Below are 111,352 nucleotides of genomic sequence, written 5' to 3'. Positions count from 1 at the left end.
GCGTCGGTCGGGTCCACGTGGGCCGCCACGAGCTGGTCGGCGTACGCGGCGAGCTGGAGCAGCGCCGTCACCTTGGCCCGGCGCGCGAGCTTCGTGTCGAGGACGGCGTAGCGCGGCATCGCCGCCGCGGCGTGCCCGCCCGGGCGTCCCGGCCCGACCTCGGGGTCGCCCAGCGGGTCGCGCAGCAGGAAGTCGGCGCGACCGTGGAAGTCGCCGTCGAAGAACGTCGCCTGCGAGACGACGTCGGCCCCCGCCGCGATCGCCGCGAGCGTGGCGCCGTGCGCGGCCTCGAGCTGGTCGCGCGTCGGGCGCCCGACCGGCGGCACCTCGACGACTCCCCCGCCACCGCCCGGAGCGGCACGCCCGTACCGGGCCACGTAGTCGTCGAGCACCCGGCGCTCGTGCGCGGCGCCGAGCGCCGCCGTCCGGGCGAGCATCGCGTCGTCCTCGTGCTCGCTCCGCGGGACGCGTCCGAGCAGCTCGTCGAGGCGGTGCAGCAGCCGGAACTCGCACTCGGCGGCCACGACGAGGTCGCTCGCGGAGTGCACCACGGTGGGCTCGGCCGTGAGCGTGGAGGTGGGCAGAGCCGCGTCCAGGAGGAACATGCCCCCGGTCTACCAGCGGCGACCGACACCGCCGCGCCACCCGCCTTCCAGCACGCGATCCCTCGCGGCATCGGGATCGGCCTCTCGTCTGCCCGGCTCGAGGTGCAGCGCATCGCTGGGGCGCGCGCGACCTGGCCGGGCCGACGGGCGTACCCCGTCGCGTACGCCGGGTTCCGGGCGCCCCCGGTGGTGGCGGCGGTCACACCGCCGTTCACGACGGCGAAGCTCTTCAGCGTCCCCGTGGTGCTCGGCGTCGTCGCGACCGGCGTCGTCGTGGCGCACTACCGCAGCACCTCCCGGGGGGCCGACACCGGTGTGCAGCCCCCGGCCTGACGAGCCGGCGGGGACCTCTCTCCATCGTAGGGCGGTGGTCGCGCGACGGCCGACATGGACCGGAGCGCCCGGTTTCCGCCATAGTAGGGGCCGCTCGACGACGGAGGAGTGTCATGGCAGTGCGTTTCAACCCGCCCCCGGGGTGGCCGGTGCCCCCGGGGTTCCGGCCCGACGCCGGGTGGGGCCCCGACCCTGCGTGGCCGCCCGCGCCCCCCGGGTGGGACTACTGGGTCGACGACCAGGCGGCCGCACGCCCGGCCCGCCCCGAGTCGCCGGCCGAGGCGACCACGATCATGGCGCCCATCCGCGCCGCGGCCTCCGCCCCGTCCGCGACGCCGCCGCCCGCCGCGACCGTGACGTACGGCGAGCCGGTCGCGACGCTCGCGCCGCCGCCTCCCCCGCCGCCGCCGGCGGTGCCTTCCGTCGGCCCGCTCGGCGGCTCGCTGGAGGGCGGTCGCGAGTCGGCCTCGCCGGTCTCGGCGGCGCTGCGCACCGTGGGCGACAAGCTCCGCGACGCCGGCGACCGCCGCAGCGCGCAGCGCGCGCAGCGCGCGCAGGAGGCCGCCGCGGCCGCCGCGGCCGCTGGCGCGCCACCCCGCGCCGGGGCGACGCGCACCGCCAGGCCCGCGCGCCCGTCGAGCATGCTCATCACCGGCGTGGCCGTGGCCTGCCTCGCCTTCGGCTGCATCCTCGGGGTCACGGTCTCGATGATGCGGAGCTCCGACGCCGCGCAGGCGCTCGTCGACGCCGACCGCAAGGTCGCCGCGGCCGAGGCGAAGGAGGCCGAGGCCACCGAGGCGAACGAGAAGCTGGTCGCCCAGCGGGCCGACGTCGAGAAGCGTGAGCAGGAGCTGAAGGAGCGGGAGAAGGCGGCCGAGGCCCAGGAGACCGAGCTCGCCTCCAAGCAGCAGCAGCTCGCCGACCAGCAGTCGCAGGCCGACCAGCAGCAACAGGAACAACAGCAGCAGGAGGAGCCTCAGGAGGGCGCCGCGTGGTTCTACTGGGACTGCAACGCCGCGCGCGAGGCCGGCGCCGCCCCCATCCAGAACGGCCAGCCCGCCTACCGCGGCGCGCTCGACGCCAACGGCAACGGCATCGCCTGCGAGGAAGGGGAATAGGCCCTCAGCGCGTCCAGGGCAGGCGCAGCTGCCCGGCGACCAGCTCCACCAGGCGCACCGAGTCCGCGTCGGCGGGTTCGAGCCCGATGACGTCGCGCTCGGCGGCCGAGAGGTCGCCCGGGCAGTAGGCGCGTTTGACGTGCACCGCGACGTCGTCCTTCGCCGGGTCCGCGCACGCGAGCTCGATGGGCTCCCCCGCCGGTTCCCAGTAGCTCAGTGCGACGTCGGCCTTCTCGCCCTCGCAGGTCGCGGTAGCGGCGCGGCACGAGGGTCGAAGGCGATCGTGCGTTCCGCCGCGAAGGAGACGTCGGGCTCCTCCGGCACGACCACCCGGTCGGCCCACATCACGATCGGCGTGACGGTCTCCCTGCGCCAGGTCACGTCGACGAGCCGCGGGACGCACGCGCTCACGGGCTCGGGCTCGGGCGCGGCCGACGTGATCGCCGTCGCGGGCCCGACGCGGTAGGTACGTTCGAACGTCTGCTGCACCAGCTCCTCGGCACGGTGCCGGTCGCCGCACAGCAGGTAGGCGGTGCGGTGCAGCGGGTCTGCCGCCGCGGCCATGAACGCCGTGAACTCGGCGTTGCGGTTCGCGTGCGTCACGCGCACGTCGACGAACGGCACGTCGTGCCGCCGGTCGGGCAGGGCACCGGCGGCAGCGGCGGCGTCGCTCGTGGTGGTCACGACCGGTACACGCAGCAACCGCCGCGAAGGTTCCACCGGGTTGCGACGACGTCGGGCAGGGTCGCGGCCGACCTCAGCCGATCGTGACCCTCGCCGTCGCGCCGTCGGTGAACGTCACCTCGGCGGTGTCGCCGAGCGACGCCTCGCCCGGCGCCCAGGCCGCCCACCAGCCGTCCTGCACGGTCGCACGGACCCGTTCGCCGGACTCGTCCACGAGCTCGACGCCGACGACGTCGGCGCCGGCCTGTCCGTACGCCGAGCTGAGCGCGCCGTCGCCCGTGTCGCCCTCGGACCACGAGGCCGTGCCGGACTGCAGGGAGGTCACCTCGCGCGCGCCGGGCTCCGCCGGCGCGGACTCCAGCACCGCGTCGCCCGTCACGACATCGCTCGCGCCCGACGCCTGGGTCGTGACCAGGCACTCCCCGACCGCCGTGTCGCCGGTGAGCAGCACGTAGGTGTAGTCGCCACGCTCCTCGGCGAGCACCGGGCTGATCGGTACGTCCGCGACCTGCGGCCCGTCCGCGCCCTCGGAGATCTGGTGCGCACTCGTGTCGCACGCGGAGGCCCGCTCGGTGGCGTCGGCGGCGGACAGCACGGTGGGGGTCGCCGTCCAGCTCGCGTACGCGGCGGGCGCGCCCAGGTCGGTCACGGTCGCCACGACCGCGACCACCACGACGGCCGCCGCAGCGGCCCCCGCGAGGACGGCCGGGCGCGGGGTGCGCCGGATCGGCGTCGCCGACCGCGGCGAGCCGAGGATGGCCAGCAGGGCCTCGTCGTCGGCCCGGCCGGGGGCCTCGATGTCGTGTGCGGGGTCGAGGCCGGCGAGCTCGACCATCATCGGGGACTTCATCGCGCCTCCTGGAGCTTCTGCAGCACGCTGGCCGTGTCGGCCGGCAGGCCGGAGAAGGCCAGCAGCCGCTTGCGGGCCCTGGTCAGACGGACGGAGAAGGTGGAAGGCCGGCACCCGAGGACGCGCGCGCCCTCCACGGTGGTGAGCCCGTCCCACGCGACCAGCGCGATGACCTCTCGGTCGGCGTCGGAGAGCATCCCCCACGCGCGCCGCAGGTCGGCCCGGTCGGCCGCGAGATCGGCGGTGCCTTGCTTGGCCGGCTCGGGCTCGCGCTCGAGCCGGACGCCGAGCGCCCGCCAGCGCCCGTGGGTGCGCAGGTGGGTGGCCAGCACGTTCCGGGCGACGCCGAACAACCACGGCTTCGGGTCGTCGGGAACGTCGGCGAGCCGGCGCCACGCGACCAGGAAAGTCTCGGAGACGACGTCGTCCACGAGGGCGGGATCCACCCGGCGCGCCACGAATCTCGTGACCGCCTCGTGCTGATCCACCCACATCTGCGTCAGCAGCTCGCGGGCACGTGCGTCGTCCACCTCAGACCCTTCCGTCCTACCACTGGAGTTGCCGGCAACCCCCCGAGTGCTACACGGTAGTCATCGCGAGGGGTCGACGACGGTGCCGCCACAGCGCGCCGGAGCCCAACCAAGGAGTGACATGAGCCGAGGCAGAACCGTCCACAGAAACATCGCCGCAGGTCTGGGCGTCACCGTGCTGGCGTTGGGGCTGTCGCTCGGCGCCGCGACAACGTCACAGGCCACAACCGGTGCGTCCGAGCAGGTGGAGAACCTCCCCGGGGTGCCCGCGCCCGGCAGCGCCGCGAGCGACTGGGAGGCCTGGGCCGCGCAGGAGCGGGCCGACGCCGAGGCCACCGACTGGGAGGCCGACGCTGCCGCCCGCGGGTGCACGCTGAAGGACGTCACGATCTCCGACGAGGTCGACGCCGACTACAACGCCGCGATGGGCGCCCCCGCCGACCTGGCCACGCACCGCGTGGACCTCCTGGAGAGCTGCGACGACACGGCGACGAAGGCCGCCGGGGCAGCCGGCGCCTCGCCCCTCAGCCTCCCCGCGGGCGACCAGTGCGAGACGACGTCGGGCCCCGGCACCATGTGCCTCACCAAGAGCAGCGGGCGCATCTACGCGTCGTGGAAGTACCGCGGGTCCGGCTCGGTGCGCGGCTTCGTGCGCATCTACCGCGTCTCCTCGAGCGCGAACGGCTGCCCCACCGGCACCACCTGGCTCACGGGCGGCAGCGCCACCTGGGACAGCGGCGACACCCGCACCATCTCCAAGACCCGCACGTCGGCCGGCGGCTACTCCGCGCACATCTGGAAGAAGGTCACCATCGGCCACAAGGACTGGGGTGGCGCCTGCGCCACGCTCTGAGGCTGATCGGTGACCAGCGACCAGCTCGGGGTGGCGATCTTCTGCCTGTGGACGGCGGTACTCCTCGCCGTCCCTGCGGCCACGGTCGTCCTCGCCCTGCGTCGGTACGGGCGCCTGACCCCCACTCAGCTGGCCGTGACCGGGGCGGCCACCGCCGTGCTGGCGGTCGGGTGGTGGCTCAGCCTGTCGCCCGTCGTCGTGGACGGGACCACGTGCATGTCGGGGTCGGCCGCTGCCGGGCTCCTGGACGACAGCCTCGACATGACCGACCAGGCGATCCCCGAGGCCGCGCGGCTCGCGTGCCGTGGCCTGGCGCGACAGATCGTCGGCGGGTGGGCCGCCGCCGGGGCAGCCGCCTTCGCCCTGTGGTTCGTCACCCTGGTCCGCAAGCCGCGGCGGACACCCGCGTCCCCGGCCGTGGGGGCCGCCTCCTGACGACGGCCTCAGAGCACGTGTGCGAGGAAGTCCTGCAGCCGCGGCTCGTTGGGGTTGTCCAGCACGTCGGCGGGTGAGCCCTCCTCGACGATCGCGCCGTCGTCCATGAAGACGACGTGGTCGGCGACCTCGCGGGCGAAGCCGATCTCGTGCGTCACGACGATCATCGTCATGCCGGACCGCGCCAGGTCCTGCATGACCGCGAGCACCTCGCCCACCAGCTCCGGGTCGAGCGCGGAGGTGGGCTCGTCGAAGAGCATGAGCTCCGGGTCCATCGCGAGCGCCCGCGCGATGGCGACGCGCTGCTGCTGGCCGCCGGACAGCTGCGCCGGGTAGAACTGCGCCCGGTCGCCGAGGCCCACCCGGTCCAGCAGCTCGAGGGCTCTGCGCCGGGCCTCCGCCCGGGACAGCCCGCGCACCTGCACGGGCGCCTCCATGACGTTCTCCAGCGCCGTCTTGTGCGGGAACAGATGGAAGCGCTGGAAGACCATCCCGATCCGGGAGCGCTGCTTGGCGATCACCTTGGGGTGCAGGCGGTGCAGCACGCCCTTGGCGTCGCGGCGGTAGCCCATGAGATCGCCGTCCACCTGGACGGAGCCGGCGGTGATCTCCTCGAGCTCGTTGACGCAGCGCAGCAGCGTGGACTTGCCGGAGCCGGACGGCCCGAGGACGACGGTGACGGAGCCGCGCGCGACGTCGAGGTCGATGCCCTTGAGCACGTGGACGGCGTCGTGGCCGCGGCCGAACACCTTGTGCACGTCGCGCACCTCGACCATCGGTTCCTGAGCCTGTCGAAGGGCGACAGGCTCGACCGGCGAAGATCCGGTCACGGGGTCACCTCCAGGAAGGGGTCGTCCTTGGTGGTGCCGGACGCGCCGATGAGAGCCTGCTTGCTGGGCCTGCCCCCGCCGCGCGGGCCGCGACCGCCGCGGCGACGGGTCGCGCCGCCGTCGAACCCGCGGCCGTAGTACCGCTCCAGGTAGTGCTGGCCGATCATGAGGACCGACGTGATGAGCAGGTACCAGAGCGCGGCGACGATGAGCAGCGGGATGGGCTGGAAGATGCGGTTGCCGATCGCGTTGGTGGCGTAGGTGAGCTCCAGCGTGAACGGCACGGCCAGCACCAGCGACGTCGTCTTGAGCATGGAGATCGTCTCGTTGCCGGTGGGCGGCACGATGACGCGCATCGCCTGCGGCAGCACGATACGGCGCAGGATCTTGCCGTCCTTCATGCCCAGCGCCTTGGCGGCCTCCGTCTGGCCCGGGTCCACCGACGAGAGGCCGGCGCGCACGATCTCCGCGAGGTAGGCCGACTCGTTGAGCGCGAGGCCGAGCAGCGCCGCCCAGAACGCCGTGATGACGTCCTGCGTGGTGAACGTGAGGAACTCCGGGCCGAACGGCACGCCCAGGCTCAGGCGCGGGTACAGCACCGACAGCAGGCCCCAGAACACCAGCTGGGTGTAGATCGGGGTGCCGCGGAAGAACCAGATCCAGAACCAGGACACCCCGCGCATCACGGGGTTGTCGCTGCGCCGCATCACGGCGAGCATCACCGCCAGCACGATGGCGAGCACCATCGAGCCGAACGTCAGGACGAGCGTCCAGCCCACGCCGCGCACGACGACGACGTCGCGCAGGTAGAGCCAGACGGTGTCCCAGCGGAATTTTGGGTTGGTGACGAGCGCGTTGACCGCCATCGCCACGAGGACGAGGACGATCGCGGCCGACACCCACCGGCCCGGCCGGGGGACCGGCCGGGCGTGGAGGGGTTCGGGCATCTGGTCGGGCACAGACTCAGCCTGCCGGGTTCAGCTCGGCCGTGTCGAGCACGGCCGCGCCGGAGCCCCAGGTGTCGGCCACCTGGGCGAGCACGCCGTCATCCATGAGCTTCTGCAGCCCGGCCTGCACGGCCCGGGCGAGCTCGGTGTCGCCCTTCGCGACGACGGCGCCGTACGGGGCGGCGTCCGTGACCTCGCCGAGCTCCTCGACGGTGCCGCCCGTCTGCTCGACGGCGTAGGCGATGATCGGCGAGTCGGCGTACATCGCCTGCAGCTTGCCGCCCGTGAGGTTGGTGGTGACATCGGCCTGCGAGTCGTAGGGCAGCACGTCCACGGCGTCCTCGCCCTTGTCGGTGCACTCCTGGCTGATGGCCGCGAGCTCGTCCTGCTGGATGGTGCCGGTCTGCACGCCCACGGTGACGCCGCAGAGCTCGTCGGGCGATACGCCCTCGGGGTTCCCCTTCGCCACTGCGAACTGCGAGCCGGCGGTGAAGTAGCTGACCATGTCGACCGTCTTCAGCCGCTCGGGGGTGACGGTGAAGGCGGAGAAGCCGACCTCGTACTTGGAGCCGATCGCCGGGATGATCGAGTCGAAGCCGGCGTTCTGCACCTCGAGCTCCAGCCCCATCGTCTTCGCGAGCGCCGTCGCGATGTCGATGTCGAGGCCGACCGGCGTCGTGCCGTCGGCGTCGACGAACTCCACCGGCGCGTACTCGAGGTTGGAGCCGACGCTGAGCTTGCCGTCCTCGGCCACGGCCTCGGGGACCAGCGCGGCGATCCCGTCGTCCTTCTCGATGGCGTCGAGGTCGACCGCGGCGGCCGACGCGCTGTCGGAGGCGGCCGGGTCAGATCCGAGGTCCTGCGAGGCCGTGGTGCAGCCGGTGAGGGCGAGGGCGGCGACGGCCGAGGTGACGACGGTCGCCACGAGGGCGGGGCGGGTGCGCATGATGGGCTCCGGGGGTGGTGCGACTGGTCAATGCATGATTATTCCGCCGATTGCATGATTCTCCAAACCGGCTGGTGACGGGTGCGGGTACCGTCGGCGCGATGTCCACCACCTCGCTCGCCCTCGTCCTGGCCGCCGCGGTCCTCCACGCGGTGTGGAACGTGGCCGCCAAGCGCGTGGTCGGGGACTCGCGCGTCTTCGTGTGGCTGTACGGCACTGCGTCGGCGGTGCTGTGGCTGCCCGTCGGGCTGGTCATCCTCGCGCGCGAGGGCTGGCCGGACATGGGGGCACTGGTCGGCGCCGCCGCGGTCTCGGGCGTGCTGCACAACCTCTACGGCGTCGTGCTGAACACCGGCTACAGCCGTGCCGACCTCGGGATCGTCTACCCGACGGCGCGCGGGACGGGGCCCTTGCTCACGATGGCGGTCGCGCTCGTCTTCCTCGGCGAGCACGTCGACACGATCCACGTGGTCGGCGGCCTGGTCGTCATCGCCGGCGTGGCGGTGGTCGCGAGCTCCGGCGCCTCCGGGGTGGACGCGGCCCGCGGCCTCGTCGGCGTGCGCTGGGGGCTCGCCACCGGCACCGCCATCGCCGCCTACACGCTGTGGGACGGCCACGCCGTCACCTCCCTGGGCCTTGATCCCGTGGCCTACTTCGCGTTCAACGCGGTCTGGCAGTCGCTCACGCTCGCCCCGATCCTGCGGGACCGGGGACGGCGGGCCGAGGTGGTCCGCATGAGCCGGCGGCACGTCAAGGAGATCGTCCTCGTCGCCGTCCTGTCGCCACTGGCCTACATCCTGGTGCTCGTCGCGATGCAGACGACCCCCGTCGCCCTCGTCGCCCCGGCCCGCGAGTCGAGCATCGTCATCGGCACGCTGCTGGCGTGGTGGCTCTTCCGCGAGCAGCGCCCGGCGGTCAAGATCGTGGGGTCGCTCGTCGTGCTGGGCGGGATCGTGCTCCTGTCGCTCCCGGCGTGACATCTCACCCTCCGTCCGACATGCCGGGCACCGAGGGCGTCCCTATGCTCCGAGCATGATCAGATTCCTCGCCCGGATGGCGGCCTTCCTGCTCGCGGCCGCGGTGGGCATCCTGCTGACCGCGTGGATCTTCGTGTCGTTCGACCTGGAGACCTTCTCCATCAACTGGTCCGAGCCCCTGGGCTTCGTCCTCGCGGTCGTCATCTTCGCGCTGGCGCAGGCGATCATCGCGCCGTTCCTCGCGAGCGTCGCACGCAACAGCGCGCCCGCGTTCCTCGGCGGCGTCGGCCTGGTCTCGACGTTCGTCGCGCTGATCGTCGCCGTCCTCATCACCGACGGCCTCGAGATCTCCGGCGTCGCCGGCTGGATCATCGGCCCGGTCATCGTGTGGGTGTTGGGCATGATCGCGGCGTTCCTGCTGCCGTTCGTGCTGCTCAAGAAGGGCACGGAGAAGGTCCGCGAGAACCGCGCGGACTGACCGCCTTCGGTGGCCTGCGGCATCTGTCAGGTGTCGCGCTCGGGGATGGCCTCGTCCTCGCGGTGGTCGTCGTCGCCGCCGGGCGGGAAGTCCCCCCGCTCCGGACGTGCGCGCAGGGCGACGATGCTGACGACCAGCCCGCCCCAGATGATCACGAGGGACAGGACCATGAGAGCGATCGCGGGGCCGGTCATCGCGAGGCCTCCTTCGTCGCGGCGGCCACCGGCGGGTACGGCGGCCACGGGGTGAACACGTCCGGGCTGCGCTTCCACCGCGTCGCGGTCAGGACGACGGCGCCGGCCACGATCACCACGATCGTGCCCCACCCCGCATACAGCAGGTAGCCCTCGTCGTAGTCCTCGTAGGGGTTCTGGACGAGGTCCACGATGCGCGAGACCAGCATGTACGCCAGCACGGCGGGTACGACCGCCCCCACGCACACGTACCACCAGCGGCCCACCTGGAACGTCGAGATCGCGTTCATGTGGTACCTCAGCTCGGGGCCGGTACGCAGCACCCAGACGAGGAAGATGCACATGAGCACGGCGGACGCGACGATGCCGACGTTGTTGGACCAGTTGTCGATAGTGTCCAGCGCGATGAGGCCGGTCGTCGTGGAGAACCCGACGATCGACAGCACGGCCGCCACGATCCCGATGCCGACGACGGCGCCGCGGCGGGTCAGGCCGAACTTCTCCTGGAACGACGCGGAGACCACCTGCAGGATCGAGATCAGCGACGTGAACCCGGCCATCGTCAGCGACCCGAAGAACAGGGCGCCGAACAGGGCGCCGGCCGGCATCTGGGAGACCACGGCGGGGAAGGTGATGAAGGACAGCGTGGGCCCCGAGATGCCCTCGATATCGGCCACGGCCACGCCCTGCTCGTGCGCCAGGAAGCCGAGGGCGGCGAACACGCCGATGCCGGCGAGCATCTCGAACCCGGAGTTGGAGAACGCCACCACGAGCCCCGGGGACGTCAGGTTGGCCCGGCGCTTCCGGTAGGAGGCGTAGGTGATCATGATGCCGAAGGCGACGGAGAGGGAGAAGAAGATCTGCCCGTAGGCGGCGATCCACACGTTCGGGTCGCTCAGCGCGCCCCAGTCCGGCGTGAACAGCGCGTTCAGCCCGTCGGTCGCGCCGTCGAGGAAGACGGCCCGTACGACCAGCACCGCGAATGCGATCACCAGCAGCGGCAGGAACACCACGTTCGCCTTCTCGATGCCCTTGGCCACACCGCCCGCGAGGACGGCGATCGTGGCGACCCAGACCAGCACCAGCGGGATCAGCACGGCCGGGACGAAGTCGAGGGAGAACCAGGCCCCGCCGTTCGCGGTGTCCGACAGCTGGAGGTACTCGCCGGTGAAGAAGCCCGCCGTGTCGTCGCCCCACCGCAGGTCGAACGAGTAGACGAAGAAGCTGAGCGCCCACGCGATGATCGCCGCGTAGTAGATGGAGATGACGAAGCAGATCATCACCTGGAACCAGCCGAGGCCCTCCAGCCACCGCCGCACCCGGCGCAGCGCCGTCGGGGGGCCGCCGCGGAAGCGGTGGCCCAGCGCGTAGTCGAGGAAGAGGATCGGGATGCCCGCGGTCAGCAGCGCGATCACGTAGGGCACCAGGAAGGCGCCACCGCCGTTCTCGTACGCGACGCCGGGGAACCGCCAGATGTTGCCCAGGCCCACGGCGGAGCCGATCGCGGACAGGATGAACCCCAGCTGCCCGCTGAACTGCTCACGGGGGGGCTGGGTATCTGTGGATGTTGCGCTCACGGGTGACGAACCTCCATGGTGCTCACCGTCGCGTCAGACGTGTCTCACCGCCGATGGTCCCTCAGAATCGTCGATCGAGCCTGTCGAGACCAGGGTTTCGACAGGCTCAACCAGCGGGGAGTGGTCGACAGGCTCAGGAGGGCGCAGGCTCAGCCGGCGAGCAGCCGCCCCACGAGCCCGCCGCGCAGCCGGCCCTCGGGGTCGAATCGCCCCGCGAGCTCGCGGAAGTCGTCGAACCGCGGGTACAGCGCCGCCATCTCCTGCGGGGCGAGCACGCTGACCTTGCCCCAGTGCGGACGCGCCCCGAGCGGGAGCAGCGCCGCCTCGACGGCGGGCAGCACGGCCCGCACCGCGTCCTCCTGCGGCAGCCAGGTGAAGTGAAAGCCGACGGAGGGTTCGTCGAACGGGCTGAGCCATAGGTCGTCCGCGGCGATCGTGCGGATCTCGCTCGTCTGGAGCAGCGGGGCCACCTGCGATCCGAGCCGGCGCATCGCCTCGATGGCCACGACGGCGTTGCGGCGCGGCAGCAGGTACTCGGACTGCACCTCGTCGCCCGCGGACGGCGTGAACTCCAGACGGAAGTGGCTGAGCCGCTCGTTCCACGAGCCCGGGACGCCGAGCTGCTCCGTGCACGCCGACGGGTCCACGCCCGGCAGCGGGTGCACCGCGACGTCCGACCAGCGCAGGAACTGCGGCGCCAGGCCGCGCACCTCGGGGCGCCGGCCGCCGTCGGCCCCTGCCACGGACTTGAACCACACGTGCCGCACCGCCGGCTCGTCCCAGCTGGTGAACGCGCTCACCGAGTACGCGGCGGAGGCGATGGCGTCGAAGTTCGCGAGGTAGGTGTCCCACGGCACGTCGGCCGCCACGTCCTGCCGCACGGTGAACGCCGGGACGGTGCGCAGCTCCACGCGCGTCACGATCCCCAGCGCGCCCAGCGAGACCACCGTGCCGGCGAAGACGTCCGGGTCGCTCGCGCGCGTGATGCGGCGCAGCTCGCCGCCGGGCGTCATGATCTCGAGGCCCTCGACGGCGCCCGCAAGGCTCGGATTGGCGTCGCCCGAGCCGTGCGTCGCCGTGGCGACGGCGCCGGCCACCGAGATGTGCGGCAGGGAGGCCAGGTTGCCCAGCGCCCGCCCCGTCGCGTGCAGCGCGCGGGACACCTCGCCGTAGCGCAGGCCCGCGTTCACCGACACGACCTCGTTCTCCGGCCCGCCGTCCACCGGCACCGGGTCCACCGCCGGGCGGCCGTCGTCGAGCGCGTCCACCTGCACGTGGACGCCGTCGGTGTCCGCCACGTCGTTGAACGAGTGGCGCGACCCGAGGGCGCGCACCTGCCCGGCGCCCTCGAGGACGTCGGCCAGCTCCTCGAGCGACGTCGGTCGGACGACGGAGGATGCGGCGTACATGAAGTTCCCGGCCCAGTTGCGATGCACGGCCCTACCCTGCCATCCCCCCGACCGCGCCGAGGTACGCCTCGAGGTCGGCGACGGCGGCGTCCAGCGCGGCCCGCTCGGCCACAGTCGGGTCGCGCAGCCACTGCACGTCGACGGCGGCACCGCGGCCAGAGGGCGCCGGCCAGCGCCAGCGCCCGGCGACGACGCCGTCCACCGCCACGCAGTGCACGTACGCGCCGGCGCGGTCCTGGGGCGGCAGGGCCGGGTCGAACACCACGTGCCGGGTCTCGCGGTACGACATGAGCAGCTCGTCATAGGCCTGCAGCAGGTCGACGACGGGCTCGTCGTCGCCGGCGTCCTCGTCCCCCTCGCCGAAGCCAGGGTCGGGCCGCTCCGCGGCGGTGCCGGCCGTGCCGACGAGCGTCAGCCCTTCGAGGTCCCCGGCGCCCGGCACCTGCAACACCTCCCCCGCGTCGACCAGGGCGGCGAGGGCGGGCGTGAGGTCACGGACGGTCACGTCGCTCCACAGCCGCAGGTCGTTCACCGTGGCGAAGGCGCGGCCGGGCAGGTAGCGGCGCCACAGCTCGACGGTGGCGGCCTCCGCGTCGAAGCGCTCGCCCAGCGGCCCGTACCCGGCGGGCACCCGGTCGTCGAACGTCGCGTACGACTGGTGCTGATACGGCTTCCCGGCCGGCGGCGGGCCGCTGATCACGAGCTGTTGCAGCTCGGCGTGCATGAGCATCTGGGTGAACGCCAGGCCGGGAGCGTCTGGCGCAAGGACGCCGCGCGCGAGCAGCTCGTCCTTGATCTCCGCGCGGGTCCGCGGGCCGTCCGACACCGAGGCGGCGACAGCGTCGGTGCCCGGACCGAGGTCGCCCAGGTCCCACGACCGCTCCGTGGACGCCATCAGACGCGCGATGCGCGGCGCGGTCAGCTCGAGCAGCCAGCGCGCGTCGGCGGGCCGCACCAGGTGCCAGGTGGGGCGCAGCGCGTGCGTACGCAGCACCAGCCCGTCGGTGAGGGCCGCGTTGGCGGCAGCACGGTCGGGGCGCGACGACGGCGCCACCCGACGCGACAGCCCCCACAGGGCCGGCTGGAGCTCCTGGCCCTGCACGGCCAGCTGGGCGCCGACCACGGCGGGAAGGTCGGGCAGGTGCCCGCCCCGCAGCCCCGTCGCACGGAGGCGCGCCGCACGGACGGCCTCCGGGTGGAGCTCCACCCGGGTCAGCCGAGCCGGCCGGCGGACTCGGACTCGGTCAGGGGAATGCGGCCGCCCATGCCCACCATCTCCAGCACCTCGGCCACCGCGTCCGAAGGCTGGAACAGGCTCACGGGTGTCCCCGACTCCTGGCCGAGCATGTACACCTGCAGGATGAACGCGACTCCGGAGGAGTCGATGAACGAGACGTCCCGGGTGTCCAGGACGATGGGGTGGGTCGTACCCCGGGCGGCGAGCGCCGCCATCGCGTCGCTCGCGGCCTCCCGCAGCGCGGCGTCGACCTCGCCCCACAGGGTGAGGACGGTGGCCTCGTCGGTGGTGCGCGACGCGATGCCGGAGTTCGGCCCGGGGTCGTTGCTGGTGTCGATGTCCATGTGCTTGTGCTGCTCCCCGTGGCGTGGTGCCGGTCGGCGCGCGGACGCCGTCTGTGTCCTCTCGGTACAGCGGGCGGCCCGCGTCGAGTGTTCCCCCGTCAGGCGGATTCGTCCAGCATCCGGTCACTCTGACGGGTCGATGTGCTCGTCGGTCCAGGGTCGTCCAGGTCGGTGACGTCCGCGACCCGGGCGTCGAGCACGCGCACCAGCTCGGCGCCGTCGACCGTCGCAGACACCCCGTGCCCGCCGGCCCCGATCGACACCTGGCCGGCCTCCGGGATCCGCGAGTCGGCGACCACCGGCCAGGCGGTGAGCGAGCCGAACGGCGTGATCGTGCCCCGCTCGTAGCCCGTGACGTCGCGCGCCACGTTCCGGTCCGGCATCGACAGCCGGGACACGCCGAGCAGAGCGCGCAGCCGCGGCCACGAGATCGTGCGGTCACCGGGCACGAGGACGAACAGGTAGTCGCCCTCGCCGCGGCGCACCACCAGCGTCTTGATCACCTGGGACGGCGAGATGCCGCGAGCGCTCGCCGCCTCCTGCAGCGAACCCACCGGGCCGTGCCGTGCGATCTCGAACGCGATCCCCGACTGCTCCAACGCCTCGCGCGTGCGCCGCTCGCCCGGCGTCTCCGCCGCGGAAGAGGTGGTCGTCACTCGTCGCCCGGGCCGGTCGACACGACGAGGGTCACGGTGGAACCCGCGTCCACGCTCTCCTCGGTGCCGGGCTCGATCCGCACGACGACGCCCTTCGGCTCCTCGTCGCTGGTCGCCTTGACCACGTTCCATGTGAGCCCGGCGTCCTCCAGGATCTGCTGCGCGGTCTCCAGGTCCTCGCCTACGAGGCTATCCGGCACCTCAACCTGCTCCGGCGGCGGCGGCCCGGTCGAGACGGCGACGGTCACGGTAGAACCGACGTCCACGCTCGTCCCGGCGGCGGGATCCGTCGAGACGACGTCGCCTGCCTCCTGCTCGCTGCTGGCGTCCTCGACCACCGTCACCTCGAGGCCGGCGTCCTTCAGCGCCTGCGTCGCGGACGCCTTCTCCTTGCCGACGACGTCCGGCACGGTGACCTGCTCCGGCTGCGGCGGGCCGGTCGAGACGGTGACCGTCACGGTGGAACCCTGCTTCACCCTCGTCCCGGCGGCGGGATCCGTCGAGACGACGTCGCCTGCTTCCTGCTTGGTGCTGGGCTCCTCGACCACCGTGACATCGAGCCCGGCGTTCTTCAGGTCCTGCGTCGCGGACGTCTCGCCCTTGCCGACGACATTCGGCACCGCGACCTTCTCCGGCACCTGCTCCGGGCCGCTCGAGACGACGAGGGTGACGGTCGTCCCCTTCAACACCTTCGTACCGGCGCCCTGGGTCGTCAGGACCTGGCCCTTGCGCTCGTCACTGGCCACCGTCCTCGTCGTCACCTTGAGCCCAAGCTTCCCGAGCTGCTGCTTCGCCGTGGCAAGGCTCTTGCCGGCGACGTCCGGCACGGTGACCTTCTGCTTCCCGGTCTCCCCCGGCTTGGTGTCGCCGCCCTTGTCCGGCGTCGTGCCGCCCTTGCTCGGATTCGACCCCTTGTCCTTGCCCGAGCCCTTCTGGACCGACGTCGAGTTCCCGACGGCCTTACTCGGCGCCTTGCTGTCCCTGGCCCGGTCCTTCTCCTTGGTGCGCTCGGCGACCGTGTCCGGCGTGTCCCCGCTGCCGCCACCGGCGCCCCAGGAGTCGACGTCGTCCGCGTTCCAGGCACGGTCGGGGATCGGCCCGGCGGCGAAGAACTCGAAGTGCCACGGCTCGGGCTTCGAGCCGGTGAACCGTGCCCAGGACGGGTTGTCCCACCCGTAGTCCGGCGCGTGCACGCGCATCCACGTGTACTCGGCCGACGTGCCGGTCGAGATCGGGGTCGAGAGGTCGACGGCGAGACCCCAGCCGTGGTTCGAGGTACCGGGCGTCGCCGCGAGGTAGCCCTTCGTGGCCTTGAGGCGAACCTGCGAGTCGTAGGTGCGGTACGAGTCCGTCATCGGGATCGGGACGCCGAACTCCTTCTCGTACTCGGCGCTGAGGGCCGTGAGCTGCTCGGCCGCGTCACAGCGCAGCATGTGGCCCGGGGCGAAGTCGAGGGGGCACAGCGCCGACGTGGGGATCTGCCCGTTGGCGTAGCCCGCCGTGCTGTTCCCGTACTTGTCGACCACCTGGAGCAGGCCCGCCGTCAGCGTCGCCCGAGCCGCGGTCGTCCCGTCCGCGCCGGCCGGCAGGATGCCGGCCTCGAGGGTCGTCATCGCCGGGTCGAGCAGCGTGGCCAGCCGGGTCGCGGCGACCAGGACGTCGTCGAACGTCACGGCCTCCCCGTCGTGCGTCACGAGGTCCCCGGCGTCGACGGCGGCCTCGGCGTCCACCGCGCCCGGCCCCGTGGGGACGTCGCGCGCGACGCTCGTGACCTCGACGTCCTCGACGTCCTCGGCGACCGACGACGGCTCGGCCGGCTCGGGAACCGTCTTCAGGGCGACGGGCGACGGCACCGTGTGGTCCGCCGCGGCGAAGGGCTGCTCGGCGGTCTTCTCGGCCTCCTGCGCCAGGTAGGTGCTCAGGAGCATGCCGAGCTCGGCGGCCGCCTGCTCCACCTGCGGGGTCACCTTGCGGCCCGCGTCCTTCGCGGCGATCTCCGCCCGCTCGAGGACGCCCAGCACCTCCGCGATCGTCGTCGGGCCGCCCGAGGTGGAGGTGCCGACGACCCCGACCGAGACGCCCTCGCCCACCTGGCTGCCCGCGCCGAACTCCGGCGAGCCCTGGTCCGCGGAGATCGCGTCGTCGCCGATCTCGCTCCCCGGCAGGCCCGCGACCGGGGCGGCGAGGAAGCCGGCGGCGAGCACGCACGAGGCGGTCACCGTGGCGAGCTGCCTCCCGAACCGGCGGCGCCGGGCTCCCGTTTCCGCTGTGTCGGCGCGCGCGCCCAGGCCGGTGCCCATCGAAGACCTCACGACGACGAACCTCCCCCATCGGCACTGCTCAGGCGCTCGGATCTTGTCACACCCTGGTGCCGTCGTGTGACACAGGCGACAGGATCGTCCCTCCACTGTGCGCCGAGCGCCGAGGACATGCCACCCCTGGCGGCAAGAGTTCACATGGCGCTCGTCCACGCATCATCGAGGGAGCCCGCGGCAACCGCCCTGATACCCGGGCACCGCGCCGCCGTACGCGAGGGCAGACTGGCGGACATGACCACCGTCGACCTCAACAGCGACCTCGGCGAGAGCTTCGGCCGGTGGACCCTCGGCGACGACGAGGCGATGCTCGGCATCGTGTCGTCGGCCAACGTGGCCTGCGGCTTCCACGCCGGCGACCCGGCGTCGATCCGCCGCACCGTGCGCCTGGCCGCCGCGCGCGGCGTCGCGGTCGGGGCCCACGTCGGCTACCGCGACCTGGCGGGCTTCGGCCGCCGCGCCATCGACGTCCCGTCCGAGGAGCTGCGCGCGGACGTGATCTACCAGATCGGCGCACTACAGGCCCTCGCCGTCACCGAGGGCACGCGCGTCACGTACGTCAAGCCGCACGGCGCCCTCTACACCGCGTCCGCGGTGGACGCGCGGGTGGCGGCCGACGTCGCCGCGGCGGCCGCGGCCGTCGACCCGTCGCTGGTGCTGCTCGGGCTGCCCGGCACCCGCTCGCTCGAGGCGGCCGAGGCCGCCGGGCTGCGCGTCGCCGCCGAGGCGTTCGCCGACCGCGCGTACACGCCGTCCGGCACGCTCCTCCCCCGGGGCGAGCCGGGCGCAGTCCTGCACGACCCCGACGTCGTGGCCCGCCGCATGCTGCGGCTCGTCGCCGAGGGTGTGGTCGAGGCGGCCGACGGGACGACGGTCACCGTGCGCGCCGAGTCCGTGTGCGTGCACGGCGACTCCCCCGGCGCCGTCGCGATGGCGCGGCGCATCCGCGAGGTCTTCGACGCCGAGGGCGTGCGGCTCGCCCCGTTCGCGCCCGCCGCGCCGCTCGCGGAGGCCTGACGGTGCGCGTGCTGCCCGCGCGCGACGACGCCGTGCTCGTCGAGCTGGACGACCTCGCCCAGGCGCTCGCGCTGCACGCTTCGCTCGCCGCACGGCCGGTGCCCGGCGTCGGGCAGACCGTGCCGGGCGCGCGCACCCTGCTCGTGCCGTTCGACCCGTGGCACCTCCCGGGGCGCGAGCTCGCCGCCGTCCTCCGCGACCGGATCCTGGTCGAGCCCGGCGAGACCCCGCGGCACGGTCCCGACCCGTCGACAGGCTCAGGACGGCGCACGCTCGACCGGCGCGGAACCACCCTCGTCGAGATCCCCACCGTGTACGACGGCGAGGACCTCGCCGACGTCGCCGACCTGCTCGGCTGGGGCACGGAGGAGGTGGTGCGCCGCCACGCCGCCGCGTCGTGGGTGGTGGGGTTCGTCGGCTTCGCGCCGGGGTTCGCCTACCTCACGGGGGACGACGAGGGGCTGGTCGTGGCCCGGCGGGACAGCCCGCGCACCCGGGTGCCCGCCGGCTCCGTGGCGCTCGCCGGGCCCTACTCCGGCGTCTACCCGCGCGCGAGCCCCGGCGGCTGGCAGCTCGTGGGGCGCACGGACGTCGTGACCTGGGACCCCGACCGCGACCCGCCCACGCCCTGGGCGCCCGGCGACCGCGTCCGCTTCACCGCCGTGCGGGAGTCTGTCCGCGCGGCCGCCCGCACGGCGGCCGAGCCTGTCGGAACCACCCGACGGGCCGGTGCCGCCCCTTCGACCGACTCAGGCCGGCGCGGGCTCGATCACCGAGGCGGCGAGCTCGAGGTCCTGGCGCCGGGCCTCCAGGCGCTGGTGCAGGACCTCGGCCGCCCGGGCCTCGCCCACCTCGGCGTGTCCGCGTCCGGGGCAGCGGACCCGCGCAGCCTGCGCGCGGCGAACCGCGCCGTGGGGAACCCGGCGGGCGCGGCGGCGATCGAGGCGGCCGGCGGAGGGCTGCGGCTGCGCGCCCGTGGTTCGGTGGTGGTGGCGCTCGCCGGCGCGGACGCGGGCGCGGTCGTGCGCCCCGCCGGCGACGACGCCCGGCCGACGCCCGTCGCGCGGCCGTTCCGCCTGGACGACGGCGCCGAGCTCGAGCTCGGCGCGCCCGCCCGCGGCTGGCGGACCTACGTCGCGGTGCGCGGCGAGATCGACGTCCCGCCCCTGCTCGGGTCCCGCGCCACGGACGTCCTCGCCCACCTCGGCCCGGACCCCCTCTCCCCGGGCACCCTCCTCCGCTGTGGGCCCGGAGATGGCCCACCCTGTGCGGGAGGAAGGGGCCATCTCGATGCTCACAGCGGACCGGTGGGTGCCGTCGCGGTGGGCGACGTCGGTGCCCCCGACGCCGCCGCGCTCCCCGCGCCCGGCGAGGTCACGACGCTCCCGCTCGTGCTCGGCCCGCACGACGACTGGTTCGACGCCGCCGCCGTGGAGCTGCTGCGCCGCCAGGAGTGGGAGGTCACCGCGCGCTCCGACCGGGTGGGGCTGAGGCTTGGTCCGTCGGCAGGATCGGCGGGCGCCCGCCCGCTCGAGCGCGCGGCCTCGGCCCGGGAACGCGAGCTGCCCAGCGAGGGCTGCGTGACCGGCGCGCTGCAGGTGCCGCCCGACGGGTGGCCCGTGCTGTTCGGCGCCGACCACCCGCTCACCGGCGGCTACCCCGTGGTCGGGGCCGTGCCGTCCACGCACCTGTGGCTGCTCGGCCAGCTCCCCGGCGGGGCGCTGGTGCGCTTCGCCTAGGCCCGCTCGTCCGCGAGCGCCCCGACGCCGGCGAGCACGCGCCCGATGCCGAACTGCAGGGCGTCGTCTCGGGTGGTCGCGGACGTCTCCGCGAACGCGGCCACCGTCAGCGGGTAGGTGTCGGCGCGTTCGGCCAGGATCGGCGCGAGCCGCGCGGCCAGGTCCGCCTCCGGCGCCGGCCCGCTCACCTGCTGCCGCACAGTCGACATGACGTGCCCGACGAGCAGGGCGAGCGTGTCGAGCTTCTCCGCTCCGGTGAGCGGCAGGCCGGCGATCGCGGCCAGCCCGGCCTCGTACCAGGAGAGCTCCGCCGGGCCGGGGGCGTGCGGCCGCTGCGCGAGCTCCACGCACCAGGGGTGGGCGAGGGCGCGCGCGTGCACGCTGTCGGCCCAGTCCGTCAGAGCGGCACGCCAGTCCGTGCCGCCGACCTCGGGCGCCTCACCGAGCGCCAGGTCGAGCATCAGCGAGTCCAGCTCAACCCGCCCGGGCACGTAGCGGTAGAGCGCCATCTTGGTGGTGCCGAGGCGCTCGGCGACGCTCTGCATCGTGACGGCGTCGAGGCCGCGGGCGTCGGCGATCTCCACCCCGGCCGCGGCGACGCCCTCCACGGTGAAGCGAGGCTTCGGCCCCCGCCGCACGGGCGCTGAGCGTCGCCACAGGAGCGCGACGACGTCGTCCTCTGTGGTCGTCGGGGAGTTCGGTGCGCTCATCGGTTCCCTCCAAAAAGATTATTGCGTCCATCGTACGCGGTGCCCTACTGTGTCCACAGGACGCGATTAATGGAGGGGCATCATGGCCACCACGAAGATCCTCATCTCGGGCGCGAGCATCGCCGGCCCGGCGCTCGCGCGCTGGCTGGGCCGCAACGGCTTCGACGTCACGGTCGTCGAGAAGGCGCCCGCACCCCGGCCCGGCGGGCAGGCCGTCGACTTCAAGGGCCGCACGCACCACGACGTGCTGACCCGCATGGGGATCCTCGACGACGTCCGTGCGCGCCAGACCGCCAAGACGGACTGGCGCATGGTCGACGCGCACGACCGGGTCCGCGCAGTGATCCCCGGCGAGTTCATCGGCGGCGACGTCGAGATCCTGCGCGGCGACCTCGCCGGCATCCTGCTGGAGCACAGCGCCGCCGACGCGGAGTACGTGTACGGCGACGAGATCGTCGCGATGGGCGAGGCGACGGCCGGGGTGCAGGTCTCCTTCGCGCACCGGCAGAGCGAGCGCTTCGACCTCGTGATCGGGGCGGACGGCATGCACTCCGCCGTGCGGCGGCTCGCGTTCGGCCCCGAGGAGGAGTTCATGCAGAACCTCGGGTACTACTACGCGGTCGCGGGGGCGAACGCGCCGCTCGACGACCTTGAGACCCGGCTGCCGGACGGCCGCGGCGTCGCCTACGGGTACAACACACCCGGGCGGCTGGCGCTGCTGGGCGGCCAGAAGGCGCCGAGCCTGTTCGTCTTCAGCGCGCCGGGTGCCCGAGGTCCGGGCCCGGCCTATGACCGCCACGACGTCGCCTCCCAGCGCGCGTTCCTCGAGGCTGCCTTCGACGGCGTCGGGTGGCGCGTCCCCGCCGCGCTCGCCGCCGCCCGCGAGGCGCCCGATTTCTACCTCGACGCGCTGGCCCGCACCCGCATGACGTCGTCGACGCGCGGACGGGTGGCCCTCGTCGGCGACGCCGGGCACGCGAACACGCTCGGCGGCTTCGGCACCGGGCTCTCCCTCGTCGGCGCCTACGTGCTCGCGGGCGAGCTGGTCGCCGCGCATGGCGACCACGCGGCGGCGTTCGCGGCCTACGACCGCCGCATGCGGAAGCCGACCAAGGTCGCGCGGTCGGGAAACGCCGGCCCGTTCCTGGCGCCGCAGTCGCCCGCGCGCCTCCGGATGCGGGACTGGAGCTTCACCACCCGGTGGGCGTACCGCTCGATGCTGTGGATGACCGACACCTTCGCCACCGACGACACGATCCCGGCGTACGGCCTGCGCTGACGCCGCCGTCCCACCTGCGAGGAGGGTCACGGCGCACCACACTCATGGGGTGGCGCAGCGCATCGAGGACTACGGGATCATCGGGGACCTACACACCACAGCCCTCGTCGGCAGGGACGGCTCGATCGGCTGGCTGTGCCTACCCCGCCTGGACTCGCCCGCCTGCTTCGCGGCGCTGCTCGGCGGGCCGGAGCACGGGTTCTGGCGGTTGTCACCGGCGAGCGGCGGGCCGTGCACCACCCGGCGCTACCGCGGGGACACCCTCGTCCTGGAGAGCGAGTGGACCACGCCTGACGGGACGGTCCGCGTCATCGACCTCATGCCGCCCCGCGACGGCGTGCCCGACGTCGTGCGCATCGTCGAGGGCGTGAGCGGGCGCGTGGGCATGACGACCGAGCTACGGCCGCGGTTCGACTACGGGTCGGTCGCGCCGTGGACCACGATCGACGGCACCGACATCTCGACGGTCGCCGGCCCCGACGCCCTGCAGCTCGACACCCCGGTCGAGGTCGTGCACGAGGAGCGCTCCGTCCGGGCCCGGTTCGAGGTGTCCGCGGGCCAGCGGGTCCCGTTCGTCCTCACGTACCACCCGTCGTACCGGCCCCGTCCGCGCACCGAGAACGCCGACCGTGCCCAGCGCGAGACCGAAGGCTTCTGGACCGAGTGGGTGTCCCGGGCCCGCTACCGCGGACGCTGGGAGGACGCGGTACGGCGCTCGCTCGTGACGCTCAAGGCCCTGACGTACGCACCCAGCGGAGGTATCTTCGCCGCGGCGACGACGTCGCTGCCCGAGCAGCTCGGCGGCACCCGCAACTGGGACTACCGCTTCTGCTGGCTGCGCGACGCCACGTTCACGCTGCAGGCGCTGCTCGGCACCGGCTACGTGGCCGAGGCGCGCGCGTGGCGCGAGTGGCTGCTGCGGGCGATCGCCGGCGACCCGGCCGACCTGCAGATCATGTACGGCATCGACGGCCGGCGTCGTATCCCCGAGCTCACCATCGACTGGCTGCCGGGCTACGAGGGCTCGGCGCCCGTGCGCGTCGGCAACGCGGCGGCCGAGCAGTTCCAGCTCGACGTGTGGGGCGAGGTGCTCGACAGCCTGCACGTCGGCCGCGAGGCGGGGCTCGCGCCCACCGACGACGCGTGGGCGCTGCAGCGCACGCTGCTCGACTTCCTCGAGGGGCACTGGGACGACCTCGACAACGGCCTGTGGGAGGTGCGGGGCCCGCGGCGCGCCTTCGTGCACTCGAGGGTCATGGCCTGGGCCGGCGTCGACCGGGCCGCCCGAGCCGTGGAGGCGTACGGGCTCGACGGGCCGGCGCCCCGCTGGCGCGGCCTCGCCGAGACCATCCACGCCGACGTGTGCCGTCGCGGTTACGACCGGGACCGCAACACCTTCACCCAGTTCTACGGCTCCGACGGGCTCGACGCCGCACTCCTGCTGATCCCGAAGGTCGGGTTCCTGCCGTGGGACGACCCGCGTGTCCTCGGTACGGTCGACGCCGTGCAGCGCGAGCTGACCGAGGACGGGCTGCTCCTGCGCTACCAGACCCACCTCGACGACCGCGTCGACGGCCTCCCGGGGCGCGAGGGCACGTTCGTGGCCTGCAGCTTCTGGCTGGTCGACGCGCTGCACGGCATCGGCCGGGAGGACGAGGCGGTCGCGCTCTTCGAGCGCCTGCTGACGCTGCGCAACGACCTGGGCCTGCTCAGCGAGGAGTACGACCCGCGCACCTCGCGCCAGCTGGGCAACGTGCCGCAGGCGTTCAGCCACGTGGGGCTCGTCAACGCCGCGCGCACGCTGCGCGGCTCCGGAGGGGACTCCACCACACAGGAGGACGACCGATGAGAGCACTGACCGTCGTGCCGGAGCAGGCCGGCTCGCTCGCCGTGACGGACGTACCGGACCCCCGGCCGGAGGCCGGGGAGCTCCTCGTCGACGGGATCGCCGTCGGCGTGTGCGCCACCGACCGCGAGATCGCCGCCGGGGAGTACGGGACGCCACCGCCGGGGCGCGACCGGCTGGTCCTCGGGCACGAGTCCCTCGGCCGAGTGCGCGACGCGCCGGCGGGCAGCGGCTTCTCGCCGGGCGACCTCGTGGTCGGCGTCGTGCGACGCCCCGACCCGGAACCGTGCGGCGCGTGCGCGAGGGGCCAGTTCGACATGTGCCGCAACGGTCGGTACACCGAACGGGGCATCAAGGGCCTCGACGGGTACGCGAGCCAGACCTGGACGGTCGAGGCCGACTACGCCGTCCGCCTCGACCCCGCGCTCGAGGAGGTCGGCATGCTGCTGGAACCCACGACCGTCGTGGTCAAGGCATGGGAACAGGTGTGGGCCGTGGGCGAACGCGCGTGGTTCGAGCCACGGACCGCCCTGGTGACCGGGGCCGGGCCGATCGGCTTGCTGGCCGCGCTGATCGGCGTCCAGCAGGGCCTCGAGGTGCACGTGCTGGACCGCGTCACCACCGGCCCCAAGCCGGACCTGGTGCGCGACCTCGGCGCCGTCTACCACAGCGCGTCCGTCGACGAGATCGCGGACGACGTGCAGCCCGACGTCGTGATCGAGGCGACCGGCGCGAGCTCCGTCGTGCTCGAGGCCCTGTCCGCGACCGGGACCTACGGGGTCACGTGCCTGACGAGCGTCACGCCCACCGGACGTCACCTGCGGTTCGACGCGGGGGCGGCCAACCGGGAGATCGTGCTCGAGAACGACGCCGTCGTCGGGTCGGTCAACGCCAACCTCGGGCACTACCGCGAGGGGGCGGAGGTGCTCGCCCGCACCGACCCGGACTGGCTGCGGCGCCTCGTCACCCGCCGGCTGCCCCTCGAGCGGGCCGCGGAGGCGTTCACCCCGAGCGACGACGTGAAGGTCGTCGTCGACCTCGGGTGAGGGCGGGTGAGGGCGGGTGAGGGGCGGGTGAGAGCCCGGCGGGTTCGACCGCCGGGCCCTCACCGGCGGCGTCAGGCGCGCGTCCCGGCCTCCGCCAGCTCGCGTCCGTCCTGCCCACCGGACTCCCCTGGGCCGGTCGAAGGGTCGTCCTGCGCGGCGTCGGTCGCCTCGGCGCCCTCGGCGTCGTCGTCCTCGAAGAGGTTCTCCGCCGACGCGGCGCGGAACTGCTCGAGGTCGAGGATGCCCTCACGCTTGGCGACGATGGCCGGCACCAGCGTCTGGCCCGCGACGTTCACCGCGGTGCGGCCCATGTCGAGGATCGGGTCGACGGCGAGCAGCAGGCCCACGCCCGCGAGCGGCAGCCCGAGGGTGGACAGCGTCAGGGTCAGCATGACCATGGCGCCGGTGAGGCCCGCCGTCGCGGCGGAGCCCACGACCGACACGAACGCGATGAGCAGGTAGTCGCCGACCGACAGGTCGACGCCGAAGATCTGCGCGACGAAGATCGCGGAGATCGCCGGGTAGATCGAGGCGCAGCCGTCCATCTTGGTGGTGGCGCCCAGCGGCACCGCGAACGACGCGTATTCGCTCGGCACGCCGAGGTTGCGCTCCGTGACGCGCTGCGTCACCGGCATCGTGCCCACCGAGGATCGGGAGACGAACCCGAGCTGGATCGCGGGCCACGCGCCCTTGAACCAGGCGATGACGCCGAGGCCGTTGACCTTGAGCAGCACCGGGTAGACGACGAACAGCACGAGCGCGAGGCCCACGTAGATCGCCACCGCGAACGACCCGAGCGAACGCAGCGACTCCCAGCCGTACGCGGCGACCGCGTTGCCGATGAGGCCCATCGTGCCCAGCGGGGCGAGGCGGATGATCCACCACAGCACCTTCTGCACGATGGAGAGCGCCGAGCGGTTGAACGCGAGGAACGGGTCGGCCTTGGCGCCGGACTTCAGCGCGGCGATGCCGATGACGAGCGCGACCACGAGGATCTGCAGCACGTTGAAGCTGATGCCGGTCTCGGCGCTCAGCGCGCCGTCCGCGCCGGCCTCGACCGAGGTCGAGGCGCCCAGGCCCAGCACGTTGGTCGGGATGAGGCCGTTGAGGAAGTCCAGCCAGGTGCCGGTGCTGGACGGCGCGGCGCCGTCAGCGGTGGACAGGGACGTGTTGTGGCCGGGCTGGAAGATCAGGCCCAGGCCGATGCCGATCGCCACGGAGATCGCGGCGGTGATCGCGAACCAGAGCAGCGTCTGGCCGGCCAGGCGGGCGGCGTTGGTGACGGTGCGCAGGTTGGCGATCGACGCGACGATCGCGGTGAAGATCAGCGGCGGCACCACGGCCTTGAGCAGCGTGACGAACGACGAGCCGATGGTGTCGAGCGTCGTGGTGAGCCCGTTCGGCGTCTCACCATCCGCCTGCGGGCCCATGGACAGCGCGAGCCAGCCGAGCAGCACGCCCAGGCCGAGGCCCAGCAGGATCTGGACCGAGAACGACGGGAAGCGCAGACCCTTGCGGGCGCGGGGTTCCGCGCCGGGGATCTTGGCGGTTGCGGAGGACACGAGGAAACCTTTCGCCTGGGCGCCGCCGTACGGCGCCAGTGGGTGGGCGGACGTCGCCCACGAGGGGTGTGGATCGGGGGGCAGGAGGTGCCCGGCGCAGCGGTGCCCGACGGGCCAGCGCAGGCGCGACCGCCGACGACGGCGTCGGCGGGTCAGCGAAGGGTCAGCGACACAGCGCGCTGGCGACGCGACCGAAGTCGACGTCGAGGCGCGCGATGAGGAGGTGCCTCACGGGGACGCTGCAGGCCACGGGTGCTCCCAGAACGATCGAGAATCGGGGTGATCAGGCGACCGGATTGATCGACATGATCGAAGGGACGTATCGAATCCACGAATTCCGCACCCTAGCAGGGACACGACGCGCCGCCCAGAGGGTGTGAGCCGCCTCATGTCCGCCGTACGGTCGCCACGTGACCGACGCCTCCCTGCCCCACGACCCCCTCTGGCCTCGAGCGGGCGGGTGGCCTGCGACGACGCCTGACAAGTCGCCCGCCGACCTCGCCCTGCTCGGCGTCCCCACCTGGCGCACGTCGTTGTCGCCGACGGGCGCGCACGCCACGCCCGCCGCCGTGCGCGACGCCCTGCGCCGCTACAGCCCCGCGCTGATGTCTCGTCGGTCGAGCCTGTCGAGACCACACCCGCCGGTCGAGCAGGAGCACGTCGACCCGGACGAGCTCGCCGTCGTCGACCACGGCGACGTCAGCGAGCCCGACGGCCCGGACGGCGAGGCCCGCGCCCGGGCCGCCGTCGCCGACGCGCTGGCGGGTGCGCGCGCCGTCGTCGCGCTCGGCGGCGACAACGCCCTGACCGTCCCGGTCGCACTCGGTGCGTGGGGCGAGGACCTCTCGACCGCCGGGCTGATCACCCTCGACGCACACTTCGACCTGCGCGACGGCGTGTCCAACGGCTCCCCCGTGCGGCGGCTGATCGAGGCGGGCCTGGACCCGGCGCGGATCGTCCAGATCGGCATCGCAGACTTCGCGAACTCGGCGGCCTACGCGCGCCGGGCGCGGGACCTCGGCATCACCGTCGTGACGCTCGACGACCTGCGACGGCTGCTCCACCGCAACGGCCCGGGCCGGCTCGACGCCGTCGTCCGCAAGGCCCTCACCGTCGCCGGGGCCGCGGGCGGGCCGATCCACCTGGACGTCGACGTCGACGTCTGCGACCGCTCCGTCGCCCCCGGCTGCCCCGCGAGCGTGCCCGGCGGCCTCGCGGCCTGGGAGCTGCGCGCACTCGTCCGCGAGATCGTCAGCGACCCGCGCGTCCGGTCCGTCGACATCGCCGAGGTGGACGCCACCGCCGACGCCCCCGACGGCCGCACCGTCCGCCTCGCCGCCCTCTGCGTCCTGGAGGTCCTCGCCGGCCTCGCCCACCGCCGAGGTAGTCCAGAACTCGGCGAGGTAGTCCAAGACCCGGCGAGGTAGTTCCGTTCTCCGCGAGGTAGTCCGAAAATCGGCGAGGTAGTTCCGCGGCGGCGAGACGACGACGGTGGGGGCCAAGCTGAACTACCTCGCGGAGAACGGAACTACCTCGACGGGTGCCCGTCCTTCCAGACGGCGTGCACCAGCGGGACGCCGGGGCGGTAGGCGAGGTGCGCGCGGCTGGGGGCGTCGAGGACGACGACGTCGGCGCGGGCGCCGGGCGCGAGGTGCCCGATGTCGGGCCGGCGCAGCGCGAGCGCCCCGCCCGCGGTCGCGGCCCAGACGGCCTCGGCGACAGTCATGCCCATCTCGCGAACCGCGAGCGCCACCATGAGCGGCATCGAGCTCGTGTACGACGAACCGGGGTTGCAGTCGCTGGCCAGCGCGACGACGGCGCCCGCGTCGAGCAGCCGCCGGGCGTCGGGGTACGGCTGCCGGGTGGAGAACTCGACTCCGGGCAGCAGGGTCGCGACGGTCCCTTGGGCCCCCGACGACCCGTCCCACGACCCCGCGAGCGCGGCGACGTCGTCGTCGGACAGGTACGTGCAGTGGTCGACGGCGGCCGCGCCGAGGTCGACGGCGAGCCGCACGCCCTCGCCCGGGCCGAGCTGGTTGGCGTGCACCCGCACGCCGAGCCCGGCGGCCGCGCCGGCCTCCAGCACGCGGCGGGCCTGCTCGGGGGTGAAGGCGCCCTTCTCGCAGAAGACGTCGACCCACCGAGCGTGCGGGGCGCACGCGGCGAGCATGTCGCCGCAGACCAGGTCGACGTACGCGTCGGCGCGCCCGTCGAACTCGGCGGGCACCACGTGCGCGCCGAGGAACGTCACCTCCTCGGTGACCTCCCCCGCGATGCGTACCGCGCGCTCCTCGTCGGCCACGGTGAGGCCGTAGCCGCTCTTCACCTCGAGCGTGGTCGTGCCCTGGGCCAGCGCCTCCGCGACGTGCCGCGCCAGGCCGGCCCGCAGCTCGTCGTCGGACGCCGCCCGCGTGGCGGCGACGGTGGTGCGGATGCCACCCGCCGCGTACGGGCGGCCGGCCATGCGGGCCTCGAACTCGGCCGACCGGTCGCCCGCGAAGACGAGGTGGGTGTGGCTGTCCACGAACCCGGGCACGACGGCGCGCCCCTCCACCCCGACGACGCGGTCGGGTGCGCGGCCGAGCGCCTCCTCGACGCCCTCCGCGCACGAGCGCTCCGGGCCGGCCCACGCGACGCGGCCGCCGTCGAGCAGGAGTGCGGCGTCGCGCACGACGCCTGCCGGTTCGCCGTCGACCCCGAGCGACGGGGAGTTGGCGGTCAGCTCGCCGATCCCGAGGATCAGGGTCGCCGGGTGCGATCCTCCCGGGTGCTCCACCTCGCGCACGGTCACGCCTCCCGCTCGGGGTCCACGCCCTCCAGCATGGGCACGCGCAACCCGCCACGCTCGGCGGCGCGGGCGGCGTCGTCGTACCCGGCGTCGACGTGCCGCAGGACGCCGAGACCCGGGTCGTTGGACAGCACCCGCGCGAGCTTCCGCGCCGCGAGCGGCGTGCCGTCCGCGACGGACACCTGGCCGGCGTGGATCGACCGCCCCATCCCGACGCCGCCGCCCTGGTGCAGCGACACCCACGTGGCGCCCGACGACGCGGCGGTGAGCGCGTTGAGCAGCGGCCAGTCGGCGATGGCGTCGGAGCCGTCGGCCATGCCCTCCGTCTCCCGGTACGGCGACGCGACGGAGCCGGCGTCGAGGTGGTCACGACCGATGACGAGCGGCGCGCGCACCTCCCCCGAGGCCACGAGGTCGTTGAACGCCAGGCCGGCGCGGTCGCGCTCGCCGTGCCCGAGCCAGCAGATCCGCGCCGGCAGCCCCTGGAACGCGACGCGCTCCTGGGCGGCGCGGATCCAGCGGTGCAGGTGGTCGTCGTCGAACAGGTCCAGCACCGCGCGGTCCGTGGCGGCGATGTCGCGCGGGTCGCCGGAGAGCGCGGCCCACCGGAACGGCCCCTTGCCCTCCGCGAACAGGGGCCGGATGTACGCGGGGACGAAGCCGGGGAAGTCGAAGGCTCGGTCGAAGCCTCCGCGGCGCGCCTCGTCGCGGATCGAGTTGCCGTAGTCGAACACCTCCGCGCCCGCGTCGAGGAAGCCGACCATGCCCTCCACGTGCCGCGCCATCGACTCGCGCGCCCGGTCGGTGAACTCCTCGGGCTTGGCGGCGGCGTAGTCGGCCCACTCCTCGAGGGAGACGCCGAGCGGCAGGTACGAGAGCGGGTCGTGCGCCGACGTCTGGTCGGTGACGACGTCGACCTCGACGCCGCGCTTGAGCAGCTCCGGCACCACGTGCGCGCTGTTGCCGACCACGCCGACGGACAACGCGCGCCGCTGCGTGCGCGCCGCCTCGACCCGGCGGACGGCGTCGTCCAGGTCGTCGGCCACCTCGTCGAGGTAGCGCTCGCGCACGCGGCGCTCCAGGCGCGAGCGGTCGACGTCGACCACCAGGCACACGCCACCGTTGAGCGTGACGGCGAGCGGTTGGGCGCCGCCCATGCCTCCGCAGCCGCCGGTGAGGGTGAGCGTGCCGGCGAGCGTCCCGCCGAACTTCTTCACCGCCACCGCGGCGAGGGTCTCGTACGTGCCCTGGAGGATGCCCTGCGCACCGATGTAGATCCACGAGCCGGCCGTCATCTGCCCGTACATCGTCAGGCCCTGCGCCTCGAGCCGACGGAACTCGGGCCACGTCGCCCAGTCCCCCACGAGGTTGCTGTTGGCGATCAGCACCCGCGGCGCCCACTCGTGGGTGCGCAGCACGCCGACGGGCTTGCCGGACTGGACGAGCAGCGTCTCGTCGTCGGCGAGCGTCGTGAGGGTGCGGACGATGGCGTGGTAGCTCGGCCAGTCGCGCGCGGCGCGGCCGGTGCCGCCGTAGACGACGAGGTCGTCGGGGCGCTCCGCCACCTCCGGGTCCAGGTTGTTCATGAGCATCCGCAGCGGGGCCTCCGTCTGCCAGCTGCGGGCGGTGAGCGTCGTGCCGCGCGGCGCGCGCACGGGGACGGGGGTCCCCCGGTCGTAGGACATGGCGTGGGACATCGTCGTCTCCTTCAGCGAGGGGTCAGTGGAGCGGGCCGACGGCGGCGCTCGCGGCCCCGACGACCTCGCCGTCGGCGACGAGCCGCGTCACCGCGTCGATCTCGGGGGCGAGGAACCGGTCCGGGCCCGGCCCGGGGACGGCGCTGCGCAGCAGGTCGTGGACGGCCCTCGTTCCTCGCAGCGACCTGTCAGGACCAGGCCCAGGAATACCTACGCGTGGCCCTGACAACTCTGAGGCCTGAGAGTTGTCAGGATCACGCGCGGAAATACCCTCACGTGGCCCTGACAACTGGGCGAGGCGGAGGTCGAGGGCGCGCGCGGCGGTCATGAGCTCGATGGCGAGCACGCGGCCGAGCCCGTCGACCGACCGGCGCAGCTTGCGCGCCGCGGCCCAGCCCATGGAGACGTGGTCCTCCTGCATCGCCGACGACGGGATGGAGTCGACGCTCGCCGGCGCGGCGAGGCGTTTGAGCTCCGAGACGATCCCGGCCGCCGTGTACTGGGCGATCATCAGCCCGGAGTCGACGCCCGGGTCGTCGGCGAGGAAGGCGGGCAGCCCCTCGTTGCGCGCGACGTCGAGGAACCGGTCGGTGCGCCGCTCGCTCATGGACGCGACGTCGGCCGCCGCGATGGCGAGGAAGTCCAGCACGTACGCGACGGGCGCCCCGTGGAAGTTGCCGTTGGACTCGACCCGCCCGTCCACCGTGACGACGGGGTTGTCGATGGCCGATGCCAGCTCGCGGCCGGCGACGGTCGATGCGTGGTCGACGGTGTCCCGCGCCGCGCCGTGCACCTGCGGGGCGCAGCGCAGCGAGTACGCGTCCTGCACCCGCGTGCACTCGGGCCGCCCGTCGGCGTCGAGGGTGCGATGGCTCGCCACGACCGGCGAGCCCGCGAGCAGCGCGCGCAGGTTCGCGGCCGACGCCGCCTGGCCGGGGTGCGGGCGCATGCCGACCAGGTCCGCGGCGAACGGCGCGTCAGAGCCGAGCAGCGCCTCCACGCTGGACGCGGCCGCGACGTCCGCCGTCGCGAGCAGGCGCCGTAGGTCGTCGAGGGCGAGGCACAGCATCCCGAGCATGCCGTCGGTGCCGTTGATGAGGGCGAGGCCTTCCTTCTCGCGCAGCTCCAGCGGCGCGATGCCCGCGGCCGCGAGCGCCTCCCCGCCGTCCCGCAGCTCCCCGTCGGCGTCGCGCGCCCGACCCTCGCCGAGCGCGGCGAGCGCGACGTGCGCCAGCGGCGCCAGGTCTCCCGAGCATCCGAGCGAACCGTACTCGTGCACGACGGGCGTGACCTGCGCGTTCAGCATCGCCGCGTACGTCTCCGCCACGACGGGCCGCGCGCCCGTGCGACCGGTGGCGAGGGTGGCGAGCCGCAGCAGCTGCAGGGCCCGCACCACCTCGCGCTCCACCTCGGGGCCGGCGCCGGCGGCGTGCGAGCGCACCAGGCTCAGCTGTAGCTGAGCCCGCTTCTCGGTGGGGATGTGCCGGCGGGCGAGCGCGCCGAACCCGGTGGACACGCCGTAGTGCGGGCGGTCGTCGTCGGCCAGGGACTCGACGACGGCGCGGCTTGCAGCCATCGCGGCCAGCGCTCGGTCGGTGAGGCGCACGGGCGCGCCGCGGCGAGCGACGTCGACCACGTCCTCGATCGTCAGCGGCCCTTCGCCCACCTCGACCACCCGGAGCGCGCGGTCGGGCGTGGGGGCGGGACCCGCCGTCGGGCCCGGAGCAGGGCGGCCGGGGACGGCCGCGGGGTGTGTCGACGCTGTCATCTCGCCAGCACACACCGCGGCACGGCGCCCCCGACAGGGCGGCGACGGAGGTTCCGTCTGGGATCCCAGACGGGGCCCCCGACGTCACCGGCGCGAACCCACCTCGCTGACGTTCCCTGCCCTGTCGATCGCCCGGTACTGGAGGGTGATGCTGCGACCCGGCAGGTCGAAGACGGGCCGACCGCGCGTGTCGGACCACGGGGTCGTGATGTCCCGCCGACCCGCCTCGATCCGGTAGCGGAACTGGACCCTCGCGACTCCGGAGACCTCGTCGGTCGCCTCGATCCGGACGAGGAACCGCGAGCGCGTGCGCTCGGCGGTGACCTCCGGCGGGGTTTGATCGATCTTGATCCTGATCCTCGTCCGTTCCGAGACGTTGCCGGCCGCGTCGGTCGCGCGCGCGACGACCCGGTAGACCCCGTCGTCCTCGAGCACCAGCGGGCCGTCCTGCTCGGCGAAGTCCCCGCCGTTGACCCTGACCTCCACCACGGGGTCCGGGTCCTGGTCGTCGGTCGCCGAGAACTCCAGGCTCACCGGCGTCGTGTACCAGCCCCGCCTGCCGTCCGGGTCCTCCGGGTCGGCCGTGATCTCGACGCTCGGTGCCGTCGTGTCCGCGGGCACGACCAGCTCGCCGGTCGCCCGGATGTCGGCGGACGAGCTACCGACGAGCAGGGGCACCGTCCCGGTGGGCGTCACCCACTCACCGGCGTCGACGTCCCAATACTGCAGGGACCGGCGGTCGATCGGGACCTCCACCTCGGCGCTCTCGCCGGGCTCGAGGCTGACGCGCTCGAAGCCCGCCAGCGCGAGGTCGGGTGTCTCCACGGCGTCGGTGGGCAGGTTCCCCACGTAGGCCTGGACGACCTCGGTGGCGGCGGCGTCACCCGTGTTGGTCACGGTCGCCGTCGCGGTGGTCGCGACGGCATCCGTGCCCTGCGGATCCACGGGCGGCGCGGACACGGCATCCTCGTACCCGAACGAGGTGTACGACAGCCCGTGGCCGAACGGGAACAGGGGCGTGGCCCCGTGCTCGATGTAGGCCTTGTACCCCACGTAGATGCCGTCGGTGTACTCGGTGGTCGGATCCACCTCGTCGATCTGCAGGAACGGATCCTTGATGCCGACCTCCTCGAGCTGGTCCTGGTCGACCGGGAACGTGACGGGCAGCTTCCCGGAGGGTGCGACGTCGCCGAACAGCACGCCGGCGACGGACTCGCCCTGCGTCTGGCCGGGGTACCAGACCTCGAGCACGGCCTCGACGTCGTCGAGCCATGGCATCGTGACCGGGCCGCTGGTGGCCAGCACGACGATCGTGTTGTCGTTGACCTCGGAGACCGCCTCGATCAGCGCGTCCTGGTCCTCCGGCAGGGCCAGCGTGCCGCGATCGGCGGCCTCGCCGGTGTAGTCGCGAGCGACGACGACCGCCGTGTCGGCCTCCGCCGCGGCCTCGACCGCCTCGTCGATCGTGGGGTTCGCGATCTCACCTTCCGGCGGGGTCCAGCCGAACCGGATCATCGCTCCGGGCTGGTCGTTCAGGCCGCCGTTGAACTGGTTGGGAGCGTTCGTCTCGTAGCTCACCTCGACGAAGTACTCCTCGCCCTCCTCGAGGTCGACGGACACCGACTGGGTGCCGTAGGTCGTGCCCGGGTCGTCGAGGAGCTGCTCCCGGTCCACCAGCAGCTTCGCCCTGCCGAGGTGGCTGAGCGACAGCTCGTAGGTGCCCGTCGCCGGGGCGGTCAGGGTGCCGCTCCAGACCACCGAGATCGGCTGCACGGCGAACTGCGTGCCGGGGCTGGGCACCTGGGAGGTGTTGATCGTGTCCTGGGAGATGCCGCTCCGCCAGTCCACCTGCTCGTCGGTGCGGATGAGCTCCGGCTGCCCGGGGAACCCGGTGCCCAGGAAGTAGAAGCCGCTCAGGCCCTGCTCGTCCGCGCCGCTCGAGGGAGAGAGGACCGACGACGGCACCGGCACAGGTCCGGGCAGCGTGCCGGACAACGACACGGGGTCGGTGCCCTGCGCATAGGTGACGTCGGTCTCGGCCCGCTCGGTGATCCCGTCGAGGATCGTGGTCAGCTGCGCGGGGTACTGGATCGCGCCGCTGCCACCGCCGTCGATGTAGTGGTCCGCGTCGGCGCCGATCACGGCGATCGACCCGTCGCTCTCGTCCAGCGGGAGGGCGTCGTCGTTCGCCAGCAGCACCGCCGACTCGTCGCCGACGCTACGAGCGACCGCGGAGTGCTCGTCGATCGCCTCCTGGTCCAGCGGTGTGGACTCCGGCTGGGGGTACTCGAAGGAACCCGGGGGCGGGTTGTCGATGATGCCGAACGCGAAGAACGTGCGCAGCACGCGCCGCGCGGCGTCGGTCACCCGTTCCTCGGAGACGAGGCCGTCCTGCACCGCCTGCACGAGGTTCTCACCGGAGTACTGCACGTCCGGCCCCGCCACGTCCAGGCCCGCCTCGTAGTCCTCGAACGAGTGCACGGCGTTGAAGTCCGACGACACGTAGCCCTTGAACCCGAGCTGGTCCTTGAGGATCCCGTTGAGCAGCTCATCGTTGCCGCACGAGTACTCCCCGTTGACCTTGTTGAAGGCGCACATCACGGACCCGGCATCGGCATCCTGCACCACCTTCTCCCAGGGCCTGGTGTACACCTCCTGCAGGGGTCTCTCGTCGATGACCGCGTCGACGTGGCCGCGTCGGGTCTCCTGGTTGTTCAGGTTGTAGTGCTTGACGATGGTGTAGACCTCCTCGCTCTGCGTGCCGCTGGTCTGGGCTGCGGCGATGGACCCACTGACCAGCGGGTCCTCACCGAAGGCCTCCCACATGCGGCCGTTGAGCGGGGTCGTGAGCAGGTCCATCGTCGGCCCTGCCAGCCCGTTGAAGCCGAAGTACCGGGTCTCGTTGCCCGCGACTGCCCCGTAGGCGTCCGCCGCGTCGGTGTTGAACGTGGAGGCGAGCGCGATGCCGACGGGCAGCGCCGTCGACTCCGTGTCGGTCGTCGCGACGCCGCAGCAGCCGTCCTTGCCCCGGATGCCGGGGACTCCGTACTCCGGCAGCCCCGGCCCTCCGGACTGGATGAGGACCGTCGCCTTCTCCTCCAGGGTCAGCTCGGCCACCAGGAGGTCGGCGCGTTCGTCCGGCGACAGGGAGGTGTCCATCCAGGGTTCGTCATCGACGGCGGCGATCGCTGGTGCTGTCAGCCCGAAGCTCATCACCCCCGCCACCGTCAGTGCGGCCATCGTCTTTGAGGTCAGGCTTCGTGTCTTCATGTCCGTCCAGATCGTCTGGAGGCGGCGGCATCGTTGTCGGTGTCGTCAACCCGAGGCGGTGCCCGGCCCGCTCGTTCAGCGGCGTGCCGCGCGTGGGGAGACTTCACCTCGACGATACAAAGGGGGTGCTGGCCTCACAAGCCAACTGAGGGAAGCTCTTGATATCCTCAGGACACCGTTCTCTGCTCGAACCGCACGAGGTCCACGGCGGCGTAGGAGTCGGTCGGTTCGCCGGTGCCGTCGCGGGGCCAGGTCTCGAGATCGACCGGCCCGGACAGGTCGGAGCCCACCGTCATGACGAGGGTGACGAAGAACGGCTGGTCGAAGGGCCAACCGCCCGCCGCCCGTGGGTCGGAGGCCTCGGCCACCTGGTACTCCTGCCCGTCGATCGCCCACGCGATACGCGACGGCTCCCAGTCCAGCGTGTGCTCCGCCCACCGGTCCACGAGCGACGGGACGTTCCCGGTGGCGGAGATGGGGGAGCCGCCCGAGTAGCCGGGGCCGTGGATCGAGGCGAAGGGCGAGTCCGGTCGGGCCAGCGCGACCTCGGTGGCGTCGATCTCGCCGCACGCCGGCCAGCCGACCTCGTCGATGTCCTCGCCGTACAGGGCGACGGCGAACCCGATCCCGGTGCCGGGCCCCAGCAGCTGGCGCGTGGTGAGGCGCCCGTAGGGGCCGACGGTCAGCTTGCCCTTCGACGAGACGCTCCCTGCGACGAAGCCGTAGCCGTCGCGGCCCGACGCCCGAGCGCGCAGGACGAGGTTCCCGTCCTCGACCGACACCAGCGCGGGGTCGTTGTACTGCAGCTCGCCGAGGTCGCGGTTGCCGCCGTAGTCCGCGGGGGTCCACACCGCCGTGTCCAGGCCCTCGGTGAAGTCGTCCTGCCACACGACCGTCCACTCGCCCGCGGAGGCCTCCGCCTGCGACGACGCCGATGCGGAGGGCGACTCGCGCCCGCCGCCCGGTGAGCAGCCCGCAGCGCCGGCCACGAGGCCGAGTGCGCCGAACCTGAGAAAGGCCCGGCGGGACGGCGCGGCGTGCGGTGACGACTCCACGAGCACCCCCAGGGCTGCACGGCCATCAGAGCTGCAAGCACTGTAGCTCCGGCATCGGCGGCCCACCCGAGCGGCTGCGCCGATCTCGCCCCGAGCCCTACCGTGACGTCCATGGCAGAGCCGCTCCGACCCGCCGCTCGACCGCACCCGGCGTGCCCCTCGCGCTCCGACGTGCCGCGATGAGCGACGTGCCCGCCGCGCGCCAGGCCGTGCGCGTGCTCGCCTACCTCGCCGCGCAGGCCGGGCCGTCTCCCGCGGCGGCGGTCGCACAGCACCTGGGCCTGCCGCGCTCCACCGTCTACCACCTGCTGTCGGTGCTGGTCGACGAGGGGTTCGTGACGCACCTGCCGGAGGAGCACCGGTACGGCCTCGGCACGGCGTCGCTGTCCCTCGGCTCGGCGTACGCGCGGCAGGCTCCGCTCGCCCGGCTGGCGCGGCCGGTGGTCGCACGGCTGGTGGAGACGACGGGCGAGAGCGCGCACCTCGCCGTCCTCCACGGGCGCGAGGTGCTGTACCTGGTGGAGCAGCGGGCGCCGCACCGGCCGTCGCTCGTGACCGACGTCGACGTCCGGCTCCCCAGCCATCTCACCGCCAGCGGCCGGGCGGTGCTCGCGTTGCTGCCCGTCGCGCAGGTGCGGGCCCTGTTCCCGACACCGGCCACGCTCGCGGACCGCACCGGCGTCGGGCCGCGCACGTTGCGCGACCTACGGGAGGTGCTGCGCGACGTGCGCCGGCGCGGCCACGCCACGGAGGACGGCGAGGTCACGACCGGCCTCGCGTCGGTCGCGCACGCCGCGCTCGACCACATGGGCTACCCGGTGGCGGGCGTGGCGCTGACCTTCTGGTCCGACGACGTCGACGACGGGCGCCGCGGCGAGCTCGCGCGGTCCGCAGGCCGGGCGGCTGCCGAGATCAGCCGCCGCCTGGGCGCCCGCTGACCCTGCTTCGCCAACCTCGGCAGGGCATGTCGTGGCCGGGCCTACCGGAACGCGGTCACGTGCTGCCGGGCCCACTCGGCGAACGATCGGGCCGGGCGGCCGAGCACCCGCGCCACGTCCGGGCTCACCTGCTGCTCGTCGGGCGTCGGCTCGCCGAGGATCGCCAGGGTGGTCTCGACGACCGGCGCGGGCATGAACGCGAGCAGCTGCTCCCGGGCTTCCTCGCGGGCCTGCTCGACGAACGCCACGGGCTCCCCGAGCGCCGCACCGATCGCCTCGGCACGCTGCCGCGGCGTCGTCGTCTCCGGGCCGGTCAGCTCGTACTCCCGGCCGGCGTGGCCGGGCTCGCGCAGCGCGGCCGCGGCGACCTCCGCGATGTCCGCCGGGTCGACGGTCGGCAGCCCGACGTCCGCGAACGGGGCGGCGACCGTGCGGGAGCGGCGCACCGGCTCCGCCCAGGCGAAGGCGTTCGAGTCGAAGCCACCGGGCCGCAGGACGGTCCAGTCCATGCCCGAGCCGCGGACCGCGTCCTCGAAGGCCCGGCCGGTGCCGCCGTGGGACGCCGAGCCCGGCCGCGTGCGGACCCCCTGGGACGACAGCAGCACGACCTGGGTCACGCCGCCGGCCTTGGCCGCGTCGAGCACCTGCTGCGGGTCCACCGCGGAGGCGCTGGGCCCGCCGTCCTGCAGGAAGAGCGCGCGGGCGCCGTCGAGCACGGGCCGCAGGCTCCCCGCGTCCGTGAGGTCGGCCCGACGGTGCGCGACGCCGAGCGGGACGAGGTTGGGCGAGATCCCGCGCGAGGTCGCGACGACCTCCTCGTCCCCCGGGGCGAGCAGCCGCACGAGCTCCGCGCCGACGTTCCCGGTCGCTCCTGTCACGACGATCATGGTGATCTCCCTGTGCTGGTCGGTCGAAGGCCCGTGATCGGGCGACTCGTGGGACGCTAACAACGTGGAGATAGTAGGTACCTACAGGAAAGTATCGGCGGGCTCGGCGACGGGCGGGCGCGCGGCGCCCGCGGGCACCGACCCCGGGCAGGCATGCCCGATCTCGCCAGTCGTGGACATCGTCTTCAGCCGGTGGACCACGCCGATCCTGTGGTCCCTCCATACCTACGGCCGGCACCGGTTCGTCGAGCTGGAGCGCCGGATCGACCGGATCACGCCCAAGGTCCTCACCCAGCGGCTGCGGCAGCTGGAGCGCGACGGGCTCGTCGTGCGCACCTACTACGCGGAGGTTCCCCCGCGCGTGGAGTACGAGATCAGCGACCTCGGGCGCAGCCTCGCCCCCCTCTTCGCCGGGCTCGCCGACTGGGCGGGGGAAAACCTGCCGACCGTCGATCGTGCACGGACGGAGTATGACGAGGCGGGCCGGCCCTCCCCGTGACCGGCCCGGACACGCGCCGGCGACCCCCACTGTGTGCAAGATCTCCACAGCATCTGTGGAGAACGGCCTGTGGGAGCGTGACCGCGCAGGGCAGAATCGGCCCATGACGTCAGCGACGACATCGACGAAGGGTAAGACGACGACCCGTCTTGCCGCAGCGAGCCTGCTCGCACTCGCCCTGATGCTCGGCGCCTGTTCCGCCCCCGCCGACGTCGAACGGTTCATCGCCGACGCGCAGAGCCAGGCCGAAGCCATCGAGGACGACCTGCAGCGACTGGAGGAGCAGGTGTCCGGGCTCCCCGCCGCACTGAGCGGAGACGTCACGGACGCCGTCGCCTCCGCGACCGCCGCCACCGATGAGGCCCGCGCGGCGCTCCAGAAGGCCAAGGACTCGAAGGACGGCGCGGTCGTCGCCCTGGAGGACGCCCAGGTGGCGCTCGAGGCGGCTTCCGCCGAGGTCAAGCACGTGACCGGCGAGGCCGCCGACGCCGGCGCCGGGGACGTGTCGCGGCTGCTCGGCAACCTGCAGGAGCAGATCGACGCCCTGCGCGGCGAGACGGAGAACGCCGCGACCTGACCACACCGATCGCGGGCTCAGTCCGGGTCGCTCGGGTCCAGCGGCAGGTGGTGGTCGAGGTTGGTGACGCCGCGGCGCCAGTAGCCCGAGATCGAGACCTGCTCCGCCGGCAGGCCCAGCTCCCGCCGCAGGTAGCGGCGCACGGGCACGAGGTCGCCGGCCTCGCCGAGCCCGACGACGAGCTCGTCGTCCTCCAGTCCGCCGAGCGAGCGCACGGCCTCCTCCACCTGTCCCGGGCCGTCGGTGCGGTAAAGGATCTCGACGGTGGCGCGGCCCAGCTCGTCCTCGACGTGCGCGTCGTCGACGTCGTCGCCGATCTCGACGATCGCCGTCACGGGCACGTCCGGCCCGACGGCCGCGACCCAACGTGCCAGGGCGGGCAGGCCGGTCTCATCACCGACGAGGGTGAGCCGCCCGACCCCCTCCGGCACGCCGACGCTGCCGCGCGGCCCGGCGAGCACCAGCTCGTCGCCCTCGGCGGCCCGCGCCGCCCACACGGACGCCGGCCCGTCGTCGCCGTGCAGCACCCAGTCGACGTCGGCCTCGGCGACTCCGTCGGTGCCGTCGGCCGTCCGCGTGGCGCGCACCGTGTAGTCGCGCGAGATCGAGACGCCGCCCGTGGGCCGCTGCAGCCCGCCGTCGGCCGCCAGGGTCGGGGCGTGTAGCTCGCCCGTGGCGGGGTCGGGCAGGAAGACCTTGGCGTGGTCCTCCGGGCCGGGCGCCTGCAGCGCCGCGAGCGACGTCGGCGCGGCGGGGTCGGCGCCCTCGACGTCGCGGAACGTGGTGCGGCGCAGCGAGCCGCTCAGCTCACGGACGGCGTGCACGCGCACGCGGCGGGGGACCAGGTCGAAGCGGGTGCGGGGTCGGGTGAGCACCCGTCGATTCCATCACGCCCGCGCCGGCCTCGACGGGGCCGGGTGCCGGACGACGACCAGCCGTGCCCTGTGGGCGGCGCCGCCTAGCCTCGCGACCATGACCGATACGACTCCGGTGCTCGCGGGTCCCGACATCACCGGCCGAGGCCGCTCCCTCAACCCCTTCGTCATCGTCGACGGCGCTGCCGACCTCATCGCGTTCTGCGAGGACGTCTTCGGTGCCCAGGAGAACATCGGAGCCCGGGCCGCCACCCCCGCGGGGTCGCTCATCCATGCCGAGGTCCGGGTCGGGGACTCGCTGCTGCTCCTGGCCGACGTCCAGGAGGGCTGGCCCGTCCGGCCGGCTTCTTTCAGCTCTGGGTCTCCGACCTCGACGTCGTGCTCAACCCGGCCGGGGAGCGGGGAGCTCGGGTGGTCACGCCACCCAGTCCGTTCTACGGCGAGCTCACCCTCGCCCGGATGGCGGACCCCTGGGGGAACCTGTGGTGGCTCTACGCTCCGACGCCGGGCCAGGCGGACCCCGTGCCACACTGGGACGGAGGGTCGGACGTCGTCTTCCGGACCCTGGACGAGCACCTGCGCTCGACCTCGCGCTGACGCCGCGCGCGCGGCTCAGCCGAAGAAGACCCGCAGGTCGGCGACGACGTCGTCCGGCACCTCCATCGCCGCGAAGTGGCCGCCGCGCGGGAACTCCGACCAGTGCTCGATGCGCGCGTTGTCGCGCTCGGCGAGGCTGCGGATCGTCTGGAAGTCGTCCTTGAAGACGGCGACGCCGAGGCGGCCGGTGCTCACGACGGGCTCCGCCCCGGAGCGCTGCTCCGCGTAGTGGTACCGCGCTGCCGTGGCGTAGGTGTTGGTGAGCCAGTACAGCGTGGCCTGCGCCAGCACCTGCTCCGGCGTCACCAGCGAGGTGCCGTTGCCGAAATTCTCGAACAGCTCGGAGTAGGCCAGCGTGGCGACCGGCGAGTCCGCCAGGCCCGCCGCGACGGTCTGCGGCCGCGACGCGTTCATGGCGTTGTACCCGCCCACCGACTGGAACCACTGCGCGTGCCCCAGCGCCGCGTACTCCTTCGGGCCGAAGTCGTCCATCTCCCCCGGCGCGCCGGTCGGGAAGGAGAAGAGGTGCAGCACGTGCGCCCCGAGGAAGCCCTCCGGGTCGAGGATCGCCAGCTCGCGGGAGATCATCGCGCCGCCGTCGCTGCCGTGGATGCCGTAGGAGTCGTAACCGAGGCCGCGCATCAGGGCGTCGTAGGTGCGGGCCACCCGGGCCATGGTCCAGTCCGCGCCGACCAACGGCGTCGAGGAGCCGAAGCCGGGCATCGAGGGGATGACCAGGTGGAACGCGTCCTCGGCGCGACCGCCGTGGGCGACGGGGTCGACGAGCGGGTCGATCATGTCGAGGAAGTCGAGCACGGAGCCCGGGTAGGTGTGCGCCAGCAGCAGCGGCGTCGCGTCGGCGTGCGGGGAGCGCACGTGCAGGAAGTGCAGGGGCTGCCCGTCGATCTCGGTGGTGAAGGCCGGGGAGTCGTTCAGCCGGGCCTCGATCGCGCGCCAGTCGAAGCCCTTCCAGCGCTCGACCATGTCGCGCAGGTAGGACTCCGGCGTGCCGTACTCCCACGAGTCGCCGGGGGCGGCGGGGGCGAAGCGGGTGTGCTCGAGGCGCCGGGCCAGGTCGTCCAGGTCGGCCTGGGGAACGTGGACGGTGAAGGTGCTGAGCTCGAGGCCGGTCGTGGTGTTCATGGCGTCTCTCCCGGGTCCGTTGCGGGGCGGCTGCCTCGCTGATATGTCCGACACTACGAGCGGTTCAGGAACGGTTCTTTCCGCTATTCTTGACCTCTTCGGACGAGTTTCGGGAGGACATCGATGGGCTCCACGTCGGCGCGGATGCTCACCCTCCTCGGGCTGCTCCAGTCCCGGCCGGACTGGTCGGGCGCGGAGCTCGCGAGCCGCCTCGACGTCACCGGCCGCACGGTGCGCAACGACGTCGCGCGGCTGCGCGAGCTGGGCTACCCGGTCGACGCCGTGCGCGGCCCGGGCGGGCGCTACCGGCTCGGCGCCGGCGCGCGGCTGCCCCCGCTGCTGCTCGACGACGCCGAGGCGGTCGCGGTAGCGGTCGCCCTGCGCGCCGCGACGGCGACGGCGGGGTTCGAGGAGTCCGGGCAGTCGGCGCTGACCAAGCTCGAGCAGGTGATGCCCGATCGGCTGCGCCGGCGGCTGTCCGCCATCCGCGACGCGAGCACCACCGGTCCGGAGAACACCGGGTCCAACGTCGAGGACCCGGCGGTCGACTCGGCCACCCTGGCCGGCGTCGCCGACGCGATCCGCGACCACCGGGGCCTTCGCTGCCTCTACCGCGACGAGCCCGTGGAGCTCGAGCCCTACCACCTGGTGTCCTGGCAGCGCCGCTGGTTCCTGGTGGCCCGGACGGTCGGGGGCGACGCCGCCACCGGCACCTGGGCCCCGTACCGCGTCGACTGGCTCCGGCTACGCACGCCCGGCGGGCGCCGCTTCAGCCCGGCCGAGTTCCCGGGCGACTACTCGGAGTTCGTGGTGCAGGAGGTCGCGCGCACGGGCTGGGCGGTGCACGCCCGCATCACGGTGGACGCGTCGGCTGCGGACGTGCTGGCGCGCATCAACCCCGCCGTCGGCACGGTCGAGGCGCTGCCGGACGGGCGCAGCGTGCTCGTGACCGGCGGCGACAGCGTCGAGGTCGTCGCGGTCTGGATCGGCATGCTGGGGCTCGACTTCCACGTCGCCGAGCCGCCAGCCCTCGTGGAGCACCTGCGGGCGCTGTCCGCGCGCTACGCCGGCGCGGTCGCCGGTCGAGCCGTCGTTCGTCGGTCGAGCATGCGTAGGTCGGTCGGGCCAACGCCGTCCTGAGCCCGTCGAAGGGTCGAGACCACGAACCAGGTTTCGGCAAACTCAACCGGCGAGTGGCGGGGCGATGGTGGCGCTGCGGCCCCGGCTCCGCGACACTGGCCTGGTGACCGATCCGTACCAGCCCGGCGAGCCGTATCAGCAGCCGGGCCAGCAGCCGAAGCAGCCCCAGCCCGGATACGCCCAGCCGGGATACACCCAGCCCGGCCCGCCGCAGCAGGGTTACCCGCAGCAGGGCTATCCGCAGCAGGGGCAGCCCCCGCCACCGCCCGGCTATCCCTACCCCGGGTACGCGCCCGAGCCCCCCGGCCGGACGATGGGCATCGTGGGCTTCGTCCTGGCCTTCGTGATCGCGCCCGCCGGGATCGTCGTGTCCGCGATGGCGCTGTCGGAGTCGAAGCGGGCCGGCGTCGACAACCCCCTGGGCAAGTGGGGCCTGTGGCTGTCCATCATCTTCACGTCGATCGCGGTGCTGTACTTCCTGTTCATCATGCTGTTCATGGTGGGCGGGTTCCTCAGCGTGTTCTCCAACGTCCCGCCGTACTCGGACTACTCGGCCGGCCTCAGCACGGTCTGACCTTCGCTACGTCAGCACCCGCAGCGGCGCCCCCGCCGCCCAGGCGGCGACGTCCTCGACGGCCTGGGCGTAGAACGTCTCGTAGGTGGCCTCGGTGACGTAGCCGAGGTGCGGGGTCAGCACCGTACGCGGCGCGGACCGCAGCGGATGGTCGGCGGGCAGCGGCTCGACGTCGTACACGTCGAGGCCGGCGCCGGCGATCCGGCCGTCGTGCAGGGCGGCGAGCAGGGCGTCCGTGTCCACGAGCGGCCCGCGCGAGGTGTTGACGAGGTAGGCGGCCGGCTTCATCCGGGCGAGGTCGCCCCACCCGACGATGCCGACGCTGCGCGGGCTCAGCTTGTAGTGCACGGTCACGACGTCCGACGTCGCGAAGAGCTCGTCCTTCGGCACCGCGCGCACGCCGGCCTCGGCCGCGCGGGCGGCGTCGAGGTGCGTGCTCCACGCGACCACGTCCATGTCGAACGCGAGGCCGATCCGCGCGACCTTCGACCCGAGGCGGCCGAGCCCGACGACGCCCAGCCGGCGACCCGCCAGGTCGGCGCCCACCGTGTGCTGCCAGCCGCCGTCGCGGACGGCCCGGTCCTCGGCCGGCACGTGCCGCAGCAGGGCGAGGATCAGCGCCCACGCGAGCTCGGGCGTGGCGTTCGAGGGCGAGTCGGTGCCGCACACGACGACGCCGCGCTCGCGGGCGGCCGCCAGGTCGATCGAGGCGTTCGCGCGCCCGGTCGTGACGAGCAGCCGCAGGTCGGGCAGGCGCGCGAGCCGGTCGGCGGTGAACGGCGTCCGCTCCCGCATCGCGACCACGACGGCGTAGCCCGCGAGCGCCGCGACCACCGCGTCGTCGTCGGGCAGGGGTCGGTCGAGGAAGTCGACCTCGGCCCCCAGGCTCGCCCAGTCGGCGAACCGGTGGGCGACCTGCTGATAGTCGTCCAGGACGGCGACGCGCACGATGCTCCTCCATGTCGTGGGTGGGGTGATGTTCGGTGGTGGGGTGCTCGGACGACCTCCGCGTCACGCCTGGTGGGCGACCTCGAGGTTCGCCTCGGCGACGAGCTCGAGCAACCGGGCCGCGGTCGGTTCCGCCGTCGCCGACGAGACGGCACCGACCACCCACTCCGGCGTCTCGTCCACGGGAAGCTCCAGCACGGCCAGGCCCGCGGCCTGCGGCTTCGCCGCGACGTGCTGCGGCACGATGGCGATGCCCAGGCCTCGCTGCACGAAGTCGAGCAGCGTGTGGACGTCGTCCACGCTCATCCCCACCCGGCGCTCGAGGCGGCGCTCGGCGAACGCGGCGTCGACGAGCTGCCGCACGGCCCACGGCTCCCGGAAGTCGACGAAGTCGCGGTCGGCGAGCTCCCGCCAGGCCACCACGGACGCCGCGGCGAGCGGGTCCGTCGGGTGCGTCAGCACGACGACCGGCCGGCGGCCGAGCTCGAGGCACCGCAGCGGGCCGAGGCGCTCGGTGGTGGCCACGAACGCGACGTCGAGCTCGCCGCCCCGCACCTGCGCGGTGAGCTCGCGCGACCCGGCCTGGGTGAACTGCACGTCCACGAGCGGGTAGCGCAGCCGGAACCGCTCGAGCAGCGGCGCGACGTCGACCACCCCGAGGCACTGCTCGGCGCCGAGCCGGAGCCGTCCCGAGAGCTGGTGGCTGGCGCGGACCACCGCGTCGCGGCCCGCCGCGGCCTGCGTGAGCATCCGCCGCGCGAAGGGCAGCAGGGCGCGGCCCGCGTCCGTGAGGCCGACCTGACGGGTGGTGCGGAGGAACAGGGGCGCGCCGAGCTCACGCTCGAGGTTCCGGATCGCCGCCGAGAGCCCGGACTGCGTGACCCCGCACAGCGCGGCGGCCCGGGTGAAGTGGCCCTCCTCCGCGACCGCGACGAGGTACTCCATCTGGCGAAGCTCCATTGATCACTCCCACTGCTGGAACGCATGACTTCTAGTTGTTGGACTCATCAACCCAGGCCTTCCTATCGTCGGGGGCACCGTCGCGGCAAGGGGGCGTGGAACCTCGGGCATCCGGGAGCCGCGCCCTCGCACCACCGACCGCCGCGCCCACATCGAGGAGAACCATGAGAACCGTCCCCCTGGGCCCCGCCGGCCGCCAGGTCCCGAACGTCGTGCTCGGCCTCATGCGCATCGCGCAGCTGGACGACGACGCCGTCCGCGAGCTCGTGCGCACCGCGCGCGACGCCGGCATCGACTTCATCGACCACGCCGACGTCTACGGCGACGAGCTGCACGGCTGCGAGCGCCGGTTCGCCGAGGCCATGCAGCTCACGCCGGCCGAGCGCGACCAGCTCACCATCCAGTCCAAGGCCGGCATCGTGCGCGAGGGGCCGTACTTCGACTACTCGTACGAGCACCTGGTCTCCTCGGTCGAGGGCTCGCTGCAGGCCCTGGGCACCGACCGCCTCGACGTGCTGCTGCTGCACCGCCCCGACGCCCTCGTGGAGCCGGACGAGGTGGCCCGCGCGTTCGACGAGCTGGAGGCCTCCGGCAAGGTGCGTGCGTTCGGCGTCTCCAACCACACCCCGGGCCAGATCGAGCTGCTCAAGAAGTCCGTCCGCCAGCCGCTCGTCGCGAACCAGCTCCAGCTGTCGATCACGCACGCGCCGATCGTCGCGCAGGGCGTGGCGGCCAACATGGCCGGCGAGGACCAGTCGCTCACCCTCGACGGCGGCGGGATCCTCGACTACTGCCGCCTGCACGACATCACCGTGCAGGCCTGGTCGCCGTTCCAGGCCGGGTTCTTCACCGGGGTGTTCCTCGGCTCGGCGGACTACCCGGAGCTCAACGCCGTGATCGACCGCCTCGCGGCGAAGTACGACGTGCCCGCGATCGCGATCGCCGTTGCCTGGATCACGCGCCACCCGGCCGGCATGCAGGTGGTGCTCGGCACGACGACGCCGGAGCGCGTCGCGGGCGCGGCGCAGGGCTCGGACCTCCCGCTCACCCGCGCTGAGTGGTACGAGCTGTTCCGCGCGGCGGGCTACCGCGTGCCCTGACGCCGGGGCGCCCCGCTCAGCGCTCCGGCACGGGCACGCCGGCGGTGCGGAGCCGTGCCTCCGTGAGCGCGGTCAGCCGGGCCGCGATCGGGGCCTGGTGCTCGCGATGGTTGTTGATCACCTGGTACCGGGCGGAGGCGCGGGACCACGCCTGCATCGGCTGGGCCCGCGGATCCCCCAGCAGAGCGGGGTGGGCGAGGAAATGGTCGGCCATCGCGGCCGCGAGCTCCTCGATCCTCGGGTCGTCCGGCGCCCAGGCCTCGGCCTCCATGCTGCGCCGGGTCAGCTCGACGAACCGGGCGTCGTCGAGCCGGAGCTCGAGCTGGGTGAGGAAGCCGTCGAAGCCCTCGGGGATCAGGGCACGGGTGAGCACCAGGGCTTCCCGCTGGGCGGCGACGTACTCGGGGCCGAAGCCGAGCCCCGGCAGCCGGTCGAGGACCGCGCACGCCCGGTCGGGGAGCAGTGCCCGATCGTCGACCAGCCGGTGCAGGTTGTCGCGACGCACGACCAGGTCGTCGATCCGGTCGGAGAGGCGCTGCTCGACGTCGTCGAGGGCGGCAGCGAACCGCTCGGGGTCGGCGTCGAGCATGGGCGCGATCTCGGCCAGCGGCACGCCGGCGGTCGCCAGTGTCCGGACCTGGACCAGGCGTAGCAGGTCGTCCGACCCGTATCGCCGGTAACCGGAGCCGTCGCGGCCCGGTTCGTCGACGAGCCCGTGCCGGTGGTAGTGCCGCACGGTCTTCACCGTGACGCCGACGAAGGCCGCGGCCAGGCCGATCGTGAGCCCGCGGGTGGTGTGGGTCATGTGTTCACTGTGCCGGTCGACGTGCCGGTCGACGTGCCGGTCGACGTGCCGGTCAACCGAGAGGCGACCTCGCGGACGGCCTCGGCGACGGCCGGCGAGTCCTTGCGCAGGATCGAGCCGTGGTTGCTCGCGACCTTGGCGCTCACGGCGAGGTTCGCGTTGCGGGCCAGCAGCGGGTCGAGGGTCGCGCGCATCTGCTCCTGCAGGTCGTCGCGGCTGCCCACCGCCTCCCCGGAGGCGACGACGTAGCGCACCGGCACGGTCAGCCCCACGAGGAGCGGCTCGAGCGCGGCGTGGAGCAGGTGGGACTCGATGGCGAGCTCCGCGTGCATCTCGGCGGAGAACCGGGCGGCCAGGCCGAGCGGGCGGGCCACCGGCATCATCGGCTTCATCCGCGTGAACACCTTCCGGATCTCGTCGTGGCCGGCCTCGTCGGTCCAGCCGACCGGGTACGGGCCGTCGACGCCGATCACACCCGCGGCGCGGTCCGGGTTCCGGCTGGCCCAGTGCACCCCCAGGAGTGCCCCGTACGACCAGCCCACCAGCAGCGGCCGCTCCACGCCCCGCGCCGCGAGCACCGCGTCGATGTCGCGGACGCACGCCTCGAACGAGTAGTCGGCCGCTCCCTTCGACCGGCCTCGGGCCCGCTCGTCGAAGGTGATGTGGCGGAAGCCGGGGCCGAGGTCGGCGACGACCCGCCGCCAGTGCCGCTGCGAGGCGTACGAGCCGTTGAGGTAGACCACGGGGATGCCGGGGCCGCCGGAGTCCGTGACGGCCAGGGCCGTGTCGTCGATCGGGACCATGCCGGTCCACGCGGAACGGGACGGGCCCATGGAGTTCCGGCCCTCATCTGTCAGGTTCTGGGTGCTCATGCGATCACCGTTCACCCTGACCTTGGGTCAAGGTCAACACCATTGCCACAACCGCCCGCGGACGACCCGGATCGTACAGGGGCCGCGCCCGGCAACCCGACGATGACTGGATCGATCTCCCCACGCCTCGGCGCGGCCGCCCAGCGGCGCTCAAAGTCCGGCGGATCAAGCAGGGCGCCGATCGGCATCGATCTGTGTCAATATAGAAGCATGTCGATACAGCAGGTTCATGAGGTCGTCATCGTCGGTTCGGGTCCCGGCTATACCGCCCTCGACGCACAGTCGTACCGCAGCGCCTTCATCGACGTCGAGAGCCCGGCCGCTCTCGAGGGCGCGCCCACCGCGCCCAACCCTGACGGTCTCCCCGTGGCGCTGGAGGAGGTCCGATGAGCGAGTCCTCGACCGCGCAGGCCACCTCGCGGCGGCTGTCCACGCTCGACCGCTGGCTGCCGGTGTGGATCGGGCTGGCGATGGTCGCCGGACTCGTCCTGGGACGCTTCGTCCCCGCACTGTCGGAGGTGTTGGCGTCGATGGAGGTCGGCGGCATCTCGGTGCCGATCGCGCTCGGCCTGCTGGTGATGATGTACCCGGTACTGGCAAAGGTCCGCTACGACAAGGTTGCTGCCGTCACCGGGGACAAGAAGTTGTTGGTCAGCTCGCTGCTGCTGAACTGGTTCGTCGGGCCGGCCCTGATGTTCGCCCTGGCCTGGACGTTCCTGCCGGACCTGCCCGAGTACCGCACCGGCCTGATCATCGTCGGCCTGGCGCGCTGCATCGCGATGGTCGTGATCTGGAACGACCTGGCGTGCGGGGACCGGGAGGCCGCCACCGTCCTGGTGGCGATCAACTCCGTGTTCCAGGTCGTCGCCTTCTCGCTGCTGGGCTACTTCTACCTGACCGTGCTGCCCGGCTGGCTCGGCCTCGACACCCAGGGCCTGGACATCTCGATCGGGCAGATCGCGCTCAACGTGCTCGTCTTCCTCGGCATCCCGCTCGTCGCGGGCTTCGCCTCCCGCTGGGTCGGGGAGCGCGCCAGGGGCCGCGACTGGTACGAGGAGAAGTTCGTCCCCCGGATCGGGCCGTGGGCGCTGTACGGGCTGCTGTTCACGATCGTGCTGCTCTTCGCCCTGCAGGGCGAGGCCGTGACCTCGAACCCGCTCGACGTCGCCCGCATCGCGCTGCCGCTGCTGGTCTACTTCGCCGTCATGTGGGGCCTCGGGATGGTCGCGGGGCGGGCGTTGCGCCTGGGGTACGCCCGCTCGACGACGCTGGCCTTCACCGCGGCGGGCAACAACTTCGAGCTCGCCATTGCCGTAGCCATCGGCACCTTCGGCGCCACGTCCGGGCAGGCGCTTGCCGGCGTGGTCGGGCCGCTCATCGAGGTCCCCGTGCTGGTGGGCCTGGTCTACGTGTCCCTGTGGGTCGCACGGCGCTGGTTCGCCGTCGACCCCTACGCCACCGGCTCGGCCGGCGGCGTCCCGCGCGAGCTGGACGAGGTGAGGTCATGACCACCACCGAGACGACCGGCGCGGCCCTGCCACTGACGGTGCGCGACCCCGACTGCGGGCCGAGGATCGAGGCGCACGCGATCGGCACCGAGGCTGCGAGCATGGTCGCGACCACGCTCAAGGCACTGGCCGAGCCGCTGCGGCTACGCATGCTGTCGTTCATCGCCACCGCCCCGGCCGGTGAGGCGTGCGTGTGCGACCTGGCCGAGCTGACCGACGTCTCCCAGCCGACCGTCTCCCATCACCTCAAGGTGCTGCGCGATGTCGGCGTGCTCGCCTCCGAGCGGCGCGGCACCTGGGTCTGGTACCGCATCACCCCCGGCTTCAAGGCTGCGATCAGCACCCTGCTCGAGTCGTTCGCCCCGGCATCCCTGAATGCCCTGGGCGAGCACCCGCAGCTGTCCGGGCTCGAGGACGCCGACGCCGCGCTCGACCACCTCGCCGCCGACCTCGCCGCCACGCACCCGGACCTGGCTCCCGACACGGTGCTGCGCACCGTGCGCGAGTCGTACACCGCCCTGGCCCGCTCGGCCAAGGGCTCCGCCCACCGGCTCACCCTCGCCGAACAGTTCGCCCGCCAGCGCCTCGCCGACCTGGCCCGCGAGGCGACCCGGAGTGCCGGCACCGGTCCCGTGACCGCACCCCAGGTGCTGTTCGTGTGCGTCGCCAACGCGGGCCGCTCCCAGCTCGCCGCCGCGCTCGTGCGCCACTACGCCGGCGACCGGGTGACGGTCCGCTCCGCCGGGTCCACCCCGGCCGGCGACGTCCACCCCGCCGTGCGCCCCGAGCTGGTCGCACTCGGAGCCGTCGAGCCGTTCCCCAAGCCGCTGACGGACGACGCCGTCCGCGCCGCCGACGTCGTGATCACCATGGGCTGCGGCGACGTGTGCCCGATCCTGCCCGGCAAGCGGTACGAGGACTGGCTCGTCGGTGACCCCGCCCTCGCCTCGCCCGCCGGGGTCGCCGCCATCCGCGCCGAGCTCGACACCCGAGTACGCGCCCTGCTCACCGGCCTGCTGCCCGACCTCGACCTGCCCACGCCCTGACGACGGAGGTTCTCATGACCGACACCACCGCGCCGTCCGCGCTGTTCGTCTGCGTCCACAACGCCGGCCGCTCCCAGATGGCCGCGGGCTTCCTGCACGCGCTGTCCGGCGGCGCCGTCGAGGTCCGGTCCGCCGGCTCGATGCCCGCCGACCGCATCAACCCCGTCGCCGTCGAGGCGATGGCCGAGGCAGGCATCGACATCACCGCCGAGCAGCCCAAGGTCCTCACCACGGACGCCGTGCAGGCCTCGGACGTCGTCATCACCATGGGCTGCGGCGACGCCTGCCCGATCTTCCCCGGCAAGCGCTACGAGGACTGGCAGCTCGACGACCCCGCCGGCCAGGGACTCGACGCCGTGCGCCCCATCCGCGACGACATCGAGCGGCGCGTGCGCGAGCTGCTCGCGTCCCTCGGCGTCGATCCCGTCACCGCAGGTTGAGCTTGTCGTAACCGAACCTGCTGGTTGAGCCTGTCGAAACCCGGTTCGGGTCTCGACAGGCTCGACCGACGAACCGGCTCAGCCCTCGTCGCCGTCGCCCGAGCGTCCGTGCACGACGCCGGAGGCGAACCCGATCCCGGCGGGGGCGCCGACCCCGAGGGTGACGAGCTGCGGTTCCGCGGGGGCGCTCCCGCAGCACGACCCGGCCGCGGCCTCGCCGTCCGCCTCCAGGGCGAGGTCGCTGGAGCACACCCCGGTGGCCGGCAGGTTGAGCTCGACCGCGTCGGCACCCACCCTGTCTCCCGCCAGCGCAGCGGCGACAGACCGCACCTGCTCATAGCCGGTCGCGAGCAGGAACGTCGGCGCCCGACCGTAGGACTTCATGCCCGCCAGGTAGAAGCCGTCGTCCGGGTGGGCGAGCACGGCCTCGCCGTGCGGCGGCACGGTGCCGCAGGAGTGCTGGTTCGGGTCGATCAGCGGCGCCAGCGCGCTCGGCGCCTCGACCACGGGGTCGAGGTCGAGCCGCACCTCCCGCAGCATGCCCAGGTCGGGGCGGAAGCCGGTGGCGTTCACGATCGCGTGCACGTCCAGCGTCAGCGGCTCGTCCTTGGCCGTGCCGAGCACCTGCACCGAGCCCTCACCCGGCACCAGCTGCTCGATCGACACCCGGGTCAGCAGGCGCAGCCGCCCGGCATCGACGGCCTCCTTGAGGCGCGTGCCCAGCAGCCCGCGGGCGGGCAGCTCGTCGTCGGTGCCGCCGCCGAACAGCCGCCGTGCGGACCCGCCGCGGATCGCCCAGGTGACGGTCGTACCCGGCGTGGTCTCCGCGAGCGCGACCAGGCTCAGCAGGGTGTTCGCCGCGGAGTGCCCCATGCCCACCACCAGCGTGTGCTTCCCGGCGAACCGGTCGCGGGCGGCGCCCAGCACGTCCGGCAGCGGGCCGGTCACGAACGGCGCCGCCTCGGCCTCGCCCGCGGCCGGTAGGCCGGAGACCCCGAGCGGGTTGGAGGTGTCGTACGTCCCGGAGGCGTCGATCACGGCGCGGGCGAGGATGTCGGCGACCCGGCCTTCGTCGTCGAGGGTGCGGACCCGGAAGCCGCGCCGCTCACGGCCGAGCGAGCGCGTCTTGTCCGCCCCGTCTCGCGCCACGGCGAGGACGCGCGTCCCCGTACGCAGCCGCGACGAGATCTCCCCGGTCGCGGCCAGCGGTGCGAGGTAGTCGCGCACGAGCTCGTGGCCGGTCGGCAACGCGTCCAGGTCAGGCTCGGTCCAGCCCGTGGGCTCGAGCAGGCGCCGCGCCGCCGCATCGACGTCGTACCGCCACGGCGAGAAGAGGCGCACGTGCCCCCACGACGCGATCGCCGCACCGGCGTCCGTCCCGGCCTCCAGCACCAGCGGTTCCAGCCCACGCTCCAGCAGGTGCGCCGCTGCCGCCAGACCCACCGGGCCCGCGCCGATCACGACCACCGGCATCTCGTCCCGAGCAACCTCGCTCATCACCACTCCTCACATCGAGAATCATCGATACGCCGATACTGGGGCACCCATCGACAGTTGTCAATATATGCGAGGATGAGGCCATGACCACGACCGCGCCCCTGCCTCTCGCCGCCCCCGTCGCGGACGGCGGCTGCTGCGCGCCCGCGCTCACCCAGGCGGTCGAGCCCGAGGTCGCGCGGGAGCTGGCCCGGTCGTTCAAGGCCCTCGCCGACCCGACCCGCGTCCAGCTGCTGGCGATCGTCGCCACCCAGCCCGGCACCGAGGCCTGCGTCTGCGACCTCACCGAGCCCGTCGGCCTGTCCCAGCCGACAGTCAGCCACCACCTCAAGATCCTCGTCGAGGCGGGCCTGCTCGAGCGCGAGCAGCGCGGCCGCTGGGCCTACTACTCCCTCGCACCCGGCGCCCTCGCCGGCCTGATCGGGTCGCTGTCGGCAGCGACGCGGTTCGGCGCCTAGTCCGAACCGCGGCGAGGCTGTCCGGTTCCGGCCTGACACGTCCTGGTTGATCGTGTCCTCGCCGCTCCCGCGCGGCCGGTAGCCCCGGGCCGAACCAATCACCTTGCGGTGCTTGAGAGAATGGAACGTCGTGAGCACCGAGCCCAGCCCCGCCCCGCAGCCGTCGTCGGACGACGGCGGTGCGCGCCGACCCCGCCGACGGGGTCGTGGGCGCGGCAATGCCTCCGGTTCGGGCCAGTCGAGCGGCCGGTCGAGCGGCCGTCCCTCCGCCCGGCAGCAGGGCCCGCGCCGCGTCAGCCGCGAGCAGCTCGCGAAGGCGGCCGCGCGCCGCGCCGCCGTCGAGGTGCCGCCCATCGTCTACCCCGAGCAGCTGCCGGTCTCGGCGCGCCGGGAGGACATCGCCGCCGCGATCCGCGACCACCAGGTCGTCATCCTCGCGGGCGAGACCGGCTCGGGCAAGACGACGCAGCTGCCGAAGATCCTGCTGGAGCTCGGCCGCGGCCGGAAGGGCCAGATCGGGCACACGCAGCCCCGCCGGATCGCGGCGCGCAGCGTCGCCGAGCGCGTCGCGGAGGAGCTCGGCACCGAGCTGGGCGGCATCGTCGGCTACCAGGTGCGCTTCACGGACACGTCGTCCGAGGAGACGCTGGTCAAGGTCATGACCGACGGCATCCTGCTGGCCCAGATCCAGCGGGACCCGGAACTGCTCGCCTACGACACGATCATCATCGACGAGGCGCACGAGCGGTCGCTCAACATCGACTTCCTGCTCGGCTACCTGTCCCGCCTGCTGCCGCGCCGGCCGGACCTCAAGGTCATCATCACCTCCGCGACCATCGACTCCGAGCGGTTCGCGGCGCACTTCTCGCCTGCGTCCTTGGAGCGTTGGGCCAGGGCAGAGCGGACGGTGGAGGCCGAGCGCAGCGAGGCATCCGCCGGGAGCGGAGCGCAGGACCAGAGCGACCGCGAGTTGGCGCCCGTCGTCGAGGTCACCGGGCGCACCTATCCGGTCGAGATCCGCTGGCGCCCGCTGGTTGAGCCTGTCGAAACCCAGGGAGCGAAGAGGAAGGTCTCGACAGGCTCGACCGGCGGCGGGGAGAAGGACCTCGTCACCGGCATCGTCGAGGCCTGCGACGAGCTGATGCGCGAGGGCCCAGGCGACATCCTCGTGTTCCTGTCGGGCGAGCGGGAGATCCACGACGCCGCCGACGCGCTCGAGGGACACCTCAAGGAGCGGGTGCGCGACCCGAAGCACCCGCAGCACGTGGAGATCCTGCCGTTGTACTCGCGGCTGTCCGCGGCCGAGCAGCACCGCGTCTTCCAGTCCCACCCGGGCCGGCGGATCGTGCTCTCGACCAACGTCGCCGAGACGTCGCTGACCGTGCCGGGCATCCATTACGTCGTCGACCCGGGCACCGCCCGCATCTCGCGCTACTCCAAGGCGACCAAGGTGCAGCGGCTCCCGATCGAGCCGATCAGCCAGGCGAGCGCCAACCAGCGCTCCGGGCGCTCGGGCCGCGTCGCGGACGGCGTCGCGATCCGCCTCTACTCGCAGGAGGACTTCGAGAGCCGCCCCGAGTTCACCGAGCCCGAGATCCTGCGCACGTCGCTCGCGTCCGTGCTGCTGCAGATGATCTCCGTCGGCGTCGTGAAGACCCCCGACGACGTCGCGCGCTTCCCGTTCGTCGAGCCCCCGGACACACGCGCCGTGCGCGACGGCGTCCAGCTCCTCACCGAGCTCGGCGCCCTCGAGACGCGCGACGGCGCCACCCGCCTCACCGACGTCGGTCGCACCCTCGCGCAGCTCCCGATGGACCCGCGCCTGGCGCGCATGATCGTCGAGGGCGCCAAGCGCGGCGTCGCGCGCGAGGTCGCGATCATCGCCGCCGTCCTGTCCATCCAGGACCCGCGCGAGCGCCCCACCGAGACCCGCGCCCAGGCCGACCAGCTGCACGCCCGGTTCACCGACCCCCGCTCCGACTTCCTCACGTACCTCAACCTGTGGGAGTACGTGCGCGAGCAGCAGCACGAGATGGGCTCGTCCGCGTTCCGACGGATGTGCAAGGCGGAGTACCTCAACTTCCTGCGCATCCGTGAGTGGCAGGACGTCGTGTCCCAGCTGCGCGAGATGAGCAAGCCGCTCGGCATCGACATGTCGTTCAAGCCCCGGGTGTCCTCGTCGGTCGAGCTTGTCGAGACCAGTGGTGGTTCGCCGGTTGAGCCTGTCGAAACCAGCGACACCGACCTCAAGCACGACTGGGACGGCGACACCATCCACCAGTCGCTGCTGGCCGGGCTGCTCAGCCAGATCGGCATGCAGGAGGCCGGCGAGATCAAGGCGTCGTCGGTGGCACACCTGCGCGGCGAGGCCCGCGCCCGCGCGCTGCGGCAGGCGGCGAAGCGCGCGCGCAACGAGTACCTGGGCGCCCGCGGCGCGCGGTTCGCCATCTTCCCCGGCTCGCCGCTGAGCAAGAAGCCGCCGGAGTGGATCATGGCCGGAGAGCTCGTCGAGACCTCCCGGCTGTGGGCGCGCGACGTCGCGCGCATCCAGCCCGAGTGGGCCGAGGAGCTCGCGGGTCCGCTCGCCAAGCACACCTACTCCGACCCGCACTGGTCCACCAAGCAGGGCGCGGCCATGGCCACCGAGAAGGTGCTGCTGTATGGGGTGCCGATCGTCGCCGACCGCCCCGTGCTCTTCGCCAAGATCGACGCCGAGGCCGCGCGCGAGATGTTCGTGCGGCACGCGCTCGTCGAGGGGCAGTGGACCACCCACCACCGATTCTTCGCCGAGAACCGGCGCCTCCTCGCCGAGGCGGAGGAGCTCGAGGCGCGCTCGCGTCGGCGTGGCCTCGTCGCCTCCGAGGACGACCTGTTCGCGTTCTACGACGAGCGCGTGCCCGCGTCCGTCGTCAGCGCTGCCCACTTCGACGGCTGGTGGAAGCAGGCGCAGCGCGAGACCCCCGACCTGCTCACCTTCACGCTCGACCAGCTCGTCGACGCCGACGCCGTGGACACCGACGCGTTCCCCGAGACGTGGACGCAGGGCGAGGTCACCCTGCCGCTGACCTACCAGTTCTCCCCCGGCAGCGCCGCCGACGGCGTCACCGTGCACATCCCGCTGTCGATCCTCAACCGCGTCGCCCCCGAGGGCTTCGACTGGATGGTGCCCGGCCTGCTCGACGAGCTGTGCGTCGCGACCATCCGTTCGCTGCCCAAGGCCGTGCGCGTGCAGCTCGTGCCCGCGCCCGACGTCGGGCACGCCGTCGCCGACTGGCTGCGCGCGAACACGCCGTCCTGGGACGACATGACCCGCGCCGGCGACATGGCCGCGCCGTTCCACGTGGAGTTCACGCGCGCCGTGCGCGCCCTGCGCGACGTCGACATCCCCGACGACGTGTGGGACGCCGAACGCACCGAGCGCCTGCCCGCCCACCTGCGCATGACCTTCCGCGTCGAGGAGCAGCCGTCGGTCGAGCCTGTCGAGACCACGAAGCGCACGAGCAAGGGCCGCAAGCGCAAGCAGCCCGCCGCACCGAGCGCCGTCGACGAGTCCAAGGACCTGCTCGCGCTGCAGAGGCGGCTCGCGTCGCGGTCCGAGGCCGCGGTGAGGGCGGCCGTCAAGGGCGCCGTCGGCCTGGCCCTCGAGGAGGCCCGTCGCGTGTCGTTGGTTGAGCCTGTCGAAACCACACCGTCGGTCGAACCTGCTTCGTCGGTCGCCCTTCGACAGGCTCAGGACCCGCGTGTCGAGACCCGGGTTTCGACAGGCTCAACCGGCGGGACGGTCGTCGTGGCGGAGCAGTCCGGGCTGACGACCTGGCCCTCGGGGCTGCCGGACGGCGCGCTGCCCGACGCCGTCTCGACCGACCTCGGCGGCGGCGTGGTGGTCAAGGGTTACCCGGCCCTGGTCGAGGAGGAGGACGCGAAGCGGAAGCCGAGCGTGGCGCTGCGCGTGCTGGCGGACGCTGCCGGTCGGGACGCCCGGCACGCGCGCGGGGTACGGCGGCTGCTGCTGTCCGAAGCAGCGCTGCAGACGGGGCGCATCACGTCGCGGTGGACGTCGTCGCAGTCCCTGACGCTCGCCGCCGCGCCGTACCGGAATACCGAGGCCCTGGTGGCCGACCTGCAGCTCGCGGCCGTGATCGCGCTGACCAGCCCGGACGGCGAGAAGGCGCCGGGCACTCCGGCCGGGGTTTCGACCCTTCGACAGGCTCAGGACGGCGCTGGCTCAACCATCGATGCCGCGAGGATCCGGGACGCCGAGGCGTACGCGGCGGCCGTCGCGTTCGTGCGGCGGCACCTGGAGGACGAGGTGCACCGGATCGTCGGGCACGTCGTCGCCGCGCTGACCGCGTGGCGCACAGTCGAGGGCGAGGTCCGCTCGTCGTCGTCTCTCGCGCTGCTCAACACGCTGCAGGACATCCGCGACCACGTGGCCGGGCTGATCCACGACGGCTTCATCTCCCAGACGCCGCCGCGGCGCGTGCCGCACCTGGTGCGCTACCTGCGCGCCGCGTCCTACCGCCTGGACAAGGCGCAGACCAACCCCGCGCGCGACGCCGAGCTGGCCTGGCGCGTCCACGACGTCGTCGAGGCCTACGACAAGGCCCGCGCTGCCTACGCCGCCGGGCCCGCCGACCCTGCCCGCGCCGCCGAGCTCGCCGACGTGCGCTGGCTGATCGAGGAGCTGCGCGTCTCGCTGTTCGCCCAGCAGCTCGGCACCGACGGCGCCGTCAGCGAGAAGCGCATCCGCAAGATCCTCAGCCCCAGCGGCTGGTGATCATTCCTGGTGAAGGCTCGCCGTCACCAGGGTGACCAGCACCATACTCCTCTTCCTTTTCGGATCTGGGAGGTTGAGAACCCCGCCGCAGCGATGGTGGCGGCCGGTGCGCCCAGCGCAATGGCGCAGGACGACGACGCCGCCAGTGGCAAGTGTGTCCAGATCGCGGTCGCCCATGGCATCGGGCCGCTCGACGGCAACTGGCCGACAGATTGAGTGGAAGACCTTAAAGTGCCTGTCATGACCCTCGACCGCAGCGCATGGATGCGCGTCCTCCTGTCCGTCGTCATCGGTCTAGCGGTCGGCTCGTTCATCGGCCACTACATCTACGACTCGATCGTCTCGTGGGTGCCCCTGGCCTTTGGCGTCGCGTGGGCAGGGTTCGAAGTACAGCGCATCCGGCAGGCTCAGGCTCGAGCGGGTAGGCCCCCGCAGAACACCTGACCCAGTGAGAACGAGGGCCCGCTGACCGCAGATGCGGTCAGCGGGCCTTTCGCTTGCCACGGTCGCGTACCCACTCAGGCGGCCCGAGTCGCGAGCGGGCTTGGCGGGTGATTTATGGCCCTACTCACGAGGGTGACCAGCGCCCTGCTCTTCAGCCCGCGTTCCAGTCCGGAGACATCGGGAGTTGGTCAGCGGTCAGAACTGCCGGTCCGCGACGTTGACGCGGGTGGCCGCCATGAGATGGCGCGACAGGCGCGAGGGGGAAACGGGGCCTGCTGGAGCCTGCATCAACTGTTCCAGCGGTGTACTCGGGTCGGCCAGGTAGATCTGGGTGTATGCCTCCGACTCCGGCTCGAACCGCCACGCGTCGGCCAGCGCGCCGGCGTCCACGGTCAGGAAACCCAGCTGGTCGATCAATTCTGCAGCTTCGGTCTTCGACGTGTCGTCGTCGCCTGCGATCGGCAGGGCAGTGCGGTCGTCGGCGGTGGCCGGGCGAGCCAGCTGCGGGATGTGTGGGGCGACGATGTTGCTGAACGCCTTGACCAGGCGCGCTCCGGCGAAGTGCTCCTGGACGAGCTCGCCACAGGTAACTTCGCCGTTGTCCAGGCGTGCAACACGCCCATCGCGGTAGGGGTAGTAGTTCGTCGTGTCCAGGACAACCTTGCCATCGAACAGGTGCGGGTCCAGTGCCTCGATCGCCGTCAGCGGGACCGCGAGCACGACGTGGTCACCGGCGGCAGCGGCTTGGTCCACGGTCCCGGCAGATGCGAGGGGGCCGAGCTCGTCGATCAGGCCGGCTAGGGTCTGCGGCCCGCGCGAGTTGGCGACCACGACGGGGATCCCCGCCTTGACGGCCAGCCGTGCTACGGCAGACCCGATGCTTCCACTACCGACGATTCCCAGCGTGCTCATGCACCCGACCGTACAACGTGCCTGAAGGCGGGCTCAGCGACGAAGCCGCCGCGAGATCAGGGCCGCGGCCACGAGGCCTAGAACGACGCTCGCCACCCAGACGACGTCGTACAACCAGGCCTGCATGACCGGGGCAAGGACGCTGATCAGAGCGCCGAGCACGAACGTGAGGCCGACGGTTGTCACGCCGAAGACCACCACCGACGTCACGATCGTGACGGTCTGCGCGTCCCGCTCGCCCTGGCTCTTCATTCGGGCATTGTGGTCCGGCCCCGGGTGCAGCGCACCTCCCACGCCGTTCGGGTCACGCAGGCCGACTCAGTGCGTGTGGTCCGCGAGCCAGGTCGCGATGTCTTCGAGGGGCAGATGCTCCGAGGCGATGGTCAGGATGAGCTCCACCATCTCGTCCTGACCCGCCTCAAGCTGATGGCCGTTCATGGCGAAGAAGACGTCGGTGAGGACCAGCGAGAGGCGCTTGTTGCCGTCGACGAGCGGATGCAGCCTGTTCGCGGAGTCGAGCAGGGCAGCCGCCTTGAGGTGCAGGCCCGGGTACAACTCGGTGCCGTACATGACGGCCCGCGGGCGTTGCACGACGGAGTCGAGCAGGCCGATGTCGCGCACCACCCAGGCCCCGTGCTCGACAACGACGAGGGCGTCACGGAGCGTGGGGTAGCGAGTCACGCGAGCTTCTCGAGCGCCGGCGCCCAGCGCTCGAATGCCGACGACACGTACTGCTCGATGCGGGGGTCGGAGGCCTCGTCCAGCAGCCGCTCGAGCGCCTCGGCCTGCGTGACGTGCTGTTCCTCGGCCAGGGCGCGGAGCCGGTCGCGCAGCGCGACGGGCACCTTGATCGTGGTCATCTCGGAGCCGGCAGTCATACCGGTGATCATACTTCCGCCGCGGGCCCATCACCCGACTTCCGGCGGACGAGCGGGCCGAGAACGCGGATCGCGGCGCGGGTGACCGGCGACGCGGGGCGCATGACGTCGCGGTACACGTGCAGCACGCCGGCGAGGCCGACCAGGCCGGCGCGCCCCTCCCGGTGCAGCCGGTCCATGGCGGTGAAGAACGCCTCGACGCGGCCGGCCGGGGTGCTGAGCCAGCGCACGACGGTGGGCTCGGCGCCCGGGTTCCACATGTGGTGCACGGTGCCGCGCGGGACCACGAACTCCTCGCCCGCGACGAAGTCCTGCTCCCGGTCGGCGAACCCGACCCGGAGGGCGCCCGACCGCACGGCGAAGGACTCGTCGTGGTGGGGGTGCACGTGCTTCGGGGGCCGCTCGCCCCGGGGCGCGTAGGTGGCCTCCACCTCGAAGCGGTCGGCGGTGCTCCCGAGCACCTCCAGAGCCTCCGACCCGTTGAGCATCAGCGTCGTCGTCATTACTCCTCCTCAAGTAGCTTGTGTGCGAGTTACTTGTATGAAAGTTAGGCCACAAGTAACTCGCGCGCAAGCTAAAGTGGTCGGGTGGACGACAACGACCGCATCGACGCCCTGGTCCAGCAGTGGGCCGACCAGCGGCCCGACATCGACCGCGACACCATGGCCCTGCTCGCGCGGCTGACCCGCGCCGCGGAGCTGGTGAACGGCCACACGGACCGGCTCGCCGCCGACTACGGCGTGAACCGCGGCGACGGCGACGTCATGTTCGCCCTCCGCCGCGCGGGGGAACCGTTCCGCCTCTCCCCCACCAGCCTCGCCCGCGCGCTGCTCATGACCACTGGCACGATGACCGGGCGCCTGGACCGGCTGGAGAAGCGCGGCCTCATCGTCCGCGTGCCGAGCTCCCACGACCGGCGCAGCCTCGACGTCGAGCTCACCCCCGAGGGGAAGCGCCTGGTGGACGAGGCGGTCACGAAGCACACCGCCGGTCAGCAGGAGACGGTGTCAGCGCTCACGCGCAAGGACCGCGCCGACCTCGACCGGGTGACCCGAAAGCTGATCGCCCACCTCGCCGACGGCTGATGCCGCGGCGCACGGAACGTCAGCAGGCGTCGTAGACGTACCCGTCCTCGCCGGCGACGACGAGGTCCAGGTCGCGGAGGATGGTGAGTGGCGCGCGGTCGTCGAGGGCGCACACGTCGGCGAAGGTCAGGCCCGCCTCCTCGAGGGCCTCGGGGTACTCGATCTGCAGCACGTGGTCGCCGTAGACGTCGGTGTACGCGGCGCACTCGGACCACACGCCGCACTCCTCGGTGACGGCGAAGTCGAAGCCGAGCTCGTCCTTGGCGACCTGCGTGATCTCGGCGGCGTTCTTCTGCGCGATCGCGAGCCCAGCCCCGTGGGCAAGGTCGACGTACGCGCGGGCGAGCTCGTGCGCGCCCTCCTCGTCGATCGCGTCGAACCGGGTCCACGTGTCGAGGTTGTCGATCTCCACGGCGTCGAAGCCGGCGACCGCGCAGCCGGTCACGACCGGCCCGAGCACCTCGAGGATCCCGGCGCGCTGCTCCTCGGTCGACGGGTCGAGCACGTACTCGTCCGGCCACTCCGGGTCGATGACGAGCTCCCCGTCGGCGTCGTGCAGCAGCAGGTCCTCGTGCTCCCCCGTCCACAGGTCGGCGTCGTCCGGCTGGGTCTGGAACCCGTTGACGTAGCAGACGTTGTACGCGCCGGGCAGCGGGTCGGCGGTCGCGTCGCGCACGACGACGTCGATCGGCACCGGTTCGCCCGACCCGGCGCCGTCGCCGGTGTCGACCTCGTCGTACGCGCCGCCGAGCTGGTAGTCGAAGACGCCGCTCGTGGGCGGCAGCGCCACGGAAGCCTCGGGAGCCGGCCCGCCCGTCGTCGCGGGATCGGACCCGCTCGCGCCGGGGGCGCCCCCGCAGGCCGCCGCCGACAGGGCCAGCCCGAGCGTGATGGCCAGGGTCGTCGCGTGCTTCATGCCGTCGTTCCCTCCGTCGGGCGCCCCGCGGGCGTTATCCGTGCAGGACCTGGGTGCAGAGCCGGTCGACGGCATCGCGCACCGCGCCCCGCGCCGGGTCGAGGTACCTGCGCGGGTCGGTGACCGTGTCGTTCGCGTCGAGGAACTGCCGCACCTGCGCCGTGTACCCGACGTTGAGCGCCGTCCCGACGTTGATCTTACGGATGCCCGCGGCGACGGCACCCCGGAGCGTCGGCACCGGCACCCCCGAGGATCCGTGCAGCACCAGGGGCACCGGGACCCCCGCCGCGAGCCGCTCGACCAGGTCGAGGTCGAGCTCCGCCGTCGCCGTCGTCATGGCGTGCGAGCTGCCCACGGCGACCGCGAGGCCGTCGACGCCGGTGCGCGCGACGAACGACGCAGCCTCGTCGGGGTCGGTCCGCACGCCGGGCGCGTGCGCGCCGTCCTTGCCGCCGATCGCCCCGAGCTCCGCCTCCACCCACAGCGACGTGCGGTGGGCGGCCGCGGCAAGCTCGGCCGTCGTCGCCACGTTCGCCTCGTAGTCCAGGTGCGCGGCGTCGACCATGACCGACGAGATGCCGAGCTGCCAGGCGCTCGCGACGACGGAGCGGGCGAGCTCCACGTCCTGCACGTGGTCGAGGTGCACGGAGACGGGCACACCCGCCGAGGCCGCGATCTCCCGGCAGGCCGCGACCAGTGGCGCCGTCCGCCCGCCGTGGAAGCGCACCGCGTTCTCGCTCACCTGCAGGATGCCGGGCAGGCCCGCGGCCTCGAGGCCCAGGGCGATGCCCTCCGCGTGCTCGAGCGTGATGACGTTGAAGGCCAGCACGGCGCCGCCGGCCCGTGCGGCGTCGGCGACGAGGGACCCGGTGGCCGCGAGGGTCACAGCGCGCCCGCCGGGACGTGGGCGCGCAGGGCCTCGGGCAGCAGGTCGCCGTGCGCGTCGACGAGCTCGTCGCACACGGCCCAGATCTGCTCGGGCGTCAGGGTCGACGACGCGTTGGGGTCCACGAGCGCGGCCTGCCGCACGAGCAAGGGGTCGCCGGTGCGGGCGGCCTCGACCGTCAGCCGGCCCACCGACACGTACGGCTGGTTGACCGCCGCGCACTGCACCGGCAGCTGCCCCATCGGCACCGGCACCAGGCCGTTCCCGTCCACGACGGCGGGCACCTCGACGACGGCGTCCTGCGGCAGGTTGTCGATCAGGCCGCGGTTGGGCACGTTGACGTGCACCTCGCGGCGGGTGCCGGTGACGAGCGAGTGGATGATCTGCGGCGCGTACTCGCTCGCGCCCTCCTCCAGCTCGAGGTCCCCGCCCGCGGCGAGGGTCTTCTTGGCCCGGTCCAGCTCGGCGAGGTTCTCGCGGCTGATGCCGACGTACTCGAGCGGCGCCAGCCGGTAGCGCTCGATCTGCGCGTCGGAGCGCAGGAACCACGACAGGTACTCGGACGAGTGCTCGCTGGTCTCCGTCGGGTAGTACCCGAGGCGGCGGAAGATCTCGACCCGCACGCGGCGCTCGAGCTCGGGCTCGGACCGGATGCGGTCGCGCAGCACCGGGTAGAGGTCCTGGCCCTGGTGCTCCCACTCGAGCAGCCACGCCTGGTGGTTGACGCCGGCCGCGCGGTACCGCGTCTCCTCGACGGGCACGCCGACCAGCTCGGCCAGGTCGTGCGCGGTCCAGTAGACGCTGTGGCACAACCCGGCGACCTTGAGCTCCGGCGCGACGACGGACAGCCACCACACGTTCATCGCCATCGGGTTGGTGTAGTTGAGCAGCCACGCGTCCGGGCACAGCTCGAGCATGTCCGCGGCGAGCCCCGTGAGCACGGGGAACGTGCGCAGCGCGCGGAAGATGCCGCCCACGCCGGTGGTGTCGCCGATCGTCTGGCGCAGGCCGTGGCGCGCGGGGATCTCGAGGTCGGCGAGGGTCGCGTCGACGCCGCCCACCTGGATCATGTCGATCACGAAGTCGGCGCCGTCCAGCGCCTCGCGGCGGTCGGCGGCCGTGACGACGGTGGCCCGGGCGCCGAGCTGCCGGTCGACCTGGCGGGCGGTCGCCTCGGCCACCTCCAGGCGCTCGGGGTCGATGTCGTGCAGCACGAGCCGGGCGTCCACGAGCTCGGGGTACCGCAGGATGTCCGCGACGAGCTGGCGGGTGAAGACGACGCTCCCGGCGCCGATGAACACGATGCTGACCATGGCGTCGATCATCGGCGGCTTCGCGCGAGCTGTGCAAGAATGCGATCAGAATTCGGGATAAACGATCACTTTGCATGAGCGGTTTGAAGGGAACGGCATGCCGACCACCGCCGAGACGGCGCCGCGCGCGATCTCCCACAAGCGCACCGAGCGCATGATGCAGACGCTGACCTACGTCAACGAGCGCGGCACGGCCCGCCTCACCGACCTCGTCCGGGAGCTCGACGTGTCGTCCGCGACGATGCGGCGCGACCTCGCCTCCATGGAGGACCAGGGCCTGCTCGTGCGGACGCACGGCGGCGTCCGTGCGCTCGACCCCACCACCGAGGTGCCCGTGCTGCTGCGCGACACCAGGTTCCGGGACGCGAAGCTGCGCATCGCCGAGCACGCGGCCGGCCTGCTGCCCCCCGGCCGCTACTCGGTGGCCATCAGCGGCGGCACCACCGCGGCCGCCGTCGCGCGGGTGCTCGCCACGCGGCCCGACCTCGCGATCGCCACCAACGCGCTCACGACCGCCATGGAGCTCGCGTCGCGCAGCAACCTGCAGGTCATCATGACCGGCGGGTTCGTCCGGTCCAGCTCGTTCGAGGCCGTGGGCGTGCTCGCCGAGAACACGTTCAACGCCATCAACGTGGGCACGGCGTTCCTCGGCACGGACGGCATCAGCGTGCGCGGCGGCGCCACGACCCACGACGAGACCGAGGCCCGCACGAACCACGCGATGGTGACCCACGCCGAGCACGTGGTGGTCGTGGCGGACGGCTCAAAGGTGGGCCGGGTGACGCTCGCGAAGGTCGCCGAACTCTCGGAGGTCGACGTGCTGGTCACCGACTCGTCGGCGGACCCCGACGCGCTCGAGGCGATCCGCGCGGCCGGCGTGGACGTTCAGGTCGTCGCGGACTGAGAGCCGGCCGCGGGGCCCTCCCATGCCTCCTCGGGCACGTCGACCACCTCGACCTCGGCGACGAGACGCTGCACCAGCTTCGGGTCGAGCACCGCCGCGCCGGGCACCTGCGCGTTCGCCGTCCCGGTCGCGGTCGCGAGCGCCATCGCGCCGGCGAGGTCGCCGCCGCGGTCGAGCGCGACGAGCAGACCGCCAAGGAACGAGTCACCGCTGCCCACCGGGAATCTCCCGGTGCGCCCGTCGAGCCGCGCGCGCAGCACGCGGCTCCCGTCCGTGGCCCACGCACCCGCCGCGCCGTCGGTCACCACGACCAGCCCCCCGCTGAGCCCCCGCACCGCCGCGAGGAGATCCGGCATCGGCGCCCCGGGGTCACCGCCCGTCAGCTCGACGGCCTCGGCGCGGTTGACCTTCACCAGGTCGGGACCGGCCAGGACGGCGCCGCGCAGGGCCGGGCCGTGGCTGTCCACGGCCACCCGCACCCCGGCGTCGTGCAGCCGGCGGACGAGGTCGCACAACAGGTCCGGGGGCGCGGAGGCCGGCAGGCCGCCGGCGGCGAACCACCAGCCGGGCCGGCCCGCGGCGAGCCCGACGGCGGTGTCGATTGCGGCGGCCACGGTGTCCGGAGCGAGCGGCACGGCCTGCTCGTAGATCTCGGTGAGCCGGCCGGAGTGCCGAGAGAGGATCGACACGCAGCTGCGCGTCGGCTCCGTGCCGGGCACCACGTACACGTCGACGCCGTCCGCCCGGGCCCCCGCGGCCACGTCGTCCCCGACGCCCGCGCCGAGCACCGCCACCGCCGCGACCCGCGCCCCGAGGGCGGCCGCCGCGCGCGCCGCGTTGAGTGCCTTGCCGCCCGGCACGCGGTGGGTGGAGCGCGGCCGCTGGATCCCGTCGAGCTCGTCGACCACGTACGTGACGTCGAGCGACGGGCTGAGCGCGAGGGCCGAGATCACCGCGCGAGCACCTCCTCGAGGTCGTGCCGGGTCGCCTGGCGGCCGGTGCCGCCGGAGCCGAGCGTCGACAGCGACCCCGCCGTCGTCGCCCAGCGCACGCGCTCGTGCTCGTCGGCGACCCCGTACGCGGCGGCCGCCAGGTAGCCCGCGTCGAAGCTGTCGCCCGCACCCGTGGTGTCGACCACGTCCACGGCGACGCCGGGCGCGCGCACGACGTCGCCGTCCGCGCCCACCGACCAGCCGCCGTCCGCCCCGTCCTTGACGACCACGCGCGGCCCGCGGCCCGCGATCCGCGTCGCCAGGCCGACGTCGTCCAGGCCAGCGGGCTCCCCGAGGGCGCCGGCGATCGCGCGCAGCTCGTTGCGGTTGGGCAGCAGCAGATCGAGGTGGGGCAGCACGGCGTCCAGCCCGGCCCACTCCTCGCGCGGGTCCCAGTTCGTGTCCAGGCTCGTCGTCCAGCCCTGGGCGCGCGCCCGGGCGAGGACGCCGGGCAGGGCCGCCGCCAGCCCGGGCTGCAGGAAGTACGACGCGGCGTGCACGAGACCCGGCGACCGCGCGTCGAGCACCTCGGTGACGCGCGCGCCCGTGAGCGTCGGGATGGTGCCCGGCACTGTGAGGATCGCCCGGTCGTGCGGGGTGGACAGGATCACGGACAGGCCGGTGGGCTCGTCGTCCGCCACCTCGACCTCGGCGACGTCGACCCCGGATCGGCGCAGCGCGTCGAGCGTGAACGCGCCGAACGTGTCCGCGCCCACCCGGGCGACGAGCGACGTCGGCACCCCCAGCCGCGCCACGCCCGACGCGGCGATGCTCGCCGAGCCACCCAGCACGAGGTCGCCGGACTCGGCGAGCTGCTCGGCCTGGCCGAACCGGGGGACGACGTCGCCGCGCAGCACGAGGTCGACGTTCGCGTCGCCCACGACCACGACGGGCCGCGGCCCGCCCTGCGCGGCTGCGGTGGTGCCCGTCATCCCTTGACCCCCGTGAACGTCATGGTGGCGATGAACTGCTTCTGCGCGAAGACGAAGAAGAGGATCAGGGGCAGCGTCGCGACCACGTTGCTCGCCATGAGCAGCGACCAGTCGGTGCGGCGGGCGCCCTGGAAGTTGGTGATGCCGAGCTGCAGCGTGAAGGAGCCCGGGTCGTTGATCGCGATGAGCGGCCAGACGAGGTCGTTCCACGAGCTGAGCAGCGTGAAGATCGCGAGGGTCGCGAGCGCCGGCCGCGCGAGCGGCAGGATGATCCGCCAGAACGTGCCGAAGCGAGAGCAGCCGTCGAGCTCGGCGGCCTCCTCGAGCTCGGCCGGCAGCGACAGGAAGAACTGCCGCATCAGGAAGATCCCGAACACCGACGCGAGCCACGGGACCATCGCCGCCGCGAGGGTGTCGATGATGCCGGCACGGGCGAACATCACGTACGTCGGCACCATGAGCAGCTGGGTCGGGATCATGATCGTCGCGACGATCATGAGGAACCCGGCGTTGCGGCCCGGGAACTTGAGCCGCGCGAACCCGTACCCGGCCAGCGAGCACAGGGCGAGGTGGGAGACGACCGCGACCGCCGACACGAGGATCGTGTTGCCCGTCCACAGCAGGATGTCGCTGTCGCGGAAGAGCTTCGCGTACCCGTCGAAGGTCAGCGCCGACGGGAGCAGGCGAGGCGGGAACCGGTTGATCTCCGACTCCGGCGTCAGCGACGTGAGGAACATCTGCACGAAGGGCACGGCGAACACCAGCGCCACGGGCACGAGCAGCAGGTGCCACCAGCCGGCGCGGGGGCGACGGCGGCGCGCCGGGCCGGGGGTCGGCTCCGGCGGCGGGCCCTCGACGGCGGGAGCGGGAGCGGCGAGCATCGTCATCAGAGTCCACCTACCTTGCTGCGGCGCGAGTAGATCGTCACGCCGATGGTGATCGCGAGGGTGACGGCGAACAGCCCGTAGGCCACCGCCGACGCGTACCCGAACTCGAGGTCCTTGAAGGCCGAGGTCCACAGGTAGTAGACGATCGTCTCGGTGGCCCCGAGCGGCCCGCCCCGCGTGGTCGTGTACACGAGGTCGAAGAGCTGGATCGCCTGGATCGTCTGCCAGATCGCGACGAACACGGTGACGGGCGCGAGCTGCGGGAACGTCACGTGCCAGAACGACTGCCAGCGGTTGGCCCCGTCCACGCGCGCGGCCTCGGTCAGCTCGGCGGGGATGTCCTGCAGCGCGGCGAGGTAGATGACGGTGGTGAAGGCCGCCTGCCCCCACAGCGACATGATCGCGATGACCACCATCGCCTGGTGCGGGTCCTCCAGCCAGCCCTGCTGCGGCAGCCCGAGCCCGCGCAGCGCGTTGTTGACGAGCCCGAACTGGGGGTTGAACAGGTACGTCGTGAGGATGCCGGTCGCGGCCGCGGAGACGACGAACGGCAGGAAGATCAGGGTGCGGTACAGCCCGACGAGGACGATCCGCCGGTTCAGCAGGACGGCGAGGCCCAGCCCCAGCAGCACCGAGGCCGGGACGAAGAGGGCCGTGTACAGCAGGGTGTGCGTCGCGGCGGCGGCGAGGTCCGCGTCCGACCCCATCGCCAGGTAGTTGTCCAGGCCGACCGACTCCGGCACCGAGAAGCCGTTCCAGTCCTGCAGCGACAGCAGGAACGCCCACACCGCGGGGAAGATCGACAGGCCGAGCACGATGAGGGTCGCCGGACCGACGAACCCCCACCCGGTGAGCCCCTCCCGCGCGCGGCGGCCCCGGCCGGGCCGCCGCGCACGGGAGGGGGTCGCCGCGGGGGCCGCGGCCGGGGTCAGCGTCGCGGTCATTGGTCCGCCAGGGCTTCGGTCGCGTCGTCGGCGGCCTTCCCCAGCGCCTCGGCCGGCTCGCCCTGACCCTGCAGCACCTGCGAGATCGCGGTGCCGATCGCCTCCGACAGGTTCACGTAGCCCGCGACCGTGGGCCGCGGGATCGTGGCGTTCTTGCTGTTCTCGGCCATCACGTCGATGCCCGGCATCTCCCTCACCTGCTTCTGGAACTCCGGGGAGTCGATCTCGCTCTCTCGCAGCGGGAGGTTGCCGTACGCGACGTTCCAGCGCACGTCCTGCTCCGGGTCCGTGAGCCACTCGGTGAACTCGTACGACCAGTACTCGCGGTTGGTGTCCTGGTGGTCGAAGAGCACCCACAGGTCGGCGCCCGAGATCGTCGTGTGCTCCCCGTCCGTGCCGGGCAGCGGCACGACGCCGTAGTCGGTGCCGGCCACCTGAAGGTCGTACAGCGACCAGGGGCCGGAGGTGATCATCCCGATCTGGTCGCTCGCGAAGATCTGCCCGAACTTGGTGTCCGTCTGGTCGAGGTACACCGACTCGTCCTCGACCGCCATGTCGCGCAGGAACGTCAGCGCGTCGACGCCGGCCTCGGAGTCAAAGGTGGCCTCGGAGCCCGACTCGTCGAGGATCTCGCCGCCGTTCTGCCACAGGTGCGGCCAGAACTGCCACGTCGTCTCCTCGGAGCCGGAGACGGAGTACGCGTACCCGTAGGTGCTGGTGGTCGGGTCGGTGAGCTCCTTCGCGGCCGCGCGGAAGTCGTCCCACGTCCAGTCCGCGGTGGGGTGGTCGACCCCCGCGGCGTCGAAGACGGTCTTGTTGTAGATCAGCGAGATGTTGTCGACGACGGCGGGGAAGCCGATCGTCGCGTCGCCGGTCGGCTGCGCCGTCTGCCGGGCCGCGCCGGAGAACTCCTCCCACCCGACGTCGGGCTCCGCCACCTGGTCGGTGATGTCGAGGGTGCGCTCGGAGTCGGCGAGCTCGCTCGCCCACGACCCGAACGCGTACGAGATGTCGGGGTAGGTGCCGCCCGCGAACGACGACGACAGCTTCTGCAGCAGGTCCTCCGTGGACGGCGCCCCCGACGAGACCTCGATCGTGACGTTCGGGTGGTCCTCCTCGAACTCCTCGGCCAGCCCGGTGAGGATGGTCTGGGCCTGGTCGGCCTGCCCGGTCCACCAGGTGAGGGTGACGTCGGCGTCCTTGTCGAGGGTCGTGGCCCCGGGGGCGCCCGAGGAGCAGGCGGCCAGCATGGCGGTCGCGGTCACGAGGGCGGCGGTGGCGCCGACGGCGCCCCACCTGCGGCCGGTACGAGCGTGATGACGCAGCATGATCGTCCTTGTCTCTTCTGCGAAGTCTCGTCGGTGAACGCCTCGGCTCAGCCGAGCACGACCGACCGGGTGAGGTGCCGCGGCGTGTCGGCGTCGAGGCCGCGGCTCGTGGCGAGCTCGACGGCGAGCCGCTGTGCCTGGACCAGCTGGACCAGGGGGTCGAGGGGTTCGTGGAGCACGGTCGCGCCGGTGCGCTCCACGTCGGCGACGAGCGCGTCGTCGGCGTCGCCGAAGAGGGTGACGAGGCTCGTGGGGCCGGCGACGGCGACGGGGCCGTGCCGGTAGTCGAGCGCGGGGTACGACTCCGACCACGCCTGCGCGGCCTCGCGCACCTTGAGCGCGGCCTCCTGCGCGAGGCCGTAGCCCCACGACCGGCCCAGGAAGACGAAGTGGTCGAAGCCGGCCGGGTCCACCGGCAGCGGCGCGGCGAGCGCGTCGGCCGCCTGAGCGACGACGGGGCCGAGGTCCTCGCCGAGGGCGGTGCGGGCGAGGGCGAGCACCGAGGTGGGGAACCTCGTCTGGACCACGGACTCCTCGTCCGCGAAGTCCAGCACGAGCGTCTCGTCGGCGGCCTCGGTGACCGGGGTGCCGGCCACGCCGACGACGGCCGCCTTCGTCGTGCCGGCGGGCACGGCCGCCAGCGCCTCGAGCACCTCGCTCGTGGTCCCGGAGCGGCTGATGACGACCACCCGGTCGTACACACGGGTCGGCGTCCACTCGGACGCGTAGGCCGCGTCGGTCTCCCCCTGCCCGGCGCGCTCGCGCAGCTGGGCGAGCGACTGGGCGACGAAGGCGCTGGTGCCGCAGCCGAGCACCAGGACCCGCTCGCCGGGACGGCCGAGCACGTGGCCTCCGGCGGGCGCGGCGGCGACCGCCTGGGCCCAGACCTCGGGCTGGCTGCGGATCTCACGCTCGGTGACGGTGCTGGTGCTCACGTGCGCATTCCTGTCGTCGTGCGACCGCCCGCAGCGGGTGCGGGAGGGACGGCGTCCCGGACCGGCGCCGTCGACGCCCATCGTGCTCGGCCGTTGCGCGCCAGTCAGCAAAACTGGTGAATTCGATCATTCCCACTGAGTGATTCGCGTAACGGATCGGCAACCTGCTCATGCGTGGACCATTCTCGGGGGCGTCCCGCGCACGTCGAGCACTTTCCGCACGCCTCCGAGGAGACCTCCCATGACCCACGCACCGGACCCGCTCGGGGCGGCTCCCGCCGCCCCCGTCGCCGTCCCGGACCTCCGACTCGTCGACTGGGCGCCGCGCCCGCAGGTGTCCGCGCCGGCCTCGCGGGTCACGCGCGCGGCGGTGCCCGCGATCGACGTCCACAACCACCTCGGGCGCTGGCTCACCCCCGACTGGTGCACGCCCGACGTCGTGGAGCTGCTCGCGATGATGGCCGCCGCGAACATCGAGACGGTCGTCAACCTCGACGGCCGATGGGGCGACGAGCTGGAGGCCAACCTCGACCGGTACGACCGCGCCCACCCCGGCCGCTTCCTCACCTTCTGCCAGCTGGACTGGTCCCTGCTGGGGCAGGACGGCGGGGAGCTCGAGCTCAAGGAGCAGCTGCGCGACTGCGCCGCGCGGGGTGCCCGGGGCCTCAAGGTGTGGAAGAACCTCGGGCTCACGGTCGTCGGGCCCGACGGCGCGCTCGTGCTCCCGGACGACCCCCGCGTGGTGGAGGTGCTCGAGCTCGCCGGCGAGCTCGGCCTCCCGGCGCTCGTGCACGTCGCCGACCCGAAGGCCTTCTTCGAGCCCCTGGACGCGCACAACGAGCGCTTCGACGAGCTCGCGGGCGAGCCGGACTGGTCGTTCGCTGACCGCGAGCACTACCCGTCGTTCGAGCGGCTCCTCGACGCGTTCGAGCGGCTGGTCGTCGCCACGCCGGGCACCCGATACATCGGCGCGCACGTCGGCTGCGTCGCCGAGGACCTCGACCACGTCGAGCGGCTGCTGCGGGCGGCGCCGAACCTGGTGGTCGACATCGCCGGCCGGCTCGCCGAGCTGGGCCGGCAGCCCCGGCGGTTCCGCCGGCTCGTCGAGGAGTTCCCCGACCGGGTCCTGTTCGGCACCGACGCGTTCCCCGTGACGAGCGACCAGCTCGAGGTGCACTTCCGGTTCCTCGAGACGGACGACGAGAGCTTCGACTACGCGCCCGGCGAGGACGTGCCGCCGCAGGGCCGGTGGCAGATCTCCGGGGCCGACCTGCCCGCCCGCCTGCTGCCCGGCCTGTACGCGGGGAACGCCCGGCGGGTGCTCGGGCTCGACGCGCTCTGACGCTCAGAGCACCCGCAGGCCGGCCGCCCCGGCCAGGCTGCGGGCCCGGCGGACGTCCGCGCACGACAGCGGCACCTGCGACCCGTCGGCCAGCACCAGCCAGTGCCGGCGGGCCGCGAACGTGTGGGAGGCGCCGCTGATCAGCGCGGCGCCGCCGAGCGCGACCGCCGGCCCGTCGGCCGGACGCAGCTCGGGCGCCTCGCCGAGGGCGAGTACCGCCGGGCCGGCGGGGACTGCGACCGGCCCCTGTGGCGGCACGTCGTCGCGCAGCACCCGGACGGCGACGTCCGTGCCGCGGGCACGCGCCCGTCCGGCCAGCACGCGCACGACGAAGCTGCCGTAGACCACGAGGATCGGCACGACGACGATCGCGATGCCGACCGACAACCCGTCGACGCCCGTCGTCGGGCCGGACGTCAACCGCGCGAGCACGACGACCAGGCCACCGGCCGCGACGGGCAGGAAGACGAGGTTGAGCCGCCGCCACCACGGTGCCTGCACCGCCGGCTCCTGGAGCCCGTGCAGCACGCGCCACCCGGTCCACCGGGCGCGGTCGTCGTTCTCCAGGCCGACCACGGCCCAGCCGTCGGCCAGGCGCCGCCATGCCCGGACCGACGCCGCAAGCCCGGCGACCAGCACCACCACCCCGGGCGCGAGGGCGGTGGCGCCGTCGCTCAGCGGCTCCTGGTCCAGGCCGACGGCGACGAGCAGCAGCCCGACGACCGCCATGATCGGGTAGAGGATCGCCCGCAGCGCGTCGAGGAGACCGGTGGCCCCGTCCACGGGCTTGACCCCGGGGTACCCCTCGAGCCCGCGCTCGCGCGCCCGGAAGTCGTGCATCTGCTCGGGATCGACCAGCCCGGGGCCGACGCCGGAGGCCGGGCGATTCCGTGCCGGCAGCGCCAACGCCTCGGGCCGTCGCAGCGCGAGGGCCCACGCCTGCCGCAGGCGCCGCGTCCGCACCCAGTCCCGCCGGTACCGGAACCACCAGGCGAGCGTCGCCAGCAGGACGACGGCGCCCACGACGAGGGACGCGACGTCGGCCCGCTCGCCGTCGGCGCCCTGCCCCAGCAGCACCAGGACGGGCCGGGTGGCCAGGGCGGCCCCGGCCAGGCAGCCCAGGAGGAGGAGGAGGCCCGCGAGCATGCGCCGCCCCCCGCCGTCGCGCCGCTGGGCGGCGCCGAGGTTTGCGGCGGCCACGTCGTACCAGTCGCCGAACGTCGCGGGCAGCGGCACCTCGCGGGGGAACGGGGGCAGCGGCGCGCGGCCGCGTCGTCGTCCCTGCGGCGGCGCCTCGGCCTCCTGCACCGTCACCCCGTCTCCTCGCCCTGCGCGTTCACGGGGACGATCTTCGCGGGCCCGGCCATCGCGGCGAGCAGCATGCCGACGGCCTGCACGTGATCCGGCTCGCTCGACCAACCCACGAGCACCAGGCCCAGGCCGCCGTCCGAAGGCGCCGTGACGACCACGGCCAGCCCGATCTCGCGCTGCCGCCCCGGCTCGACCTCCTGCGGCGCCGACGGGTCGCGCACGTCCACCGGATAGGTCACGGTCATGCCGAGGGCGGGCCCGATGCCGGTCTCGAACGACTCGGTGTACGCGGCGGACAGGTCGAAGCCCATCTTGGCCGCGACCACGCGCCGCACGACCTCGAGCAGGGACAGCGGCCCGTCGAACGCGTCGACCTGCCGCACGGAGCCCACGACGTTGACGAAGATCTCCTCGTCGATCGCCGTCGGGCCGCGGTACTCCTTGCCCTGGTAGACGAGGCCGTGCAGCAGCACGGACTGGCTGCTCCACACCTCGCGCCAGGCGCGCAGGCCCGCGAGGAGGAGGCCCGCGTCGTGGGCGGGCAGCTCGACGTCGACGGCGTCCAGCGCGCCGCGAATGACGCCGAGCGCCTCGTCCGGGGTCTGGGTCCCGGCGAGCTCGACCCAGTCCGAGGGCACGCGGACGTTGAGCTTCCACCGGGTGGGGTTGTCGACGTCGAGGGTGCCGGCGTCGAGGGTGCCGCTGTCCGTCATCATGCTCACCTGTTCTTGAGCTGGGTGCGCAGCAGCGCGCCCTCGCCGTCGGTCTTGCCCGCGGTGGCACCCCAGTCGGGCAGGATGCCGTTGTAGTCGTCGCCCTTGAGGTGCCCGAAGTCGCTGAACCAGTTGAGCGGCTCGGTGCCGAGGAAGATCCCCTGGTCGAACACGATGTCCGCCGAGCGCCACGCCAGCTCCGCGGCGGAGTCGATGCTCCCGCCCCGCGCCGCCATCGTGAAGAACCCGGGGAAGGCGCCGGTCGCCGCCCGGCCGACGCTGGACGCCGGGTTCATGAACTGGGCGAACGTCGGCGCGACGCGCCCCGCGGCCGTCGCCGAGGCGGACACCGCCTTGAACGTGGCCGTGAGGCCGCCGGCGCCGAGCGCCGTGCCGACCATCCCCACGATGACGCCGGGCGTGAAGCCGCCCGCGAACGACCCCGCCTGCCCCGCCGCGCTCAGGTACGCGGCGAGCGTGCCGACGCCGCCGGCCACGACGCTGACCAGGGCGAAGACCTGCGCGCCCGGGATCGGCAGCAGCGAGATGATGCCGGCCACGAGGCTGACGACGCCCATGATGTCGGAGATCAGGTCGAGCAGGCCCGCGTTCTCGGCCGCCCACTCGAGGATCATGTCGCCGAGGTCGCCGAACGCGTCGCCGAGGTCCTCGAAGCGGTCACCGACCCAGTCGACCGCCTGGTCGAACCACGACGGGTCGTCCGGCGCCATGGCCGCGGCGGTGTCGAAGTCCGCGAGGAGCGTCCGCGACGCCGCGCCGTACTCCTCGACCAGGGTCGTGATGCGCGACCACACGCCGTCGACGACGGCCTGGGTGTCGTCGACGGCGCCCTGCGCGGTGCCACGGGCGCGCTCGTCGTCCTGGTAGTCGTCCCACTCGTGCTGCGGTGCGTCGTCCTCGGGCCGGCGGCCGTCCGGCATGGAGTAGAGGTTCGACTCCGCCGAGCTCAGCGCGGCCTTGGCCTCGCCGAGCTCGCGGTTCAGCGTGTCCGCGCGCTCGCGGTAGCCCTCCAGGTGGTCCGCCCACGTCTCGAGCGCGGTCGCGGCCTTACGGAAGGCTTCCTCGGCCTCCACCACCTTCGGTTCGAAGCCGTCGTGCAGCATGCTGCGGAAGGCGATGGCGACCTCGCCCGCCCACTCGCCCTCGTCGACGCTGCCGAGCAGGAACTTCACGCGCTCGAGCGTCTCGTGCCCGCTGGTGAGGCCGGTGGCGAGCGTGCCCGTGACGGCGTGGTCGCCGGGCGCCGGGTCGTACCCGATGTACTCGTAGTGGACCATCACTCGCCCCCGAGCGCCGCAGCGAGGTCGGCGTCGATCTTGGCGAAGCCGTCGCGGATCTTCTGTAGCTGCTCCTTGGCGTTCCCCGTGGCCTCGCACATCTCGTCGATGCTGTGGTCCCACTTGTCCCGGAAGTGGGACACCTTCTCCACCAGCTCGGGCTCGCCGACGGCCGAAGCGTCGGCGCTCCGGATCGCGTCCAGCGGCTCGTACAGCCGGTCCTTCATCTGCCCCAGGTCGGCCTCGACCTGGGACAGGAACTCGTCGTTCATGACGATGTCGCCGGACATCAGCGGCCTCTTCCCCGGGCATCGGTGGTGGTGTGCGCAAGGCTTTCACATGCCAGGTCCAGGGACGAGGCCGGTCCATGGGGAGAACTCCCCACCCTCGTCGCAGGTGGCACCGCAATTCCCTGGCCTGGCCGCGGCGCGCTCCGTACGGTCGTGGGCATGCCCCTGCACGACGACGAGGTCCCGATCACCGCTGACGACGTCCGCCGTCTGGTGGCGTCGCAGCATCCGCAGTGGGCTTCGCGGCCGGTGCGCCCCGTGACCGAGTCCGGCACCGACCACCTGCTGTTCCGGCTCGGCGACGACCTCGTGGCCCGCATGCCCAAGGTCGCGTGGGCCGCCGCACAGGCTCGGAACGACGCGCGCTGGCTGCCGCGCCTCGCCCCGCACATGCCGCTGACGGTTCCGGCGCCGCTGGCGCTCGGCGAGCCCGACGGGGACTACCCGTTCCCCTGGTCGGTCGCGCCGTGGCTCCCTGGCGCCGCCGTCGTCGACCCGCTCGAGCCCGGCACGACGCCGAACCTCGACCCGGACGACGCCGCCGCCGACCTCGGGGCGTTCGTCGCCGCGCTGCGCGCGGTCGACCCGACCGACGGGCCCGTCAAGGAGGGCACCAGCCGCGGGGTGCCCCTCGCCCGCCTCGACGACGACGTCCGCGCCGCCACCGCCGCGTCCGGGGACCGCCTCGACGGACCCGTCGTCCTCAAGGCCTGGGACCGGGCCCTGGAGGCCGCCGCCGACCCGGTGCCCGGCGCCTGGCTGCACGGCGACCTCATGCCCGGCAACCTCATCTCGGACGGCAGCCGGCTCACCGCCGTCATCGACTGGGGCACGCTCGGCGTCGGCGACCCGGCGGCAGACCTGCCGCCCGCCTGGTGGCTCTTCTCCGGCCGCACGCGCGACGCGTTCCGCGAGGCGGCCGGCGCCGGACCCGGGGGCGACCTCGACGACGGCGCCTGGGAGCGCGGCCGCGGCTGGACCCTGGTGCAGGGCGTCATCGCCCTGCCGTACTACTGGGACCGCTGGCCTCAGTTCGCGCGGGCGTCGCAGCGCCGCGTGGCGGCCGCCGTCGCGGACCTCGACTGACCCCGTCTCGCGGGTTGAGCCCGCGCCGTCCTGAGCCTGTCGAAGGGTCGGGACCCCGGCCGTTCCTCAGGGTCGAACCGGGGGAGCACCCGATACCGGGTGCGCGGCGGCGCTCGTACGGTCGGAGCATGAGCACATCAACCTCGACCCCGTACGTCCAGCCCGCCCCCACCTCCCGGCACAAGCTGTTCCGGCCGAACTACGGCCGCGTGCTGGGCGGCGTCTGCGCCGGCCTGGCGGACTACCTCGGCTGGAGCCGCGGCCTGGTCCGCGTCCTCACCGTCGCGTCCATCCTCATCCCCGGCCCGCAGGTGCTGGCCTACATCGTGCTGTGGATCCTCATGCCCGACGAGGACAAGGCGCGCCGCACCGCCTGAGCACCGCAGCCGGCCCGACAAACCTCACCCGACAGGCACCCGACCAGACCCCGCCCAGGAGGAGCCGTGCGCGTCACCATCGAAGAGGGCGACATCACCACCGTCGCCGTGGACGCGATCGTCAACGCCGCGAACTCGTCGCTGCTGGGCGGCGGCGGGGTCGACGGCGCCATCCACGCCGCCGCGGGGCCACGGCTGCTGCAGGCGTGCCACGAGCTCCGGCGCACCACCCTGCCCGGGGGCCTGCCGGTGGGCGACGCCGTCGCGACGCCCGGGTTCGACCTGCCCGCCGCGTGGGTGATCCACACCGTCGGCCCGAACCGGCACCGCGGCCAGACCGACCCCGCGATGCTGGAGTCGTGCTTCACGCGGTCGCTCGACGTGGCGGCCGACCTGCGCGCCCGCACGGTCGCGTTCCCCGCCGTCGGCGCCGGCGTCTACGGCTGGGCGGCGGGCGACGTCGCGCGCGCCGCCGTCGAGGCCACCCGGGCGTGGGACGACGTGAACCCCGCCGCGCTGGACGAAGTCCGCTTCGTCCTCTTCAACGCCCCGGTGCGGGCGGCCTTCGAGGCGGCGTTCGCCTCCGTCTGACCTGCCGCTGTCTGACCTGCGGCGACGGTTGTCCACAGGCCATTGTCCGCAGCCTTGTCGGGGGTCGGCGACGACGCTAGGGTCGAACACATGTTCGACACCGACGCGACGCGCGACCCGCACGGCTCCGGGCCTTCCGTGCCCTCCGTGGCCAGGGCGTCGCTCGGGCACGTGTCGGCGGCGATCGACGACGTCGTGGCGATCCAGCGGCAGATCGACGAGCTCGAGGGTCGCAAGGTTGTCGCCGTCGAGCGGGCTCGGCGCACGGCCGCCCACGCGGAGGCTGCGCTGCTCGCCGACGACGACGTCGAGCTGAGCCGCGCGAGTGCCGAGCGGCGCCGTGAGCTCGCCCACCGGTCCTTCACGGCCGACCTCGCGACGGCGCTACGCCTGTCCGAGCAGGCCGCCGCCCACCTCCTCGACACGGCCCGCACCCTGGCCCAGCGCGACGGCACCGCGGGACGGGCCACCCTCGACGCGCTCTGCAGCGGCCGCGTCTCGCTGGCCCACGCCACCGCCGTCGCGGACACCCTGGCCGAGCTCCCGACGCGTGAGGCCCGCACGCTGGTCGAGGCCGCCGTCCTCCCCCGCGCCGTGACCTGCACCGTGCCCCAGCTACGCCGACACCTGCGTCGCGCGCGCGACCTCGCCCATCCGGAACCGCTCGTCGAGCGCCACCGCAGGGCCGCGGAGTCGCGAGCCGTCTACGTCGACCCGGGCGCCGACGGCATGGCCTGGCTCTCGGCCTACCTCCCCGCACCGAGCGCGCACGCCGCCTACGACCGGCTCACCCGCGCGGGCCGGCGCGCCCGGGAGGCCGGCGACCGACGCACGCTCGCGCAGCTCCGGGCGGACGCCGCCGCCGACCTGCTCCTCGCCGACGCCACGTCGGGACGGCAGGCGGAAAAGCCCGGCACACCGAGCCGCACCACACCGGACAGCAATCCACCGGGCAGGACCGCGCCGGGCAGCACCACACCGGACAGCACCACGCGGGACGGTGCCGTGAACCACGCCGTGCCCCCTGCGGTGCCGGACCTGGCGTACGTCGCGCGCCGCATCACGCCGACGGTGCGCGTGACGGTGCCGGTGCTGTCGCTGCTGGGGCGCTCCGAGGCCGCCGCCGAGCTGGACGGGCACGGGCCGATCGACGGGGCGGCACGATCGCGTCAGGGCACGATGAGCCAGCGGCCGCGCTGGCCGCCGGCGCCGACCTCGTCGTAGGCCCGTGCCGCGTCGTCCAGCGGCACGCGGCCGGCGACCCGCACCTCGAGCACGCCGTCCACGGCGAGCGCGAGCAGGTCGGCGAGCGCCGCGGGGTTGGGCTCGACGCCGACGGTGTGCACCGTGATCCCGCGCTCCGCGGCGACCGGGGCGCCGGGGGCCAGCCCCACGAACGTCCCGCCGTCGCGCACCGCGGCGAGCGCCGCCTCCAGCAGCACCGCGCCGTCGAGCACCGCGTCGAAGACTGGGCCGGAAGGCGCGCCCGGGAGCTCGGTCACCAGGTCGGCGCCGGCCCGCCCGACGAGCTCCGCGTCGGTGCCGCGGGCCAGCGCGGTGACCTTCCAGCCGGCGCGGGCGGCCAGGACGAGGGCATGCCCGCCGACGGCGCCGGCGCCGCCGGTGACGAGCAGGGTGCGCCCCTCGGCGGGGCCGAGCAGGTCGAGCGCCTGCCGGGCGGTGAGGGCGGTCACCGGGAGCGAGGCGGCCTCGACGAGGTCGAGGCCCTCGGGGACGCGGACGACGGCTCCGGCGGGCAGGACGGTCTCGTCGGCGTGGGTGCCGACGGTCGGCCGGAGCGCGAGCACGTGGAGGAAGCCGGCCACCCGGTCGCCGGGGGCCAGGCCGACGACGTCGGCGCCGGCCTCGATGACGGTGCCGCTGACGTCCCAGCCGAGCCCGAGGGGGTCGGGCAGCCCGAGCATGTCGCGCAGCGGGCCCCTCACCACCGTGACGTCGACGGGGTTGACCGCCGCGGCGGCGACGCGGAGCCGGACGTCGGCGGCGCCGAGCTCGGGCGGGGCGACCTCCTCGAGGACGGGCGCGTCGTGGGTGGAATAGGCGAGCAGTGCGGGCACGGGAACCTCCTGGTGGATGGTGTGTGTCGTGGTGCTGCCAGCATGCGGGCGGTACTCTCTCCCGGGAAGAAGGCACCCCTCAGTGGGGTACGTACCCGAAGGAGAGCCATGCCGACGATGACCGCGCAGGCACAGCGAGACGAGGCCAGGGTCGAGTTCGACGCCTTCCTGGCGGCGTGCCCGAGCCGACAGCTCCTCGACCGGCTCGCGGACAAGTGGGTCGCCCTCGTGATCAAGTCGCTGGCCGACGGCCCCAGGCGCTACTCCGAGGTGTCCCGGCAGCTCGCCGGGATCAGCCAGAAGATGCTCACGCAGACGCTCCGCGGCCTCGAGCGCGACGGCATCCTCACCCGCACGGTGACGGCCGCCGTCCCGGTGCGGGTCGACTACGAGCTCACGCCGCTGGGCGAGTCGCTCGGCGACATCCTCGGGCAGCTCAAGACCTGGGCCGAGCACCACATGCCCGAGGTCGGCCTCGCCCGCGACGACTACGACGCGAGGCAGTGACCGCGACGGTCAGCCGCGGTCGTCCGCGCGGCCGGACAGCAGGATGATCCGCTCGAGGACGCCGGGAGCAGGTTGGACGGCGTTGCGGGCGGAGGTGCGGACGGGCCCGAACGCCTTGCCGTCCCCGCGGGCCGAGTCCGGCACCTGTTCCATCCGCCGGAGCACGATGTCGGCGAGCCCCGGCGCGATCTCGCACTCGAGGCCGACCGCGCGGGCGAGGTCCCAGGTGTGGATGACGGTGTCGCACAGCTGCATGTCGTAGAGGTCACCGACGGTGCGCGGCCCCGGGACCCCGGCGACCGACCTCAGCACGGTGGCGTCCTGGGCCGTCGCGAAGGCACCCGCCATGAAGGCGGCGGAGCGACGGTAGGGCAGGTCCAGCCCGCCCCTGCTGCGGTCGGCGTCGCCCGACGCGTCGAGCAGGGGCGCGAGGTCGTCGGGCGCGTCGTGGCCGAGGCGCTGCTCGCTGACGGCGAGGCCGAAGCGGACGTTCTCCCCCAGCACGTGGTGGTAGAGGTCGGCGACGTCCCAGCCTGCACAGGGCGTGGGGAACCCGAGGTCGCCCGCTGTCACCTCCGACAGGTATGACGCGAACGTCTCGGTCGCGGTGTGCAGTGCGGATGTCTCCATCGGTCGACCCCTCTCAGGCTTCGATGCGCTCGACGACTTCGATGCGCGCGACCCGGCTCACGGGTTTCGGGCCAGGACGAGCTCGAGCAGGCTCTGCAGCGAGTCGCGGCTCCCGGCCGGAAGATGCGACATCAGGTCGTCCTCGAAGGCCCAGATGCCGGCGCGGATCTCGGCGGCCGTGCGGCGCCCCGTGGGCGTCACGTGGACCGCGTGGCTGCGCCGGTCGGCACCCGCGCGACGCTCGGCGAGCCCCCGGGCCTGGAGCAGGTCCAGGTCGTGGATGATCCGGTTCCTGCTGTAGCCGAGCTGGTCGGCGATCTGCGCCTGGCTGAGCCCCTCCTGCCTCGACGCGGTCGACAGGACGGCGTACTGCCACATCGAGAGGTCCGCGTCCTTCGCGCACCGCTCCTCGGCCCGCCGCAGGGCCCGGCTCACGGGGCCGAGCAGGCCGAGCAGGTCACGCCGATCATCGTCCGTCATCCCGCGAAGCTATCACTATTTGGTGACTATCATCATCTGGTGATAGCTCTGCGCCGCACGGCCGCGGATCAACGCTTCGGGAACCCCGCGCCGGGCTTGTCCTCGTCGAGCTCGCCCACGTCCTCGAAGTGGATCTGCCGGTGCCGCACCGCCCGGTTGTAGAGCCACGTGGCGAACGACAGCACCACGCCGAGGGCGACGAGCCCGCCCGCGATGACGTACTGCTCCTGCTGCTCCTCGCTGCGCGCCCAGGGCCCGGCGAGGTACGCGCAGGTGACGGCCCCGAGCAGCGCGACCCAGGCCTTGGTGCGGAAGTGCGCGTGCTGCACGGGCTTGCGGCGCAGCACCAGCAGCGCCACGTTCACCACGGCGAAGACGACCAGCAGCAGCAGCGACGTCGTGCCACCCAGCAGGCTGACGGCGTTGGCTCCGGACTCGCTACCGCTCGCGCGCACCACGTAGATGATCAGCCCGAACGAGATCAGCGTGGTCACGATGATCGACACCCACGGCGTGCGCCGCGTGCGGTGCACCTTGCCGAAGGCCTGGGGCAGCACCCCCTGGTGGGCCAGCCCGTACAGCAGCCGCGACGCCATGAGCATGTTGATCAGCGCCGAGTTCGCCACGGCGAACATGCCGATGAACGGGAAGATCGTGTCGAACGGCAGCCCCGGCGCGCCGGCCGCGACGACCTGGGTCAGCGCGGAGCCCTTGGAGTCGTCGGCCAGGTCCCCCACCGGCACCAGCGCCACGGCCGTGATCGCCACCAGCACGTAGATCAGGCCGGTGATCGACAGTCCGGTGAGCATGGTGCGCGGGAAGTCCTTCACCGGGTCCCGGCACTCCTCGGCCATGTTGACCGAGTCCTCGAAACCGACCATCGCGAAGAACGCCAGCGTGGTGGCGGCCGTGACCGCGAGGAAGACGCTCTTGTCGTCGGCGCTCTCGAAGATGACGACGCGGGAGAAGTCGGCCCGCCCCTGCGTCATCCCCCAGATGCCCACGAAGATCACCATGAGCAGGCCGGACAGCTCCACGAGGGTGAGCACCACGTTCGCCTTGACGCTCTCCCCGACACCGCGGAAGTTCACCAGCGCCACGAGCGTCATGAAGCCGAGCGCGATCCCGATCCGCCCGATGCCGCCCTCCTCCAGGCCCAGGCCGAAGCCGTCGCTGAGGAACCCGGCGAACGCGTTGGACGCCGTCGACGCCGAGGTGATGCCCGAGCTCATCACCATGAACGCGATGATGAACGTGACGAAGTGGATGCCGAATGCCTTGTGCGTGTACAGCGCGGCGCCGGCGGCCTGCGGATACTTGGTGACGAGCTCCAGGTACGAGAACGCGGTGAGGGTCGCCACCAGGAACGCGATGAGGAACGGCGCCCACGCCGCTCCGCCGACCTCGCCGGCCACCTGGCCCGTCAGCGCGTAGACGCCGGTGCCGAGGATGTCGCCCACGATGAACAGCAGCAGCAGCTTGCGCCCCATCACCCGCTTGAGCCCGTGGTCGGGCGCCGCAGCTTCTTCCGGCCCGGCGCCGGACTGGTCGATCGTCTGGCTCATGGCGACCTCCTGGATCGTCTTCCCGGCCCCCTCGCCTCGTTGCGCGGGGCACGGCCCGAGATCCATGGAACTCCTCGAATGCCTGACCTGCCTGGGCGACGCGCGGGGGAGCACGGCAGAGTGTGCGTCACGACGAGGACGTGCACGGGGTCTTGCGCAGTGCGGGAGCAGGGGGCGACCGGACTGAGGGGGAACTGACGTGCGACGAACAGTGGTCACGGGAGCGGGGGCGGTCACGCCCCTCGGGTTGACGGCGGAGGAGACCTGGCGCGGGCTGATGGCGGGCAGGACGGGGGTCGCCGGCATCGAGGACGACTGGGCGCGCGACCTGCCCGTCCGGTTCGCGGCGCGGGTGGACGACGGGTTCCTCCGGGCGCTCGACGCTCGGCGGGCGCGTCGCACCGACCGCGCCGAACAGTTGGCGCTGGTCGCTGGTCACGAGGCGTGGGCGTCGGCGGGATCGCCCGACGTGGACCGCGACCGGCTCGCGGTCGCCGTCGGCACGGCCAACGGCGGCATCGCGACCACCCTGGCGCAGAGTCGGGCGCTGGCCGACGGCGGCCCCCGCCGCGTCTCCCCGCACGCCGTCACGATGCTGATGTCCAACGGGCCGGCGGCCTGGCTGTCGATCGACCTGGGGGCGCGCGCGGGGGCGCGCTCCCCGGTGAGCGCGTGCGCCGCCGGGTCGGAGGCCCTCGCGACCGGCCGCGACCTGATCCGCACCGGACAGGCCGACGTCGTCGTGTGCGGCGGCGTCGAGGCGGGCGTGCTGCCGTTCTCCCTCGCCGCCTTCGCCCAGACCCGCGCCCTGTCCACCCGCAACGACGACCCGGCGCGCGCGTCGCGCCCGTTCGACGCCGACCGCGACGGCTTCGTCATGGGCGAGGGCGCGGTCCTGCTGGTGCTCGAGGCCGAGGAGCACGCCCGGGCGCGGGGCGCGACGGTGCTCGGCGCGCTCGACGGCGCCGCCGTGACGTCGGACGCGCACGACATCGTCGGCGGCGACCCCGCCAACCAGGCCCGCACGGTGCGGCTCGCGCTGCGCGACGCCGGGATCGACCCCGGCGACCTCGGGCTGGTGCACGCGCACGCGACCTCCACCCTGGCCGGCGACGTCAACGAGGCCGTCGCCCTGCGGGCCGCTCTGGGCGCACCGCCGCCGGTCACGGCGACGAAGGCGTCGACCGGGCACCTGCTCGGCGCGTCCGGCGCACTCGGCGCCCTGGTGGCGCTGCTCTCCCTGCGGCACGGCGTCGTGCCGCCCACGCTCAACCTCGATCACCCCGACCCGGCCGTCGACCTGGACGTCGTGACGACGCCCAGGCCGACGACGGCGCGGCACGCGCTCGTGGACGCCTTCGGGTTCGGCGGGCACAGCGCCGCGCTGGTGCTGTCGCGGGGGTGAACCGCGTCGGTCGAGCTAGCGCGACCGACGAGTCAGGCGTCCTTCGCCGTCAGCCAGGTGCGGTGCGGCCACAGGCGGAGGGCGCCGCCGTCCGCGGCGGCCCAGGTCTGGTAGCCGCTGGAGTACAGCCGCTGCCCGAGCCACCGGTAGCCGGGGCCGGGCTCCCGGCGCGGGGTGACGGCGACGAAGTTGGCCGCATCGTCGGTGCTGCCGGTGCCGTCGTAGCGCGCGACCTGCGGGTACGGGAAGACGGGCCGCGTGCGGACAACGGTGCCGTCGTCGTCGGTCAGTGCCGCCTCGATCCGCTCGGGCTCGGCGCCGCTCTCCACCCAGGCCATGACCGGGGTGAGCACGTCCGTCGAGCTCGGGCCGTCGCCGCCGCCACAGTGCGCCGCGCCGGGCAGCATGAAGAGCCGCGTGAAGGCGTCCACCCGGCGCTCCCCCATCGCGTCGTCCATGGCGTCGAAGTACGCCAGCGTGGACTGCGGCGAGATGTGCTGGTCGTTCCAGCCGTGCCAGAGCAGCAGCTTGCCGCCGTCGCGCCGGAAGTCGTTCAGGTCCGGGTCGAGGGCCGACATGTAGCTCGACGACTGCACCGTGTCCCAGAACCCGTCGCGCGTGAACCGCAGGTCGGAGAGCTGGAAGTCCGGGTCCTGCGCCTCCGGCCAGGCCAGGTACCGCAGGTAGGACAGGGCGAAGTTCTCGCTCTGCGAGTGGCCGTCCGCCGTGGCCGGCACGAACAGCGACCACTCGAGCTCGGACCCCCACTCGTGCGCGATCTCCGGCTCCAGCCGGGTCCTGCCGTCCTCGGTCACCGCGCCGTCGTGCAGGCGACGCACGACGGCGGCCTCCTCGGTGGACAGGCACGCCTCAGCCGCCGCCCCGTCGGCGCAGACCAGCGTCGCGGGGTCGAAGTCGCACCGGCGCGGGTCGTCGAGGACGCCGTCGGCGACCCCGTCGCTCGCGTCGCACGCGTCCAGCACCGCCTGGTGCACCAGCGGCAGCCGGTCGGCGAGCAGGACGAACCGGCCGTCGTCGTCCTGGTTGGCCAGCACGTTCCACGCGTGGTGGTAGGTGTTCTGCACGGCCATGTTGTTGGCGGGGGCGCCGGCGGCGATGCCGTCGAAGTCGTCCGGGTAGCGCTGCGCCTCCATGAGCGCCTCGCGGCCGCCGTCGGAGCAGCCGGTGAAGTACGAGTACGCGGGCGCGCGGCCATAGAACTCCGTGATGATCGCCTTCGCGACCTGCGAGGTGACGTGCACGCCGCGGTAGGCGAAGTCGATCTGCGCCTGTGCGTCGTCCACGGCCCACGACCCGTCGTTCTGGCCCTCGTGCCCCATGTCGGTGGTGGCGCTGGCGACGGTGCCGTCCTCCACGACCGGGCAGCCGTCGGCCTGGCCGAAGTTGATGTTCGCGCTGCCGCACAGCCCGCCGCACCCGGTCTGCACGTACCGCTGCGTCCACCCCTCGGTGGGGAGCCGCACGACGAACGTCACCGCCGGCTCCACCGTGCCGGTGACCTCGCAGTACGGCGGCGCGTCACCGTCGTCCCCGCCGTCGTCGACCAGCGTGGCGGACTCGACCGTCACCGCGGCGTCCGCCGGGTCGCCCGCGCCGTCAAGGTCGAGGTCGAGGCCGAGGGTCTCGTCGCACGACATCGCCGGCGGCAGCGCGGCCAGGTCGCGCAGGCCGTCCTCGGTCACGGCGGGACGGCCGCCGTGCCCGCCGCCATCCCCGCCGCCGTGACTGTTTCCGTGGCTGCTTCCGTGGCCGGCGACGGCGCCCGTCGCGCCGGTCAGGAGCAGCGCGGCTCCGGCGAGCGCCGCCAGCGCTGCGCGCGCGTGGTGTCTGGACATGATTTCTCCCTCGGTGGTGGTCGGCACGCGTCGTCGGGTGCCGTGGTGCGGGATCAGGTCGGTGCGGTCGTTCCGATGCGGTCAGATCGTGCGGAGAGGCGGGGGTAGACGCGCATGGCGTTGCCGGCGTAGACGGCGTCGCGCTGCGCGGCGGTGAGGGCGGCGGCGTCGACGTACCGGCGCGTGTCGTCGAAGGAGTGGCCCGTCGTGGGGTCGACGCCGCGCACGGCGCCCACGGCCTCGGAGCCGAACAGCACGTGGTCGGTACCGATGACGGACAGCAGCAGGTCGATGCCCGCCTGGTGGTATACGCAGGTGTCGAACCAGACGTTGCGCAGCACGTGCTCGGCGGGGTCCGGCTTGCCGAGCATGTCCGCGAGCCCGCGGTACCGGCCCCAGTGGTACGGCACCGCCCCGCCGCCGTGCGGGATCACGAGCCGCAGGGTGGGGAAGTCGGCGAACAGGTCGCCCTGGAGCAGCTGCATGAAGGCGGTGGTGTCGGCGTTGAGGTAGTGCGCTCCGGTGGCGTGGACGGCCGGGTTGGCGCTGGCCGAGACGTGGACCATGGCCGGCACGTCGAGCTCCGCCATCCGCTCGTACAACGGGTACCAGGAGCGGTCGGTGAGCGGGGGCGACCTCCAGTGCCCGCCGCTGGGGTCGGGGTTCAGGGTGCAGCCCACGAAGCCGGCCTCGACGCACCGCTCGAGCTCGGCGACGGCGGCGTCGATGCCCTCACCGGCCGCCTGCGGCAGCTGGCAGACCGGGGCGAACCGCCCGGGGAACAGCCCCGCCACGCGCGCGACGAGGTCGTTGCAGGCCCGGGACCACGCGACGCTCGTGCGCAGGTCGCCCTCGTGGTGCCCCATCGCCGACGCCCGGGGCGAGAACAGAGTGAGGTCGACGCCGCGCTGGTCGGCCAGCCGCAGCTGGTTCTCCCCGACGGTCTCGCGGATCTCGTCGTCGGAGATCCGCGGGTACGGCGGGGCCGACGCCCCGGCCCGCCAGGCCGCGAGCTGGTCCGTACGCCACCGTGCGTGCGCGGCCGGGGCGGTGGTGTAGTGCCCGTGGCAGTCGACGATCATCGCTGCTCCGGGACGTCCACGTCGAGGGCACGCGGCCGGTAGCGCCGGTCGTCGGTGCCCGGCGCGGCCGGGGTGCCGTGCGTGTGGAACGACTCGATCGTCTTCAGCCCCCACGCCTGCCCTCGGGCCCGCTCGGCCTCGGTCCACGTGATCACCGGCCAGTCCGGGGCGAGCACCAGGCGCGTCAGCGGGTTGCACAGCTCGATCCGGTTGCCGCCCGGCTCGAAGAGGTAGAGGAAGTACGTCTGCTGGATGGCGTGCTTGTGCGGACCCGTCTCGATCGGCACGCCGTGATCGAGGGCGAGGTCCGCGGCGCGCAGGATGTCGTCGCGGCTGTCGGGGGCGAACGCCAGGTGGTGCAGCCGCCCGCTCGAGCCGGTCCAGTCCTCCGTGTACACGACGTCGTACGACTTGTTGGTGAACGTGGTCCACCGCCCGGAGACATGCCCGTCGTCGAGCCGGATCTGCTCTGTCGCGCGGGCGCCGAGCAGGTCGGTGAAGAAGCCGGAACTGCGCTCGACGTCGGCCGCGAGGTAGTTCACGTGGTCGAGGCGGCGCACCGCCACGCCCCGGTTGGGCTTGGCCTGCGGCTGGTTCTTCAGCCCCGGCCGCAGGGCCTCGGGGGCCCGGTACCAGGCGGTGTCGTGGTAGATCCCCACCTCGTGCCCGTCCGGGTCGTGGGTGACGAACGTGCGCCCCGTGCCCGCGACGCCGTCCTGCCACTCGCCGTCGTGCCCCGCGGCGACCAGCGCGTCCACTCGCGCCGCGAGCGCCTCCGGGCTCGAGGCGCGCACCCCCACCCGCCCGATGCCGGCCGCGGGCGCCTGCTGCACGATCACGCTGGTCTGTTCGTAGTCGTCCCAGGTGCGCAGGTACGCCGCCCCGCCGGAGCGGGCGGTCTCGGTCATGCCGAGGATCTCGGTGCAGAACCAGACGGTCGCGTCCAGGTCCGGGGTGAGCAGCTGCGCGTACCCGAGGTGGGCGACGTCGCCGAAGATGCGGGTCAACGGGGCTCCTTCGATCGCGGGTCGGTGGGTCGGGGGGGTCGGCGGGCCGGCGGGCCGGCGGGCGCTGGCCGGCGGGCGCTGGCCGGCGGGCGCTGGCCGGCGGGCGCTGGCCGGTCAGGGGCCGGGATCGACGACGCCGTCCATGAGCAGGCGCGCCGTGCGCACGACGCGCACCGCCCCCGGCGTGCCGTCGTCGGCACTATCGGCAGCACTCTCGGCAGCACTGTCGACGTGCAGGTCGAGGTAGCCGGTGGGGTGCTCGACGCGCACCGCCACGGTGTCTGGCGCCGTGCCGGGCGAGGCGCCGGACGGCGGCCTCGCGACGTCGTGCGCCACGGTGCCGGGGAGCAGGGCGGCGGCCGCGACGCTCGCGCCGCCGAGCACGCCGATGGCCTCGTGCACGCGCTCGGGGATGAAGCTGCGCGTGCGAACGGTGCCGCCATCGGAGTGCTCGCTGGGAGCCGAGACGAGCACGACCTTGGGGGTGGTCGTGGTGGCGAGGGTGCCGGCCAGCCCCATCCGGCCGAACGCCTCCGCGCGCAGCGCCGCCACGCGCGCGGCGAGCGCGCCATCCGCCTCGAGGGCGGCCGGGGGCTCGTCGCCGGCCAGACCCAGGTCGGCCGCGCGCACCAGGACGGTCGGCATCCCGGCATCGATCAGCGTCGCATCGAGCCCCGCGACGCCCTCGACGACGGCGCCCGTGGGCAGGAGGGGCCGTCCCGAGGGCGCGACCTCGATCTCGACCGGCGCGGCGGGGCGCGGTACCCCGGCGATCCGGGTGTCGCCCTCGAACGTCACGCGGCGACCGGGCGTGCGGACCGTGACGGCGGCGACCGTGCCCGTGTTGACCATCCGCACCCGCACCCGCGTGGCGCCGTCCGCCGCCGGGACCAGTCCGCGCAGCAACGCGAACGGCGCCGCGGCGGCGAGCATGTTGCCGCACGTCTGCGACGTGGACACCACCGGCTCGCCCACCACCACCTGCAGGAACAGGTAGTCGACGTCCGCGGCGTCGTCGGGTGACAGGCCCACCACCGCGACCTTGCTGGTCAGCGGGTGCGCGCCCCCCAGGCCGTCCACCTGCCGCGGGTCAGGGCTGCCCATCGCACGCAGCAGCAGGTCGTCGCGCTCGGCCGGGTCGGCGGGCAGGTCCGACGCGAGCAGCACCAGCCCCTTGGACGTGCCGCCGCGCATGAGGGCGCCCGGCAGCCTGGTCACGACGCGCCACCCGCCTCGCCGGAACCGCGCCGGTCCGCCAGGAACTCGCCACGGTCGGCGTACCGCACGCCGAGATCGGCGAGCAGCGGCCGCAGCCCGTACCGGTCCAGCCCCAGCTCGCCGGCGGCGAAGGCGGTGCGCGTGGCCTCCTCCTTGGCGACACGAACCCGGGACGCCTCGAGGGCGCTCGCGGCGTCCGCGCGCGGCACCACGACCACCCCGTCGTCGTCGGCCACCACCACGTCCCCGGCGTCGATCACCTGCCCGGCCACGACCACCGGCAGGTTCACCGACCCCGGGGTCGCCTTGACCGTGCCCTGCGCGCTCACGTGCCGGGCCCAGGCGTGGAAGCCCATGGCGCGCAGCTCGGCCGTGTCACGCACGCCCGCGTCGATGACGAGCCCGACCACGCCCCGGTGCGCCAGCGCGGTGGCGAAGAGTTCGCCGAACATGCCGTGCGTCGACGGCGCGGCGGTCGCGACGACGAGCATGTCGCCGGGGCGGCACTGCTCCACGGCCGCGTGGATCATGAGGTTGTCGCCGGGCCAGCACAGCGCCGTGACGGCGGTGCCTGCCACGCGCGCCCCCTGCTGGACCGGTCGCAGGTCGGGGCCGAGGCTGCCCGCGCGGCCGATCGCCTCGTGCACGGTGGCGACGCCGAACCGGCCGAGCTCCGCCACCACGTCGAGGTCCGCGCGCGGGGGGTCCGTGAGGATCACGCGGCGTGCCACCGTCATCGGCCCGCCTCCTCGCCGTCATCGAGCAGCACCGGGTCGGCGAGGGCCGGGAGGGCCGTGGCCGCCACCGTCACGGCAGAAGCTTCGAGAGGTCGGGAGCCTCGGTCATGAGGCCGTCGGAGACGGCGAGGTCGGCGAGCAGCTGCACCGAGTCGGTGTCGATCTCGGCCGGCCACCGCGGCAGCGTCAGGTTCTCGAGCGTGCCCTCGTCGATCTCGGTGTAGGAGGTGAGCACCTGGCGCACGTCGTCGGGGTGCTCCTCGGCGTAGGCGAGCGACTCCGTCATGGCGTCGGTGAACGCCTGCACCGTCTCCGGGTCCTCCTGCGCGAAGGCGTCGGAGGTGAAGTACATAGCGATGGTGAGGTCCGGGTCGGTCACCACGTAGTTGGACACCACCTGCTCGAGGCCCTGGTCGGCGGCCTGGGTGAGGAACGGCTCCACCACCTGGCCGGCGTCGACGTCGCCCTTCACCACGGCGGCGACGATGTCGGGAAAGGCGAGCTCGGTGTACGTGATGGTCGACGGGTCCCCGCCGTCCGCCACGACCGCCTTGTTCACCGTGGTGGTGTTGATGTTGTTGAGCGTGTTGACCGCGACCGTCTTGCCCTCGAGGTCCTTGGCGGACGCGATGCCGCTGTCGGCGGGGGCGACGACCGCCCCGAAGTCGGCGCCGTCCTCGCCCGTGGTCGAGGCCCCCTCGGTGACCGCCTGGAGCTCCAGCCCGTTCGTGGCCGCGAGCAGCAGGGACGTCGTGTTGCTGAAGCCGAACTGGTACTGGCCGCTGACGACGGCCGGCACGATCGCGGCGCCGCCCTGGGCCGACTCGAGCGTCACCTCCAGGCCGTGGTCGGTGAAGAACCCCTCCTGGACGCCGAGGTAGATCGGGGCCACGTCCACGATCGGGATGACGCCGACGGTGATCGCCATCGTGCCGTCGGCCCCCTCGGAGGCGTCCCCGGTCGCGGCGTCGCCCGACCCGCCGCCCGAGCCGCAGGCCGCGAGCGAGGCGGCCGCAGCCACTGCCATCGAGACCACCAGGGCCCGACGTCGCGGCGTCCTGGGCCCCCGTGCGAGTGCTTGCATCATGGCTCTCCTCCTCGAGACCTCCGCCGCTCGTCGATGAGGGCGTCGCACCGCCGATGCTCACAGATTGTTGACAATCCTGTCAACAATCTGCTGGGACCTCACCCGCGCACCACACGAGCCCGGGGCGCGGCGACGGGCGTCGCCACCGGGCGGCGGGTGCTGCGGGGAGATGGATGCGGGTCAGCCGAGCGCGCGCAGCGCCTCGATGACCGACGTGATGTGGCGGCGCATCGCGGCCTCGGCCGCCGCCGGGTCGCGCGCCACGACGGCCTCGACGATGGCCTCGTGCTGGGCGAGCGAGACCGCCGACCGACCCGGCACCCGGGAGAGCGCGAACTGGTGGCGCACCATCTGCCCGTGCATCTGGGCGATGATCTGGTTCGCCGTCTCGTGCCCGGCGACCTCGCGGAGCGTCGCGTGCAGCTCGGCGTTCAGATCGCTGTACTCCGCAGGCTCTCCGACCTGCACCGCCGCGCGCATCCGCCGGGCGATCGCGCTCAGGCGGGTCGCCCCTGACGACGTCACGCGCTCAGCCGCGCGCGCCGCGACCAGCCCCTCCAGGACCATCCGGATCTCACTGATCTCGATGGCCTCGGACAGGCTGATCTCGCGGACCCGGGCCCCGCGATGGGCCTGGCGCTCCACCAGGCCATCCGCCTCCAGCGCCTGCAGCGCCGCGCGGACGGCGAACCGTCGTGCCCCGAACTGCTCGCACAGGTCCGCCTCCACCAGCCGCTGGCGGGGGGCGAGGTCGCCCCGGAGGATCGCCGCTCGCAGCTCGTCCCGCACCTGGGCGTCGTCCGCCATCACGTCCCCTTCGCCGCCGACACAACATTGTCAACAATAGCGGTGGCCGGGACTTCACCCCGCCCGCCGGTACCGCGCCGGCACCGGTCTCTCTCTTTCTTGGTACGTCGACGACGAGGCCGACGCCACCGCCCGGACCCACGGGCGGCGCCCACTGTGCAATCGCGGAGGGTGACATGGACGCACCACCCATCGAGGCACCGGCGACGACCGCCCGGAAGCCCCGCAGCACCGGTCGGGCGGTCTTGGCAGTGACCGTCGCGGCCCTGTCCGTACTCGTCGTCGTCGAGGGCGTCGTCCTCGCCGACCAGGGAGCACGGATCGCGGCTCTCGAGCAGGCCGCCTCACCACGCAGCTCCGTGGGCCAGCAAGGACCACCCGGACCCGCCGGGCCCGAGGGCGAGGCCGGGGAACAGGGCCCCGCAGGAAAGCAGGGGCCACGGGGCGAGGAGGGTCCTGCGGGGAAGCAGGGACCACGGGGGCCGAAGGGCGAATCTGCGCCCGGGGCGGAGGCCGCACCCGCGCCGCCGGACGCCGAACCAGGACCCGAGTCGGAGCCGGCGCCGGAGCCCGAGTCCGGGTCCGGTTCCGGGTCCGGGTCCTACGAGAACTGCGACGCCGCACGCGACGACGGCGCGGCCCCGGTGCGCGTCGGCGACCCCGGGTATGGCGCCCACCTGGACCGCGACGGCGACGGCGTCGGGTGCGAGTAGCGCCGACGTAGCGGATTCTTCGCGTCCCGGGGCCGGGACGCGAAGAAGCCGCTACGTCGAGAAAGCCGCTACGTCGAGGTGGCTCAGCGTGCCGCCGCCGGCACCTCCCCCGGGTCGACGCGCGCGCCGTTCACGCGGAGCCCGCCGTCCGGCAGCACCTTCACGGCCGCGCTCATCGCCGCGGCGAGGTCGAGCCGCTGCCAGCTCCCGGTGTCGTCCGCCTGGTCCAGCACGTACCCGGAGCGGATCTGCGTCGCGGCGAGCACCGCGCGCCGCTGCGCGTCGTCGAGGTCGGGGAACGACGTGAGCAGCAGGTTCTCGGCCCCTGCCGGGACGTTCGGGGCGCGGCCGGTGTCGGCCACGGCGTCGAACCCGTAGGTCAGGCGGTCCTTGTAGACCGACAGCGCCTGGTCGGTGGGCAGGTACGGGTCCTGGCCCGCGAGGCATTCGTCCAGCGTGTCGCCGGCGCCGACCTCCCAGCACTTGCGCGCCAGGACCGTCCGCAGCTCGGTGCCGGCCTCGTCCAGCAGGTCCCGGAACTCCGGGTCCGACCAGCGCAGCGTCGCGGTGGTCTCGCCCACGACCCGGCCGCCCATCACGTCGGTCGGGTAGTGGTAGGAGAGCAGGATCCGGTTGTTCCCGTACTCGGACGCCCGCGCCAGGACCTGCGGGGCGAGCTCCGGCAGCAGGGTCGCCAGCACGATGCCCTGCGCGTAGCCGTGGCTGGTGTGCCCGCTCGGGAACGAGCCGTCGCCCTCGAGTCCTGCGTACCCGCCCGCGCTGTCCCACATCCGCAGCAGCCCGCCGTCGGCGGCGAACCCGATCCGGACGAAGGGCCGATCGTACGCGTACGCGTTCTTCGCCTCCTGGTACCAGTCGCCGGACGACGGGGTCGGCTTCTCCACCCGCCACCCGAGCAGCGCCTCGGTCCGCGGCAGCTCGCCGTCGGCGAGGGCCTGGGCGTAGAGGTCGCCGACGACGCTGCCGAGCCCGTCGGCCATCGTCGCCGACGGGCTGTCGTGCGCATCCAGGAGCGCCTTGGCGACCTGCGGGTCGTCGCGACCGGTGGCGCCGTTGTTGATGTCGACGACGGTGCGGTCGTTCGCGCCCGTCAGCTCGTCGCGCTCCGTCCCCAGCGGGTAGGGCACGTTCGGGCCCATGACCGTCGGCTCCTGCCGGGCCTCGTCGAACGAGCGCAGCAGCCAGGTGAAGTAGTCCTGACCGCCGGGCGCGGTGGGCAGGGTGTCCGAGGGGTACTCGCGCCCGAGCTCCTCGTCGGTGAACCCGCCGGCGCCCCACCCCGCGGCCAGGCCCGACCACCCGAAGTAGGCGTCGGAACTCGTCGCGTTCGCCTGGTGCACCTCGACCGCGAGCGTGTTCTCGCCCGCCACCAGGTCTCGGGGGTCGACGACGAAGATGCCGGTCGCGGGGTCGCCGATGCCGCCCCCGCCGTCGGGGTACTGGTATTGCAGGTTCTCGGTGATCTCGCCGTCGTTCCATCCGGCGATCCGCGCACCGTTGAGGTAGACGGTCGCCGTGTCGTCATAGCGGAGGCGGCCGGTGAGCTCGCCCAACGCGTCGATCGCGGCCTCGTCGACGGTGAAGGTGGTGCGGAAGAAGTACGCCTCGACGTTCGGCCCGTCGGCGCCGTCCTTGTGCTGGTTCAGCTGCGTGGTGACCGGGAACCCGTCGCCCAGGTCGGTGCCGCCGTTCTTCACGCCGAACGGACCGCCGGCCGTCTCCCACCCGTCGCCCGGCCCGGCGTCGGGCAGGGTCCAGGCCGTGCGGTCGGCCGCGCCGTCGGCGGGGTCGACGTCCGGCTCGTCGAGGTAGGACCACTCGGCGTCCGGGCCGAGCAGCGGCGAGCCGATCGCGAGCCCGTCCACCCAGCCCTCGACCGGGCCGCGCGCGGCGCGGTCGTCGGCGTAGTCGAGCAGCACCTGCTGCACGTGCCGGCCCGCGAGCTCGGACAGGTCGAGCGTCGTCTCGCTCCAGCTTCCCGGCTCACCGCCGGCGTCCACGTCCCGGGCGGCGTCGGCCGCGAGGCGCTGCGGGTCGGAGCCGTCCGGCGCGGTGTGCACGACGCCGACGGCGACGTGGCCGGCGGCCGCGTCCCCCGGCCGGACGCGGTAGGTCAGGTCCGTGTCCGCGCCGACGACGACGTCCAGCCCGGACTGCAGGACGATCGACGACCTGGCCGGCCCCTTCGACCCGACGCGCCCCGCGAACCGCAGCGCACGGTCGCCGTCGGCGCCCTCGACCGAGCCCGCCTGCTCGACCGAGGCGCCCAGGGCGGACGCCTTGGTCCCCGCGTCGGTGCGCAGGGTCCAGTCGGCGAGCTGGGTGGTGGTCTTCGCGTCGATCCCGCCGGAGTTGGCGGTGATGCGCAGCTGGTAGTAGCGGTAGCTGCCCGGCCGCTCGGCGCCGAAGAACCGCGTCAGCCCGGACGCGCCGAGCTCCTGGTCGGCCTGGGCGCCCACCTGCCGCCACGACCTGTGGTCGGCGTCCTGGGCGGCGCGCGGGTCGTTGCTGCCCAGCACGGTCCACGACCGGGGGTCGCGCTCGGGGAACTTCGCGCTGTCGTCACTCGCGGTGAGCGAGTACGCCGTGACCTTCGTGGCCTTCGCCAGGGTGTAGATCGCCGTCAGCGGCCGGTCGTCCGACGGCCCGCCGCTGCCCTTCGCGTACCACTTCGTCGTGGGATCCCCGTCGGCGAGGTTCGCCACGCGCTCGTCCCCGCTGTTCGCGTGCTCGGACCACACGCCGGTGACGTCGTCCGCCGCGAGCGCCCGCTCGCCGTGCACGTTGCGCGCCTTGGCCGCCGCCGGGAAGCCGGCCGGCCGGGGCTGCCCCTGCTCGTAGGACGTCGCCCAGTAGCCGCCGGCCACCGGCGGGTCCGCGTGCGCCGGGGCGGCGACGGCGCCGCCCACGGCGAGCGCCGCGGCCACTCCGAGCCCTGCGGCGCGCCGCAGCCCGGTCGAGAACCCCTGTGTCGGTGCGTGCTTCATGATGCGCATCCGTCCGTCCTCCTCATTCGTCCGCGTCGGTTCCGACGGCGAAGACGTGCATCACGCCGCTGGTCACGTCGTCGGGCAGGATCACCGCGTCGACGCGCTTCGAGTCGTCCAGGCCGACCGGCTCGGTGGCGTAGACCTTCGCCGTCGTACCGTCCTTCGTCCCGTCGGCCCTGTTGCGGCCGTCGGTGCTGAGCACGACGTCGGTGCCGGCAGGTGGCGCTGCCGCCTGCGTCCAGTCCGGGAGCTCGACCGTGACGTCGGCGGTGCTGCCGTCCGTGTAGACCACGGTGGCGTGGCCGGTGGACGGCCCGTTCGTCGCGGTGCCCAGGAAGGCGAGCTTCCCGGCCCGCACGCCGTCGAGGTCGACCCGCTGCCCGTGCGGCACCCAGTGGTCGAACCCGCCGGGCCCGACGTCGGGCCAGGTGAAGGTGACACCGCGGGACTCGACGGGCGCGCCGGGCCTCGCGCCGGCGTCGGCCAGGCCCGTCCTGGACAGGGAGGCCCCGGAGAAGTCCATGGCGCCCGCGTTGCGGTCGCCGTCCGTGGTGGTCCCGATCGCGTTGAAGCCCTCGCTCCCCTGGTCGAACGACGGCGGCACGTCGTCGTCGCCGGTCCCCCAGCTGCCGGGCTCGGCGCCCATCGTGAGGTCGAGGGTGCCGCCGTCGCGGGCGAAGCTCTCCGGGAGCCAGCTCTTGGTCGAGCGCACGCCGTCGACCCGGCTCCCGGTCACGTACCGGTTCCGGTCGGCCCGCGGGGCGTTCACCGTGATGGCGCCCTCCGACCCGGCGGACCGGATCTGCACGGACGTGAAGGCGGGTGCGGACACGAGGAGCTCGGAGCGACCGAAGATCGCCGGGTACAGACCGATGCTGGCCCAGACGTACCAGGACGACAGGCTGCCGAGGTCGTCGTTGCCGGGCAGCCCGGACGGCCCCGTGGTGAACAGCTCCGACCGGGCGCGGTCCAGCGTCTCGCCGGTCCGGTCCGGGGAGCCCAGCCAGGAGTACATCCAGGGCACGTGCATGCTCGGCTGGTTGCTCAGGTACGCGCCGGTGGTGCCGTAGACGCCGGCGTCGAGCTCGGAGAGCAGGCTGTCGAGCTTGTGCCGGACGGCGGCCTCGCCGCCGAGCTCCTCGATCAGCCCGGCCACGTCGAACGGCACGGACCACTGGTACTGGTAGCCGGTCGACTGGTCGAACTGCTGGTTCTGGGCGGCAGAGGCGGGCTTGTCCGACCCCGAGTCGCGGACGGAGAGGTCGAAGCCGGACCAGTAGCCGGTGCGGTCGCGCGGCACGATCGCGTGCCGGGTCGGGCTGACGAGGTTCCGCCAGTGCTGCGCCCGGGTCATGAACGCGTCGGCCGACGCGTCGTCGCCGAGGCGCCCGGCGAGCTGTGCGATCCCGAAGTCCGCCATCGCGTAGTCGAGCGTGGTCGACGCGCTGTTGCCCCGCCGGTCCTCGAGCCAGCCGACGGCCACCGACGACAGCAGGTCGGTGCGGGACGACGCGTTCCCCGGCAGCGACTGGGACTCGACCATCGACTCCAGCGCCGCCTGCCGGTCGTAGCCGGTGGACCCGAAGGCGTCGAGCGAGGCGACGATCGACTGCAGGGCGTCGCCGTTCATCTTGTTCTGCGCGGAGCCCAGGTGCGGCCAGTTGGACCAGCCGCCCGACTGCGTGGCGAGGTCCGTGACCGACTGCGCGATGTCGGAGCCCACCTGCGGGAACAGCAGCGCGACCAGCTGCATCTGGCCGCGGAAGGAGTCCCAGCCGGAGTAGGTCACGTAGGCGTGCTCCTGCCCCTCGCGGAGCGTCCTGACCTCGGACGTCATGGTGGTGCCGGCGCCGAACTCCCGGTAGCGGCCGTCGACGTCGTCGTACACGTTCGGGTGCAGGAGCGCGTGGTAGAGGGCGGAGTAGAAGACCGTGCGCTCGGCGCGGGAGCCGCCCGTCACGGCGACCGTGCCGAGCGCGTCCTCCCACGCCCGGCGCGCGTCGGCGCGCACCGTGTCGAAGCTCTTGCCGGCGGCCTCCGCCTGGAGGTTGCGCGCGGCGCCGTCGACGGAGACGTAGGAGATGCCGGTCCGGAACGTCACCGTGCTCCCCGGCTCGAACGCCAGCCAGGCCCCGGCCTGGTCCTTGCCCTCCGACGACGTGACCCCGGTGGCGCCGGCCGTCACGGCGCCGCCCTCCCAGGTGCCGTATCCCGTCGGTTCCGAGTCGTACGTGCTGGAGAAGTAGATGCGGTAGGTCCCCTCCCCGCACACCGTGTCGGACGTGGTGTAGCCCGAGATGGTGTGCGCCTGCGGGTCGATCTCGAGCGACGTCTCGCCGGAGGAGTTGTTGGACCCGCTGGCGTCGAGCAGCAGCGTGGCCGAGTCCGCGCCGCGGCGCGGGTAGTCGAACCGGCCTACGGTCGTCCGGGTCGTGGCCGTGAGCTCCGCCTCGACGCCGTCGTCCAGGTCGACGGCGTAGTAGCCGGGCGCGCCCTCCTCGTTCTCGTGGTCGAACGGGAGATAGAACGACGCGATGTCCTCCCCCGGCGACGTCGCGGGCGCACCGTCCCCGGTCACCTCGCCTGTGTACGGCAGCAGCGGCAGGTCGAAGGCCGAGTTGCGCCCCTCGCACCCGGTGCCCGACAGCCGCGTCATGCCGAAGCCGCGCAGCTGGTCGGCGCCGTACTCGTAGCCGCCCTTGGCGTCGCCCGTCGCCGACTCGTACGTCGTCGGGGTGAACTGCGTCATGCCGAACGGCAGGGCGGCGCCCGGCCACGTGTTGCCGTAGGCGCTGTTCCCCTTGTTCTGCTCGGTGTCGTTCGCCGTGCCGATCCACGGATCGACGGCCCGGAACGCGGCGGCACCGGCCGCCCGATCCGTCCCGGCCGTCCTGTCCACCCTGTCCACGCTCTCCGGGCCGGTGCGGGCTACCGCGGGCGGGCTCGCGACGACGGCACTCGCGACGGCGGCCGCCAGCGTGCCGGCCGCGACCAGGCGGCGCCAGGAACGGGATCTCGTGGTGACCACGGTGTCAGCCCTTCGGTTGCATCGGTCAGTCGGTCAGTCGGTCGGTCGGTCGGTCGGTCGGTCAGTCGGTCGGTCAGTCAGTCGGTCGCGATCGCGAAGACGTGCATCCGGGTGTTGGCGGGCAGGGTCACGGTCGTGAGCTCCTTGCCCTCGGGGACGGCGACGGGAGCCGTCGCGTAGAGGCCGCAGCCGAAGGTGTCGACGCCGGTCCCGTTGCCGCGCCCGTCGGGCCTGGCGACCAGGATGTTGCCGCCCTCGGGCTCACCCGCGCACCAGTCGGTGAGGGTGATCTCGGCATCCGCGCCGGTCCCGTCGGCGAAGCCGAGGCGCAGGGTGCCGCTCTGGGCGCCGTGGGTCGCGGTGCCCACGACGGACACCTCGCCGGCCGCGGCCAGCTCGTCCGGCACCGCCAGCTCCTGCCCGTCGGCGGCCACGTTGTCCGGCTCCCCGGCGTCGGGCGCCCCCAGCACGTACGTGAGGTCCGTACCGGGCAGGGTGAGCTCGAGGCCCTGCACGGCGCCGGCGTCGGCGAGGCCGTCCCGCAGCAGGTACGCGCCCCCGCCGTCGAGGTCCGCGTTGGCCTGGCCGCGGTCGCCGATGCCGACGTTGTCGAACGCGGGCACGAGCCACGACGGCGCCGCCACCACGACGGGCACCTCCCGCTCGACGCTCTCCCCCGCCTCGTCGGTCACGACGACGTGCGTGACGTACTCCCCCGGCGGGGCGTCGGCCGGGGCGGTGAAGGTGATGGTCCCCTCCACCGTCGCGGGCAGGCCGCCCGAGTCCGACGTCCAGGCGGAGAGGTCCGTGGTGGCCTCGACCGGGCCGTCCGCCTCGACCTCGACGCTGCCGGACCTCTCGCCGTCACCTGGCACACCGCCCTGCGCGACCACCTGCACCGACGCCTCGACGCTCCCGCCCGGCTGCAGCACCGGGTGGCGCGGGGTGACGCCGGCGAACAGCCGGTCGGCGTCCTGCGCATCGCCGGGCGCCACCGCGGCGGGCAGATCCTCGGTCGCCCAGTCCGAGGGCTCCGCGCCGACCTCGAAGTCGAGGGAGCGGGCCGACCTGAGCTCGTCGCCGGTGAGGTACGCCCGCGACAGGTCGTGCCGGCCGAGCGACGCCGACTGCGTGTACCGGTCGGTGTCCGACACGCCGTCGGCGGTGAGGCGCAGCGAGCCTCCACCGGACCGGCCGTCCGGGCGGCCGCCGAGGTCGATCCGCACGTCGTCGAACCGGGGCGTCGTGAGGCCCCACAGGTCGGTGCCCGGTGCGATCGGGTAGACGCCGATCGACGACAGCACGTGCCAGGCCGACATCGTGCCCAGGTCGTCGTTGCCCGTCACGCCGTCCGGCCCGTCCGTGAACAGGGTCGACGCCGCCCGGACCACGTCCGTCGTTTTCCAAGGCTGGCCGAGCCACAGGTAGGTGTACGGCGCGCCCAGGTTGGGCTCGTTGTTCGGGTTGTAGGTGTGCCAGCCGTAGTAGTCGTAGGTGCCGTTGACCCAGACCTCGCGCGCCGTGCGCTCGGGGTCGGCCAGCAGCTCGTCGTAGGCGAAGAAGTCGTCCAGGTCCCCCGCCGTCGCCTCGGCGCCGCCGAGCAGGTCGACCAGCCCGGGCACGTCCTGCGGCACGAGCCACTGGTACTGCACGGCCGTGCCCTCGTGGAAGCCCTCGCTCTGCGCCGGGTCCGGGTCGCCGATGAACAGGCCGTCCGCGTCGCGGGCCCGGAAAGCGCCCGTGCGCGGGTCGAAGACGTTGCGGTAGCTCTGCCCGCGCTCCGCGTACCGGTCCGCGGCGTCGTCGTGCCCCAGCTCGCGGGCCATCGTGGACAGCATCGCGTCCGACAGCGCGTACTCGAGCGTGGCCGACCCGCCGTGGTCGAGGTCGAAGTCGCCGGGCCGGGTGCGGCGTGCCGGGTCCTGCGGCACGAAGCCGTCGCGGATGTACTCGACGTTGCCCGCGCGGCCGTTCGACACCGAGTCCGCGGGCGGCACGCCGTCCGCGTTCTGCTGGAGGACCTCGTACGCCTCGTCCTCGTGGCCGTCGAGCAGGCCCTGGTGGAACGCGCTGACCAGGAACGGCGTCACGGGGTCGCCCGTCATGATGTTGGTCTCGACGGTGCCGTAGCCCCACCGCGGCAGCCAGCCGCCCTGCTGCCCCTGCCGCACCACCGAGAGCGCCATGTCCTCGGACTCCCGCGGAGCCAGCAGCGCGAGCAGCTGCTGCTGCGTGCGGTACGTGTCCCACAGCGAGAAGTTCTGGTAGTAGGTGAGCCCGCGCTCGCGGTGCACCTCGCCGTCCCAGCCGCGGTAGCGGCCGTCGACGTCGGAGCCGACGTTGGGCGCGAGGAAGCTGCGGTACAGCGAGGAGTAGAACGTGCGCAGGTCCTCGGTCGCGCCCCGCCGGATGCGCACCGTGCGCAGCCGCTCCTCCCACGCCCGGGTGGTCCGGTGGTGCACCTGGTCGAAGGTGCCGCGCTCGGCCCGCAGGTTCGCCCTCGCGCCGCGCGCGTCGACGTAGCTCATGGAGGTCACGACCTCCACGTCGCGGTCCTTCGTCGCGTCGAACTGCACGTAGGCGCCCAGCCGACCCTCGCCCTCTGCGACGTCGGACCCCGCGGTGACGTCGTCCCCGCTCCAGGTACCGTGCGCGGCGATCGGGCGGTCGAAGACGGTGCGGGTGTGGATGGTCTGCGGCTCGGTGTCCTGGCAGAAGCCGCGGGTGGTGATGGTGGTCTCGACGGTCCGCTCGTCGACCACCCGCACGCTCGAGTCCGTGACGCTGTTGAGCGCCTGACCCGTGTTGAGCATGACCGTGGCCTTGTCGGTCCTCGGGAAGGTGTACCGCTGCACGCCGGTGTGCTCGGACGCGGTGAGCTCCGCCTGCACGACGCCGTCCGGGGCCTGCAGGCCCACGCGGTAATACCCGGGCGCGGCCTCCTCGTCGTCGTGCGTGTACCCGAGCCCGTAGTCGGCGTATTCCGTGCTGGTCACGTCGCCGGTGGTGGGCAGCACGGGCAGCGGGCCGCCCAGCCCGCAGCCGACGCCGGACAGGTGCACCAGCGAGAAGCCCCGGACCTTGTCGTTGTCGTAGTCGTAGCCCACGTTGTGCCCGTTGTCCGGCGAGAGCTGCACCATGCCGAACGGCGCCGCCGCCCCGGGGTAGGTGTTCCCGTCGTCCTTGGTGCCGATGAACGGGTTGACGTAGTCGGTGAGCGGCCCCTTCACCTTGACGGCCTTCTCGGCCACGGCGGCGTCCGACGGCGGGGCGGCGGACGCCGGCCCGCTCGCGAGGCCGACGCCGAGGGCGGCAGCGGCGGTGAGGGCAAGGGCCCGAGGGAGCCGACCTGCGGTGCGGCCTCGGCGTGCAGTCATTGCGCGTTCCTTCCACGGCGGTGTGGGGTGCGACGGGTGCCAGGCTTGCACCCGGTGACAGCGCTGTCCACTGCTGGGCGTGTGGCGTCGGCGAGTCGGACGGAACGGTGCGTCCGCCGGGGCCTCGCCGTCAGCCGTCAGCCGTCAGCCGTCGGCCGGGCGCCGCTCGCCGCTGCCGCGCGGCAGGAGACGCGTCGGTACCACGACGAGCTGCGCGGGGCGGGCCGGGTCGGCCGCCCGCGCGACCGCGAGCGCCGCCGCCTGCCGGCCCATGTCCACGGTGTCGTAGCCGACCACGGTGACGCCCAGCAGCTCGGCGAGCTCGAAGTCGTCGAACCCGATCAGCGCGGGCGCGACCCCCGTGGCGGCAGGGTCGTGGTCCCGCAGCGCGAGCAGCGCGCCCACGGTGATCTTGTTGTTCGCCGTGACTAGCGCCGTCGGGGGCTCGGCGAGCGCGAGGAGCTCGTCGACGAACGCCCGCGCCCGCTCGGCGTCGTGCGCGCCGTCGCGGACGTACCGGGCGGGGTCGGGGATGCCGGACTCGGCGAGCGTGGCGACGAAGGCGTCGCGGCGCTCCCGGAAGGTCCACAGCCGCGACTCATCGCCCACGAGGGCGATGCGGCGGTGCCCGCGGTCCAACAGGTGGCGGACGGCCTCGCGCACCCCGCCTCGGTTGTCGATCACGACGGTGTCGACGTCGACATCGTCCGCCGGGCGGTCGACGAGCACGATCGGCATCCCCGCGGCGAGCTCCTCGCGCAGCAGCCGGTGCTCGCGCGTCGTCGAGGTGACGAGGAGGGCGCCCACCCGCCGCTCGATGAGCTCATCGATGAGGGCCCGCTCCCGCTCCGGGTCCTCGTCGGTGCTGGCGGTGATGAGCTGCAGGCCGCGCCCCCGCAGCTCCCGCTCGATCCCGCTCGCGAGCGCGGAGTAGAACGGGTTGGCGAGGTCGCCCGAGACGAAGCCGACCAGGCGGGACGCCCCGCCGCGCGCGAGGTCGGCGGCCACCGCGTTGCGCCGGAAGCCCAGCGCTTGCGCGGCCTCCTGGACGCGCTGGCGGGTGGCCGGAGCCACGTACGGCTCGTCGTTCAGCACGCGGGAGGCGGTCTTGAGGCTCACGCCCGCACAGTGGGCGACGGCGGCGAGCGTCGGGCGCCGTCCCGCGCGGGATGGCGTCGCGGCCGCGGGCAGTGCGTCGGACGGCCCGGCAGGCGACGTCTCGCCGGGCACATGGGTGTCGTGCGTCATCGGGTCTCCCGGCGCCGGCGGACGAGCGTGCCCCGACGATAGCCCGGCACCTGTGGACGACGCCCACCGGGTGTCGGGCCCTACGGGCATCCTGGGTCGATGACGACGACCCCAACTCCCGCCGCTCGCTGCTTCGGCGACGGCGTCCCCCTGTACGAGGCGTACCACGACACCGAGTGGGGCGTGCCGGTGCACGGCGAGGCCGAGCTGCTCGAGCGGATCGCGCTGGAGGGCTTCCAGTCGGGGTTGTCGTGGCTCACCGTGCTGCGCAAGCGGCCCGCCTTCCGCGAGGTGTTCCACGGGTTCGAGCCCGAGCGGGTCGCCGCGCTCACGGGCGACGACGTCGAGCGGCTGCTCGACGACGCCCGCATCATCCGCAACCGGCAGAAGATCGAGGCCACGATCGGCAACGCGCGGGCGGTGCTCGCCCTGCACGACGATGGGCGCACCCTCGACGAGCTGTTCTGGTCGTTCGCGCCCCCGCCCCGCGAGCACCGGCTCGGCGCGTGGGACCTGGTGCCCGCGAGCACCCCCGAGTCCGTGGCTCTGGCCAAGGCCCTCAAGAAGGAGGGCTTCCGCTTCTTCGGCCCGACCACGGCGTACGCCGCCATGCAGGCCTGCGGGCTGGTGGACGACCACCTCGCGACGTGCCCGGTGGTGACCTCGTAGTCGGGGGGCAAGGAACCTGCCGAGAAGGCGGCCGGACGCCTTCGGTTTGCAAGACGGTAGAACCTTCACCCCACCCGTGGGTTCACTTCCGCCCGTCGCGGGCGAGCAGGTGCACACGAGTAGCGTCCTTGAACCAGCGCAGCACCAGCAGCGCCTGCGTCCTGGCGGTGCCGCGCGTTGCCGCGTGCGGATGTCGCGGCGGCGTCGGACAGCCTGACCTTCAGCAGCCCCCGGCCGAACCTAGGGTGCACATATGTCCACAACTCCACTCGCTAGCTATGACCCCTTCGCGGACTGGTACGACAACTGGCTAGGTGACGGCACCTCTCTGGGCGACGACCCCTTCGCTCTGCCCTTGCTTGAGCTCATCGGTCCCGTCACCGGCCTGCGCATCTGTGACTTGGCCTGTGGGCAGGGACGGACGAGCCGACGCCTCGCCGACCAAGGTGCCACCGTGGTCGGTATCGACGCATCGAGAAGGATGCTCGAGATCGCCGGCACCTACCCCACGCCAGCGTCCGTGACCTACCGGTGCGACGACGCGCACGTATTGGGAAGCTGTGCCGACGCCGAGTTTGATGGAGTGCTGTGCAACATGGCGTTGATGGACATCGCAGACCTGGACGCCACATTCACCACCGCCGCGCGGGTGCTTCGCCCCGGCGGATGGTTCGGTTTCTCCGCGTTCCACCCGTGCTTCAACACACCGTTGAGCGGCCAGGTGCTGGACGAGACGGGCCGAACTCACCGCACTGTCACTGGGTATTACACCGAGGGCTATTGGAAGTCCGACCTGCGCAACGGCCCGCCCGGCAAGATCGGGGCCTACCACCGCACCCTGGCCACGTTCCTCAACGGTCTGACCCGAGCAGGGTTCGACCTGGCGAAGGTCCTCGAGATCCCCGCCCCGACGCCCTCCCCGCCTGAAGTCCCGTTCGTGATCGCGGTCGTCGCCACGCGCCGGTAGGCCGCACACGGAGCCGGGCCCGCTTTCGCGGACACATATGATCGATCACCGCGCCGCGGGGCAGCGATTTTAGAGAACCTCCCATCGGAATTCGTCACGAATCTCCCTGCACAAGCTCGGGATTCTCCTGATCACCGCAATCAATAGACTGCAGCGGGCAACTTTGACGAGCAGCACGGGCTTCTACCTGGTCAAATAGGTCCGTGCCTGGGTTCTGGTGGGGGCTGCTCGGCAGCTCGTCGCTGCTGATCGGTGCCGCCGTCGTGCTGTGGCGGCCGCTGAGCCAGCGCGCCGTCGGGCTGATCATGGCGTTCGGCGCGGGCGTGCTCATCAGCGCCGTCGCGTATGACCTGGTCGAGGACGCCTCGAACTCCGCGAGCGGCTTGGTGCTGCTGGTGGGGCTCACCGCGGGGGCGCTGACGTTCTTCGTCGGCGACCTGCTCATCGACCGGCGCGGCGGCCGCGACCGGAAGCGGTCCACGGGTGCTCAGGCGGAGGGGTCCGGCGGGGCGATCGCGTTCGGCACCGTGCTCGACGGGATCCCCGAGTCCGTCGTCCTCGGCACGACGCTCGTCGGTGGCGCCGCGATCAGCATCCCGATGCTCGCCGCCGTCTTCCTGTCCAACCTGCCCGAGGCGATGTCCGCGACGGCCGGGCTGGTGCGCGCGGGCACGTCGCGTGCCCGGCTCGCGCTGCTGTGGGGCGGCACGACGCTCGTCTCCGCCCTCGCGGCCGGCGTCGGGTACGCGGCCCTCGACTCCGCGTCCCCGGCCACCATCGCCGTCGTGCAGGCCTTCGCCGCCGGGGCACTGCTGACCATGCTGGTGGACACGATGATCCCCGAGGCCACCGAGTTCGGCGGCCCTGTGACCGGCCTGGTCACGGTGTTCGGCTTCGCCACGGCCTTCGGGCTGTCGGCGCTGAGCTAGGGCGGGCACCGTGGTCGCTCCCGCCGGTGCGGTGCCGGCGGGAGACCAGGTCAATCCAGGAGACGGCGGCGCGCCGCCAGGACCGTCTCGGCCCTGACGCCCGAACCCTTGAGGTACGAGGCGGCCCCCCGGTAGCGGCTCTCGAGATGGTCCAGCGTGGCGAGCATCGTCTGAGGCGAGCACCCGTCGGTGCACGCGTCGTCCTCGGCGATGTCGTCGGACGCGACGCCGGCGACGCTGAGCAGCAGCGCCACGAGGACGCCTGTCCGGTCCTTGCCGGCCTGGCAGTGCACGACAACGGCCCCGGGTGGCGCCTCGGCGACGCTGCGGAACGCCTCGCCGATCCGCTCACGGTGGTGGTCCACCATCGGTACGTGTCGATAGAACGCGAACGGGGTGGGCTGCTCGTCGCACACCCATCGCCAGCGAAGGTCGACGATGCGGCTGACCGCACCGCCCTGCACAGCGCGAACCGTCGCCGCGGCCAAACGGTCGTGGCTTTCGGAGCGCAGGAGCGCAGGAGCGCAGGAGCGCATCCGCCGACCGCCGGCGGCGGGGATGCCGCCACATCTTCCTCGCTCCGCAGACCCCGTAGTTCGCGGTGTGCTCGACGGCGATGACCTCGGACAGCTCGGCATCCGACCCGGCGCGCGCCGAGGGCGGGCGCGCCTTGGCGGCGTAGTAGGTACTCTGGGCGGCCTGCAAGACCTGGCAGCTCGGCTCGACCCCGAACTCGGTGCGGTGTGCGTCGATGAACTCGACTACCTCGTGGACGGGCGGTCGAGCTCCGCCGCGAAGAAGGCCGACGCACTACGCAGAATCGCGTGCGCCCGGCGCAGCTCACGGACCTTATTCCTCGGTGCAGCCATGCCCCTCACCCTCTGTGGGTTGAGAGCCTCCATGGAGGCCGGAGCCGATCACCTCGGTGTTGCGCTGCTCGGTGTTGTCGTCGATCTCGGGGTCTATCGCCCCCGGACACACGGAGTTGATGCGCACCCCTCGCGGTCCGAGCTCGACGCCGGCCATGCGTGCGAACGCCACCTGGCCTGCCTTCCTGGTGGCGTAGGGCGAGGCGCCGGTGCGCTATCAGCGGTCGGCGCTATTCTCGGCCCATGCCTGAGCGTTTCGCCACCGTCGACGAGTTTCTCGCCGCGCAGACCCCCGAGCGGCGTCCCGATATCGAGTCCCTGCGTGCGCTCGTGCATGAGGCTGAGCCCAGGCTCACCGAGATCATCAAGTGGAATTCCCCCAACTACACACTCGACGGCGTCGACCGGCTCACGATCAACGCGGCCGGTAATGGGCCGGTGCGACTCGTGCTGCACTTCGGAACTGAGCGCGCCGAAGACAAGGGCGCTGCGCCGAGGTTCTCGGGCGACCCCGAAGGGATCCTCACCTGGCACTCGGACATCCGGGCGACCCTCGCACTGCCGGCGACCACCGAACGCGCTAGCGAGCGCGACGGGATCGTCGCCGTCATACGGGCCTGGCTGGCTGAGGCGTAGCACAGCCCGTACACGAAGACGTCCCCGCGCATCCTTCCGCCCCACAGGGCGTACCGGTGGCCGGCACGCGGTCGGGCCGGACGTCGAATAATGTCCCGGGAGCACGTACAAAAGTGACCGATTGTGAGGCGCTCCAGAAATCGGGATTTGAGAGTTTCGAACCACCCCGGCATACGCCAGGGGGCTGTGAGGGTGAGAGGGCTATTCACGGTCACCATCCCAGGCGGTAGAGCTCGAGGTTCGTGACGATGCGGATCACGCGGGGTAGTTCGGCCAGGCGGCCGCGGTATCCGGTGGCGAGGATCTTCCAGTTCTTCAGGTCGGAGATGGTGCGTTCGACGGCGGCGCGGATGGACGCGACCGAGGCGTTCCAGATCTTGGCGAACTCGGTGCGCTCGGCTCCGCGGGCCTTCTTGATCGGGGTGGTCGCGCTGTGGCCGACGTAGCCGGTGTCGCCGATCCACTCCACCTCGTCCAGGACCTTGGTCCAGCCGACGAGGTCGAGGGCGGCCGAGTCGTGCCGTGCGCCTGCCACTGGCGCGGACACGGCGAGCAGGGTGCCGTCGGTGGCGGCGGCGACCTGGATGTTCAGGCACTGCACGTGATGCTTGCCGGAGTAGTTCGTTCGCCCAGTTTCCAGCCGGTTGCCGGTCGGTACATAGGTCCCGTCGACCAGTACGACCCGCCCCCGACAGGCGTCGGCCAGGTCCTGACGGGCCAGGCAGGTGACCTGCTCGATTAGCGGCAGCACGTGCCGGTAGATGCGCGAGACGGTGGCCTGCGAGACGGTGAAGAACTCCCCGACCATCGCCTGGGACAGGTTCGTGCGCAGCAGCGTCAACGCCAGTCGGACCTGGTCACGCAACCTCATCCGGAACCTGCCCTGCTCGCCCCAGGACCGCCCGGACTCGACCTGGTAGATCCTGGCGACCAGCTCCGTCATCTGGACAGCGTCCAACCCGGTCGTAGACTCGTAGCGCACCGGCTCTCAATCCTCGTCGATGGATGGTGTGGTAACCCCATCGTTGCAGGTCAGAGAGCCGGTGCGCTCTCACCCGGCCGCATCGTCGCGACCCGTTCCGTGAATAGCCCTCTCAGGGGCGAGGGCTGCCGTCGCCCGTCTTGTCGAAACTCACAGCAAGGACCGACGCTCCAAAACTGACCGATTCTGAGGCGCTCCAGAATCGGGTTCTGGAAGTTTCGAAACCTACGTCAGGGCACGTCAGCGTAGGCGTCGCCGGGGTTGCGCAGCAGTGTGGCGTCGGTCAATGGCCACACGGTGGCGAACGCGGAGCCGACGACGTTGTCGAGTGGCACGAACCCGCCGCCTGGATCCCCGGTGTGGAAGCGGGAGTCGGCCGAGTTCTGCCGGTTGTCCCCCATGACGAAGAGCATCCCGTCCGCCACGGTGTGGTCGAACGGCTCTTCGCTCGGCACCGAGCCGGGCCTGATGTACGACTCCTCGTCGATCGGCTCGCCGTTGACGCTCACGCGCCCCTGGTCGTCGCAGCACGTTGACGTGGTCACCCGGCACGCCGACCACCCGCTTGATCAGGTGGTCGCCGGTCTCCTGCGGGAGCAGCCCCACGAAGGTCAGGACGTTCGTCACGGCCTCCCCGACGGGGGTGCGCTCCGGCGGCTCGTACGGCGGCAGCCAGCCGCCCGGGTCCTTGAACACCACGATGTCGCCACGGTGGACGTCGAAGACGTCGGGCACGAGGCGGGAGACCATGACCCGGTCGCCGATCTCGAGCGTGTCCTCCATCGACCCGCTCGGGATGTAGAAGGCCTGCACGAGGAACGTCTTGATCAGCCACGACAGCACGAGCGCGCTGATCACGATGATCGCGGTCTCGCGCAGCACGCCGAGTGAAGGTCGACGTCGACCTGGAGGGGCGGGCGGCGCGCCCGACGAACCTGGTCGTCGGGCGCGCTCACCTCGTGCCGGGCTCAGCACGACTTCTCGGGTACGGATCCCGGGCCGCAGAGCGGGGGCTCGGGAGCTGGGGCGCTGTCGCGTGGCCCTTGCTCGAGCACGGTGGTTCCCAGCATGAGGGCGCCGTCGTTGTCCATGAGCCGAGTCTCCAGCAGAGCGCCGGAGACCGGGTCGAGCAGGAGTTCTTCGATGCCGAGATTCTTGTCGGAGAAGTCGGCACGGACCGCCGTTGCCTCGCGCCCCACGCTGTCGGAGGTGTAGCCGACCAGCTCGACGCCGGGGACGCCAGCGAGGACCTGCCACAGCGCGCGGCGCAGCTCGGGACTGGCGGGGCTGCCCTGCAGCAGGCTCACGGCCTGGCTCCACACGTCCCAGTCGTGACCGTGTCCGCTCGCAGGGAGCCCTACTGT

At 73.2% G+C, this 111,352-nt stretch carries 107 protein-coding genes, 2 pseudogenes and 1 other annotated feature (1 of these 110 cut by a window edge); of the genes and pseudogenes, 40 read left to right on the top strand and 69 right to left on the bottom strand.

Going from position 1 to position 111,352, the window contains the following annotated elements:
• On the bottom strand, positions 1-605 hold the 5' end (the start) of the coding sequence (locus AC1C2W_RS14360; RefSeq protein WP_495413459.1) for a TM0106 family RecB-like putative nuclease. The gene continues 3,190 nt to the left of window position 1, outside the view; the window shows 605 of its 3,795 coding nt (coding positions 1-605); its start codon is at positions 603-605; its stop codon lies beyond the left edge, outside the window.
• A gap of 102 nt (positions 606-707) precedes the next feature.
• On the opposite strand from AC1C2W_RS14360, the gene AC1C2W_RS14355 reads away from it, so the two are divergent.
• Together AC1C2W_RS14355 and AC1C2W_RS14350 are read left to right on the top strand one after the other, a co-directional pair.
• Entirely contained in the window at positions 708-938 is a 231-nt protein-coding gene (locus tag AC1C2W_RS14355) for a hypothetical protein (protein ID WP_495413458.1), read from the top strand.
• A 113-nt stretch (positions 939-1,051) separates the two neighbouring features.
• The gene (locus AC1C2W_RS14350) at positions 1,052-2,056 is read left to right on the top strand and encodes an excalibur calcium-binding domain-containing protein (RefSeq protein ID WP_495413457.1); all 1,005 of its coding nucleotides are present in this window, start codon (positions 1,052-1,054) and stop codon (positions 2,054-2,056) included.
• Positions 2,057-2,060: 4 nt separating this feature from the next.
• Here AC1C2W_RS14350 and AC1C2W_RS14345 read toward each other — a convergent pair whose 3' ends face one another.
• The 4 genes from AC1C2W_RS14345 to AC1C2W_RS14330 all read right to left on the bottom strand — a co-directional run bounded on the left by AC1C2W_RS14345 (position 2,061) and on the right by AC1C2W_RS14330 (position 4,120).
• The gene (locus tag AC1C2W_RS14345) at positions 2,061-2,201 is read right to left on the bottom strand and encodes a hypothetical protein (RefSeq protein ID WP_495413456.1); all 141 of its coding nucleotides are present in this window, start codon (positions 2,199-2,201) and stop codon (positions 2,061-2,063) included.
• Positions 2,202-2,269: 68 nt separating this feature from the next.
• On the bottom strand, positions 2,270-2,740 hold the full coding sequence (locus AC1C2W_RS14340) for a hypothetical protein (RefSeq protein ID WP_495413455.1): 471 nt from the start codon (positions 2,738-2,740) through the stop codon (positions 2,270-2,272).
• A 73-nt stretch (positions 2,741-2,813) separates the two neighbouring features.
• Entirely contained in the window at positions 2,814-3,590 is a 777-nt protein-coding gene (locus AC1C2W_RS14335; protein ID WP_495413454.1) for a hypothetical protein, read from the bottom strand.
• Positions 3,587-4,120, bottom strand: a complete 534-nt coding sequence (locus AC1C2W_RS14330) for an RNA polymerase sigma factor (protein WP_495389932.1) — start codon at positions 4,118-4,120, stop codon at positions 3,587-3,589. The genes AC1C2W_RS14335 and AC1C2W_RS14330 overlap by 4 nt, the downstream gene beginning before the upstream one ends.
• Positions 4,121-4,241: 121 nt before the next feature.
• Between AC1C2W_RS14330 and AC1C2W_RS14325 the strand changes: the two genes are divergently transcribed.
• Positions 4,242-4,973, top strand: a complete 732-nt coding sequence (locus AC1C2W_RS14325) for a hypothetical protein (protein WP_495413453.1) — start codon at positions 4,242-4,244, stop codon at positions 4,971-4,973.
• 9 nt (positions 4,974-4,982) lie between these two features.
• Positions 4,983-5,408 (top strand): hypothetical protein, encoded by a 426-nt coding sequence (locus AC1C2W_RS14320; RefSeq protein WP_495389930.1) that lies wholly within the window; start codon positions 4,983-4,985, stop codon positions 5,406-5,408.
• 8 nt (positions 5,409-5,416) lie between these two features.
• Here the strand turns inward: AC1C2W_RS14320 and AC1C2W_RS14315 are convergent, their stop codons facing one another.
• Genes AC1C2W_RS14315 through AC1C2W_RS14305 form a run of 3 tightly spaced genes read right to left on the bottom strand, consistent with a single transcriptional unit; the run spans position 5,417 to position 8,131 of the window.
• Positions 5,417-6,184 carry an amino acid ABC transporter ATP-binding protein gene (locus AC1C2W_RS14315; protein ID WP_495390155.1) on the bottom strand — a complete coding sequence of 256 codons (768 nt, stop codon included), beginning with the start codon at positions 6,182-6,184 and terminating at the stop codon, positions 5,417-5,419.
• 50 nt (positions 6,185-6,234) lie between these two features.
• Entirely contained in the window at positions 6,235-7,185 is a 951-nt protein-coding gene (locus tag AC1C2W_RS14310; RefSeq protein ID WP_495390154.1) for an amino acid ABC transporter permease, read from the bottom strand.
• Positions 7,186-7,201: 16 nt separating this feature from the next.
• Complete coding sequence (locus tag AC1C2W_RS14305) at positions 7,202-8,131, bottom strand: ABC transporter substrate-binding protein (RefSeq protein WP_495389929.1); 930 nt, start codon at positions 8,129-8,131, stop codon at positions 7,202-7,204.
• A gap of 101 nt (positions 8,132-8,232) precedes the next feature.
• Between AC1C2W_RS14305 and AC1C2W_RS14300 the strand changes: the two genes are divergently transcribed.
• Together AC1C2W_RS14300 and AC1C2W_RS14295 are read left to right on the top strand one after the other, a co-directional pair.
• A complete protein-coding gene (locus AC1C2W_RS14300; RefSeq protein ID WP_495389928.1) occupies positions 8,233-9,108 on the top strand; it encodes an EamA family transporter in 876 nt (291 codons plus the stop codon).
• 55 nt (positions 9,109-9,163) lie between these two features.
• Positions 9,164-9,586, top strand: coding sequence for a hypothetical protein (locus tag AC1C2W_RS14295; RefSeq protein ID WP_495389927.1), 423 nt, complete (start codon positions 9,164-9,166; stop codon positions 9,584-9,586).
• A 26-nt stretch (positions 9,587-9,612) separates the two neighbouring features.
• Here the strand turns inward: AC1C2W_RS14295 and AC1C2W_RS14290 are convergent, their stop codons facing one another.
• From AC1C2W_RS14290 to AC1C2W_RS14260, 7 genes are all read right to left on the bottom strand, one after another.
• Positions 9,613-9,780 (bottom strand): methionine/alanine import family NSS transporter small subunit, encoded by a 168-nt coding sequence (locus AC1C2W_RS14290; RefSeq protein WP_495389926.1) that lies wholly within the window; start codon positions 9,778-9,780, stop codon positions 9,613-9,615.
• Positions 9,777-11,357: a sodium-dependent transporter gene (locus tag AC1C2W_RS14285; protein ID WP_495413452.1), complete on the bottom strand. Its 1,581-nt coding sequence runs from the start codon at positions 11,355-11,357 to the stop codon at positions 9,777-9,779. The genes AC1C2W_RS14290 and AC1C2W_RS14285 overlap by 4 nt, the downstream gene beginning before the upstream one ends.
• Positions 11,358-11,506: 149 nt before the next feature.
• The gene (locus AC1C2W_RS14280; protein WP_495389924.1) at positions 11,507-12,793 is read right to left on the bottom strand and encodes an FAD-binding protein; all 1,287 of its coding nucleotides are present in this window, start codon (positions 12,791-12,793) and stop codon (positions 11,507-11,509) included.
• 4 nt (positions 12,794-12,797) lie between these two features.
• A complete protein-coding gene (locus tag AC1C2W_RS14275) occupies positions 12,798-13,973 on the bottom strand; it encodes a winged helix DNA-binding domain-containing protein (RefSeq protein ID WP_495413451.1) in 1,176 nt (391 codons plus the stop codon).
• A 5-nt stretch (positions 13,974-13,978) separates the two neighbouring features.
• The gene (locus AC1C2W_RS14270) at positions 13,979-14,347 is read right to left on the bottom strand and encodes an STAS domain-containing protein (RefSeq protein ID WP_495389922.1); all 369 of its coding nucleotides are present in this window, start codon (positions 14,345-14,347) and stop codon (positions 13,979-13,981) included.
• Positions 14,348-14,445: 98 nt separating this feature from the next.
• Positions 14,446-15,003, bottom strand: a complete 558-nt coding sequence (locus AC1C2W_RS14265) for an aminoacyl-tRNA deacylase (protein ID WP_495389921.1) — start codon at positions 15,001-15,003, stop codon at positions 14,446-14,448.
• Positions 15,000-17,315: a PASTA domain-containing protein gene (locus AC1C2W_RS14260; RefSeq protein ID WP_495413450.1), complete on the bottom strand. Its 2,316-nt coding sequence runs from the start codon at positions 17,313-17,315 to the stop codon at positions 15,000-15,002. Before AC1C2W_RS14260 ends, AC1C2W_RS14265 begins: the two co-directional genes overlap by 4 nt.
• A 237-nt stretch (positions 17,316-17,552) precedes the next feature.
• On the opposite strand from AC1C2W_RS14260, the gene AC1C2W_RS14255 reads away from it, so the two are divergent.
• The gene (locus AC1C2W_RS14255) at positions 17,553-18,335 is read left to right on the top strand and encodes a LamB/YcsF family protein (protein WP_495413449.1); all 783 of its coding nucleotides are present in this window, start codon (positions 17,553-17,555) and stop codon (positions 18,333-18,335) included.
• A 2-nt stretch (positions 18,336-18,337) separates the two neighbouring features.
• Complete coding sequence (locus tag AC1C2W_RS14250) at positions 18,338-20,074, top strand: 5-oxoprolinase subunit B/C family protein (RefSeq protein WP_495413448.1); 1,737 nt, start codon at positions 18,338-18,340, stop codon at positions 20,072-20,074.
• On the opposite strand, the gene AC1C2W_RS14245 is transcribed toward AC1C2W_RS14250, so the two are convergent.
• The gene (locus AC1C2W_RS14245) at positions 20,071-20,784 is read right to left on the bottom strand and encodes a TetR/AcrR family transcriptional regulator (RefSeq protein WP_495389917.1); all 714 of its coding nucleotides are present in this window, start codon (positions 20,782-20,784) and stop codon (positions 20,071-20,073) included. The two genes, AC1C2W_RS14250 and AC1C2W_RS14245, sit on opposite strands and share 4 nt — an antisense overlap.
• Positions 20,785-20,866: 82 nt before the next feature.
• Here AC1C2W_RS14245 and AC1C2W_RS14240 point away from each other — a divergent pair, with 82 nt between their 5' ends.
• The 3 genes from AC1C2W_RS14240 to AC1C2W_RS14230 are packed head-to-tail and all read left to right on the top strand — an operon-like array spanning position 20,867 to position 24,955.
• Positions 20,867-22,063, top strand: coding sequence for an FAD-dependent monooxygenase (locus AC1C2W_RS14240; RefSeq protein ID WP_495413447.1), 1,197 nt, complete (start codon positions 20,867-20,869; stop codon positions 22,061-22,063).
• Positions 22,064-22,112: 49 nt separating this feature from the next.
• Positions 22,113-23,912, top strand: a complete 1,800-nt coding sequence (locus AC1C2W_RS14235) for a glycoside hydrolase family 15 protein (RefSeq protein WP_495413446.1) — start codon at positions 22,113-22,115, stop codon at positions 23,910-23,912.
• A complete protein-coding gene (locus AC1C2W_RS14230) occupies positions 23,909-24,955 on the top strand; it encodes a glucose 1-dehydrogenase (protein WP_495389914.1) in 1,047 nt (348 codons plus the stop codon). The genes AC1C2W_RS14235 and AC1C2W_RS14230 overlap by 4 nt, the downstream gene beginning before the upstream one ends.
• 71 nt (positions 24,956-25,026) lie before the next feature.
• On the opposite strand, the gene AC1C2W_RS14225 is transcribed toward AC1C2W_RS14230, so the two are convergent.
• Positions 25,027-26,517, bottom strand: a complete 1,491-nt coding sequence (locus tag AC1C2W_RS14225; protein ID WP_495389913.1) for a dicarboxylate/amino acid:cation symporter — start codon at positions 26,515-26,517, stop codon at positions 25,027-25,029.
• A 410-nt stretch (positions 26,518-26,927) separates the two neighbouring features.
• Here AC1C2W_RS14225 and AC1C2W_RS14220 point away from each other — a divergent pair, with 410 nt between their 5' ends.
• A complete protein-coding gene (locus tag AC1C2W_RS14220; RefSeq protein ID WP_495389912.1) occupies positions 26,928-27,944 on the top strand; it encodes an arginase family protein in 1,017 nt (338 codons plus the stop codon).
• 101 nt (positions 27,945-28,045) lie between these two features.
• Here AC1C2W_RS14220 and hutI read toward each other — a convergent pair whose 3' ends face one another.
• From hutI to AC1C2W_RS14195, 5 genes are all read right to left on the bottom strand, one after another.
• The gene (hutI, locus tag AC1C2W_RS14215) at positions 28,046-29,308 is read right to left on the bottom strand and encodes an imidazolonepropionase (RefSeq protein WP_495413445.1); all 1,263 of its coding nucleotides are present in this window, start codon (positions 29,306-29,308) and stop codon (positions 28,046-28,048) included.
• A complete protein-coding gene (gene hutU / locus AC1C2W_RS14210; protein WP_495413444.1) occupies positions 29,305-31,002 on the bottom strand; it encodes a urocanate hydratase in 1,698 nt (565 codons plus the stop codon). The genes hutI and hutU overlap by 4 nt, the downstream gene beginning before the upstream one ends.
• A 22-nt stretch (positions 31,003-31,024) precedes the next feature.
• The gene (gene hutH / locus AC1C2W_RS14205; RefSeq protein ID WP_495413443.1) at positions 31,025-32,770 is read right to left on the bottom strand and encodes a histidine ammonia-lyase; all 1,746 of its coding nucleotides are present in this window, start codon (positions 32,768-32,770) and stop codon (positions 31,025-31,027) included.
• Between the two features lie 84 nt (positions 32,771-32,854).
• Positions 32,855-36,010, bottom strand: a complete 3,156-nt coding sequence (locus tag AC1C2W_RS14200; protein WP_495413442.1) for a beta-glucosidase — start codon at positions 36,008-36,010, stop codon at positions 32,855-32,857.
• A gap of 197 nt (positions 36,011-36,207) precedes the next feature.
• Positions 36,208-37,095 carry a glycoside hydrolase family 16 protein gene (locus AC1C2W_RS14195; RefSeq protein ID WP_495389907.1) on the bottom strand — a complete coding sequence of 296 codons (888 nt, stop codon included), beginning with the start codon at positions 37,093-37,095 and terminating at the stop codon, positions 36,208-36,210.
• A 179-nt stretch (positions 37,096-37,274) separates the two neighbouring features.
• Here AC1C2W_RS14195 and AC1C2W_RS14190 point away from each other — a divergent pair, with 179 nt between their 5' ends.
• Positions 37,275-38,033, top strand: coding sequence for an IclR family transcriptional regulator (locus AC1C2W_RS14190; RefSeq protein WP_495389906.1), 759 nt, complete (start codon positions 37,275-37,277; stop codon positions 38,031-38,033).
• A gap of 41 nt (positions 38,034-38,074) precedes the next feature.
• Here AC1C2W_RS14190 and AC1C2W_RS14185 read toward each other — a convergent pair whose 3' ends face one another.
• Positions 38,075-38,920: an NAD(P)H-binding protein gene (locus AC1C2W_RS14185; RefSeq protein WP_495413441.1), complete on the bottom strand. Its 846-nt coding sequence runs from the start codon at positions 38,918-38,920 to the stop codon at positions 38,075-38,077.
• 172 nt (positions 38,921-39,092) lie between these two features.
• Here AC1C2W_RS14185 and AC1C2W_RS14180 point away from each other — a divergent pair, with 172 nt between their 5' ends.
• Complete coding sequence (locus tag AC1C2W_RS14180; RefSeq protein ID WP_495413440.1) at positions 39,093-39,419, top strand: winged helix-turn-helix transcriptional regulator; 327 nt, start codon at positions 39,093-39,095, stop codon at positions 39,417-39,419.
• A 103-nt stretch (positions 39,420-39,522) separates the two neighbouring features.
• Positions 39,523-39,996 carry a hypothetical protein gene (locus tag AC1C2W_RS14175; protein ID WP_495389903.1) on the top strand — a complete coding sequence of 158 codons (474 nt, stop codon included), beginning with the start codon at positions 39,523-39,525 and terminating at the stop codon, positions 39,994-39,996.
• Between the two features lie 17 nt (positions 39,997-40,013).
• Here AC1C2W_RS14175 and AC1C2W_RS14170 read toward each other — a convergent pair whose 3' ends face one another.
• On the bottom strand, positions 40,014-40,871 hold the full coding sequence (locus AC1C2W_RS14170; protein ID WP_495389902.1) for a siderophore-interacting protein: 858 nt from the start codon (positions 40,869-40,871) through the stop codon (positions 40,014-40,016).
• A 411-nt stretch (positions 40,872-41,282) separates the two neighbouring features.
• On the opposite strand from AC1C2W_RS14170, the gene AC1C2W_RS14165 reads away from it, so the two are divergent.
• Positions 41,283-41,468: a hypothetical protein gene (locus tag AC1C2W_RS14165; protein WP_495389901.1), complete on the top strand. Its 186-nt coding sequence runs from the start codon at positions 41,283-41,285 to the stop codon at positions 41,466-41,468.
• A 15-nt stretch (positions 41,469-41,483) separates the two neighbouring features.
• Here the strand turns inward: AC1C2W_RS14165 and AC1C2W_RS14160 are convergent, their stop codons facing one another.
• Entirely contained in the window at positions 41,484-42,611 is a 1,128-nt protein-coding gene (locus tag AC1C2W_RS14160) for an epoxide hydrolase family protein (RefSeq protein ID WP_495413439.1), read from the bottom strand.
• A gap of 123 nt (positions 42,612-42,734) precedes the next feature.
• Here AC1C2W_RS14160 and AC1C2W_RS14155 point away from each other — a divergent pair, with 123 nt between their 5' ends.
• Positions 42,735-43,751, top strand: coding sequence for a helix-turn-helix transcriptional regulator (locus AC1C2W_RS14155; protein ID WP_495413438.1), 1,017 nt, complete (start codon positions 42,735-42,737; stop codon positions 43,749-43,751).
• A gap of 103 nt (positions 43,752-43,854) precedes the next feature.
• Positions 43,855-44,325 carry a hypothetical protein gene (locus AC1C2W_RS14150; RefSeq protein ID WP_495413437.1) on the top strand — a complete coding sequence of 157 codons (471 nt, stop codon included), beginning with the start codon at positions 43,855-43,857 and terminating at the stop codon, positions 44,323-44,325.
• A 6-nt stretch (positions 44,326-44,331) separates the two neighbouring features.
• On the opposite strand, the gene AC1C2W_RS14145 is transcribed toward AC1C2W_RS14150, so the two are convergent.
• Both AC1C2W_RS14145 and AC1C2W_RS14140 read right to left on the bottom strand, forming a co-directional pair.
• A complete protein-coding gene (locus AC1C2W_RS14145) occupies positions 44,332-45,273 on the bottom strand; it encodes a D-2-hydroxyacid dehydrogenase family protein (protein WP_495389897.1) in 942 nt (313 codons plus the stop codon).
• 63 nt (positions 45,274-45,336) lie between these two features.
• Positions 45,337-46,233 (bottom strand): LysR family transcriptional regulator, encoded by an 897-nt coding sequence (locus AC1C2W_RS14140; RefSeq protein ID WP_495413436.1) that lies wholly within the window; start codon positions 46,231-46,233, stop codon positions 45,337-45,339.
• A 164-nt stretch (positions 46,234-46,397) separates the two neighbouring features.
• On the opposite strand from AC1C2W_RS14140, the gene AC1C2W_RS14135 reads away from it, so the two are divergent.
• On the top strand, positions 46,398-47,333 hold the full coding sequence (locus AC1C2W_RS14135) for an aldo/keto reductase (protein ID WP_495389895.1): 936 nt from the start codon (positions 46,398-46,400) through the stop codon (positions 47,331-47,333).
• Between the two features lie 16 nt (positions 47,334-47,349).
• On the opposite strand, the gene AC1C2W_RS14130 is transcribed toward AC1C2W_RS14135, so the two are convergent.
• Together AC1C2W_RS14130 and AC1C2W_RS14125 are read right to left on the bottom strand one after the other, a co-directional pair.
• Entirely contained in the window at positions 47,350-48,138 is a 789-nt protein-coding gene (locus AC1C2W_RS14130) for a MerR family transcriptional regulator (protein ID WP_495389894.1), read from the bottom strand.
• Positions 48,135-49,010, bottom strand: coding sequence for an alpha/beta fold hydrolase (locus AC1C2W_RS14125; protein WP_495389893.1), 876 nt, complete (start codon positions 49,008-49,010; stop codon positions 48,135-48,137). The genes AC1C2W_RS14130 and AC1C2W_RS14125 overlap by 4 nt, the downstream gene beginning before the upstream one ends.
• 210 nt (positions 49,011-49,220) lie before the next feature.
• Between AC1C2W_RS14125 and AC1C2W_RS14120 the strand changes: the two genes are divergently transcribed.
• Genes AC1C2W_RS14120 through AC1C2W_RS14105 form a run of 4 tightly spaced genes read left to right on the top strand, consistent with a single transcriptional unit; the run spans position 49,221 to position 52,004 of the window.
• Positions 49,221-49,400, top strand: a complete 180-nt coding sequence (locus AC1C2W_RS14120) for a hypothetical protein (RefSeq protein ID WP_495413435.1) — start codon at positions 49,221-49,223, stop codon at positions 49,398-49,400.
• Complete coding sequence (arsB, locus tag AC1C2W_RS14115) at positions 49,397-50,518, top strand: ACR3 family arsenite efflux transporter (protein WP_495413434.1); 1,122 nt, start codon at positions 49,397-49,399, stop codon at positions 50,516-50,518. Before AC1C2W_RS14120 ends, arsB begins: the two co-directional genes overlap by 4 nt.
• Positions 50,515-51,564: a metalloregulator ArsR/SmtB family transcription factor gene (locus AC1C2W_RS14110; RefSeq protein WP_495413433.1), complete on the top strand. Its 1,050-nt coding sequence runs from the start codon at positions 50,515-50,517 to the stop codon at positions 51,562-51,564. Before arsB ends, AC1C2W_RS14110 begins: the two co-directional genes overlap by 4 nt.
• A gap of 14 nt (positions 51,565-51,578) precedes the next feature.
• Complete coding sequence (locus tag AC1C2W_RS14105; protein ID WP_495389889.1) at positions 51,579-52,004, top strand: arsenate reductase ArsC; 426 nt, start codon at positions 51,579-51,581, stop codon at positions 52,002-52,004.
• A 78-nt stretch (positions 52,005-52,082) separates the two neighbouring features.
• On the opposite strand, the gene AC1C2W_RS14100 is transcribed toward AC1C2W_RS14105, so the two are convergent.
• Positions 52,083-53,501 carry an FAD-dependent oxidoreductase gene (locus tag AC1C2W_RS14100; protein ID WP_495389888.1) on the bottom strand — a complete coding sequence of 473 codons (1,419 nt, stop codon included), beginning with the start codon at positions 53,499-53,501 and terminating at the stop codon, positions 52,083-52,085.
• Positions 53,502-53,584: 83 nt separating this feature from the next.
• On the opposite strand from AC1C2W_RS14100, the gene AC1C2W_RS14095 reads away from it, so the two are divergent.
• From AC1C2W_RS14095 to AC1C2W_RS14085, 3 genes are all read left to right on the top strand, one after another.
• Positions 53,585-53,959, top strand: a complete 375-nt coding sequence (locus AC1C2W_RS14095; RefSeq protein WP_495413432.1) for an ArsR/SmtB family transcription factor — start codon at positions 53,585-53,587, stop codon at positions 53,957-53,959.
• A 130-nt stretch (positions 53,960-54,089) separates the two neighbouring features.
• Positions 54,090-58,736: an ATP-dependent RNA helicase HrpA gene (gene hrpA, locus AC1C2W_RS14090; RefSeq protein ID WP_495413431.1), complete on the top strand. Its 4,647-nt coding sequence runs from the start codon at positions 54,090-54,092 to the stop codon at positions 58,734-58,736.
• 240 nt (positions 58,737-58,976) lie between these two features.
• Positions 58,977-59,180 (top strand): hypothetical protein, encoded by a 204-nt coding sequence (locus tag AC1C2W_RS14085; RefSeq protein WP_495413430.1) that lies wholly within the window; start codon positions 58,977-58,979, stop codon positions 59,178-59,180.
• 195 nt (positions 59,181-59,375) lie between these two features.
• Here AC1C2W_RS14085 and AC1C2W_RS14080 read toward each other — a convergent pair whose 3' ends face one another.
• From AC1C2W_RS14080 to AC1C2W_RS14060, 5 genes are all read right to left on the bottom strand, one after another.
• The gene (locus tag AC1C2W_RS14080; RefSeq protein WP_495389884.1) at positions 59,376-60,092 is read right to left on the bottom strand and encodes an NADPH-dependent F420 reductase; all 717 of its coding nucleotides are present in this window, start codon (positions 60,090-60,092) and stop codon (positions 59,376-59,378) included.
• A gap of 33 nt (positions 60,093-60,125) precedes the next feature.
• Positions 60,126-60,344 (bottom strand): hypothetical protein, encoded by a 219-nt coding sequence (locus AC1C2W_RS14075; RefSeq protein ID WP_495389883.1) that lies wholly within the window; start codon positions 60,342-60,344, stop codon positions 60,126-60,128.
• A 66-nt stretch (positions 60,345-60,410) separates the two neighbouring features.
• Positions 60,411-60,773 (bottom strand): type II toxin-antitoxin system death-on-curing family toxin, encoded by a 363-nt coding sequence (locus AC1C2W_RS14070; protein WP_495389882.1) that lies wholly within the window; start codon positions 60,771-60,773, stop codon positions 60,411-60,413.
• On the bottom strand, positions 60,770-60,970 hold the full coding sequence (locus AC1C2W_RS14065) for a hypothetical protein (RefSeq protein ID WP_495389881.1): 201 nt from the start codon (positions 60,968-60,970) through the stop codon (positions 60,770-60,772). The genes AC1C2W_RS14070 and AC1C2W_RS14065 overlap by 4 nt, the downstream gene beginning before the upstream one ends.
• A gap of 8 nt (positions 60,971-60,978) precedes the next feature.
• The gene (locus tag AC1C2W_RS14060; protein ID WP_495413429.1) at positions 60,979-61,473 is read right to left on the bottom strand and encodes a cupin domain-containing protein; all 495 of its coding nucleotides are present in this window, start codon (positions 61,471-61,473) and stop codon (positions 60,979-60,981) included.
• A gap of 84 nt (positions 61,474-61,557) precedes the next feature.
• Between AC1C2W_RS14060 and AC1C2W_RS14055 the strand changes: the two genes are divergently transcribed.
• Positions 61,558-62,055 (top strand): MarR family winged helix-turn-helix transcriptional regulator, encoded by a 498-nt coding sequence (locus tag AC1C2W_RS14055; RefSeq protein WP_495413428.1) that lies wholly within the window; start codon positions 61,558-61,560, stop codon positions 62,053-62,055.
• A gap of 19 nt (positions 62,056-62,074) precedes the next feature.
• On the opposite strand, the gene AC1C2W_RS14050 is transcribed toward AC1C2W_RS14055, so the two are convergent.
• Genes AC1C2W_RS14050 through AC1C2W_RS14040 form a run of 3 tightly spaced genes read right to left on the bottom strand, consistent with a single transcriptional unit; the run spans position 62,075 to position 65,170 of the window.
• A complete protein-coding gene (locus AC1C2W_RS14050) occupies positions 62,075-62,971 on the bottom strand; it encodes an endo alpha-1,4 polygalactosaminidase (protein ID WP_495413427.1) in 897 nt (298 codons plus the stop codon).
• A gap of 34 nt (positions 62,972-63,005) precedes the next feature.
• Positions 63,006-63,857: a class II fructose-bisphosphate aldolase gene (locus AC1C2W_RS14045; RefSeq protein WP_495389877.1), complete on the bottom strand. Its 852-nt coding sequence runs from the start codon at positions 63,855-63,857 to the stop codon at positions 63,006-63,008.
• Positions 63,854-65,170, bottom strand: coding sequence for an alpha-glucosidase/alpha-galactosidase (locus AC1C2W_RS14040; RefSeq protein ID WP_495413426.1), 1,317 nt, complete (start codon positions 65,168-65,170; stop codon positions 63,854-63,856). Before AC1C2W_RS14040 ends, AC1C2W_RS14045 begins: the two co-directional genes overlap by 4 nt.
• Positions 65,171-65,267: 97 nt before the next feature.
• Between AC1C2W_RS14040 and AC1C2W_RS14035 the strand changes: the two genes are divergently transcribed.
• Positions 65,268-66,074 carry a DeoR/GlpR family DNA-binding transcription regulator gene (locus AC1C2W_RS14035; RefSeq protein WP_495413425.1) on the top strand — a complete coding sequence of 269 codons (807 nt, stop codon included), beginning with the start codon at positions 65,268-65,270 and terminating at the stop codon, positions 66,072-66,074.
• On the opposite strand, the gene AC1C2W_RS14030 is transcribed toward AC1C2W_RS14035, so the two are convergent.
• The 6 genes from AC1C2W_RS14030 to AC1C2W_RS14005 are packed head-to-tail and all read right to left on the bottom strand — an operon-like array spanning position 66,056 to position 72,092.
• Entirely contained in the window at positions 66,056-67,027 is a 972-nt protein-coding gene (locus AC1C2W_RS14030; RefSeq protein WP_495413424.1) for a 1-phosphofructokinase family hexose kinase, read from the bottom strand. The genes AC1C2W_RS14035 and AC1C2W_RS14030 overlap by 19 nt on opposite strands.
• Entirely contained in the window at positions 67,024-67,998 is a 975-nt protein-coding gene (locus tag AC1C2W_RS14025; protein WP_495413423.1) for a carbohydrate kinase family protein, read from the bottom strand. The genes AC1C2W_RS14030 and AC1C2W_RS14025 overlap by 4 nt, the downstream gene beginning before the upstream one ends.
• On the bottom strand, positions 67,995-68,885 hold the full coding sequence (locus AC1C2W_RS14020) for a carbohydrate ABC transporter permease (RefSeq protein ID WP_495389872.1): 891 nt from the start codon (positions 68,883-68,885) through the stop codon (positions 67,995-67,997). Before AC1C2W_RS14020 ends, AC1C2W_RS14025 begins: the two co-directional genes overlap by 4 nt.
• Positions 68,885-69,829: a carbohydrate ABC transporter permease gene (locus AC1C2W_RS14015; RefSeq protein ID WP_495413422.1), complete on the bottom strand. Its 945-nt coding sequence runs from the start codon at positions 69,827-69,829 to the stop codon at positions 68,885-68,887. Before AC1C2W_RS14015 ends, AC1C2W_RS14020 begins: the two co-directional genes overlap by 1 nt.
• On the bottom strand, positions 69,826-71,157 hold the full coding sequence (locus AC1C2W_RS14010) for an ABC transporter substrate-binding protein (RefSeq protein WP_495413421.1): 1,332 nt from the start codon (positions 71,155-71,157) through the stop codon (positions 69,826-69,828). Before AC1C2W_RS14010 ends, AC1C2W_RS14015 begins: the two co-directional genes overlap by 4 nt.
• Before the next feature lie 47 nt (positions 71,158-71,204).
• Positions 71,205-72,092: an SIS domain-containing protein gene (locus AC1C2W_RS14005; RefSeq protein ID WP_495389869.1), complete on the bottom strand. Its 888-nt coding sequence runs from the start codon at positions 72,090-72,092 to the stop codon at positions 71,205-71,207.
• A gap of 241 nt (positions 72,093-72,333) precedes the next feature.
• On the opposite strand from AC1C2W_RS14005, the gene AC1C2W_RS14000 reads away from it, so the two are divergent.
• Complete coding sequence (locus AC1C2W_RS14000; RefSeq protein WP_495413420.1) at positions 72,334-73,434, top strand: amidohydrolase family protein; 1,101 nt, start codon at positions 72,334-72,336, stop codon at positions 73,432-73,434.
• Positions 73,435-73,437: 3 nt separating this feature from the next.
• On the opposite strand, the gene AC1C2W_RS13995 is transcribed toward AC1C2W_RS14000, so the two are convergent.
• Genes AC1C2W_RS13995 through AC1C2W_RS13980 form a run of 4 tightly spaced genes read right to left on the bottom strand, consistent with a single transcriptional unit; the run spans position 73,438 to position 77,046 of the window.
• Positions 73,438-74,748: a hypothetical protein gene (locus AC1C2W_RS13995; protein ID WP_495413419.1), complete on the bottom strand. Its 1,311-nt coding sequence runs from the start codon at positions 74,746-74,748 to the stop codon at positions 73,438-73,440.
• Entirely contained in the window at positions 74,745-75,461 is a 717-nt protein-coding gene (locus AC1C2W_RS13990) for a hypothetical protein (RefSeq protein WP_495413418.1), read from the bottom strand. The genes AC1C2W_RS13995 and AC1C2W_RS13990 overlap by 4 nt, the downstream gene beginning before the upstream one ends.
• Positions 75,462-75,463: 2 nt before the next feature.
• On the bottom strand, positions 75,464-76,756 hold the full coding sequence (locus AC1C2W_RS13985) for a putative T7SS-secreted protein (RefSeq protein WP_495389865.1): 1,293 nt from the start codon (positions 76,754-76,756) through the stop codon (positions 75,464-75,466).
• Entirely contained in the window at positions 76,756-77,046 is a 291-nt protein-coding gene (locus tag AC1C2W_RS13980) for a hypothetical protein (protein ID WP_495389864.1), read from the bottom strand. Before AC1C2W_RS13980 ends, AC1C2W_RS13985 begins: the two co-directional genes overlap by 1 nt.
• Before the next feature lie 159 nt (positions 77,047-77,205).
• Here AC1C2W_RS13980 and AC1C2W_RS13975 point away from each other — a divergent pair, with 159 nt between their 5' ends.
• From AC1C2W_RS13975 to AC1C2W_RS13960, 4 genes are all read left to right on the top strand, one after another.
• Positions 77,206-78,132 carry an aminoglycoside phosphotransferase family protein gene (locus tag AC1C2W_RS13975; RefSeq protein ID WP_495413417.1) on the top strand — a complete coding sequence of 309 codons (927 nt, stop codon included), beginning with the start codon at positions 77,206-77,208 and terminating at the stop codon, positions 78,130-78,132.
• A gap of 128 nt (positions 78,133-78,260) precedes the next feature.
• Positions 78,261-78,509 (top strand): PspC domain-containing protein, encoded by a 249-nt coding sequence (locus AC1C2W_RS13970; protein ID WP_495389862.1) that lies wholly within the window; start codon positions 78,261-78,263, stop codon positions 78,507-78,509.
• 66 nt (positions 78,510-78,575) lie between these two features.
• Positions 78,576-79,100 carry an O-acetyl-ADP-ribose deacetylase gene (locus tag AC1C2W_RS13965; protein WP_495389861.1) on the top strand — a complete coding sequence of 175 codons (525 nt, stop codon included), beginning with the start codon at positions 78,576-78,578 and terminating at the stop codon, positions 79,098-79,100.
• Positions 79,101-79,190: 90 nt separating this feature from the next.
• Positions 79,191-80,324: a DUF222 domain-containing protein gene (locus AC1C2W_RS13960; RefSeq protein ID WP_495413416.1), complete on the top strand. Its 1,134-nt coding sequence runs from the start codon at positions 79,191-79,193 to the stop codon at positions 80,322-80,324.
• On the opposite strand, the gene AC1C2W_RS13955 is transcribed toward AC1C2W_RS13960, so the two are convergent.
• On the bottom strand, positions 80,270-81,178 hold the full coding sequence (locus AC1C2W_RS13955; protein ID WP_495389859.1) for an alcohol dehydrogenase catalytic domain-containing protein: 909 nt from the start codon (positions 81,176-81,178) through the stop codon (positions 80,270-80,272). The two genes, AC1C2W_RS13960 and AC1C2W_RS13955, sit on opposite strands and share 55 nt — an antisense overlap.
• Positions 81,179-81,286: 108 nt before the next feature.
• On the opposite strand from AC1C2W_RS13955, the gene AC1C2W_RS13950 reads away from it, so the two are divergent.
• The gene (locus AC1C2W_RS13950) at positions 81,287-81,685 is read left to right on the top strand and encodes a winged helix-turn-helix transcriptional regulator (RefSeq protein ID WP_495389858.1); all 399 of its coding nucleotides are present in this window, start codon (positions 81,287-81,289) and stop codon (positions 81,683-81,685) included.
• A 9-nt stretch (positions 81,686-81,694) separates the two neighbouring features.
• Here AC1C2W_RS13950 and AC1C2W_RS13945 read toward each other — a convergent pair whose 3' ends face one another.
• From AC1C2W_RS13945 to AC1C2W_RS13935, 3 genes are all read right to left on the bottom strand, one after another.
• Complete coding sequence (locus tag AC1C2W_RS13945; RefSeq protein ID WP_495413415.1) at positions 81,695-82,315, bottom strand: TIGR03086 family metal-binding protein; 621 nt, start codon at positions 82,313-82,315, stop codon at positions 81,695-81,697.
• Positions 82,316-82,372: 57 nt separating this feature from the next.
• Entirely contained in the window at positions 82,373-82,795 is a 423-nt protein-coding gene (locus AC1C2W_RS13940; protein ID WP_495389856.1) for a MarR family winged helix-turn-helix transcriptional regulator, read from the bottom strand.
• Positions 82,796-82,863: 68 nt separating this feature from the next.
• The gene (locus AC1C2W_RS13935; RefSeq protein ID WP_495389855.1) at positions 82,864-84,360 is read right to left on the bottom strand and encodes an APC family permease; all 1,497 of its coding nucleotides are present in this window, start codon (positions 84,358-84,360) and stop codon (positions 82,864-82,866) included.
• Positions 84,361-84,559: 199 nt separating this feature from the next.
• Here AC1C2W_RS13935 and AC1C2W_RS13930 point away from each other — a divergent pair, with 199 nt between their 5' ends.
• Positions 84,560-85,765 carry a beta-ketoacyl-[acyl-carrier-protein] synthase family protein gene (locus AC1C2W_RS13930; protein ID WP_495389854.1) on the top strand — a complete coding sequence of 402 codons (1,206 nt, stop codon included), beginning with the start codon at positions 84,560-84,562 and terminating at the stop codon, positions 85,763-85,765.
• A gap of 32 nt (positions 85,766-85,797) precedes the next feature.
• On the opposite strand, the gene AC1C2W_RS13925 is transcribed toward AC1C2W_RS13930, so the two are convergent.
• The 7 genes from AC1C2W_RS13925 to AC1C2W_RS13895 form a co-directional block, all read right to left on the bottom strand.
• A complete protein-coding gene (locus AC1C2W_RS13925) occupies positions 85,798-87,621 on the bottom strand; it encodes a tannase/feruloyl esterase family alpha/beta hydrolase (RefSeq protein WP_495389853.1) in 1,824 nt (607 codons plus the stop codon).
• A gap of 53 nt (positions 87,622-87,674) precedes the next feature.
• On the bottom strand, positions 87,675-88,703 hold the full coding sequence (locus AC1C2W_RS13920) for an amidohydrolase family protein (protein WP_495389852.1): 1,029 nt from the start codon (positions 88,701-88,703) through the stop codon (positions 87,675-87,677).
• Positions 88,700-89,710: a VOC family protein gene (locus AC1C2W_RS13915; protein WP_495413414.1), complete on the bottom strand. Its 1,011-nt coding sequence runs from the start codon at positions 89,708-89,710 to the stop codon at positions 88,700-88,702. The genes AC1C2W_RS13920 and AC1C2W_RS13915 overlap by 4 nt, the downstream gene beginning before the upstream one ends.
• 114 nt (positions 89,711-89,824) lie before the next feature.
• Positions 89,825-90,928, bottom strand: a complete 1,104-nt coding sequence (locus AC1C2W_RS13910) for a PrpF domain-containing protein (RefSeq protein ID WP_495389850.1) — start codon at positions 90,926-90,928, stop codon at positions 89,825-89,827.
• The gene (locus tag AC1C2W_RS13905; protein ID WP_495389849.1) at positions 90,925-91,665 is read right to left on the bottom strand and encodes a 4-carboxy-4-hydroxy-2-oxoadipate aldolase/oxaloacetate decarboxylase; all 741 of its coding nucleotides are present in this window, start codon (positions 91,663-91,665) and stop codon (positions 90,925-90,927) included. The genes AC1C2W_RS13910 and AC1C2W_RS13905 overlap by 4 nt, the downstream gene beginning before the upstream one ends.
• Positions 91,666-91,735: 70 nt before the next feature.
• Positions 91,736-92,752, bottom strand: coding sequence for an ABC transporter substrate-binding protein (locus AC1C2W_RS13900; RefSeq protein WP_495389848.1), 1,017 nt, complete (start codon positions 92,750-92,752; stop codon positions 91,736-91,738).
• Positions 92,753-92,932: 180 nt separating this feature from the next.
• Positions 92,933-93,559, bottom strand: a complete 627-nt coding sequence (locus tag AC1C2W_RS13895; RefSeq protein WP_495389847.1) for a GntR family transcriptional regulator — start codon at positions 93,557-93,559, stop codon at positions 92,933-92,935.
• A 176-nt stretch (positions 93,560-93,735) separates the two neighbouring features.
• Between AC1C2W_RS13895 and AC1C2W_RS13890 the strand changes: the two genes are divergently transcribed.
• Positions 93,736-94,272 (top strand): excalibur calcium-binding domain-containing protein, encoded by a 537-nt coding sequence (locus tag AC1C2W_RS13890; RefSeq protein ID WP_495389846.1) that lies wholly within the window; start codon positions 93,736-93,738, stop codon positions 94,270-94,272.
• 83 nt (positions 94,273-94,355) lie between these two features.
• On the opposite strand, the gene AC1C2W_RS13885 is transcribed toward AC1C2W_RS13890, so the two are convergent.
• From AC1C2W_RS13885 to AC1C2W_RS13870, 4 genes are all read right to left on the bottom strand, one after another.
• Positions 94,356-97,280, bottom strand: a complete 2,925-nt coding sequence (locus tag AC1C2W_RS13885) for an acid phosphatase (protein WP_495413413.1) — start codon at positions 97,278-97,280, stop codon at positions 94,356-94,358.
• A 22-nt stretch (positions 97,281-97,302) separates the two neighbouring features.
• A complete protein-coding gene (locus tag AC1C2W_RS13880; protein WP_495413412.1) occupies positions 97,303-100,311 on the bottom strand; it encodes a GH92 family glycosyl hydrolase in 3,009 nt (1,002 codons plus the stop codon).
• Between the two features lie 77 nt (positions 100,312-100,388).
• Positions 100,389-103,688 carry a GH92 family glycosyl hydrolase gene (locus tag AC1C2W_RS13875; protein WP_495413411.1) on the bottom strand — a complete coding sequence of 1,100 codons (3,300 nt, stop codon included), beginning with the start codon at positions 103,686-103,688 and terminating at the stop codon, positions 100,389-100,391.
• A 144-nt stretch (positions 103,689-103,832) separates the two neighbouring features.
• A complete protein-coding gene (locus AC1C2W_RS13870; protein WP_495413410.1) occupies positions 103,833-104,936 on the bottom strand; it encodes a LacI family DNA-binding transcriptional regulator in 1,104 nt (367 codons plus the stop codon).
• Between the two features lie 99 nt (positions 104,937-105,035).
• Between AC1C2W_RS13870 and AC1C2W_RS13865 the strand changes: the two genes are divergently transcribed.
• The 3 genes from AC1C2W_RS13865 to AC1C2W_RS13855 all read left to right on the top strand — a co-directional run bounded on the left by AC1C2W_RS13865 (position 105,036) and on the right by AC1C2W_RS13855 (position 107,501).
• Positions 105,036-105,605, top strand: coding sequence for a DNA-3-methyladenine glycosylase I (locus AC1C2W_RS13865; protein WP_495413409.1), 570 nt, complete (start codon positions 105,036-105,038; stop codon positions 105,603-105,605).
• 253 nt (positions 105,606-105,858) lie between these two features.
• Positions 105,859-106,572: a class I SAM-dependent methyltransferase gene (locus tag AC1C2W_RS13860; protein ID WP_495413408.1), complete on the top strand. Its 714-nt coding sequence runs from the start codon at positions 105,859-105,861 to the stop codon at positions 106,570-106,572.
• A gap of 203 nt (positions 106,573-106,775) precedes the next feature.
• Positions 106,776-107,501, top strand: a complete 726-nt coding sequence (locus AC1C2W_RS13855) for a ZIP family metal transporter (protein WP_495389839.1) — start codon at positions 106,776-106,778, stop codon at positions 107,499-107,501.
• A 50-nt stretch (positions 107,502-107,551) separates the two neighbouring features.
• Here AC1C2W_RS13855 and AC1C2W_RS13850 read toward each other — a convergent pair whose 3' ends face one another.
• Both AC1C2W_RS13850 and AC1C2W_RS13845 read right to left on the bottom strand, forming a co-directional pair.
• A complete protein-coding gene (locus tag AC1C2W_RS13850; protein WP_495413407.1) occupies positions 107,552-107,965 on the bottom strand; it encodes a tyrosine-protein phosphatase in 414 nt (137 codons plus the stop codon).
• Positions 107,966-108,191: 226 nt separating this feature from the next.
• Positions 108,192-108,305: a sequence feature (AL1L pseudoknot), on the bottom strand.
• 45 nt (positions 108,306-108,350) lie between these two features.
• Positions 108,351-108,566 (bottom strand): annotated as a pseudogene (locus tag AC1C2W_RS13845) (SDR family oxidoreductase); the annotation flags it as partial.
• 47 nt (positions 108,567-108,613) lie between these two features.
• Between AC1C2W_RS13845 and AC1C2W_RS13840 the strand changes: the two are divergent.
• On the top strand, positions 108,614-109,006 hold the full coding sequence (locus AC1C2W_RS13840) for a DUF1801 domain-containing protein (protein WP_495389837.1): 393 nt from the start codon (positions 108,614-108,616) through the stop codon (positions 109,004-109,006).
• Between the two features lie 211 nt (positions 109,007-109,217).
• Here AC1C2W_RS13840 and AC1C2W_RS13835 read toward each other — a convergent pair whose 3' ends face one another.
• The 4 genes and pseudogenes from AC1C2W_RS13835 to AC1C2W_RS13820 all read right to left on the bottom strand — a co-directional run.
• Positions 109,218-109,949 (bottom strand): transposase, encoded by a 732-nt coding sequence (locus tag AC1C2W_RS13835; protein ID WP_495413406.1) that lies wholly within the window; start codon positions 109,947-109,949, stop codon positions 109,218-109,220.
• Positions 109,950-110,218: 269 nt separating this feature from the next.
• Positions 110,219-110,497 (bottom strand): signal peptidase I, encoded by a 279-nt coding sequence (gene lepB, locus AC1C2W_RS13830; protein WP_495413590.1) that lies wholly within the window; start codon positions 110,495-110,497, stop codon positions 110,219-110,221.
• Positions 110,498-110,576: 79 nt separating this feature from the next.
• Positions 110,577-110,831: pseudogene (gene lepB / locus AC1C2W_RS13825) on the bottom strand (signal peptidase I); the annotation flags it as partial.
• Between the two features lie 125 nt (positions 110,832-110,956).
• On the bottom strand, positions 110,957-111,352 hold a 396-nt coding region (locus AC1C2W_RS13820; RefSeq protein WP_495413405.1), incomplete at its 5' end, for a hypothetical protein.

Source organism: Isoptericola sp. Y581, assembly GCF_059445475.1.
This window is presented reverse-complemented; position numbering and strand designations above follow the sequence as displayed.

Coding starts and splice junctions, on each gene's coding strand:
- AC1C2W_RS13950 (WP_495389858.1), top strand. CDS start 81,287: ATGCCGACGATGACCGCGCAGGCACAGCGAGACGAGGCCAGGGTCGAG.
- AC1C2W_RS14295 (WP_495389927.1), top strand. CDS start 9,164: ATGATCAGATTCCTCGCCCGGATGGCGGCCTTCCTGCTCGCGGCCGCG.
- AC1C2W_RS14080 (WP_495389884.1), bottom strand. CDS start 60,092: ATGAGCACGCTGGGAATCGTCGGTAGTGGAAGCATCGGGTCTGCCGTA.
- AC1C2W_RS13980 (WP_495389864.1), bottom strand. CDS start 77,046: ATGTCCGGCGACATCGTCATGAACGACGAGTTCCTGTCCCAGGTCGAG.
- AC1C2W_RS13935 (WP_495389855.1), bottom strand. CDS start 84,360: ATGAGCCAGACGATCGACCAGTCCGGCGCCGGGCCGGAAGAAGCTGCG.
- AC1C2W_RS14305 (WP_495389929.1), bottom strand. CDS start 8,131: ATGCGCACCCGCCCCGCCCTCGTGGCGACCGTCGTCACCTCGGCCGTC.
- AC1C2W_RS13875 (WP_495413411.1), bottom strand. CDS start 103,688: ATGACTGCACGCCGAGGCCGCACCGCAGGTCGGCTCCCTCGGGCCCTT.
- AC1C2W_RS13900 (WP_495389848.1), bottom strand. CDS start 92,752: ATGATGCAAGCACTCGCACGGGGGCCCAGGACGCCGCGACGTCGGGCC.
- AC1C2W_RS14335 (WP_495413454.1), bottom strand. CDS start 3,590: ATGAAGTCCCCGATGATGGTCGAGCTCGCCGGCCTCGACCCCGCACAC.
- AC1C2W_RS14300 (WP_495389928.1), top strand. CDS start 8,233: ATGTCCACCACCTCGCTCGCCCTCGTCCTGGCCGCCGCGGTCCTCCAC.
- AC1C2W_RS14095 (WP_495413432.1), top strand. CDS start 53,585: ATGACCACGACCGCGCCCCTGCCTCTCGCCGCCCCCGTCGCGGACGGC.
- AC1C2W_RS14315 (WP_495390155.1), bottom strand. CDS start 6,184: ATGGTCGAGGTGCGCGACGTGCACAAGGTGTTCGGCCGCGGCCACGAC.
- AC1C2W_RS14125 (WP_495389893.1), bottom strand. CDS start 49,010: ATGAGCACCCAGAACCTGACAGATGAGGGCCGGAACTCCATGGGCCCG.
- AC1C2W_RS13905 (WP_495389849.1), bottom strand. CDS start 91,665: ATGACGGTGGCACGCCGCGTGATCCTCACGGACCCCCCGCGCGCGGAC.
- AC1C2W_RS14200 (WP_495413442.1), bottom strand. CDS start 36,010: ATGGCCGCACTGACGGTGGCGGGGGTGATGAGCTTCGGGCTGACAGCA.
- AC1C2W_RS13920 (WP_495389852.1), bottom strand. CDS start 88,703: ATGATCGTCGACTGCCACGGGCACTACACCACCGCCCCGGCCGCGCAC.
- AC1C2W_RS14290 (WP_495389926.1), bottom strand. CDS start 9,780: ATGACCGGCCCCGCGATCGCTCTCATGGTCCTGTCCCTCGTGATCATC.
- AC1C2W_RS14075 (WP_495389883.1), bottom strand. CDS start 60,344: ATGAAGAGCCAGGGCGAGCGGGACGCGCAGACCGTCACGATCGTGACG.
- AC1C2W_RS13940 (WP_495389856.1), bottom strand. CDS start 82,795: ATGACGGACGATGATCGGCGTGACCTGCTCGGCCTGCTCGGCCCCGTG.
- AC1C2W_RS14105 (WP_495389889.1), top strand. CDS start 51,579: ATGACCGACACCACCGCGCCGTCCGCGCTGTTCGTCTGCGTCCACAAC.
- AC1C2W_RS14135 (WP_495389895.1), top strand. CDS start 46,398: ATGAGAACCGTCCCCCTGGGCCCCGCCGGCCGCCAGGTCCCGAACGTC.
- AC1C2W_RS14040 (WP_495413426.1), bottom strand. CDS start 65,170: ATGGTCAGCATCGTGTTCATCGGCGCCGGGAGCGTCGTCTTCACCCGC.
- AC1C2W_RS14245 (WP_495389917.1), bottom strand. CDS start 20,784: ATGAGCGCACCGAACTCCCCGACGACCACAGAGGACGACGTCGTCGCG.
- AC1C2W_RS14015 (WP_495413422.1), bottom strand. CDS start 69,829: ATGACCGCGACGCTGACCCCGGCCGCGGCCCCCGCGGCGACCCCCTCC.
- AC1C2W_RS13985 (WP_495389865.1), bottom strand. CDS start 76,756: ATGGTCCACTACGAGTACATCGGGTACGACCCGGCGCCCGGCGACCAC.
- AC1C2W_RS14035 (WP_495413425.1), top strand. CDS start 65,268: ATGCCGACCACCGCCGAGACGGCGCCGCGCGCGATCTCCCACAAGCGC.
- AC1C2W_RS13970 (WP_495389862.1), top strand. CDS start 78,261: ATGAGCACATCAACCTCGACCCCGTACGTCCAGCCCGCCCCCACCTCC.
- AC1C2W_RS13860 (WP_495413408.1), top strand. CDS start 105,859: ATGTCCACAACTCCACTCGCTAGCTATGACCCCTTCGCGGACTGGTAC.
- AC1C2W_RS14130 (WP_495389894.1), bottom strand. CDS start 48,138: ATGACCCACACCACCCGCGGGCTCACGATCGGCCTGGCCGCGGCCTTC.
- AC1C2W_RS13960 (WP_495413416.1), top strand. CDS start 79,191: ATGTTCGACACCGACGCGACGCGCGACCCGCACGGCTCCGGGCCTTCC.
- AC1C2W_RS14185 (WP_495413441.1), bottom strand. CDS start 38,920: ATGATCGTCGTGACAGGAGCGACCGGGAACGTCGGCGCGGAGCTCGTG.
- AC1C2W_RS13990 (WP_495413418.1), bottom strand. CDS start 75,461: ATGATGACGGACAGCGGCACCCTCGACGCCGGCACCCTCGACGTCGAC.
- AC1C2W_RS13865 (WP_495413409.1), top strand. CDS start 105,036: ATGACGACGACCCCAACTCCCGCCGCTCGCTGCTTCGGCGACGGCGTC.
- AC1C2W_RS14175 (WP_495389903.1), top strand. CDS start 39,523: ATGACGTCAGCGACGACATCGACGAAGGGTAAGACGACGACCCGTCTT.
- AC1C2W_RS13835 (WP_495413406.1), bottom strand. CDS start 109,949: ATGACGGAGCTGGTCGCCAGGATCTACCAGGTCGAGTCCGGGCGGTCC.
- AC1C2W_RS13945 (WP_495413415.1), bottom strand. CDS start 82,315: ATGGAGACATCCGCACTGCACACCGCGACCGAGACGTTCGCGTCATAC.
- AC1C2W_RS14100 (WP_495389888.1), bottom strand. CDS start 53,501: ATGAGCGAGGTTGCTCGGGACGAGATGCCGGTGGTCGTGATCGGCGCG.
- AC1C2W_RS14050 (WP_495413427.1), bottom strand. CDS start 62,971: ATGAAGCACGCGACGACCCTGGCCATCACGCTCGGGCTGGCCCTGTCG.
- AC1C2W_RS14160 (WP_495413439.1), bottom strand. CDS start 42,611: ATGAACACCACGACCGGCCTCGAGCTCAGCACCTTCACCGTCCACGTT.
- AC1C2W_RS13925 (WP_495389853.1), bottom strand. CDS start 87,621: ATGTCCAGACACCACGCGCGCGCAGCGCTGGCGGCGCTCGCCGGAGCC.
- arsB (WP_495413434.1), top strand. CDS start 49,397: ATGAGCGAGTCCTCGACCGCGCAGGCCACCTCGCGGCGGCTGTCCACG.
- AC1C2W_RS14120 (WP_495413435.1), top strand. CDS start 49,221: ATGTCGATACAGCAGGTTCATGAGGTCGTCATCGTCGGTTCGGGTCCC.
- AC1C2W_RS14310 (WP_495390154.1), bottom strand. CDS start 7,185: ATGCCCGAACCCCTCCACGCCCGGCCGGTCCCCCGGCCGGGCCGGTGG.
- hutU (WP_495413444.1), bottom strand. CDS start 31,002: ATGTCCCACGCCATGTCCTACGACCGGGGGACCCCCGTCCCCGTGCGC.
- AC1C2W_RS13840 (WP_495389837.1), top strand. CDS start 108,614: ATGCCTGAGCGTTTCGCCACCGTCGACGAGTTTCTCGCCGCGCAGACC.
- AC1C2W_RS14255 (WP_495413449.1), top strand. CDS start 17,553: ATGACCACCGTCGACCTCAACAGCGACCTCGGCGAGAGCTTCGGCCGG.
- AC1C2W_RS13890 (WP_495389846.1), top strand. CDS start 93,736: ATGGACGCACCACCCATCGAGGCACCGGCGACGACCGCCCGGAAGCCC.
- AC1C2W_RS14010 (WP_495413421.1), bottom strand. CDS start 71,157: ATGCTGCGTCATCACGCTCGTACCGGCCGCAGGTGGGGCGCCGTCGGC.
- AC1C2W_RS13870 (WP_495413410.1), bottom strand. CDS start 104,936: ATGACGCACGACACCCATGTGCCCGGCGAGACGTCGCCTGCCGGGCCG.
- AC1C2W_RS14350 (WP_495413457.1), top strand. CDS start 1,052: ATGGCAGTGCGTTTCAACCCGCCCCCGGGGTGGCCGGTGCCCCCGGGG.
- AC1C2W_RS14140 (WP_495413436.1), bottom strand. CDS start 46,233: ATGGAGCTTCGCCAGATGGAGTACCTCGTCGCGGTCGCGGAGGAGGGC.
- AC1C2W_RS14065 (WP_495389881.1), bottom strand. CDS start 60,970: ATGACTGCCGGCTCCGAGATGACCACGATCAAGGTGCCCGTCGCGCTG.
- AC1C2W_RS13975 (WP_495413417.1), top strand. CDS start 77,206: ATGCCCCTGCACGACGACGAGGTCCCGATCACCGCTGACGACGTCCGC.
- AC1C2W_RS14000 (WP_495413420.1), top strand. CDS start 72,334: ATGACCCACGCACCGGACCCGCTCGGGGCGGCTCCCGCCGCCCCCGTC.
- AC1C2W_RS14060 (WP_495413429.1), bottom strand. CDS start 61,473: ATGACGACGACGCTGATGCTCAACGGGTCGGAGGCTCTGGAGGTGCTC.
- AC1C2W_RS13895 (WP_495389847.1), bottom strand. CDS start 93,559: ATGGCGGACGACGCCCAGGTGCGGGACGAGCTGCGAGCGGCGATCCTC.
- AC1C2W_RS14240 (WP_495413447.1), top strand. CDS start 20,867: ATGGCCACCACGAAGATCCTCATCTCGGGCGCGAGCATCGCCGGCCCG.
- AC1C2W_RS14020 (WP_495389872.1), bottom strand. CDS start 68,885: ATGACGATGCTCGCCGCTCCCGCTCCCGCCGTCGAGGGCCCGCCGCCG.
- AC1C2W_RS14110 (WP_495413433.1), top strand. CDS start 50,515: ATGACCACCACCGAGACGACCGGCGCGGCCCTGCCACTGACGGTGCGC.
- AC1C2W_RS14270 (WP_495389922.1), bottom strand. CDS start 14,347: ATGGACATCGACACCAGCAACGACCCCGGGCCGAACTCCGGCATCGCG.
- AC1C2W_RS14025 (WP_495413423.1), bottom strand. CDS start 67,998: ATGACGGGCACCACCGCAGCCGCGCAGGGCGGGCCGCGGCCCGTCGTG.
- hutH (WP_495413443.1), bottom strand. CDS start 32,770: ATGACAGCGTCGACACACCCCGCGGCCGTCCCCGGCCGCCCTGCTCCG.
- AC1C2W_RS14325 (WP_495413453.1), top strand. CDS start 4,242: ATGAGCCGAGGCAGAACCGTCCACAGAAACATCGCCGCAGGTCTGGGC.
- AC1C2W_RS14085 (WP_495413430.1), top strand. CDS start 58,977: ATGACCCTCGACCGCAGCGCATGGATGCGCGTCCTCCTGTCCGTCGTC.
- AC1C2W_RS14155 (WP_495413438.1), top strand. CDS start 42,735: ATGGGCTCCACGTCGGCGCGGATGCTCACCCTCCTCGGGCTGCTCCAG.
- AC1C2W_RS14190 (WP_495389906.1), top strand. CDS start 37,275: ATGAGCGACGTGCCCGCCGCGCGCCAGGCCGTGCGCGTGCTCGCCTAC.
- AC1C2W_RS13885 (WP_495413413.1), bottom strand. CDS start 97,280: ATGAAGCACGCACCGACACAGGGGTTCTCGACCGGGCTGCGGCGCGCC.
- AC1C2W_RS14230 (WP_495389914.1), top strand. CDS start 23,909: ATGAGAGCACTGACCGTCGTGCCGGAGCAGGCCGGCTCGCTCGCCGTG.